The sequence below is a fragment of the Geobacter sp. AOG1 genome (assembly GCF_019972315.1).
GTDB lineage: Bacteria > Desulfobacterota > Desulfuromonadia > Geobacterales > Geobacteraceae > Geomobilimonas.
In genome coordinates this window covers 980,088-1,093,841 of sequence record NZ_BLIZ01000001.1, presented here as the reverse complement: position 1 = coordinate 1,093,841, position 113,754 = coordinate 980,088, and the positions used below count along the sequence as shown (strand labels likewise).

Annotated in this window: 112 protein-coding genes and 1 pseudogene (2 of these 113 running past the window's edge); 38 read left to right on the top strand and 75 right to left on the bottom strand. The window is 59.8% G+C overall.

What is annotated here, in order from left to right:
* Positions 1–610 carry the 5' portion of an HAD family hydrolase gene (locus LDN04_RS04945; protein ID WP_223907086.1) on the bottom strand. The gene continues 23 nt to the left of window position 1, outside the view, so 610 of the gene's 633 nt are visible here — the first part of the coding sequence; the start codon lies at positions 608–610; its stop codon lies beyond the left edge, outside the window.
* Between the two features lie 139 nt (positions 611–749).
* Between LDN04_RS04945 and LDN04_RS04940 the strand changes: the two genes are divergently transcribed.
* Positions 750–1,181 carry an FKBP-type peptidyl-prolyl cis-trans isomerase gene (locus LDN04_RS04940; protein ID WP_223907083.1) on the top strand — a complete coding sequence of 144 codons (432 nt, stop codon included), beginning with the start codon at positions 750–752 and terminating at the stop codon, positions 1,179–1,181.
* A gap of 158 nt (positions 1,182–1,339) precedes the next feature.
* On the opposite strand, the gene rnhA is transcribed toward LDN04_RS04940, so the two are convergent.
* The 6 genes from rnhA to LDN04_RS04910 form a co-directional block, all read right to left on the bottom strand.
* Complete coding sequence (rnhA, locus tag LDN04_RS16950) at positions 1,340–2,794, bottom strand: ribonuclease HI (protein ID WP_223907080.1); 1,455 nt, start codon at positions 2,792–2,794, stop codon at positions 1,340–1,342.
* A gap of 225 nt (positions 2,795–3,019) precedes the next feature.
* The gene (locus LDN04_RS04930; RefSeq protein ID WP_223907077.1) at positions 3,020–4,303 is read right to left on the bottom strand and encodes an ATP-binding protein; all 1,284 of its coding nucleotides are present in this window, start codon (positions 4,301–4,303) and stop codon (positions 3,020–3,022) included.
* Between the two features lie 189 nt (positions 4,304–4,492).
* Positions 4,493–4,759, bottom strand: a complete 267-nt coding sequence (locus LDN04_RS04925; protein ID WP_223907074.1) for a hypothetical protein — start codon at positions 4,757–4,759, stop codon at positions 4,493–4,495.
* 65 nt (positions 4,760–4,824) lie between these two features.
* A complete protein-coding gene (gene panP, locus LDN04_RS04920; RefSeq protein ID WP_223907071.1) occupies positions 4,825–6,480 on the bottom strand; it encodes a pyridoxal-dependent aspartate 1-decarboxylase PanP in 1,656 nt (551 codons plus the stop codon).
* A gap of 66 nt (positions 6,481–6,546) precedes the next feature.
* Complete coding sequence (locus LDN04_RS04915) at positions 6,547–7,068, bottom strand: GNAT family N-acetyltransferase (RefSeq protein WP_223907068.1); 522 nt, start codon at positions 7,066–7,068, stop codon at positions 6,547–6,549.
* A 19-nt stretch (positions 7,069–7,087) separates the two neighbouring features.
* Complete coding sequence (locus tag LDN04_RS04910; protein ID WP_223907065.1) at positions 7,088–7,600, bottom strand: M48 family metallopeptidase; 513 nt, start codon at positions 7,598–7,600, stop codon at positions 7,088–7,090.
* A 127-nt stretch (positions 7,601–7,727) separates the two neighbouring features.
* On the opposite strand from LDN04_RS04910, the gene LDN04_RS04905 reads away from it, so the two are divergent.
* Complete coding sequence (locus tag LDN04_RS04905) at positions 7,728–8,912, top strand: MFS transporter (RefSeq protein WP_223913339.1); 1,185 nt, start codon at positions 7,728–7,730, stop codon at positions 8,910–8,912.
* A 57-nt stretch (positions 8,913–8,969) separates the two neighbouring features.
* Here the strand turns inward: LDN04_RS04905 and LDN04_RS04900 are convergent, their stop codons facing one another.
* Together LDN04_RS04900 and LDN04_RS04895 are read right to left on the bottom strand one after the other, a co-directional pair.
* Positions 8,970–9,599, bottom strand: a complete 630-nt coding sequence (locus LDN04_RS04900) for an HAD family phosphatase (protein ID WP_223907063.1) — start codon at positions 9,597–9,599, stop codon at positions 8,970–8,972.
* 171 nt (positions 9,600–9,770) lie between these two features.
* On the bottom strand, positions 9,771–10,382 hold the full coding sequence (locus tag LDN04_RS04895; protein ID WP_223907060.1) for a DUF4410 domain-containing protein: 612 nt from the start codon (positions 10,380–10,382) through the stop codon (positions 9,771–9,773).
* Between the two features lie 214 nt (positions 10,383–10,596).
* On the opposite strand from LDN04_RS04895, the gene LDN04_RS04890 reads away from it, so the two are divergent.
* Entirely contained in the window at positions 10,597–11,916 is a 1,320-nt protein-coding gene (locus tag LDN04_RS04890; RefSeq protein WP_223907057.1) for a diaminopimelate decarboxylase, read from the top strand.
* Between the two features lie 250 nt (positions 11,917–12,166).
* Here LDN04_RS04890 and LDN04_RS04885 read toward each other — a convergent pair whose 3' ends face one another.
* Positions 12,167–12,625: an SRPBCC domain-containing protein gene (locus tag LDN04_RS04885; RefSeq protein ID WP_223907055.1), complete on the bottom strand. Its 459-nt coding sequence runs from the start codon at positions 12,623–12,625 to the stop codon at positions 12,167–12,169.
* Positions 12,626–12,772: 147 nt separating this feature from the next.
* On the opposite strand from LDN04_RS04885, the gene LDN04_RS04880 reads away from it, so the two are divergent.
* The 3 genes and pseudogenes from LDN04_RS04880 (at position 12,773) to LDN04_RS04870 (ending at position 14,516) form a co-directional block, all read left to right on the top strand.
* A complete protein-coding gene (locus LDN04_RS04880) occupies positions 12,773–13,360 on the top strand; it encodes a TetR/AcrR family transcriptional regulator (RefSeq protein WP_223907052.1) in 588 nt (195 codons plus the stop codon).
* A 70-nt stretch (positions 13,361–13,430) separates the two neighbouring features.
* A complete protein-coding gene (locus LDN04_RS04875; protein ID WP_223907049.1) occupies positions 13,431–13,835 on the top strand; it encodes a hypothetical protein in 405 nt (134 codons plus the stop codon).
* A 44-nt stretch (positions 13,836–13,879) separates the two neighbouring features.
* Positions 13,880–14,516: pseudogene (locus LDN04_RS04870) on the top strand (flavodoxin family protein).
* A gap of 109 nt (positions 14,517–14,625) precedes the next feature.
* Here LDN04_RS04870 and LDN04_RS04865 read toward each other — a convergent pair.
* A complete protein-coding gene (locus LDN04_RS04865; protein WP_223907043.1) occupies positions 14,626–15,285 on the bottom strand; it encodes a hypothetical protein in 660 nt (219 codons plus the stop codon).
* 205 nt (positions 15,286–15,490) lie between these two features.
* On the opposite strand from LDN04_RS04865, the gene katG reads away from it, so the two are divergent.
* The 3 genes from katG (at position 15,491) to LDN04_RS04850 (ending at position 18,569) form a co-directional block, all read left to right on the top strand.
* Entirely contained in the window at positions 15,491–17,686 is a 2,196-nt protein-coding gene (gene katG / locus LDN04_RS04860; protein WP_223907040.1) for a catalase/peroxidase HPI, read from the top strand.
* Positions 17,687–17,762: 76 nt separating this feature from the next.
* On the top strand, positions 17,763–18,134 hold the full coding sequence (locus LDN04_RS04855; RefSeq protein ID WP_223907038.1) for a VOC family protein: 372 nt from the start codon (positions 17,763–17,765) through the stop codon (positions 18,132–18,134).
* Between the two features lie 39 nt (positions 18,135–18,173).
* Positions 18,174–18,569, top strand: a complete 396-nt coding sequence (locus LDN04_RS04850) for a hypothetical protein (protein ID WP_223907036.1) — start codon at positions 18,174–18,176, stop codon at positions 18,567–18,569.
* A 124-nt stretch (positions 18,570–18,693) separates the two neighbouring features.
* On the opposite strand, the gene LDN04_RS04845 is transcribed toward LDN04_RS04850, so the two are convergent.
* Genes LDN04_RS04845 through LDN04_RS04835 form a run of 3 tightly spaced genes read right to left on the bottom strand, consistent with a single transcriptional unit; the run spans position 18,694 to position 19,793 of the window.
* Entirely contained in the window at positions 18,694–18,933 is a 240-nt protein-coding gene (locus LDN04_RS04845; protein WP_223907034.1) for a DUF1653 domain-containing protein, read from the bottom strand.
* A complete protein-coding gene (locus tag LDN04_RS04840; protein WP_223907031.1) occupies positions 18,930–19,280 on the bottom strand; it encodes an MGMT family protein in 351 nt (116 codons plus the stop codon). The genes LDN04_RS04845 and LDN04_RS04840 overlap by 4 nt, the downstream gene beginning before the upstream one ends.
* 18 nt (positions 19,281–19,298) lie before the next feature.
* A complete protein-coding gene (locus tag LDN04_RS04835) occupies positions 19,299–19,793 on the bottom strand; it encodes a hypothetical protein (protein WP_223907029.1) in 495 nt (164 codons plus the stop codon).
* Between the two features lie 358 nt (positions 19,794–20,151).
* Between LDN04_RS04835 and LDN04_RS04830 the strand changes: the two genes are divergently transcribed.
* Positions 20,152–20,466, top strand: a complete 315-nt coding sequence (locus tag LDN04_RS04830) for a P-II family nitrogen regulator (protein ID WP_223907027.1) — start codon at positions 20,152–20,154, stop codon at positions 20,464–20,466.
* 3 nt (positions 20,467–20,469) lie between these two features.
* A complete protein-coding gene (cowN, locus tag LDN04_RS04825; protein WP_223907025.1) occupies positions 20,470–20,772 on the top strand; it encodes a N(2)-fixation sustaining protein CowN in 303 nt (100 codons plus the stop codon).
* 36 nt (positions 20,773–20,808) lie between these two features.
* On the opposite strand, the gene LDN04_RS04820 is transcribed toward cowN, so the two are convergent.
* Positions 20,809–21,210, bottom strand: coding sequence for a helix-turn-helix domain-containing protein (locus tag LDN04_RS04820; protein ID WP_223907022.1), 402 nt, complete (start codon positions 21,208–21,210; stop codon positions 20,809–20,811).
* Positions 21,211–21,305: 95 nt separating this feature from the next.
* Between LDN04_RS04820 and LDN04_RS04815 the strand changes: the two genes are divergently transcribed.
* Positions 21,306–22,157: an SDR family oxidoreductase gene (locus tag LDN04_RS04815; protein ID WP_223907019.1), complete on the top strand. Its 852-nt coding sequence runs from the start codon at positions 21,306–21,308 to the stop codon at positions 22,155–22,157.
* Between the two features lie 114 nt (positions 22,158–22,271).
* On the opposite strand, the gene LDN04_RS04810 is transcribed toward LDN04_RS04815, so the two are convergent.
* From LDN04_RS04810 to hemW, 32 genes are all read right to left on the bottom strand, one after another.
* The gene (locus LDN04_RS04810) at positions 22,272–23,258 is read right to left on the bottom strand and encodes a hypothetical protein (RefSeq protein ID WP_223907017.1); all 987 of its coding nucleotides are present in this window, start codon (positions 23,256–23,258) and stop codon (positions 22,272–22,274) included.
* A 3-nt stretch (positions 23,259–23,261) separates the two neighbouring features.
* Positions 23,262–24,242 (bottom strand): DGQHR domain-containing protein, encoded by a 981-nt coding sequence (locus LDN04_RS04805; RefSeq protein WP_223907014.1) that lies wholly within the window; start codon positions 24,240–24,242, stop codon positions 23,262–23,264.
* Positions 24,243–24,295: 53 nt separating this feature from the next.
* A complete protein-coding gene (locus LDN04_RS04800) occupies positions 24,296–24,715 on the bottom strand; it encodes a type II toxin-antitoxin system VapC family toxin (protein WP_223907011.1) in 420 nt (139 codons plus the stop codon).
* Entirely contained in the window at positions 24,712–24,993 is a 282-nt protein-coding gene (locus LDN04_RS04795) for a type II toxin-antitoxin system Phd/YefM family antitoxin (protein WP_223907009.1), read from the bottom strand. The genes LDN04_RS04800 and LDN04_RS04795 overlap by 4 nt, the downstream gene beginning before the upstream one ends.
* A gap of 120 nt (positions 24,994–25,113) precedes the next feature.
* Positions 25,114–26,346 (bottom strand): LL-diaminopimelate aminotransferase, encoded by a 1,233-nt coding sequence (locus tag LDN04_RS04790; RefSeq protein WP_223907008.1) that lies wholly within the window; start codon positions 26,344–26,346, stop codon positions 25,114–25,116.
* 200 nt (positions 26,347–26,546) lie between these two features.
* Entirely contained in the window at positions 26,547–27,347 is an 801-nt protein-coding gene (dapB, locus tag LDN04_RS04785; RefSeq protein ID WP_223907005.1) for a 4-hydroxy-tetrahydrodipicolinate reductase, read from the bottom strand.
* Between the two features lie 111 nt (positions 27,348–27,458).
* The gene (gene dapA / locus LDN04_RS04780) at positions 27,459–28,331 is read right to left on the bottom strand and encodes a 4-hydroxy-tetrahydrodipicolinate synthase (RefSeq protein WP_223907002.1); all 873 of its coding nucleotides are present in this window, start codon (positions 28,329–28,331) and stop codon (positions 27,459–27,461) included.
* Positions 28,332–28,372: 41 nt separating this feature from the next.
* A complete protein-coding gene (locus LDN04_RS04775; RefSeq protein ID WP_223907000.1) occupies positions 28,373–29,056 on the bottom strand; it encodes a WG repeat-containing protein in 684 nt (227 codons plus the stop codon).
* Positions 29,057–29,298: 242 nt separating this feature from the next.
* Positions 29,299–30,048 carry a fibronectin type III domain-containing protein gene (locus tag LDN04_RS04770; protein WP_223906997.1) on the bottom strand — a complete coding sequence of 250 codons (750 nt, stop codon included), beginning with the start codon at positions 30,046–30,048 and terminating at the stop codon, positions 29,299–29,301.
* Between the two features lie 211 nt (positions 30,049–30,259).
* Positions 30,260–31,654, bottom strand: a complete 1,395-nt coding sequence (gene argH, locus LDN04_RS04765) for an argininosuccinate lyase (protein ID WP_223906994.1) — start codon at positions 31,652–31,654, stop codon at positions 30,260–30,262.
* Between the two features lie 175 nt (positions 31,655–31,829).
* Positions 31,830–32,993: a hypothetical protein gene (locus LDN04_RS04760; protein ID WP_223906991.1), complete on the bottom strand. Its 1,164-nt coding sequence runs from the start codon at positions 32,991–32,993 to the stop codon at positions 31,830–31,832.
* A 175-nt stretch (positions 32,994–33,168) separates the two neighbouring features.
* A complete protein-coding gene (locus LDN04_RS04755) occupies positions 33,169–33,612 on the bottom strand; it encodes an NUDIX domain-containing protein (RefSeq protein ID WP_223906988.1) in 444 nt (147 codons plus the stop codon).
* A 202-nt stretch (positions 33,613–33,814) separates the two neighbouring features.
* On the bottom strand, positions 33,815–35,035 hold the full coding sequence (locus LDN04_RS04750; RefSeq protein ID WP_223906986.1) for an argininosuccinate synthase: 1,221 nt from the start codon (positions 35,033–35,035) through the stop codon (positions 33,815–33,817).
* Between the two features lie 165 nt (positions 35,036–35,200).
* Positions 35,201–36,112 (bottom strand): ornithine carbamoyltransferase, encoded by a 912-nt coding sequence (argF, locus tag LDN04_RS04745; protein WP_223906983.1) that lies wholly within the window; start codon positions 36,110–36,112, stop codon positions 35,201–35,203.
* A gap of 19 nt (positions 36,113–36,131) precedes the next feature.
* Positions 36,132–37,328: an acetylornithine transaminase gene (locus LDN04_RS04740; protein WP_223906980.1), complete on the bottom strand. Its 1,197-nt coding sequence runs from the start codon at positions 37,326–37,328 to the stop codon at positions 36,132–36,134.
* 143 nt (positions 37,329–37,471) lie between these two features.
* A complete protein-coding gene (argB, locus tag LDN04_RS04735; RefSeq protein WP_223906978.1) occupies positions 37,472–38,350 on the bottom strand; it encodes an acetylglutamate kinase in 879 nt (292 codons plus the stop codon).
* 163 nt (positions 38,351–38,513) lie between these two features.
* The gene (locus tag LDN04_RS04730; RefSeq protein ID WP_223906975.1) at positions 38,514–39,638 is read right to left on the bottom strand and encodes a hybrid sensor histidine kinase/response regulator; all 1,125 of its coding nucleotides are present in this window, start codon (positions 39,636–39,638) and stop codon (positions 38,514–38,516) included.
* Between the two features lie 27 nt (positions 39,639–39,665).
* Entirely contained in the window at positions 39,666–42,308 is a 2,643-nt protein-coding gene (gene alaS, locus LDN04_RS04725) for an alanine--tRNA ligase (RefSeq protein ID WP_223906972.1), read from the bottom strand.
* A 53-nt stretch (positions 42,309–42,361) separates the two neighbouring features.
* Positions 42,362–42,823 carry a regulatory protein RecX gene (locus LDN04_RS04720; protein WP_223906969.1) on the bottom strand — a complete coding sequence of 154 codons (462 nt, stop codon included), beginning with the start codon at positions 42,821–42,823 and terminating at the stop codon, positions 42,362–42,364.
* Position 42,824: 1 nt separating this feature from the next.
* Complete coding sequence (locus tag LDN04_RS04715) at positions 42,825–43,985, bottom strand: type IV pilus twitching motility protein PilT (protein WP_223906965.1); 1,161 nt, start codon at positions 43,983–43,985, stop codon at positions 42,825–42,827.
* Between the two features lie 3 nt (positions 43,986–43,988).
* On the bottom strand, positions 43,989–45,005 hold the full coding sequence (gene recA / locus LDN04_RS04710; RefSeq protein ID WP_223906962.1) for a recombinase RecA: 1,017 nt from the start codon (positions 45,003–45,005) through the stop codon (positions 43,989–43,991).
* A gap of 126 nt (positions 45,006–45,131) precedes the next feature.
* Entirely contained in the window at positions 45,132–47,306 is a 2,175-nt protein-coding gene (locus tag LDN04_RS04705; RefSeq protein ID WP_223906957.1) for an ATP-binding protein, read from the bottom strand.
* 53 nt (positions 47,307–47,359) lie between these two features.
* Positions 47,360–48,598 carry a competence/damage-inducible protein A gene (locus LDN04_RS04700; protein ID WP_223906952.1) on the bottom strand — a complete coding sequence of 413 codons (1,239 nt, stop codon included), beginning with the start codon at positions 48,596–48,598 and terminating at the stop codon, positions 47,360–47,362.
* The gene (locus LDN04_RS04695; protein WP_223906949.1) at positions 48,595–49,044 is read right to left on the bottom strand and encodes a phosphatidylglycerophosphatase A; all 450 of its coding nucleotides are present in this window, start codon (positions 49,042–49,044) and stop codon (positions 48,595–48,597) included. The genes LDN04_RS04700 and LDN04_RS04695 overlap by 4 nt, the downstream gene beginning before the upstream one ends.
* Positions 49,041–50,213 (bottom strand): nickel pincer cofactor biosynthesis protein LarC, encoded by a 1,173-nt coding sequence (gene larC / locus LDN04_RS04690; RefSeq protein WP_223906946.1) that lies wholly within the window; start codon positions 50,211–50,213, stop codon positions 49,041–49,043. Before larC ends, LDN04_RS04695 begins: the two co-directional genes overlap by 4 nt.
* Positions 50,210–50,965, bottom strand: coding sequence for a nickel pincer cofactor biosynthesis protein LarB (gene larB / locus LDN04_RS04685; RefSeq protein WP_223906943.1), 756 nt, complete (start codon positions 50,963–50,965; stop codon positions 50,210–50,212). Before larB ends, larC begins: the two co-directional genes overlap by 4 nt.
* A 93-nt stretch (positions 50,966–51,058) precedes the next feature.
* A complete protein-coding gene (locus LDN04_RS04680; RefSeq protein WP_223906940.1) occupies positions 51,059–51,634 on the bottom strand; it encodes a phospholipase D-like domain-containing protein in 576 nt (191 codons plus the stop codon).
* Positions 51,631–52,791 (bottom strand): molecular chaperone DnaJ, encoded by a 1,161-nt coding sequence (dnaJ, locus tag LDN04_RS04675; RefSeq protein WP_223906937.1) that lies wholly within the window; start codon positions 52,789–52,791, stop codon positions 51,631–51,633. Before dnaJ ends, LDN04_RS04680 begins: the two co-directional genes overlap by 4 nt.
* 40 nt (positions 52,792–52,831) lie before the next feature.
* Positions 52,832–54,742, bottom strand: coding sequence for a molecular chaperone DnaK (dnaK, locus tag LDN04_RS04670; RefSeq protein WP_223906934.1), 1,911 nt, complete (start codon positions 54,740–54,742; stop codon positions 52,832–52,834).
* Positions 54,743–54,906: 164 nt separating this feature from the next.
* Positions 54,907–55,491, bottom strand: coding sequence for a nucleotide exchange factor GrpE (gene grpE / locus LDN04_RS04665; RefSeq protein WP_223906931.1), 585 nt, complete (start codon positions 55,489–55,491; stop codon positions 54,907–54,909).
* Positions 55,492–55,543: 52 nt separating this feature from the next.
* On the bottom strand, positions 55,544–56,575 hold the full coding sequence (gene hrcA, locus LDN04_RS04660) for a heat-inducible transcriptional repressor HrcA (RefSeq protein WP_223906927.1): 1,032 nt from the start codon (positions 56,573–56,575) through the stop codon (positions 55,544–55,546).
* 99 nt (positions 56,576–56,674) lie between these two features.
* Positions 56,675–57,820, bottom strand: coding sequence for a radical SAM family heme chaperone HemW (hemW, locus tag LDN04_RS04655; RefSeq protein ID WP_223906924.1), 1,146 nt, complete (start codon positions 57,818–57,820; stop codon positions 56,675–56,677).
* Between the two features lie 119 nt (positions 57,821–57,939).
* Between hemW and LDN04_RS04650 the strand changes: the two genes are divergently transcribed.
* The 7 genes from LDN04_RS04650 (at position 57,940) to ybgF (ending at position 63,612) form a co-directional block, all read left to right on the top strand.
* Entirely contained in the window at positions 57,940–58,719 is a 780-nt protein-coding gene (locus LDN04_RS04650; RefSeq protein ID WP_223906922.1) for a carbon-nitrogen family hydrolase, read from the top strand.
* 150 nt (positions 58,720–58,869) lie between these two features.
* On the top strand, positions 58,870–59,544 hold the full coding sequence (gene tolQ / locus LDN04_RS04645; RefSeq protein ID WP_223906920.1) for a protein TolQ: 675 nt from the start codon (positions 58,870–58,872) through the stop codon (positions 59,542–59,544).
* A 9-nt stretch (positions 59,545–59,553) separates the two neighbouring features.
* Entirely contained in the window at positions 59,554–59,973 is a 420-nt protein-coding gene (gene tolR / locus LDN04_RS04640) for a protein TolR (protein ID WP_223906918.1), read from the top strand.
* Positions 59,974–60,014: 41 nt separating this feature from the next.
* Positions 60,015–60,734, top strand: coding sequence for an energy transducer TonB (locus LDN04_RS04635; RefSeq protein ID WP_223906916.1), 720 nt, complete (start codon positions 60,015–60,017; stop codon positions 60,732–60,734).
* A complete protein-coding gene (gene tolB / locus LDN04_RS04630; protein WP_374045135.1) occupies positions 60,731–62,014 on the top strand; it encodes a Tol-Pal system beta propeller repeat protein TolB in 1,284 nt (427 codons plus the stop codon). The genes LDN04_RS04635 and tolB overlap by 4 nt, the downstream gene beginning before the upstream one ends.
* A gap of 145 nt (positions 62,015–62,159) precedes the next feature.
* Positions 62,160–62,729: a peptidoglycan-associated lipoprotein Pal gene (gene pal, locus LDN04_RS04625; RefSeq protein WP_223906914.1), complete on the top strand. Its 570-nt coding sequence runs from the start codon at positions 62,160–62,162 to the stop codon at positions 62,727–62,729.
* A gap of 82 nt (positions 62,730–62,811) precedes the next feature.
* A complete protein-coding gene (gene ybgF / locus LDN04_RS04620) occupies positions 62,812–63,612 on the top strand; it encodes a tol-pal system protein YbgF (RefSeq protein ID WP_223906912.1) in 801 nt (266 codons plus the stop codon).
* Positions 63,613–63,660: 48 nt separating this feature from the next.
* Here ybgF and tatB read toward each other — a convergent pair whose 3' ends face one another.
* Complete coding sequence (gene tatB / locus LDN04_RS04615) at positions 63,661–63,927, bottom strand: Sec-independent protein translocase protein TatB (RefSeq protein ID WP_223906909.1); 267 nt, start codon at positions 63,925–63,927, stop codon at positions 63,661–63,663.
* A 76-nt stretch (positions 63,928–64,003) separates the two neighbouring features.
* On the opposite strand from tatB, the gene LDN04_RS16835 reads away from it, so the two are divergent.
* The 3 genes from LDN04_RS16835 to LDN04_RS04605 all read left to right on the top strand — a co-directional run bounded on the left by LDN04_RS16835 (position 64,004) and on the right by LDN04_RS04605 (position 65,741).
* On the top strand, positions 64,004–64,126 hold the full coding sequence (locus LDN04_RS16835; protein ID WP_255573255.1) for a hypothetical protein: 123 nt from the start codon (positions 64,004–64,006) through the stop codon (positions 64,124–64,126).
* Positions 64,123–65,037 carry a quinolinate synthase NadA gene (gene nadA, locus LDN04_RS04610; RefSeq protein WP_223906906.1) on the top strand — a complete coding sequence of 305 codons (915 nt, stop codon included), beginning with the start codon at positions 64,123–64,125 and terminating at the stop codon, positions 65,035–65,037. Before LDN04_RS16835 ends, nadA begins: the two co-directional genes overlap by 4 nt.
* A gap of 170 nt (positions 65,038–65,207) precedes the next feature.
* Positions 65,208–65,741: a gamma carbonic anhydrase family protein gene (locus LDN04_RS04605; RefSeq protein WP_223906903.1), complete on the top strand. Its 534-nt coding sequence runs from the start codon at positions 65,208–65,210 to the stop codon at positions 65,739–65,741.
* An 80-nt stretch (positions 65,742–65,821) separates the two neighbouring features.
* Here the strand turns inward: LDN04_RS04605 and LDN04_RS04600 are convergent, their stop codons facing one another.
* The 8 genes from LDN04_RS04600 to LDN04_RS04565 form a co-directional block, all read right to left on the bottom strand.
* On the bottom strand, positions 65,822–66,112 hold the full coding sequence (locus tag LDN04_RS04600) for a hypothetical protein (RefSeq protein ID WP_223906901.1): 291 nt from the start codon (positions 66,110–66,112) through the stop codon (positions 65,822–65,824).
* Positions 66,113–66,171: 59 nt separating this feature from the next.
* Positions 66,172–67,218, bottom strand: coding sequence for a glycosyltransferase (locus LDN04_RS04595; protein ID WP_223906898.1), 1,047 nt, complete (start codon positions 67,216–67,218; stop codon positions 66,172–66,174).
* The gene (locus LDN04_RS04590) at positions 67,190–68,206 is read right to left on the bottom strand and encodes a PAS domain-containing protein (RefSeq protein ID WP_223906895.1); all 1,017 of its coding nucleotides are present in this window, start codon (positions 68,204–68,206) and stop codon (positions 67,190–67,192) included. Before LDN04_RS04590 ends, LDN04_RS04595 begins: the two co-directional genes overlap by 29 nt.
* Before the next feature lie 18 nt (positions 68,207–68,224).
* Positions 68,225–68,488 carry a sulfurtransferase TusA family protein gene (locus tag LDN04_RS04585; protein WP_223906893.1) on the bottom strand — a complete coding sequence of 88 codons (264 nt, stop codon included), beginning with the start codon at positions 68,486–68,488 and terminating at the stop codon, positions 68,225–68,227.
* 56 nt (positions 68,489–68,544) lie between these two features.
* Complete coding sequence (locus tag LDN04_RS04580) at positions 68,545–69,636, bottom strand: YeeE/YedE thiosulfate transporter family protein (RefSeq protein WP_223906890.1); 1,092 nt, start codon at positions 69,634–69,636, stop codon at positions 68,545–68,547.
* 55 nt (positions 69,637–69,691) lie between these two features.
* The gene (locus LDN04_RS04575; RefSeq protein WP_223913337.1) at positions 69,692–70,078 is read right to left on the bottom strand and encodes a YbgC/FadM family acyl-CoA thioesterase; all 387 of its coding nucleotides are present in this window, start codon (positions 70,076–70,078) and stop codon (positions 69,692–69,694) included.
* Positions 70,079–70,382: 304 nt separating this feature from the next.
* A complete protein-coding gene (locus LDN04_RS04570) occupies positions 70,383–70,664 on the bottom strand; it encodes an HU family DNA-binding protein (protein WP_214173733.1) in 282 nt (93 codons plus the stop codon).
* Positions 70,665–70,923: 259 nt separating this feature from the next.
* Positions 70,924–73,371, bottom strand: a complete 2,448-nt coding sequence (locus LDN04_RS04565) for a penicillin-binding protein 1A (RefSeq protein ID WP_223906887.1) — start codon at positions 73,369–73,371, stop codon at positions 70,924–70,926.
* A 230-nt stretch (positions 73,372–73,601) separates the two neighbouring features.
* On the opposite strand from LDN04_RS04565, the gene LDN04_RS04560 reads away from it, so the two are divergent.
* Positions 73,602–74,669: a DUF3187 family protein gene (locus LDN04_RS04560; protein WP_223906885.1), complete on the top strand. Its 1,068-nt coding sequence runs from the start codon at positions 73,602–73,604 to the stop codon at positions 74,667–74,669.
* Here the strand turns inward: LDN04_RS04560 and LDN04_RS04555 are convergent.
* The 5 genes from LDN04_RS04555 to LDN04_RS04535 form a co-directional block, all read right to left on the bottom strand.
* On the bottom strand, positions 74,666–75,601 hold the full coding sequence (locus LDN04_RS04555; protein ID WP_223906882.1) for a DMT family transporter: 936 nt from the start codon (positions 75,599–75,601) through the stop codon (positions 74,666–74,668). The two genes, LDN04_RS04560 and LDN04_RS04555, sit on opposite strands and share 4 nt — an antisense overlap.
* A 42-nt stretch (positions 75,602–75,643) precedes the next feature.
* On the bottom strand, positions 75,644–76,141 hold the full coding sequence (locus LDN04_RS04550) for a hypothetical protein (RefSeq protein WP_223906880.1): 498 nt from the start codon (positions 76,139–76,141) through the stop codon (positions 75,644–75,646).
* Between the two features lie 43 nt (positions 76,142–76,184).
* The gene (uvrA, locus tag LDN04_RS04545) at positions 76,185–78,998 is read right to left on the bottom strand and encodes an excinuclease ABC subunit UvrA (RefSeq protein ID WP_223906877.1); all 2,814 of its coding nucleotides are present in this window, start codon (positions 78,996–78,998) and stop codon (positions 76,185–76,187) included.
* Between the two features lie 242 nt (positions 78,999–79,240).
* The gene (locus LDN04_RS04540) at positions 79,241–79,534 is read right to left on the bottom strand and encodes a hypothetical protein (RefSeq protein ID WP_223906874.1); all 294 of its coding nucleotides are present in this window, start codon (positions 79,532–79,534) and stop codon (positions 79,241–79,243) included.
* 54 nt (positions 79,535–79,588) lie between these two features.
* Entirely contained in the window at positions 79,589–80,998 is a 1,410-nt protein-coding gene (locus tag LDN04_RS04535) for a phosphoglucomutase/phosphomannomutase family protein (protein WP_223913336.1), read from the bottom strand.
* Between the two features lie 145 nt (positions 80,999–81,143).
* Between LDN04_RS04535 and LDN04_RS04530 the strand changes: the two genes are divergently transcribed.
* Entirely contained in the window at positions 81,144–81,740 is a 597-nt protein-coding gene (locus tag LDN04_RS04530; protein WP_223906871.1) for a 50S ribosomal protein L11 methyltransferase, read from the top strand.
* 65 nt (positions 81,741–81,805) lie between these two features.
* Positions 81,806–82,381 carry a peptidylprolyl isomerase gene (locus tag LDN04_RS04525; protein WP_223906868.1) on the top strand — a complete coding sequence of 192 codons (576 nt, stop codon included), beginning with the start codon at positions 81,806–81,808 and terminating at the stop codon, positions 82,379–82,381.
* Between the two features lie 196 nt (positions 82,382–82,577).
* On the opposite strand, the gene LDN04_RS04520 is transcribed toward LDN04_RS04525, so the two are convergent.
* Together LDN04_RS04520 and LDN04_RS04515 are read right to left on the bottom strand one after the other, a co-directional pair.
* Positions 82,578–83,288, bottom strand: coding sequence for a cytochrome C biogenesis protein ResB (locus LDN04_RS04520; protein WP_223906865.1), 711 nt, complete (start codon positions 83,286–83,288; stop codon positions 82,578–82,580).
* 4 nt (positions 83,289–83,292) lie between these two features.
* Positions 83,293–85,113, bottom strand: coding sequence for a KUP/HAK/KT family potassium transporter (locus LDN04_RS04515; RefSeq protein ID WP_223906862.1), 1,821 nt, complete (start codon positions 85,111–85,113; stop codon positions 83,293–83,295).
* A 156-nt stretch (positions 85,114–85,269) separates the two neighbouring features.
* Here LDN04_RS04515 and ileS point away from each other — a divergent pair, with 156 nt between their 5' ends.
* The 5 genes from ileS to LDN04_RS04490 all read left to right on the top strand — a co-directional run bounded on the left by ileS (position 85,270) and on the right by LDN04_RS04490 (position 94,359).
* On the top strand, positions 85,270–88,044 hold the full coding sequence (gene ileS / locus LDN04_RS04510) for an isoleucine--tRNA ligase (RefSeq protein WP_223906859.1): 2,775 nt from the start codon (positions 85,270–85,272) through the stop codon (positions 88,042–88,044).
* Between the two features lie 246 nt (positions 88,045–88,290).
* Positions 88,291–88,803: a signal peptidase II gene (gene lspA / locus LDN04_RS04505; RefSeq protein WP_223906857.1), complete on the top strand. Its 513-nt coding sequence runs from the start codon at positions 88,291–88,293 to the stop codon at positions 88,801–88,803.
* Between the two features lie 3 nt (positions 88,804–88,806).
* Complete coding sequence (mfd, locus tag LDN04_RS04500) at positions 88,807–92,280, top strand: transcription-repair coupling factor (RefSeq protein ID WP_223906855.1); 3,474 nt, start codon at positions 88,807–88,809, stop codon at positions 92,278–92,280.
* A 55-nt stretch (positions 92,281–92,335) separates the two neighbouring features.
* Positions 92,336–93,259: a peptidylprolyl isomerase gene (locus LDN04_RS04495; RefSeq protein WP_223906852.1), complete on the top strand. Its 924-nt coding sequence runs from the start codon at positions 92,336–92,338 to the stop codon at positions 93,257–93,259.
* A 140-nt stretch (positions 93,260–93,399) separates the two neighbouring features.
* On the top strand, positions 93,400–94,359 hold the full coding sequence (locus LDN04_RS04490; RefSeq protein ID WP_276572178.1) for a peptidylprolyl isomerase: 960 nt from the start codon (positions 93,400–93,402) through the stop codon (positions 94,357–94,359).
* 22 nt (positions 94,360–94,381) lie between these two features.
* Here LDN04_RS04490 and LDN04_RS04485 read toward each other — a convergent pair whose 3' ends face one another.
* A complete protein-coding gene (locus tag LDN04_RS04485; protein ID WP_223906849.1) occupies positions 94,382–95,281 on the bottom strand; it encodes a DnaJ C-terminal domain-containing protein in 900 nt (299 codons plus the stop codon).
* 159 nt (positions 95,282–95,440) lie between these two features.
* Between LDN04_RS04485 and hemG the strand changes: the two genes are divergently transcribed.
* Positions 95,441–96,856, top strand: coding sequence for a protoporphyrinogen oxidase (gene hemG / locus LDN04_RS04480; protein WP_223906846.1), 1,416 nt, complete (start codon positions 95,441–95,443; stop codon positions 96,854–96,856).
* 291 nt (positions 96,857–97,147) lie between these two features.
* Here hemG and def read toward each other — a convergent pair whose 3' ends face one another.
* From def to LDN04_RS04445, 7 genes are all read right to left on the bottom strand, one after another.
* Entirely contained in the window at positions 97,148–97,654 is a 507-nt protein-coding gene (gene def, locus LDN04_RS04475; RefSeq protein ID WP_223906842.1) for a peptide deformylase, read from the bottom strand.
* 4 nt (positions 97,655–97,658) lie between these two features.
* On the bottom strand, positions 97,659–98,225 hold the full coding sequence (locus LDN04_RS04470; RefSeq protein WP_223906840.1) for a glycine cleavage system protein R: 567 nt from the start codon (positions 98,223–98,225) through the stop codon (positions 97,659–97,661).
* 168 nt (positions 98,226–98,393) lie between these two features.
* Positions 98,394–100,673, bottom strand: a complete 2,280-nt coding sequence (locus tag LDN04_RS04465) for a DNA translocase FtsK (protein WP_223906837.1) — start codon at positions 100,671–100,673, stop codon at positions 98,394–98,396.
* A gap of 143 nt (positions 100,674–100,816) precedes the next feature.
* Positions 100,817–102,493: a ribonuclease J gene (locus LDN04_RS04460; RefSeq protein ID WP_223906834.1), complete on the bottom strand. Its 1,677-nt coding sequence runs from the start codon at positions 102,491–102,493 to the stop codon at positions 100,817–100,819.
* Between the two features lie 99 nt (positions 102,494–102,592).
* Entirely contained in the window at positions 102,593–103,006 is a 414-nt protein-coding gene (locus tag LDN04_RS04455) for a tol-pal system YbgF family protein (RefSeq protein ID WP_223906831.1), read from the bottom strand.
* A gap of 7 nt (positions 103,007–103,013) precedes the next feature.
* The gene (locus LDN04_RS04450) at positions 103,014–103,196 is read right to left on the bottom strand and encodes a hypothetical protein (protein WP_223906828.1); all 183 of its coding nucleotides are present in this window, start codon (positions 103,194–103,196) and stop codon (positions 103,014–103,016) included.
* A gap of 1 nt (position 103,197) precedes the next feature.
* Positions 103,198–103,899, bottom strand: coding sequence for a 1-acyl-sn-glycerol-3-phosphate acyltransferase (locus tag LDN04_RS04445; protein WP_223906825.1), 702 nt, complete (start codon positions 103,897–103,899; stop codon positions 103,198–103,200).
* Between the two features lie 283 nt (positions 103,900–104,182).
* On the opposite strand from LDN04_RS04445, the gene LDN04_RS04440 reads away from it, so the two are divergent.
* On the top strand, positions 104,183–104,503 hold the full coding sequence (locus LDN04_RS04440) for a hypothetical protein (RefSeq protein ID WP_223906823.1): 321 nt from the start codon (positions 104,183–104,185) through the stop codon (positions 104,501–104,503).
* A gap of 203 nt (positions 104,504–104,706) precedes the next feature.
* Positions 104,707–105,150: a single-stranded DNA-binding protein gene (locus LDN04_RS04435; protein ID WP_223906821.1), complete on the top strand. Its 444-nt coding sequence runs from the start codon at positions 104,707–104,709 to the stop codon at positions 105,148–105,150.
* 78 nt (positions 105,151–105,228) lie between these two features.
* On the opposite strand, the gene LDN04_RS04430 is transcribed toward LDN04_RS04435, so the two are convergent.
* A complete protein-coding gene (locus tag LDN04_RS04430; protein WP_223906818.1) occupies positions 105,229–106,470 on the bottom strand; it encodes a GGDEF domain-containing protein in 1,242 nt (413 codons plus the stop codon).
* A gap of 208 nt (positions 106,471–106,678) precedes the next feature.
* Here LDN04_RS04430 and LDN04_RS16875 point away from each other — a divergent pair, with 208 nt between their 5' ends.
* Both LDN04_RS16875 and LDN04_RS04425 read left to right on the top strand, forming a co-directional pair.
* The gene (locus LDN04_RS16875) at positions 106,679–106,930 is read left to right on the top strand and encodes a GSU3128 family (seleno)protein (RefSeq protein WP_276572177.1); all 252 of its coding nucleotides are present in this window, start codon (positions 106,679–106,681) and stop codon (positions 106,928–106,930) included.
* Positions 106,931–106,991: 61 nt separating this feature from the next.
* Complete coding sequence (locus LDN04_RS04425; protein WP_223906816.1) at positions 106,992–108,353, top strand: MATE family efflux transporter; 1,362 nt, start codon at positions 106,992–106,994, stop codon at positions 108,351–108,353.
* 60 nt (positions 108,354–108,413) lie between these two features.
* On the opposite strand, the gene LDN04_RS04420 is transcribed toward LDN04_RS04425, so the two are convergent.
* Both LDN04_RS04420 and LDN04_RS04415 read right to left on the bottom strand, forming a co-directional pair.
* The gene (locus LDN04_RS04420; protein WP_223906814.1) at positions 108,414–109,136 is read right to left on the bottom strand and encodes a glycine zipper family protein; all 723 of its coding nucleotides are present in this window, start codon (positions 109,134–109,136) and stop codon (positions 108,414–108,416) included.
* Positions 109,133–109,273 (bottom strand): hypothetical protein, encoded by a 141-nt coding sequence (locus LDN04_RS04415; protein WP_223906811.1) that lies wholly within the window; start codon positions 109,271–109,273, stop codon positions 109,133–109,135. The genes LDN04_RS04420 and LDN04_RS04415 overlap by 4 nt, the downstream gene beginning before the upstream one ends.
* A 98-nt stretch (positions 109,274–109,371) precedes the next feature.
* Between LDN04_RS04415 and LDN04_RS04410 the strand changes: the two genes are divergently transcribed.
* Positions 109,372–111,297: a PAS domain S-box protein gene (locus tag LDN04_RS04410; RefSeq protein WP_223906809.1), complete on the top strand. Its 1,926-nt coding sequence runs from the start codon at positions 109,372–109,374 to the stop codon at positions 111,295–111,297.
* Between the two features lie 81 nt (positions 111,298–111,378).
* On the opposite strand, the gene LDN04_RS04405 is transcribed toward LDN04_RS04410, so the two are convergent.
* Positions 111,379–111,936 (bottom strand): helix-turn-helix transcriptional regulator, encoded by a 558-nt coding sequence (locus tag LDN04_RS04405; RefSeq protein ID WP_223906806.1) that lies wholly within the window; start codon positions 111,934–111,936, stop codon positions 111,379–111,381.
* A 110-nt stretch (positions 111,937–112,046) separates the two neighbouring features.
* Here LDN04_RS04405 and LDN04_RS04400 point away from each other — a divergent pair, with 110 nt between their 5' ends.
* On the top strand, positions 112,047–112,337 hold the full coding sequence (locus tag LDN04_RS04400; RefSeq protein WP_223906804.1) for a PilZ domain-containing protein: 291 nt from the start codon (positions 112,047–112,049) through the stop codon (positions 112,335–112,337).
* Between the two features lie 51 nt (positions 112,338–112,388).
* Positions 112,389–113,754: the start of a S8 family serine peptidase gene (locus LDN04_RS04395; protein ID WP_223906802.1), read on the top strand. Its footprint extends 4,577 nt past the window's final position; 1,366 of the gene's 5,943 nt are visible here — the first part of the coding sequence; its start codon is at positions 112,389–112,391; its stop codon lies beyond the right edge, outside the window.

Here is a 113,754-nt window from a genome sequence, read left to right as displayed (position 1 = left end):
CATCCGTCAGCCCCTGGGCCAACTCCTCAAGATTTGCCACCGCCAGGTCGGCAAGTTCCGGCCAGCGGAAGGCGCCGCTGCGGTCCACATGGATGGTGGCGGTGCCGGCGGCGCGCCCCACCTGGAGGTCGAAGAGGTAGTCCCCCACCATCACCGCCTCGTCCGGAGCGCTCCCCCAGGCGTCAAGCAGCTTGGCGATACCCGCCGGATGGGGTTTCGGCGCGGCCTCGTCCCGGCCGAGGACCGCGTCCGGGCGAAAGTATTGCTTGAGGCCGATCTGGTCCAAGGTATGGAGCGCAATCTCCCGCGTGTTGCGGGTGAGGATTCCGACCTGCGAGCCGCGGCGGAGCAGCCGGTCGAGCAGCCGTCCGGCGCCGGGTGCGGCGGCGGTCCTGGCGGCAAGCTCATACTCGATCTCGATCAGCCGGGCATGCTTTTCGGCGGCCTCGACCGCCGGCAGGGAGGCAAGGAACTGGATAATGTCGGGGTCGGATTCGGCCATGCCGAGTTCTGCGCGGATGGCGGCAAAATCGTGCACCGGCAGGGTCAACGTGCCGTCCAGGTCGAAGATCCAGCAGCGACGGGCAAGTATGTGATGTCGATGTGCCATACCAGCAGGATAATCTTTTTTGTCCATTGGGGCAACCGGGATATGCTCCCGCAGCCCACCACGGCCGTTGACGACAGTGGATTTTCAATGCTAGGATATCGGCCGCTGCATCCAAATTCCATCATAGTGAGGAGCACCGATGAAGAGATTGATCATTGCAACCGTTGCCACGATTCTCGCAGTTCCTGCCTTTGCTTCGGCTAACGACGCCATCGACAAGGCCGCCAAGGAAAAGGGCGCCGTGAAGACCCCATCCGGAATGGTCTACCTGTCCATTAAGGATGGCAAGGGCAAGTCGCCGAAAGCCACCGACACCGTGGAAGTCAACTATCGCGGCACCCTGACGGACGGCACGGAGTTTGACAGCTCCTACAAACGCAACCAGTCCATCAGTTTCCCCCTCTCCAGGGTAATCCCCTGCTGGACCGAAGGAGTCCAGAAGATGAAGGTCGGCGGCAAGGCCAAACTGGTCTGCCCCCCCGAACTTGCCTACGGTACCCGGGGCGCAGGGAGTGCCGTCCCCCCCAATGCGACCCTCATTTTCGAGGTTGAACTGCTCAATATAAAATAGGTGCCCCGGCCAGCAGTTCCGGGACCCTGAAACGTCAAAACGTCGTGAAACCTATCAGAACAAGGTTTCACGACGTTTCTTTTTAATGAATACAGCATTCGGCAGTTGCAAGGGGTCCGCAAAGAGCGACTTTCTTCAACTGCCGCATCCATATTGATTCAACAGAGCAGCAGCTGACCGTCGGCATCGGCCTCGTATGCGGTCTCCTCAATAATCCGAGCCGGTGCCGGCCCGGCAGGGGCAGTCGCCTTCGGGATGGCGCTCTCTTTCTTTTCCCGTTCCTCCGCCTGTCGTGCCGCCCGCGCGTTCTCCTCCGTCGTCCGCACCCCCGCCTCTGCTGCCCGCTTTGCCAGCCTGTCGCAGCGCTCGTTGAACGGATGCCCGTCATGGCCACGCACCCATTCCCAGGTGACCTGATGGTTGGCGGAGAGGGCTGCCAGCTGCTGCCAGAGGTCCTGGTTCTTGAGGGCGTCCGGCTCCTCCAGGCGACCGGTGCGCTTCCAGCCCGCAAGCCATTCGCCCATCCCCCGGACCAGGTACTGCGAATCGCTGAAGACGCGCACCCTCGACCGTTTCTGCAGCGCCTCCAGTCCCCTGATCGCCGCCGTCAGTTCCATCCGTTGCGAGGTGGCGGCGGGCTCAAACCCGCTCAGCTCCTTCTCGGACTCCCCATAGCGCAGGATCACCCCATACCCCCCGGGACCGGCGTCCCTCCCCGAGCCGTCGCAGTAGATCTCCACCACGCCGGGGGGTGGCGGGGTGAAGGCGAGCTCCAGAGCCGAAAATTCCAACTCCCGCAAAAGGGGCATCAGCTCCGGGAGGTTCGGCGTCCGGCGCTGCAGCGAGGCCAAGTCCAGATCCAGGGGGACGTCATAGCGAACGGTGGCCAGGGTTTTCGAGAGCCGGGCCTGGTCGGCATGGACGTGCAGATTTTCCCGGCGCTGCTTGCCGTTCACCAGGCTTTTCCACTCGAGCACCCCTTCCAGGGAACCGAACCGCCGGACCAGTCCGGCAGCGGTCTTCTCGCCGATCCCGGGAACTCCCGGGATATTGTCCGAGACATCGCCGGCCAGCCCCAGCACATCGGGCACCTGCTCCGGTGGGACACCGAAGCGGTCCAGGACCTCCCGGGAGCCGGACCGCAGTTCCTTCATGGTGTCCAGCAGACCGATCCCGTCGCCGACAATCTGCAGCAGGTCCTTGTCGCCGGTAACGACCGTGACCTCCATACCCTCTGCGGCAGAACGGCGGGCCAGGGTGGCGATGACATCGTCGGCCTCGAAGCCGGGGACTTCCAGGGCCGGGATATTGAGGGCCTGCAAGATTTGCCTTATGTACGGCAGCTGGGAAACGAGGTCCGCGGGCATGGCGTCCCGATGCGCCTTGTAGGGGGGGTAGAGCTCCCGGCGAAAGGTCTCTTCCCGGGGAGGGTCGAACACGACGGCGAGGTAATCGGGACGGTTCTCCTGCAGGAGGCCGAGGAGCAACCGGGTGAAGCCGAAGACGGCATTGGTCGGCATACCGCCGGAGGTGGCGAGATCCCGTACGCCATAATAGGCACGGTAGATATAGCTGGAGCCATCCAGTACATAGAGTTGCGGCACTGCGTTCACATTCTCTCCCGACGCGGGTACTCCCCGGCGAATTCTTCTCTTCACCGGCCGGGGTAAGAATCGCACATCCTGGAGATCAAGCCAACCTTTTTACGCGGAGCACCGGAAACAGCAAAGGCGGCCGATTGGCCGCCTTTTGAATCAAGCGTGATGTCCCCACATCGATGAAGAATATCTCTGTCAAAGCCGTCAATATATCCACCAGTAATGATTCTGGTGATGATTTTAAACCAATAGCCAGCGATAAAGCGGCTCAACACGTATTTTGATCCCGTCCAGTTCAAATTCTTCCGAGCTGTCGAGGGTAATGATCAAGCCTTCCTGCAATCCGAATTCCCTGCAGCACTCCATTAGACCTTTAATCTCACGCTTCCGGGTCTTTTCATCACTCAGCTTTACCGTGACCTGAATAGCTTCCGTCACGTCTGACCCGTGTTTTACGATGAAATCGCATTCGGATTTGTCTTTGAAAAAGCAGATATCTTTCTCACGTCGTTTCAGTTCCAGATAAACTGCCTGCTCCAGAGACTTGCTGGTATCGTCGGAAAATTTGTAATCGATCGCGTTTAACAGTCCGTTATCGATGACATAGATCTTCTTCTCGCCCAACTCCCGGTCCACTAGCGAGTTCGTATGTTTTTTCAATATCTGCGCCATGTAGATGTTCACGCAGGCTTCCAGATTGTCGTACAGCTGGGTTTTGCCTATTTTGAACCCTGATGACTTTAACTCGTTATAGATATTATTGACCGAGACCTGCTTTGTCGCCGATGCCATAATTCGTTTCAGAAAGAATTTCAGCGCCGGCAGATTCTTGATCTCATACCGTTCGAGCAAGTCACGATAGATCATGACATTGAAGTATTCCTGCAGCACCCGGTTGCGTAAAGCATCGTCGTATCCGACAACTTCAGGGAAACCGCCATGCTTCAGGTAGCCTTCCAGCTGGTGGTTGATCTGTGCTATAGACCTCGAGCTGTTAACGTCCGGAACAATGTCCTTGAAGGACAGATACTCGCGGAACGACAGAGGGTACACCTCATAACTGATGGTTCTCCCTCGAAGACTTGTGGCAATCTCGCTGCTCAGAAAGCGTGCGTTAGACCCGGTGATGTAGATATTTTTCGTTCCCTTGTCGTACAGTCGCCGCACGAATTTGTCCCAACCATCAATGTTCTGGATTTCATCAAAGAAAAAGTAGCACCCCTCCAAGTGCAAATCAGGATAAAGCTCCTGGTAAGCCTGCAGCAAGAGATCAAGCTCCTCTGTTTTCAGATCTAGCCGCTCATCCTCAAAGTTGACATACAGAATCCTGTCCATTGGAACGCCCTGTTTCAGGAGGTCCTCAATGAGATTGAACAGGTACGAAGTCTTACCGCTTCGTCTCACCCCCACGAGTGTAATAATTTTCCCCGTGGTAGTGGGTACCCGCAATGTTCGACGTTTAAGCGCCGGCAGCGGGGAAACATGAAAATCTCTGATGATCTGTTTCAGCAATTCTTTCTTCATGGCAAGGAAATAATAGCAGAAATTTTCCTTTATTCAAGGAAAAACATCCACACAATATGTCTCTTCCCGGGGAGGATCGAATACGGCGGCAAGGAAACAGCAAAGGCGGCCGATTGGCCGCCTCATGATAAGCAATGTAGCTTTGGGGTGCGTTACTCGTGGAACACGATCTTTGTTAACACAATATTCCTACATATGCCTGGATAAGGGGGTAGACTTGCCCTGTCCTCTGGCTTCATCAAACTCTTCGGTATTCTTCGGCCACCCTCTCACGACAATCGCAAGATAGCGCAAAGCATCCACAGCAAGCTTAGCAAGAACATTTACCACGTGCTTGGCTAGTTCACAAATCATCCAGAATACTGCTACAAGAAACAGTAGGTAAAGAGCTTTCAGTATCACTGTGCCTGGTCCAAGGCCACTTATCCCATTCCATATCATCTGTAAAAACTGCATGATTATCCCTCTTTTCGCCTCATATTTGATTACGAGTACAACTTCAAGAATCCCAGGGACCGTATTTAATTACCCTGCGCATCCACTAAAGCACAGACCCCCTCCACCTGCCGCAGCAAAGCCTGAATCTCCGGCTGCTGCACGATCTCGCACTGTTCCGTCAGAATCGCCGCCAGTAACCCGTCGGTGGTCAGCGGGTTGGCCAGGACGACCCGCAGGACGGTGAGTTCCTCGCCATGACGCGCCACCCGCAGCCGGGTCCGGGAGACGAAGGTCTTGCCCGCTTCCCGCTGGTGTTTTTGCAGCAGCTGGCAGACCTGGTCGAGGAGCGCATTGATGACAAGCCGCTGCCGGGCCGGCGCTGCGGCCAGGGTCTGCTGTACTTTGCGCGGACAGTAGCGGTAGGTGAGGATATTCAGCTCCGGTTCGCTGGTCAGTTCGAAATCGGGATGTTGCCGGATCATGGCGGCAAAGGTCTTCGCCCGCTCGATCCCCATGTCGATGAGCAGCTCGTACCCCTTGCGGCCGATGATGGAAAAACCGGCATGGACCAGCATCGCCATACCCGGCCTCGACCCTTCGAGGGTATGGCTCCCCAGGTCCTTGGAGCCGTAACGCAGGATATAGTTGGCGTGATGCTCGATGGCCGACAGGGCGGTGGGGTCCTTAAAGACGACCATCCCCGCCCCCATGGGGACATAGAGCTGCTTGTGGGCATCGATGGTGACCGAGTCGGCCCGCTGGATGCCGGCGAGGAGATGGCGGTAACGGTCGGAAAAGAGGGTCGGGCCACCCCAGGCGGCGTCCACATGGAAATGGCAGCCGAGCTCCTGGGCGAAATCGGCCAGCGCCTCCAAGGGATCCACGTTGCCGGTTTCGGTGGTGCCGGCGATCCCCACCACCGCCAGCGGCAGGATGTTCCGCTCCCGCAGGCGCCGGCACTCTTCACGCAGTACCTTCATGTCGATGCGGTTCTGGGCGTCAGTCGGTATCTTGACCAGGTTGTCCCGGCCAAGACCGAGGAGGTCGGCGGCCTTGCCGAAGGAATAGTGGCCCCGCTCGGAGACGAGGACCGCAATCCCGTCACAGCCGCGATGCTTTAACGCCCGCCCGAGCCCTTCCTGCGCGATGCCGCCAAATGCCCCGTCCGGCGCGAAGAGACGGTTGCGCGCCACCCAGAGCGCCGTGACGTTGGCGATGGTGCCGCCGGAGCAGAAGGCCCCCAGGGCATGCTGGCTGTTGTGGATCCAAGGGGGATAGAAGTCGTCATCCCGGCGGTAGACCAGGTGATGGAGCATGGCGAGGACCTGCCGCTCCATGGGGGTGAAGGCCTTGGAGGTCTCCACCTTGACCAGGTTCTGGTTGAGGGCGGTCATGAGGCGTGCCAGGGGGAGCATGAAGTAGGGGAGCGCCGAGGTCATGTGCCCGACAAAACCGGGGGCGGCGGTATGCACCGACTGGGCGACGAGGTGAGTCTTGACGAATTCGGTATACTCGGAGACGTAGGTCGGTTCTTCGGGGATGGCGGCGGCGGAGAAATGGGTCTCGATCTCTTCCAGGTTCCGTTCGATGGCGACGATATGCGTCTGCAGAAAGCCGGCGACATCGGCGGCAATCGCCTGATCGATGGCGCCGAGGGTCGAATCGGGCGATTCCGGCACGGTGAAGATCCGGTACAGGTTTTCCAGGTTGGCGCGGGCTGCATCACGATTTTTCGGCATTAACATTTCACCTTCGGGGAAAAGGGAACTCCCCCCTCTTTCTTGGCTATCGGCTCTCCCCGACCCTCACCGTGTCCGGCGCTTCTTACCCTGCGGGCTTGGCGGTGCAGCAGCAGGTGTAAACTCGGGTTCATACCCCACCGTGAATCTGGTGTCGACGGTGTTGCGCATGCTCAGGAAATGCGCATTGTTTTTGTCAAAGGAACAGATGGGAGCACTGCAGGGCTCGAAGCCGAACCTCTTGTAGTAGCCCGGTTCCCCCAGGACAAACAGGGTCTGGCTTTTGATCGCCTCCTGCCGCAGGGCAAACCTGAGCAGTTCCGCACCCACCCCCTGCTTTTGAAAATCGGGTGCCACGGCCATGGGGGCCAGGTGCAACCCGCAGGTGTCGTTGCCGTGATAGGCGTTGGTAAAGGCGATGTAGGCGATGACCTTGTTGACATGGATGCAGACCCATTCGTGGACGGGCTTCCCATGCTCGTGGAGTTTCTGCACCAGCCCGGCTTCGTAGTCACTCCCGGGAAAGGCGCGCTGCAACAGGGCGTAGACCTTGGGACGGTTCTCTATGGTCAGTTTCTGTATTTTCATGGAGGCTCCGGCACTTTGGTCAGGCTTGCAGATACGGTGATCCCGCCATCTCCACCTGGGTCAGGAACAGCCGTGTATCGAATTCCAGCTGGTGGTAGGCGGGTTCCATGTACGCGCACAGCTGGTAGAAAGCCTTGTTGTGCTCCTTTTCCTTCAGGTGCGCCAGCTCGTGCACGACGATCATCTTCAGAAATTCCACGGGAGCGTCCCGGAAGACGGAGGCGATGCGGATCTCGTGCTTTGCCTTCAGCTTCCCCCCCTGGACCCGTGACACAAAGGTGTGGGTCCCCAGGGCGTTGTTGAGCACATGGATCTTCCCGTCGTAGGCCACCCTGCTCAGCGGCTGGGTGGTGCGCAGGAACTCGTTCTTTATGTCGACGGTAAACGCGTAGAGCGCCCTGTCGGTTCTTACTTCGTGCGCCTTCGGATAGCGCTGTACAAGGACGCTCCCCAGCCGGTTCTCGGCAATCAGCTGGGCCACCTGGGCCGTTATGTGCGGTGAATAGCCTGCCAGATATTTCAATTGGTGCATCTGCAGTTTCGTCCCTTCTCGTTCGTTCCCGTATCATACTCGCAGTCGCCCCACAGGTCAAATGCGCAGCGCGGGAGCGTCACCTTTCCCCTTCATAATTGGCCCCAAATGCTTCATAATGCTCACCATGACCTCCCTCCGGCGTAACGTCCCCCTGCTCTATGCCTTCTCCTTCCTCCAGATGACCCTCTTTCCCATGGCGGTCATTACCCTGTTCTGGAAGGACCATATCGGACTGTCCCTGTCCCAGATCCTGCTCCTGCAGAGCATCTTCGCCGTGGCGATGGTGGTGATGGAGTACCCGTCCGGGTACATCAGCGACCGGGTCGGCTACCGGACGGCCCTCACCTTTGCCTCCTTCCTCGGCATAGTGGGATGGGGGTTCTACACCGTCGCCACGTCGTTTCACGACGTCCTCATTGCCGAAATCCTCCTCGGCATATCCACGTCCTTCATCAGCGGCACGGACAGCGCCCTCCTCTACGAATCCCTGAAGGGAACGGAGGAGGAACCTGCCTATGCCCGTTTCGAAGGGCGCTCCACCGGGTTCGGCCAGACCGGCGAGGCAGCGGGGGCGCTCTTCGCCGGCGTTCTCTACGCACACTACCCCCTCCTCCCCTTCATCCTCCAGGTGGGGGTATGGGTGCTTGCGCTGCTCCTCACCCGCGGGTTGACGGAACCGCAGCGTGAACGGAATCACCAAATCAGTCACCTGCAAGAGGCGCTCGCTTCGGCGCGCTACGTCTTCATCGAGAACCGGCGCCTCCGCGCAGCGATCCTCCTCAGCATCGCGCTGGGACTCTCCTCCTTCTACCCGGTCTGGCTGATCCAGCCTTACATGCGTGATGCCGGCGTCCCCCTCGCCTCCTTCGGTCCGATCTGGGCGGGGGCCAACCTCACCGTCGCCATCTGCGCCTTCCTGAGCCATCGGGTGCGGGCCTTCCTGGGGGACAGGGGGATGGTCCTGCTGCTGGTGCTGCTGGTCTGGGGGGGATTCCTGGGGTTGGGGCTGGCGGCGGGGGTGTGGGGATTTCTCTTCTACTATCTTCTGACGGCCATGCGGGGGATGAAGGGTCCGTTCCTTCTTCACGCCGCCCAGGCCGAGATTCCGTCGGTAAACCGGGCCGGCATGCTGTCGCTCCAGTCTCTCTGTTTCCGGCTGCTGTTCGCGCTCACCGGCCCCCTGGTGGGGAAGTATGCCGACGCCCGCGGGGTGGGGGAAACCTTCCGGCTGCTCGGCATCGCCTTCGTCCTGATCCTCCCCCCGCTGGTTTATCTCTTCCTGAAGCAGCGGCGCGTCGCCGGCCGGTGACCGCTCGGACACGAGCCGCCGGGCAGGCCCCGCTGGATTCCGGAACCACCTTGCCCCCTAGTCGAGTCCCAGGAGCGGCGGGAGCTCGCGGATACCTTCCAAGCGCCAGCGGGCAGCGCTGAAATCGCCCCCGCGGTTAAGGTCGCCAGGGATCGCGGCGACGGTCAGACCGGCCCGGGCGGCGGCAACAACCCCCCGTTCCGAATCCTCGATGGCCAGACAGCGGCCGGGATGGAGCCCGGCACGGACACAGGCGGTCCGGTACGGCTCAGGATCGGGCTTGGATGCGCCGTAGTCCTCGCGGGTGAGGATGAAATCGAAGTAGCCGAGCAGCCCGCTGTTGCGATGCATCTGCAGGAAATTCTCCCGCCTGCAGCTGGTGACGATCGCCATGGGTAGCCGGCCGTGGAGCCGCTCCAGGGTATCGTGAACCCCCGGGTACACCCGTGCTTCCTCACCCAGCAGCCGGAAATAGATGTCGTTCCGCAACCTGCGCAGTTCCTCCGCATCGCTGTCGCTGGCGGCGAGGCTAAGTACACTCTCCCCCTGACGCAGGGAGATCCGGCAGAACTCTTCGAGGGAAAGCTTCACCCCCGCCTGCGCCAGCGCCTCGGCATTGGCCTGATAATAGAGGTGCTCGGTCTCCATCAGCACCCCGTCGTTGTCCCAGAAAATCCCGTCAAACATCGTCGCTTACACCTCGTGTCACTCCGTGCTCTTTCCCTGGATCGATATTCCAGGATACATTGTGGTTCAGCTTGCAGTAAAACTTCAAGAGCAGAAATTGCAAAGGCGGCCGGTTGGCCGCCTTTTGAGGTACGTATCATGCCACGGGAACTTCCGAAAAATTGCTCTCTATCAATAAATTTCTTTTATGAACTCGGCCAGCTCTTCACCCTCGTCCTGCGCCTGCACCATAAAGGCCTTGGTCATGTTGCTGCTCCCCAGGGTGTTGCCTTCTCCGCCGGAGCGGATATCCTTGATCTTCACCAGCACGGTGCCCGTTGCGGCGTCGACCAATTCGGCATCGATGGAAATGTTGGTCTTGGTGCTCTTGGGGGCCGCGAAGCCCAGGAACCATTTGGCCGCGCCAACCCCGCCGTTGAACTTGGTGATTTTTCCCTGCAGGATGACCGCCCTGGTCTTGGTTGAGCTGTTGGCCTCGACCTTCTTGAAGATGTTATGTTTTTTCAGGTTCTTCACCGTGCTGTCGGTAAGCGCCTTGACGATCTCTTTTTTCGCGTCTTGCAGCATCTTCATTTCTTCATCGTCGATGTTGGCGATTTCCGCGTCCTTCGTTGAGTAATCCTTGACGACGATCGTATCGTATTTTGTCCCGAGCCGCTCGCCGGTCAGGATCTCCTCTTCATCGAATTTATCGGGCTTGGGAAGGGTGTTCGCTGCCAGCAGGCAGGTAGCGGATGTGGCGAGGGTAAGGACCAGAACCAGCAGGATGAGCATTCGTTGCATGTGTACCTCCAATGGTAAGTGATGGATTTCTGCGCGGCGACCTTCAAACTATCATGGGATGGGGTTTTGAAAAATCTTTTTTTGTGACCCCATTTTCTGCAACAAACTTCCAGAACGGTGTTGCACTGCGCCGGTCGAAAATGGTACATAGAAGGGTAACCCTCTTCCCGTTGCCGGGGAGCGGGCTCATATCACATTTTGTGAGGTTGAAAGCATGGCAATGACATACTTCGGTCCGACCAGACTGGACGCAACGCTCATCCCGAAAATAGCCCGGCAGTGGGGAACGCCGGTCTATCTGCATGACCAGGAATACATAGAAAACAGCTGCGACCAGCTGCTGAACATGCCCAATGCCTACGGCCTGCATGTTCGCTACGCCATGAAGGCAAACTCGGATCGTACCGTCCTGCGGGTCGTCACCAACAAGGGACTGGATCTTGATTGCTCGTCCCTCGACGAAGCGGCCCGTGCCTTTGCCGCCGGGGTTCCCTATGCCCGGATGATGCTGACCACCCAGGAGGTCCCGTCCGGTGAGGAGCGCAAAGAGCTGGAGGAGATGGTTCGGGCCGGCCTGAAGTACAACGTCTGCTCCATGACGCAGTTTCAACTGATTGCCGACTTCGCCAAAAAGAACAACATCGACCTCTCCATGAGGGTCCATCCGGGGGCCGCCGGCGGCGGTGAAAGTCAGACCCGCGATACCGGCAGCGAATATTCCTGCTTCGGCGTGCACCTGAACGACGTCCCCACGGTAAAGGCCCTGGCCGACGAAAAGGGGCTGCGCTTCACCCAGGTGCATGTCCATATCGGTTCCGGGGGGGACCCGGAAAAATGGCGGGAGAACATCGACCGCGAACTGGGCTTCGTCAAGACCTATTTCCCCGATGCCACCACGGTCAGCTTCGGCGGCGGGCTCAAGGTCGCCCGGATGCCGGGGGAAAAACAGGCCGACATCGCCTCGCTGGGCGCCTATGCGAAGCAGCGGATAGAGGAGTTCAAGGAGGCGACCGGCCGCGAACTGCAGATGGAGATCGAGCCGGGGACCTTTGTGGTCGCCAACTCGGGCCATATCATCACCCGGATCATCGACAAGAAGCTGACCAACGAGCTGAACTTCCTGATCGTCGACGGTGGCATGGAGCTGCTGACGCGCCCGCTCCTGTACGGCTCCGAGCACCCCATCGCCATCATCCGCCAGGACGGTACGCTGCTCTCCAGCGAGTATGACGGCAAGCCGACGGCCGGGCTGAAATCCTTCGGGATCGTGGGGCGCTGCTGCGAAAGCGGCGATTCGGTCCGTCTGGACAATGATGGCAACATCGTGCCGGTGCTGATCGCCGAACCGGAAATCGGTGACTATGTCGTCATAGGCGGCACGGGAGCCTATTCCGAGAGCATGTCGCCGGAGAACTACAACTCCCACCGCAAGCCACCGGCAGTCATGAGGACACGCAGTTCCGAACTGGTTCTGATCAGGAAGAAGCAGGTGCGTGAGCAGATCTACCAGAACGAGCTGGATGTGAAACTGTAATCAGCAGGTTGTTGAAAAACAGCCATCTCGCCGTCGTCCTCGAAAGCCCCTTTGTGCGGCGTAGCGCTGTTTATGCCCGTTGCTTGGGTGCTACGCCTCCGCGGGACTTTCTGCGGGTACGTCGATCTGACTATTTTTGAACAACCTTAAGTTATTCAAAAGAATGATCAGCCATAAACGAAAGAGGCCAAGGGGTATGCGACCCTTGGCCTCTTTTTATGTGAGATTGGCTGATAACCGGACGGTGGATTTAATTCCAGTTATCGATTTTCAGATCATGGGGTGAGGGCTTCCCTCTCCCTGTTTCCACATACTCACGCAGGCTTAACAGGAACGTGGCCCACTTCATACTGCAGTGATAGGTTGCCTCAACAGCCTCGCGCCAGTTTCTGTGGCCGAAGAGGACAATCGTCTGGTTGTCCTGCTCTGTCAGTTGGAACGTGATGTCAGTGCCAACCCATTCCTCCGGCCCCTCTACGCAGCGCCATCGCACATCTTTGTTATCGTTGAGCTCCTGCACTTCCATGACCATTCCGCCCAGAAGTTCGCCTGACTGCGTGCGAAAGCGGAATTCGATCTTTCCTCCGACCTGGGTATCGCCCAGAACTTCGTCGGTCCACCAGTGGGCCAGACCTTCCAAAGTTGTCAACGCGTTATAGACCCGAGCCGCAGGGGCTTTGATCCCGATTCGATGAAGAATGTCTACCATGTCAGCCACCTCCCGTACTATGTAGTCATGATAGTAATTGTAATCCTGTCGCGTGCAAAACGCGAGGGGGTATGAATCGAGGCCTTCGCCCACGGTACGTAAAAAAAACCCTTGACCATACTAGACCGTTCTGTCTAGTATGTATCCATGACCAGACGCGACACACGAGCGGAGCTGATAAAAACAGGGATGCAGCTGTTTGCCACCGGTGGGTACAACGCCACCGGCATCGACACCGTGCTGAAGCAGGCAGGGGTACCGAAAGGCTGCTTCTACCACCACTTCGGCAGCAAGGAAGAATTCGGCCTGGCGGTCATCGAGGCCTTTGCCGGCCGTTTTCTGGCCCGGCTGGACGTCTTCCTGGCGGATGAATCGGCAACTCCGCTGGAGCGACTGCGGATTTTTCTCGAACGGGGTCTGACCCAGCTGGCCGAGCACCACTGCACGGTCGGCTGCCTGATCGGCGATCTGGGGCAGGAGCTGGCCGCCAGCAACGACCGGCTGCGCGGCCGCCTCGACGAAATCATCCTCTCCTGGCGGGAGCGTTTTGCCGTCTGCATCAGTGAAGCCCAGCAGGCGGGAGAGCTCCCCCGATCCTATGACCCCCACGTCATTGCCGGATTTATCTTTTCCGGCTGGGAGGGGGCCATCCTCAGCGCCAAAGTCATGAGATCCCCCCAACCGGTGCGGGACTTCATCGACACCCTCTTCAGCACCGTCCTCACGAAACCGTAGTCACCCAACGATACCGTCACCATGTCCGGCATCGCCGGATGAACAGCAAACCTGAAAAGGAGCACCACACATGGCAGTACACGAAATCAGCGCTGAAACCCGCAGTAACTTCCACCTCTTCTGCGACAACTTCCCCTTTCCCGTCATGCTGGTCCACAAGGACCGGACGATCCTCGCCGTAAACAAGGCGGGGGAGGCGGTCGGCTACCCTACCGGCATCCGCTGCGTCGAAATGGGAGAGAAAGAGCACCACAAAGGGTGCCAGGCCAACCAGGCGCTGGCCGAGCAGACCGCCAAGCGGGTCGTCGGCTGGTTCGACTTCGCAGGCGCCGTTCTGGACTCGTACTGGATCCCCCTGGCCGGCAGCAGCGATCTGTATCTGCATTTTGCCGCGGATATCACCGAATGGGCGAAGGCGGAGATGGTTCCGAAGACGTGTGCCGCCGCCGGCTGCTCCACCTGCAACTGCGGGTGAGGTGAAACGGGCATTTGAAGTTATCTCATGACAAAGGAGAACGTATGAACGTCGTGGCATTCAACGGTAGCCCCAACAAGGAGGGGAACACCTGGCATGCGCTGAAGATGGTGACTGCGGAGCTGGAACGGGAGGGGATCGAGACCGAGATCGTCCATGTGGGGAACAAGGCGGTCAGGGGGTGCATCGCCTGCTATCAATGCGTCAAGAACCGGAACGAGCAGTGCGTGCTCCCCAACGACGAGGTCAACGAGTGGATTCAGAAGATGAAGCGGGCGGACGGGATCATCCTCGGCTCCCCGGTGCACTATTCCGCCATCGGCGGCACCATGAAATCGTTCCTGGACCGCGCCTTCTTCGTCACCGGCGTCAATGACAGCATGCTCCGTCACAAGGTAGGGGCCTCGGTGGTCGCGGTGCGGCGCTCCGGCGGCCTTGCCGACCTTCGACCAGCTGAACAACTTCCTCAACTATGCCGAGATGCTGCTGCCGACCTCCAACTACTGGAACGTAATCCATGGCCGAACCCCGGGCGAGGTGGTCCAGGACCTGGAGGGGGTGCAGATCATGCGGGTGCTGGGGAAAAACATGGCCTGGCTGCTGAAGCTGGTGGCGCATGGCAAGGGGGCCATCCCCCCGCCGGAACGGGAAGACAAAACGTTCTTCAGCTTCATTCACTGAGACCGGGAAAGGATTCTCCTGAACCACTCATACATCTGACATTTCGCACAAAATAGAAAAGGCGGCCGATTGGTCGCCTTTTCTCCCTCACTTCCTCTCAGTTGCCTGGTCAATTCACCATTTTCGGGAACTGCTTGGCAAGCCCGCCCGCCAAGGCATCGGCAATGACATACATATGGGCCTTCATTTCATCCCACACTTTAGCCTCGCCAACATAATCCTTGCCGGCCAGCGCCTCAAGCTGGGCAATATGGTGACCACCATGGGCGTAGAGCAGCCCCTTGAGAGTTTCTTTGGGCAGATACGGATTGGCGCCACTCAAAAACGCCGCGATCTCATCTGCATTCTTGATTAATTTGTCCTTGGCCGTCACTTTACCCGCTTTGTCGTCCCCATAGGTGGCGATCATGAACTCTTTCACGGCCCCGTAGTGCCCCGCCAGCAAGCCAAACAGCTTGTCCGACGCTGCCTTGCCGTAGAACGGTTCGATCGAACCTGCTATGGCCTTGGCATTTGCGACAACGTTTTCCTCCGCGACCTTCGCGGCCTCGTTATCACCGTATCGTGTCGCCACCGCCACGTTCCTCACCCAGAAGACGTGGCCAAGCCACAGGTCACGTAACCCTGCTTGCAGGTCGGTTGCTTTAGTTGTCGCGGTTGTCTGCTTTGCCGCATCCATATGGGAGTGTTCGGCAGTGAATGCCGGCGTAGCACCTGTGAACATAGCTGTAACGCCTATCGTCAATATTGATATCAGTAACTTTTTCATGACGTTTGCCTCCCTTCCTTCTTTTCCATCTCTAGGCCCAGTATACTCCTATCGCCAGAAAACATATATCAAAAGTTGAATATATTGGTGGTTGAGTCAATTATCCTCAGCTCAGCATGCCCCCTGTTTTGGGGTATACTATGACCCAGTCATAAAATCCCTCGTCACCTCTAACATCCAAACCTCAAAGGAAAGGAGAACAGAGATGAATAAAGATAGCACGTGTCCGGTAACGGGCCGAGAAGACAAACCCACTGCCAGCAGAGGCACATCGATCCAGCACTGGTGGCCAAACCAGTTGAACCTCAAGATTCTTCATCAGAATTCTGACATGATCAACCCGATGGGCAAGGAGTTCAACTACGCTGAGGAATTCAATAAACTTGACCTGGAGGCCCTGAAGAAGGACCTCTATGCGCTGATGACCGACTCGCAGGGGTGGTGGCCGGCTGACTACGGTCATTACGGGGGGCTCTTCATCCGGATGGCGTGGCACAGCGCTGGCACCTACCGCACCGGAGACGGCCGCGGCGGCGGCTCCTCGGGTTCGCAGCGCTTCGCGCCGCTCAACAGCTGGCCGGATAACGTCAACCTCGATAAAGCGCGCCGTTTGCTCTGGCCGATCAAGCAGAAATACGGCAAGAAGATCTCATGGGCCGACCTGATGATACTCGCCGGCAACTGCGCTTTGGAGTCGATGGGGTTCAAGACGTTCGGCTTCGGCGGTGGGCGTGAAGACATCTGGGAGCCCGAAGAAGACATTTACTGGGGGGCTGAGGAGACGTGGCTCGGAGACAAGCGCTACAGCGGTGACCGGGAACTCGAGAATCCTCTCGCCGCCGTGCAGATGGGGCTGATCTACGTTAACCCGGAAGGGCCGAACGGCGACCCGGATCCGGTCGCCTCGGGCCGTGACGTTCGCGAGACCTTCGCACGCATGGCAATGAACGACGAAGAGACCGTCGCGCTCATCGCCGGCGGGCACACCTTCGGCAAGTGTCATGGCGCCGGCCCCGCGTCCCATGTGGGGCCTGAGCCCGAAGCGGCCGGCATCGAGGAGCAGGGACTCGGCTGGAAGAGCAGCTTCGGCAGCGGCAAAGGGGGCGATACGATCGGCAGCGGCATCGAGGGTGCCTGGAAAGCGCACCCGACCAGATGGGATATGGGCTATCTGAACACGCTGTTCAAATTCGAGTGGGAGCTGGTCAAGAGCCCGGCCGGCGCAAATCAGTGGCTGGCCAAGGACGTGGCCGACGAGGACATGGTGGTTGACGCCCACGACCCGTCGAAGATGCACCGGCCGATGATGACCACGGCGGACCTCTCCCTTCGCTTCGACCCGATCTACGAGCCGATCGCGCGGCACTACCAGCAGAACCCCGAGGAATTCGCGGACGCCTTCGCCAGGGCGTGGTTCAAGCTGACTCACCGCGACATGGGCCCGCGTTCGCGCTATCTCGGCCCTGAGGTCCCAGCGGAAGAGCTCCTGTGGCAAGACCCCGTCCCGGCAGTCACGCATGAATTGATTGACAAGCAGGACATCGCCGCCCTCAAAGGCAAGATCCTCGCTTCGGGACTGTCTGTCTCCCAGCTGGTCTCGACGGCCTGGGCGGCGGCGTCCACGTTCCGCGGCTCCGACAAGCGTGGCGGGGCGAACGGTGCGCGCATCCGTCTCGCGCCGCAGAAGGATTGGGAAGTCAACCAGCCTGCCCAACTGCAAACGGTGCTGCAGGCCCTTGAGAAAATCCGGAAGGAGTTCAACAGCGCGCAGTCGGGAGGGAAGATGGTTTCGCTCGCCGACGTGATTGTTCTTGGCGGATGCGCAGGTATCGAGCAGGCTGCGAAGAATGCCGGCTTTAAAGTGACCGTTCCCTTCGCGCCGGGGCGCACGGATGCGTCGCAGGAGCAAACCGACGCGGAGGCGTTCGCCGTTCTCGAGCCTGTTGCAGACGGGTTCCGTAACTACCTCAAAACCAGATATACCGTATCGGCGGAGGAGTTGCTGGTCGATCGGGCGCAATTGCTGACGCTGACCGCCCCAGAGATGACGGTGCTTATTGGCGGCATGCGCGTCTTGAACGCCAACTTCGGACAGTCCCGGCACGGCGTCTTCACCAAGCGACCGGAGACGCTCACCAATGACTTCTTCGTGAATCTGCTCGACATGGGCACCACCTGGAAGGCGTCCCCTGAAGCCGGCGACCTGTTCGAGGGGCGTGATCGCGAAAGCGGCGAACTCACGTGGACCGGCACCCGTGTCGATCTGATCTTCGGTTCGAACTCCCAACTCCGGGCCTTGTCGGAAGTCTACGGATGTGAGGATTCGCAGGAAAGATTCCTGCACGACTTTGTAGCGGCATGGAACAAAGTAATGAACCTTGACCGGTACGATCTTGCCTGATCGTATAAGATACGACGCTTGAGAACAGAAGTAGTAATGGGAATCAACACTCCATGAGCATGAAGGGAGAACGGCCATGAAAAACAACGCGGTATGCTGGTTTGAAATATATGTGCAGGACATTGAGCGGGCCAAAGCTTTTTACGAGACGGTCTTACAAACAAAGCTGGAGCGCCTGAACAGTCCGGACGTAGAGTTGTGGAGTTTTCCGATGGATATGGACCGCTGGGGCGCCGGTGGTGCCCTGGTAAAGATGGACGGTGTTCCTTCAGGCGGCAACAGCACATTAGTCTACTTCAGTTGCGACGACTGCGCAGTCGAGTCAGGAAGGGTCACAGCGGCTGGCGGTCTGGTGCAGCGTGAAAAATGGTCCATCGGTGAATACGGTTACATTGCCCTGGCAGTCGATACCGAAGGAAACATGTTTGGTCTGCATTCAGTGAAATAACGACAGTAACGGCAGCGGTGAGAGGAGAGAGTCGCCACCATGATCTACCCGTCAACTACCATAAGCATGCAGATCGCGCGTGAACCCGCAGCGGTTTACGCGTTCGTCTCTGCACTTGAAAATTTTCCCCTGTGGGCAACGACATTCTGTAAGTCGATCAGGAAAGAGCAGGACAACTGGGTGATGGAGACGTCACTGGGACCGATGTCGATCAGGCTTGCCCCGCAGAACAGTCTGGGTGTACTGGATCATTACGTGACACCTCCCTCCGGGGAGACGCTCTATGTGCCGCTGCGGGTGGTGACAAACGGCTCGGGGAGCGAGATGCTTTTTACCCTCTTCCGCCTCCCCGGGGTGAGCGACGAGGCCTATGCGGCCGATGCCGCCCTGGTCAGGCAGGATCTGAACAGCTTGAAGGAGCTGTTGGAGCGATAGCCGGGGAGCGCCACTCGTAGTGAAAACAAGATAGGTTCCCGGAAAAGCGCCACGAAGCAATAAAGGCGGCCAATTGGCCGCCTTTTGCATTACGTATGATGTCCCTTAATGACTGTCGGGCCGATCATGCCGGGTGCTCCAGAATTTCCGCGTCAATGGGGGTGAAGCGCGGCACCTCCTGCCCGGCAACGATCACCCTCTCCATGAACATCGCCAGGGGCCGTACCCAGAGGGAGTCGTTATCGTAGAGACAGCGGTAGACCACCAGCAGTTCGTCGGTCTCACTGTGGCGCGCCGTGCCGATGACCCGGTACTCCCCACCCTTGTAATGCCGGTAGAGTCCCGGCGCAGGTACCTGATTCATAATCGCTCCTTAGTCCGGTTCCGCCCTGCGCGACCGCCATCTGGATCCCAGCCGTAGCGGACGAGATCGACCCGTCCCCGGGCATCGAACTGCACACCTTCGGCTTCCAGCAGCTGCCGTTGGATGAGATCGCCGTCACCGCTGCGGCGTGGGCTGACTTTCCCCTGGCTGTTGATCACCCGCTGCCACGGGACATCGTGGCCGGCCGGCAGCGCTGCCATGGCGAAGCCGACGGTACGCGCCGTACAAGCGACCTGCCGGGCGATGCGGCCGTAGGTTGTGACCCGCCCTGCCGGAACCCGGCGGACATGGGCGTAGATGCTACTATAGAGGGGGCTGGCAGTCATGTCGTGTCAGATTATCCCCTAACCTGCCAGAGCCGCCAGAATCTCGCCCAGGTGATCGATGTGGAACTGGATATGGTACTCGCCCAGGCCATAGATCATTCCGTCCAGCGTCGGATACTCGCCCAGGGGAGAATCCTTCAGTTCCGGGATATGCGCTGTCCGTGCCAGTTGCTCCTCGGTCAGCCCAGCCGCAAAGTCGGCAACCCGCCGATAATTCAACTCACACTCCGCCACCAGCTCACTGAAGCTCATGGCAGCTCGCTGTTCGGTATAAAACGGATTGCCGGCATCGAGAACGAGCAGCGGGCAATCGTTGTCGACAAAGGCCCTGAGGAGCGGCAGGTGACCGACCCCCTCGGGACCGCAGAGGTGGGAAAGAATCTCCTTGGGTGACCACCGGTCCGTCGGCGCGCGCGAAGCCAGGTTCTCGTCCACCCCCTGGCATACCTGTTTCAGGGCTGCTACTTTCTGCCCGATTATTTCAGCCAATTGCTTGCCACGTGAAGTTGCCATACTGACACCTCCTGGTGAAACTCATCTCCTTGTCATCATTGTACGCCTTTTGTCCCCCGTACCGGCATATTTTCTATCCCCGGGTGACACACTAAAGGCGGCCGATTGGCCGCCTTAAATTAAGTATGATGCCCGCGGACTTCTTATTCGATCTCCGGCTGACTATTTTCTGGACAAGCGGTACTCTCCCGCCATCGTTTTCAGCAACCTGACGCTTCCCCCGCCTCGTGATGCCGGCGAGTGCCCTATAATTATTGCGATTTTACTCTGCGTTGACTTGGCACGGGTAATGTATTTCCCTGTGTGCACTACAAAATCATGTCGGCAGCCAGCGTCGTCTGCCCTACGGAGGCCGGTCATGAAACAGATAGAAGCGGTTGTCGATCAGTTCAGGCTGCAGGAGGTACGGAGCGCCCTCGAGGATATGGGGATCGAGGACATCATGGAGAGCACGATCAGATGCCGCCAGAAGGGACGGGCCATGATGTTTCGCGGTGCCACGTTCATGGCAACCATCGTCGAAAAGGTCAGGATCGAGATCGTTGCGACGGACGATGCGGTTGCCGGCATCATCGAGACCATCTCGGCCGTCGCCCGACCCGGACGCAAGGAAGAGTGCCGGATTGCCATTTACCCTTACCTGGAAACGACATTATTCCAGCCCGTGGGGTAGGTAATGACTGATACGAAACCTGACCGGTACGTCACCTTCAGGGGGATCGACGGCGACGGCAATGCACGCCGGCTGGTGGCCATGCTGCGGCGGCATATCGACGACCCGGCAAAATCCAACCCCTTCTGGGAAAAGTTCAAGGAGAAGCTGGCTGTGGCCGGTTTGGCCGAGGCCAACGGTGGTCGTGTCCTTGATGAACTGTTCCTGGTCCATTCCTACATCAACAATATCAGCGAACTGTTCGAGGAGCATGACGACCGGGAAGCACTGGCGTTACTCCGTCAGGTTGAGACTGAATCGTGCTGAGAAGCGCGATCTGGTCAGCCGCAACCTGATGAGGAGTCAAGCTCCGGAGCGTCGCTTCACGGTCTGTTGCGACGTCAGAATAGTGGTCAGATTCGTTTCTATCCAATCCGTCAACGCTTCGACCTTCTCGCCGATTTCCCTGCCCAACGGGGTCAGGGAATACTCCACGTGGGGCGGCACGACAGGCAGGGAAATCCGGTCGATAAAACCGTCGCTTTCCAGACTCTGAAGGGTTTGTGCCAGCATCTTCTCACTCACCCCACCCACCTTGCGACGCAGTTCACTGAACCGATGCGTCCCCCCCATCAAGGCGACCAGTACCAGCACTCCCCAGCGACTGGTGACATGCTGAAGGATCTGGCGTGACGGACAGTTGACGCAAAACAGCTCTCCCCGCTCTATTTTCTGCAATAATTTCGAAGTTTCAGACGTGCCCATCACACTTACCTTTTTGTGCGTACTTACTTTTCGTAAGTATAGCTGGTATGCTCAGTTCATGCAACACAATACACGTAACTGAAAGGAGCATTACCATGGTAGTCATCACGGGAGCAACCGGGCAATTGGGCCGTTTGGTCATCGCATCCTTGCTGCAGAAAGTACCGGCATCCGACATTGTCGCCGCGGTCCGCAATGTCGACAAAGCCAAAGACCTGGCGGCATTGGGGGTGCAGGTACGTCACGCCGACTATACCTTGCCCGCGACGTGGGATGATGCCCTGAAAGGGGCAGACAGGCTGCTGCTGATCTCGTCGAGCGAAATCGGGCAGCGGGTCAGTCAGCATCGTACCGTCATCGAGGCAGCCCAGAGAGCAGGCATAAAGCTGCTGCTCTACACGAGCGTTCTGCACGCCGACACGTCACCTCTGGGGCTTGCCGGTGAGCACCGGGAGACGGAACAGATCATCCGGGCATCCGGCCTTCCTCACGTACTGTTACGCAATGGCTGGTACACCGAGAACTATACCGCCGGCGTACCTGCGGCGCTGGCACATGGTGCGGTCTGTGGCTGTGCCGGCAACGGCCGGATTGCCTCGGCGGCACGAAAGGACTATGCAGAAGCAGCAGCAGTTGCCCTCACCACCGACAACCATGCCGGTCGTACCTATGGACTGGCTGGTGATTATGCCTATACCTTGGGAGACCTTGCCGCGGAGATCTCCCGGCAATCGGGCAGGAACATCAACTACGTCAATATGGCCGAGCCTGAGTACAAACAACTGCTTGTGAGTGCAGGATTGCCCGAGCCGATTGCAGCATTGCTGTCGGATTCGGATACGGGAGCCTCACACGGCGCACTGTTCGACGACAGTCATCAACTCAGCACCTTGATTGGGCGGGCTACGACACCAATGGCAACATCCGTTGCCGAGGCGTTACGCTAAGCTGTCCGGTAACGGGATCAGCACGCAATTTTGCACTGGAAACAGTAAAGGCGGCCGATTGGCCGCCTTGTGAATTAAGTAAACTGTCCCTGGAATACCTACCAATTTTATCTCTCAACAATTAAAACTAAAATCGGGTTTATTTCTATTAATCTGTTTCACAAGAGATAATGTACCTAACTTGTGAAATGATTTACCAGTAGTACAACGTGAAGACATGTCAATAACCATATCACGACATATTGATATTATTAATGTGCAAGTCTCAGTAAATTTTTGAAGCTCTCTGTCACTGCTGCTCCAGATATTTATTGATAAAGGATCATCTTTCCACTTATCAACAAGATCATGTAAACGTTCATAGTATTTTTTTGAATTGGAATACGGGAACCAAACACCATACTCATGCCTGTAAGTAGTAAGGTTTCTGACATGCGAAAGCCAATTAGAATTCGTAGTTCCCAGTGCTTGGCATAATTCTGATATTTTTGTAGCCACTAGTTGTTTTTCAGTAGATAAACCTTGTCCAGATAAAATTTCATTACTTATCATGCTCATTTGTGACCTAAATACATTCCACATTTTTTCGTGACTAGAGCCGCTCCGAGGAAAATCCAACTTGCTACATCGCAAAACGCTTGTGTTGCCTTCAAAGTGACACTTATAGAATCCACTAGAAATGTGAACATTATGCAACGCGCCGTAAATATCCGCCAATTTTTCTACAGTTGATATTTCATTTGATTCTAATTGAGTACAACTTACTCCCGTAAACCGAAGTATCGCATGCGCCGCATAAAAAGCAGAATAATAAAGTTGGATTATAAACCACGCAGTAGATTTTGGAAGAAAATCGCTCTTCGTAATCCCTAGCAATGTCTCAAAAGAAGCCATCGCCATTCTATTACTATCACAGGCAAAAGCTTTTAAAAGATGATTTAATTCCGAAACAGTTAATTCAAAAGAGGTTGCTTCAACTTGTTTGTATATCTGATATTTTGACAAAGCAAACCAAGCCTGCAATTTTATTTCGGGGTTACCAGAAATTTCATTTATACCAGGCATCCAAAATTGTCTTATATAATTACTAAATACTGGCATTGGTTATATAGTAAAGTCTGTTTTGAATGCTTTGATAAAATGATCCGAAAGAGATTTATGTGATCTACCAGGACTACTTATCAATGATGATTTTATTTTAGGGAACATTGAGCTCATAACTTCTAAATAATTATCTGCTTTATAATCAGGGCCAAATCTATCCTTAACTCTTTGTACTATTTCAGGAAATACATGTAATATTGCCCTAAAAACGAACGGATTTGTTACTTGCTTATCAACTTTAATACTTCTCAAACCATATATGAATGTTTCTAAATAAGCAGAAAGTGCTGAAAATATATAATCAACATCTTTATCAATGAATAGTGGGAGTAATGGCTTTAAGGCCGTATTGAATGTAACTCTGGTAATTTTATCGCTTGTTCTACTCGATGGGCTTAATTTCCCAATCAATGGACTATTCAGTTCGGTATTAAATATATCGAACAACTCTCTCATCAATTGTTCGCTCTCGTTTTCATACTCTGCAAGTTTTTTTATATCAAGCAATAACTCACTTGGGACAGGACGTTGCCTCGTATTTATATCAATAAAAAGGCGGGATTCATCCCTTCGGCTTAAATTATTATAGATTACTACTGGCACCCTAAGTGCTGTCTTGGCTAATGAAAATCCATATACACGATGTTGTCCGTCGAGGATAAGGAAGGACTTTGGCGTAATTTTAAATTCGAGGGTCTTACCTCTTCCGATAATACTAAGTTCAGCTTCAGGTTGCGCAGACAGAATAATTGACGTTGGAATTGTACCTAGTCCGTTATCAATATATGTTGCTATTTCAGCTGCCCGCTTTGGATCAAGCAACCGCTGGAACCCTTGATGAGGATCTTCATCTCTGGTGGAAACAAAGCATGATTTAGCTAAAATATCGCTTGGCATAGAAAGGGTATAGAATCTATGGTCACCTTGTGTAATCAAGCTTACAGAATATCTACCTATACCAGGATTAGTTTCAGCTTTCATTGAATCCTCCTATATATTTTGACGGCGGGGAATTCCGGGACAGTTTACCTAATTCACGTCCACGGATTAATAACCCGCGCCTTGCATCTCTCAATATCCCTGACATTGCGCGTCACTATTACCAATCCATGAGCAGCAGCAGTGGCCGCAATGAGCGAATCCATTACCGGCAGTTTCTCGCCCGCCTGTTCCGCCTCTCCTTGAAGCCTTCCCCAGCAAAGCGCCGTTTCAAGATCGATTTCAAGAATACGGCCAGCAAATCGCTCAACCAGATCGAGCGCCACCCACGCCTGCAGCTCGTCTTTTTTTGCGCCACCCGGGAGCTTGCTGATCCCTTTCTGCAACTCGCCCAGGTTCAGGACACTTAGAAACAGCTTCTGTTCATCCTGCTTGTCCAGCCAGCTCACCACTGCCGGATTCGGCTCCTTCTTTACCAGTTCGGATATCAGGCAGGTATCGAGCAGATACTTCACAACTCCACCTCACGGGAGAGATCGGCGCTACGACTAAGATCGAGTTCGACATCATGCAGGGGAGATTGCCGGAAAAACTGTGATAATCCAGTTCGAGGCAACGTCAGTTTGCGATATTCATCGAAAGAAACAACCACTGCAGCGGGCTTGCCCCGCAACGTTATTGTCTGGGGGCCATCATGCAGGGCAGAATCAACCACTTGGCTCAAGCGGTTCTTTGCTTCCTGAAGCTGCCACTCCCGATCATGGGGGGTGCGATCCGTCTTGTTGGCTCTCATCGTATCCTCCACTATTAACCTAGACAGTCTAGCCAGTAAAGAGTAGCACAGCACTGATATTAAATCACCTATAAATTATGCCACCAAAAACAAAGGGCGCCTCAATGGGCGCCCTCGGCATTACTTCAAATTCTTCTTTATCCTCTCCACCGCCTCAATCACATTCTCGCGATGGCCGAAGGCCGAGAGCCGGAAGAAACCTTCGCCGCTCGGACCAAAGCCGGAGCCGGGCGTCCCGACCACGTTGCATTCGGTGAGAAGCTTGTCGAAGAAGTCCCAGGAGCTCATCCCGCCCGGCGTCTTGAGCCAGATGTACGGAGCATCCACGCCGCCGTAGCAGGTGACGCCGGCCTCTTTCAGCCCTTCACGGATGATGCGGGCGTTCTCCATGTAGTAGTCGATGATCTCCCTGGTCTGCTTCCACCCTTCGTCGGAGTAGACCGCGGCGGCGGCGCGCTGGACCGGGTAGGAGGCGCCGTTGAACTTTGTGGTGGTGCGGCGCAGCCAGAGCTTGTTGAAGCTGTACCGCTCGCCCGTGCTGGTGGTCCCCATCACCTCTTCCGGCACGACCACCAGGCCGCAGCGGACACCGGTGAAGCCGGCAGTCTTGGAGAAGGAGCGGAACTCGATGGCGCACTTCTTGGCTCCTTCGATCTCGTAGATGGAGTGGGGGATCTCCGGGTTGGTGATGAACGCCTCATAGGCGGCGTCGAAGAAGATCACCGCATCGTTGGCGTTGGCGTAGTCGACCCACTTCTTCAGCTCGGCCTTGCTGGCCACGGTGCCGGTCGGGTTGTTGGGGAAGCAGAGGTAGATGATGTCCACCTTGCTTGTCGGGAGCGAAGGGATGAAGTTATTCGCCTCGTTGCACGGCATGTAGACGATGTTCTTGTAGTACCCCTTCTCGTCCGCCTCGCCGGTGCGGCCGATCATGACGTTCGTATCGTTATACACGGGGTAGACAGGGTCGCCGATGGCCACCACGTTGTCCAGGGCAAAGATGTCCAGGATGTTGGCGCAGTCGCACTTGGAGCCGTCGGAGATGAACATCTCCTCGGTCTTGAGGCTGACCCCCAGCGGCTTGTAGGACTTCTCGATGATGGCGTTGATGAGCCAGTCGTATCCTTGCTCCGGGCCGTAGCCGGCGAAGCGCTCGGTGGTGGCCAGGTCGTCCACAGCGTCGTGGAACGCCTTGAGGATGGCGGGGGGGAGCGGACGGGTGACGTCGCCGATCCCCAGGCGGATCACCTTGGCGTCAGGGTTGGCGGCGGAAAATTCGCGCACGCGGCGGCCGATCTCCGGGAAGAGATAGCCGGCTTTGAGTTTCAGGTAGTTGTCGTTGATCTTTGCCACAGTAAATTTCCTCCAATTTCATTTTGTATAAAGGAAATGCCGCATACGCGGCAAATCTGATTTGTGTTCAAAAAGGTTCAGCAATAAACGCGGTATTTTTCGTCCTGGCAAGGCTGTCGAGGAACAGGGCGGAGGCGTACTAGAAGTACGCCGCACAACCGGTTCCGAAGACTTACGCAGCCAGGGCGGAAAAGAACCGTTTATTTTAGACCCAGGACGTCCTGCATGTCGTATAAACCCGGCTTCTTCCCCACCACCCACTGGGCCGCCCGTACCGAGCCGCGGGAGAACATGTCGCGGGTCATGGCCCGGTGGCTGATCTCGATCCGCTCACCTTGGCCTATGAAGTAGACCGTGTGCTCGCCGACGATGTCGCCGCCCCGCACGGTCTGCATGCCGATCTCCTCTTTCGTCCGCTCGCCGCAGATCCCCTCGCGGTGGTAGTTCGCCACCTTGTTGTAGTCGCGCCCGAGCGCCTCGGCCACCACCTCACCCATGCGCACGGCGGTGCCGGAGGGGGCATCCTTCTTCTTGTTGTGGTGCAGCTCCACGATCTCCACGTCGAAGTCGTCACCCAGGGTCCTGGCCACGTCCTTCAGGACCTTGAAGCAGACGTTCACCCCGACGCTCATGTTGGGGGCGAGAACGGCGGGAATCTCTTTCGCCAGTTCGGCTGCCAGAGCCCGCTCCTCGGGGGTGAAGCCGGTGGAACCGATGACGATCGCCTTCTTCTTCAGGGCGCACGCCTCCAGGTTCTTGAGCGACACCTTGGGGGTGGTGAAGTCGATGAGGACATCGCACCCGGCCACCACGGCGTTCAGGTCGTCGGAGATGTTCACCCCCAGCGGGCCGCAGCCGGCGATGAGCCCGGCATCCTGTCCCACCAGCTCGTGCCCCGGCCGCTCCAGCGCACCGGAAACCATGCACCCCGCCTCCTTGGCGGCAACGATGATCCTCTGCCCCATGCGACCCGCAGCCCCGCAGACAGCTATTTTAACCATTGAAAACCTCTTCAGGCTGAAGACTGAAGGCTGAAGGAAAAACCTCCAACCATCCGTCACCCGCCTTGAGTTTATTTATTCTGCTTCAGCCTTCGGTCGTCAGCCTTCAGACTAGATCAACTGATATTCCTTCATGATGGCCGCCAGTTTCGCCTTGTTCCCCGCCCCCATCTCGCAGAGGGGGAGCCGTACTTCGTCGGAGCATTTGCCCATGAGCCCCAGGGCTGTCTTGACCGGGATCGGGTTGCTCTCGATGAACATGGCGTTGCCGATCTTGAGGGTCTCCAGGTGGAGCCTGCGGGCGGTTGCCATGTCACCGGCGTAGAAGGCGTCGGTCAGGTCGGCCACGGTCTTCGGCATGATGTTGGCCAGCACCGAGATGACCCCCTTGGCGCCGCAGGCCATCATGGGGAAGGTGATGAAGTCGTCGCCGCAGAGGACGTCGATCTTGTCGCCACAGAGCGCCAGCACTTCGGAGGCCTGCTGGAGGGAACCGGTCGCCTCCTTGATGGCGACGATGTTCTTGTTCGGCGCCAGTCGGGCCACGGTCTCGGGGAGCATGTTGACCCCGGTGCGCCCCGGCACGTTGTAGAGGATCTGGGGGATGGCCACGGCGTCGGCGATGGCGGTGTAGTGGCGCACCAGCCCTTCCTGGGTCGGCTTGTTGTAGTAGGGGGTGACCAGGAGCACGCCGTTGGCCCCGGCCTCCTTGGCCTTCTGGGACAGCTCGATGGCTTCCTGGGTGGAGTTGGAGCCGGTGCCGGCGATGACCGGGACCCGCTTGTTCACCTGTTCGATGACGGTCTTCACCACCGCCATGTGCTCGTCGTAGTCGAGCGTCGAGGCCTCGCCGGTGGTGCCGCACGGCACGATGGCGTCGGTCCCGTTGGTGATCTGGAACTCCACGAGCTCCCGCAGTTTTTCGAAGTCCACCTGGCCGTTAGTGAATGGTGTGACGATGGCTACTATGCTTCCCTTGAACATGACCTGCCTCCTCTAGGAGAATTGACGGATAGTGACGATTGTTATTTGGTCTGCTGCCAGACGATGACGCCCTTCTTGTTGATGTAGGCGGGGCGGTCGTCGTCGGTCTTCACCCGGGCGAGGCCTCCCTTGAAGCTGTCAGCGTCACGGAAACGGGGCTCCACGACCACCTTCCCCTGTTTGTTGATGTAGCCCCACCGCTTTTCCACCTTGACCCGGGCCAACCCTTCGGCGAAGTCGTCAGCATCCTTGAACTGGGGGGGGACGATCACCTTCCCATTGAGGTCAATGAATCCCCACTTGCCGTCCTTCTTGACCCGGGCGACCCCTTCGTGGAAATCGCCGGCGTCCTCATAGACGGGGGGAATCAGTTCGGTGAAGGCATGGTCTACAAACCCCATCCCCTTCTTTCCCTTGACCCGGCCGCGTCCTTCCTCGAATTCGTCGACCCCTTCGTAGCGAAGAGCCATTACCTTGCCGGCGGGGTTCATGTACCCCCACACGCCATCCTTCTCGACCCGGATGAATCCTTCCTGGAACCGGCCGCGAACCGAATCGAACTGGGGCGCCACGACCACCCTGCCGCCGGCGTCGATGAACCCGGTCTTGCCGTTCTGCTCGATCTCGAAGAGAGCCGGCTGCTTATCGGCTCCGGCGGCCAGCACCGGACTGGAAACAGAAAGGAGACACGCGCCGACGAGAGAAACGACTATTCCGCGATTCATAGCACCCCCGGAGCCCTTCGCATGTCTTGAGCTTGCGAAAAAGACGCGTTTCGTAGCACCATAGCAACAAACAAGCCTGGTAAATGATAAAAGTGGGTATTTGTACCATATGGGGCGGAAAAAGTCAAAATATTACGCTATGGTAGGGGGTTACGGGGAGGTCATGAATGCCTGGTGCGGATGCGGGCTGAAAGAACGGGGGTGAACGCCGCAGATGTCCGGCGGCCGCGGCGTTGCCGGTGCTACTCTGGCAACGCCTGCCCGCCCGTCGCCTCGTTGGAGATGGCCCCTTCCACGAGTTGGCCGGCGGCGGAGACCACTTCCCGCACCATGTAGGTATAGGTGACGCCGAAATCGACGTGCAGGTCCTCGTAGCGGTTCCCCTTCACCGGCTGGGGGGTAAGAAGCGCGAGGGTAGCGATGTCGCTCCCCCGCCGGCGGTAGACGTTGAAGCCTGCGCGGTCCGTCCCGGCACCGGGTGCCGGTTGCCATTCCAGGGTCACGCCGGTGGGGGTGGATGTCGCGGTCAGCCGGGGAGCGGCGGGAGAGGCGACTTTCTTGCTGCGGGCTCGGGAGGGGGCGCTTTCCGCACCCTCTTTGTTGTAGGCGATCAGCTTGTACTGGTAGGTGGTACCGTTTTTCAGGCTGGCATCGGTGAAGATGTAGAGATTGTTGTAGACCTGGACCCCCTTGGGGTACTCCAGGTCCACATCTTGAACGAGTTGGTAGGCGGTGGGGCAGGTCTCGCAGTCCTCTTCGGGGGGGAGCACCTCGCGGCGAAACAGCCTGAACCCTGCCAGGTCCTTGAGTCGTTTCCCGCCCGCATCGCTCGAAGGGGCCGACCAGGTGACGTAGAACTGCTCACCCTTCTGTTCCGCCCGCAGGTTGGTGACGGCGGCCGGCACCAGGGAGTCGGGGGGGACGAGGCCTCCTTTGCGGCCGCAGGCGGCAAGGAGGGTCAACAGCAGTGTCAGCACGAATAATCTGCCCATGGCATTGATCCCGTTCAGCAAAAAGTTATCCTCAATCCGTGAGGGGTGAGTGCTCCGTGGAGCGAATGTGTCCGAGTGCCAGCCTGCTGTAGGCGAAATTGAGCTAAGCCGGGCGAACGGCCGGCGCGAAATGAGCCGTACAGCGGCGGCACGAGGGGACGCTGAGCGGAACGGAGCGCTCGCCCCTCACGGATTTGCAGCAAGGGGCCGGCTACCTCCCCGACTTGACCCGTTCGATCTCCGCCTTCACCCGCTCCAGGGCCGTCCCCCCCGTCGCGCGGCGGGCGTTGACGCTCGCCTCCAGGGTGATGCTGTCGTAGATGTCCTCGCCGATCATGGCGGAGAACCCCTTCCACTCCTCCATGGTCAGCTCCGGCAGGTCCTTGCCGTGGGAGAGACAATAGGCCACCGATTTCCCCACCACCTCGTGGGCGTCCCGGAACGGCATTCCCTGGCGCACCAGGTAATCGGCCACGTCGGTGGCGGTGGAGAACCCCTTGCCCGCCGCACTGCGCATGGTGGCCGCGTTCACTTTCATCTCGCGGATCATGTCGGCGAAGATCTTGAGCGAACCCTTCACTGTGTCGATGGTATCGAACAGCGGTTCCTTGTCCTCCTGCATGTCCTTGTTATAGGCGAGCGGCAGGGATTTCATGACGGTGAGGAGCGCCATCAGGTTGCCGTAAACGCGGCCGGTCTTCCCCCGCACCAGTTCGGGGACGTCCGGGTTCTTCTTCTGGGGCATGATGGAGGAGCCGGTGCAGAAGGAATCGGAGAGGTCGATGAACTTGAACTCGCTGGTGGACCAAAGGATCAGCTCCTCGGAGAAACGGGACAGGTGCATCATCAGGATGGACGAGCCCCCCATGAATTCCAGGGCGAAATCCCGGTCGGAGACGGAATCGAGGGAGTTGCGGGTAACCTCCGGGAAGTCGAGCAGTTCGGCCACGTGCTCCCGGTCGATGGGGAAGGTGGTCCCGGCCAGGGCGCCGGCCCCGAGGGGAAGGACGTTCATCCTCCGCAGGCAGTCCTCCATCCGCCCCTTGTCCCGGGTGAACATCTCCACGTAGGCGAGCATGTGGTGGGCAAAGAGGATCGGCTGGGCGGTCTGGAGATGGGTATACCCCGGCATGATGACGTCCAGGTTCTTCTCGGCCTGGAACAGGAGCGAATCGATGAGGAGGTCCAGGTAGGCGGATATCTCCACCAGTTCGTCCCGCAGGTAGAGGCGGATGTCCAGGGCCACCTGGTCATTGCGGGAGCGGCCGGTGTGGAGCCGTTTTCCCGCCTCGCCAATCCTGGCGGAGAGGCGCGCCTCGATGTTCATGTGGATGTCTTCCAGGGAGACCGAAAAGTCGAACTTCCCCTCCTCGATCTGGCGGAGGATTTCCTGGAGACCATGGACGATCTGCTCCACATCCGCAATGGGGATGATCCCCTGCTTCCCCAGCATCCGGGCATGGGCGATGGAGCCGCGGATATCCTGGTGGTAGAGCCGCTTGTCGAAATCGATGGACGCCGTGAACTCCTCCACAAACTTGTCGGTAGGCTGGGAAAACCGCCCCCCCCAGAGCTTGGTCCCCTCGCCTGTGCATTCCTTGGACATGGTGTATCTCCTTCTATGAAAACTGTCTTATTTGAGTTTTAGTGCCTGTTTTTACTAGAAACGAGCAATTTTTCGCAAGGTCAAGGCGGCCGAAGGATGACGCGGAGGCGTACTGGAGGTACGCCGCACAAGGAATCCAGAAGGCCAACGCAGAGATTGCGGAAAAGTGCCGTTTCTATGCTTCCTGGCCGATTTCGAATCCCGCCACCATCTCTTCCCCACTCACCCTCACCCACTTTTCCTCCGTCGACCAGCGCATGATGGCGTGGACCTTGAGGGGAACCCGGGTGGTGCGGGGGTCGAGCTCGTGGTGCTGGGGTAGATTGAAGTAGTAGAGCCGGGTGCCGGTGCCGAAGCGGAGCCGGCAGAGGGGCGCGCCGCCGAAATCGTCGGTGGAGAACTCCGGCAGCTCGACCTTCGCCAGCTTGTGGTGACGGTTGATGATCACCGCCGACCGGCCGAACTCGCCGGCAGCGGGAGCGTCCTCGATCCGGGTCTCGACGGAGGCGTTGCCGAAGACGGTCACCGTTTCCCGCACGCCGGGGGTATCCTCCAGGTACTCGCCGTAAAAGCCGGTCAGGACCTCCCAGTAGGCCCGGTGCTCAGGCTTGGGGTTGCACTGGATGACGAACAGGGCATCGAGCCCCTGCCGGGTGGAAAAATAGAGCTGGTTGGCATGGTCGACGATCTGCCGGATATTGGAGGAGTACAGGTCGCGGTAGAGGTAGTCCAGGCAGATCAGCACCATGAAATTGAAGCAGGCCGGCCGGCTCCGGAACAGGTAGAAATGGCGGCCGCGGTACAGGTCGTGGACCTTGTCGAGAAACTCTTCCCCGTGGAACGGATGGGACTTGGCTTCCAGGAAGACCCGCAGCTTGCCGTCAGCTTCCTTGATCGCCGTGCAGCACCAGTTGACCGGCATCTCCAGTACGTCGCCGGAATCGATGTCCCGGTCCACCAGCTCGATCGCCTCGCCGTTGTCCTCCCGGAACCGCTCCAGGAACTCCCGGTAAACCTTCAGGGTGACGTGCTCCATCCCGAACATGGTGACCGTGTTGGGGCGGAAGCCGGTCCTGATCCTCTCCAGCAGCTCGTCGAAGCGGGCAAAGGGGATGGAACTCTCGGGGAGCATGAGGAAGTGAAGCTTCTTCAGGTTGCTCTCCCCCGTCACCGCAAGGTCGAGGAGCGCCTCCACCTGGGCCCATTTCCGTGCCGGTTCCGCCAGCGCGAACCCCGCCTCGGCCCGCCGCAGGTGGTTGGGAATCTGGGCGATGAGACAGTGGAGATGGTGCCCCAGGGGGAACTCCAGGTTGACCTTTTTGTCGACGATCTGGACCATGAGAACCTTTTTTTACCACAGAGGTCGCAGAGAAGAAAAAATTCTAGCTTTCTACAGGAGCGCGATTTTTTCGCAAGATCAAGGCTGTCGAGGGATTGCGCGGAGGCGTACTGGAAGTACGCCGCACAAGCGGTCCCGAAGACTTACGCGGAGATTGCGGAAAAGGCGCGCTCCCTCACACGTCGCAGCTGCAGAGTTCCGGGAACACCTTCCCCAGGATAAATCTCGTCCCGTCCGGCATGCTGTACTGCGACAGCTCGTTTCGCGGCACCCAGCGGGCCTCGGCCACCTCCCCCGGGTTGTGGTTGATGGCGCAGGAGAGGGGACGGCAGAGGTAGAAGAGGATGATGAAGTGGTCGTTGTCGTCCCCCGGCGTCAGGTGCTCGAAGACGTCGACGAGGTCCTCCACCTCCACCTCCAGGCCGACCTCCTCCATCACCTCCCGGTGGAGCGCCTTCATGATCGGCTCCCCCAGGTCGATCTTGCCGCCGGGCATGACCCAGAGGTCCTGGAACGGCTGGATGCTCCGCTTGGTCAGGAGGACCCGCTCGTCGGCATCGACGATGACCGCCACCACCGACGTGACGATATGCTGTTTTTTGTACTTTATCTGGGGCATAGAATGACGGCAGGGGCACGGCACTCGCTTGCGCGTCAAACGCTTCAGCGTGCAGGCGCCGTGCCCCTTCCTGTTAGAATTTGGGGAATACGGATTTTTTGCAAGGTCAAGGCGCTCAAGGGATGACGCGGAGGCGTAGCAGCGCTACGCCGCACAAGGAATCCCGAAGAGCAACGCCGAGATTGCGGAAAAGCCGTATTCCCTATTTTTTCTTGTTGGCCTGCATGAGCGACTGAATCCGCATCCGCAAACTGTTGATCTTGATGAACCCTTCGGCATCGGCTTGGTTGTAGACTTTGTCCTTTTCGAACGTGGCGAAGTCGAGGTTGAAGAGGGAGTCGGTCTCCGACTTGCGCCCGACAGTGCGGCAGTGCCCCTTGTAGAGCTTCAGACGGGCCACACCGTTCACCGTTTTTTGCGAATCGTCGATAAGGGTCTGGAGCATGAGCCGTTCCGGAGAGAACCAGTAGCCTGCGTAGACCTGCCAGGCATACTGGGGGATGAGGGAGTCGCGAATCCGCAGCACCTCCCGGTCCATGGTGATCTGCTCAACCGCCATGTGGGCCTCGCGGAGGATGGTGCCGCCCGGGGTCTCGTAGACGCCCCTGGACTTCATCCCCACCGAGCGGTTCTCCAGCAGGTCCACCCGGCCGATGCCGTGCTGGCCGCCGATGTAGTTGAGATGGGCCAGGAGCTGGGCCGGGGTCATCTTTTCGCCATCCACCGCCACCGCATTGCCGTTCTTGAATTCGATCTCCACGTACTGGGGCTTGTTGGGTGCCTTCTCCGGCTTGACGGTAAGGACATACATCTCCTCGGGCGCCTCGGCCCAGGTGTCCTCCAGGATGCCACCCTCGAAGGAGATGTGGAGGAGGTTCCGGTCGCTCGACCAGGGACGCTTCTTGGTGATCGGAATGGGGATGCCGTTTTTCTTGGCATAGGCAATCAGGGCCTGGCGGCTATTGAGCTTCCACTCACGCCACGGGGCGATGACCGTGATGGCCGGGTCGAAATGGTAGTAGCCCAACTCGAAGCGGACCTGGTCGTTCCCCTTGCCGGTGGCGCCGTGGGAGACGGCGTCCGCCCCCTCGATCTTCGCGATCTCCATCTGCCGCTTGGCGATGAGCGGGCGGGCGATGGAGGTACCGAGGAGGTAGTGCCCCTCGTAGATGGCATTGGCACGGAACATGGGGTAGACGAAATCGCGAACGAACTCTTCCTTCAGGTCGTCGATGTAGACCTTGTCCGCACCGGTCGCCAGGGCCTTGTCCCGGATCGGGGTCAGCTCGTCCCCCTGCCCCAGATCGGCGGAAAAGGTAACCACCTGGCAGCCGTACTCGTTCTTCAGCCACTTCAGGATGATGGAGGTATCCAGCCCGCCGGAATAGGCAAGGACAATTTTCTTCACTTCTTTCTTGGCCATGAAGTCTCTCCTTTGTCTTGAATTCAGACTTAATATGTTTGTAATTGAAACGAGCAATTTTTCGCAAGGTCAAGGCGATCAAGGGACGACGCGGAGGCGTACTGGAAGTACGCCGCACAAGGAGTCCCGAAGATCAACGCAGAGATTGCGGAAAAGGGCCGTTTCCTATGCCATTAAAGTGGCCATGATGGCTTTTTGGATATGCAACCGGTTCTCCGCCTCGTCCCAGACCGCCGAGTGGGGCCCCTCGATGACGTCGTCGGCAATCTCCTCCCCCCGGTGGGCGGGAAGGCAGTGGAGCACCATACAGTTCCCCTTTGCCAGGTTGACGAGCGCCTCGTCCAGCTGGTAGCCGGCGAATGCCTTCTCCCGCTCCTTTTGCTCCGCCTCCTGACCCATGCTGGCCCAGACGTCGGTATTGAGGACATCGGCGTCCTTCACCGCTTCCCGCGGGTCGGCGGTCAGGGTGACTCTGCCGGGGGCCTTGGCCTGCGCCCACGCCATCACCTGCGTGTCCGGCTCATACCCCTTCGGGCAGGCGAGGGCCAGGTCGAAGCCGAAGATGGCCGCCGCCTCGATCCAGGTGTTGGCCATGTTGTTGCCGTCCCCCACCCAGGCGATCTTGAGCCCTTCATAGCTCCCCCTCGCCTCGATGACCGTGAAGAGGTCGGCCATGATCTGGCAGGGGTGGAACAGGTCGGTAAGGCCGTTGATCACCGGCACGGAACTGTACCGGGCGAACTCGTCCACGACCTCCTGGCCAAAGGTGCGGATCATCACCCCGTCGCAGTAGCGGGCCATGACCCGGGCCGTGTCCTTGATCGGCTCTCCCCGCCCCATCTGGGAGGTGCCGGAGGAGATGAAGAGGCCGTGGCCACCCAACTGATAGATCCCCACCTCGAAGGAAATCCGGGTCCGGGTGGAGGATTTCTCGAAGATCATGGCGAGGGTCTTCCCCTTGAGGAGATGGTGCTCGACCCCCTTTTTCTGCTTCGCCTTGAGGTCCCGGGTCAGGGTAAACAGGTCATCCAGCTCCGGCTTGGAAAAGTCGCTCAGTTTGAGAAAATGGTTCCGCATCGTCCGTCCTTGTCCCCTCTCAGGGGGTTATTTCCGCCAGGATGCCGTCGAGAATCACGATCATCCGGTCAATTTCCTGTTTGGTCACCACGAGGGGGGGAACGAAACGGAGCACCGTGTCGTGGGTCACGTTGAGGAGCACCCCCCGCTCCAGTCCCTTCTTCACGATGTCGCCGGCGGGGAAGGCAAGCCCCATCCCGATCATGAGGCCGATGCCGCGCACCTCGGTGACGAAGGGATATTTCCCCTTGAGCATTTCCAGTTCTCCGAGGAGATAGTCGCCGATCTCCTCGGTCCGGTTGAGGATACCCTCCTCCAGAATGGTCCGGACCGTCGCCAGGGCCGCCGCGGTCACCAGCGGGTTACCGCCGAAGGTAGAGCCGTGGGTGCCGGGCGAGAAGGCGGCCGCGACCGCGTCCCGCGCCAGCATGGTGCCGATGGGGGCACCGCCGGCCAGCGCCTTGGCCAGGGTCATGATGTCGGGGGTGACGCCGAAATGTTCGTGGGCGAAGAGCTTGCCGGTGCGCCCCATCCCCACCTGGACCTCGTCGAAGATGAGGAGCAGGTTGTGCTCGTCGCAGAGTTGCCGCACCGCCTGGAAATAGCCGGGAGACGGTACGTTCACCCCACCTTCCCCCTGAATCGGCTCCAGCATCACCGCACAGGTATTGGGAGAGATAGCCGCCGCGAGGGCCGGAACGTCGTCGAAGGGAACATGCCGGAAGCCGTGGAGGAGCGGATCGAAGAACTTTTGCACCTTCTCCTGGCCGGTGGCGGAAACGGTCGCCATGGTCCGGCCATGGAACGACTCGGCGGCGGTGATGATCTCGTACCGCTCCAGGCCGAAGGTGTCGCGGCTGTATTTGCGGGCCAGCTTGATGGCCGCCTCGTTGGCCTCGGCCCCGCTGTTGCAGAAAAACGCCTTGTCGGCGAAGGAGTGGCTACAGAGCAGTTCCGCCAGTTCGATCTGCTGGGGGATGTGGTAGTAGTTGGAGCAATGGATGAGCGTCGCCGCCTGCTGCTGCAGGGCTGCCACCACCCGGGGATGGCAGTGCCCCAGGTTATTGACCGCTACCCCTCCCAGGAAATCCAGGTATTCCTTCCCGTCCGCATCCCAGAGCCGGCACCCCTCCCCCCGCACGGGGACAAGGGGGTACCTGCCGTAGGTCTTCATGACATACTTGTCAGCTTTGGCAATCCATTCAGCGCTGTTCATCGTTTATTGTCCTCTCACACGTCCCTTAAAACGTGATTTTTTCGCAAGGTCAAGGCGAACAAGGGATAACACGGAGGCGTACTAAAGGTACGCCGCACAAGGAATCCCGAAGTTCAACGCGGAGATTGCGGAAAAGGCGCGTTTTATTTCTGTATCTCCGTCCCGACGCCGACGTCGGTGAAAATTTCCAGCAATACCGCATGGAGTACGCGACCGTCGACGATATGGGCCTTTTTCACCCCGTCCCGGAGGGCATCGACGCAGCAGGTCACCTTGGGGATCATCCCGCCGGTGATGGTGCCGTTGTCGATGAGCGCCGGCACGTCATCCAGGGCGATGCTGGTCAGGAGTTCCCCGGCCTGGTTCTTCACCCCGGCCACGTCGGTGAGCAGGATCAACTTTTCCGCCTTGAGGGCACCGGCTACCTTCCCCGCCACCAGGTCGGCGTTGATGTTGTAGCTTTCGCCCCCCTCACCGACCCCCACCGGGGCGATGACCGGCAGGAACTTGCCGTGCTCCAGGGTCTGGATCAGCTCCTGGTTCACCTTGACCACATCCCCCACGTAGCCGATATCCACTTGCTCAACACTCCCGTCGTCCCGCTTCACCTCCTGCAGAAGCTTCCTGCAGAGGAGCAGGTTGCCGTCCTTCCCCGACAGCCCCACCGCCCGGCCGCCATGCTGGTTGAGATAGCCGACCACATCCTTGTTCACCTGGCCGGTCAGCACCATCTCCACCACCGCCATGGTCGCGGCATCGGTAACCCGCATCCCCCTGACGAACTCGGAGACGATGCCGTACCGCTTGAGGGTCTCGTTGATCTGGGGGCCGCCTCCATGGACAACGACCGGATTGATGCCGAGGGACTTGAGGAGGATCACGTCGAGGGCGAAGGATTCCTTGAGCGCCTCGTCGGCCATGGCATGGCCGCCGTACTTGATGACGATGGTCTTGCCGGCAAAGCGCCTGATGTAGGGAAGCGCTTCCATCAAGGTCGTGGCTTTTTCGATCAGTTTCTGCATCCTGGCTCTCCGTCTGGTCGCTGGCGGCCTGCGACGGCGGTGAAACCCCGTCGGCCGCAACCGAAAGGTGTAACTATAGCAGAAAAGCCTAAATAATCAACAGCAAAGAGGGGTTAGCACTGCATGTGGAACCTGCGGGGGAGAGAGACCTGGGTGCGTGTTGTCAGGGCTGCTGGGGGGATTGTGCCGGAAGGGTGATGGTTACCCGGGTGCCGCGCCCCGGTTCGCTCTCCATGGAAATGGTACCGCCATGGAGCCGGACGAACTGCCGCGCGTAGTAGAGGCCGAGGCCGAACCCGCGGATCTGGCCGGTCTTGGCGGTGTCCACCTGGTAGAACTTCTCGAACACCTTGGGGAGTTCCTCCCGTGCAATCCCCTCCCCACCGTCCTCCACCGTGATCCGGCAGAGATCGCCGTTCCGCGTGAGGGAAATGGCCACCTTCCCCGTCTCGCGGGAAAACTTGTAGGCATTGTCTATCACCTGCTTGATGGCGAAGGCGATCTTCTCCCGGTCAAAGAGGAGCTCGGGGAGCGGTTCGAGGTCGAAGCGGGTTTCCACCCCCGGCCGGCGAGGGACTTCCCTGGATGTCTGGAGAGCCTCCATGACCAGGTCGCCGAGCAGGACCGGTTCAAGCCTGAGCCCCCCCGTGTCCATCACCCGGGTGAAGGCGAGGAGATCGGCCACCAGCCGCTCCAGGTAGCACGCCTCTTCGTGGACCAGACCCAGGTTGCGGCGGCTTTCCGGATTGTCGGGATCGTACACCCCGCCGGAAAGGTTCTGGAGGAAGAGGGATATGGACGTAATGGGGGTGCGGAACTTGTGGGAGATAAGGGAGAGGAAGTTGGACTTGAGCCGGTCCAGGTTCCTGAGGTTGGCGACCTCCTCCTTGAGGGCCTTTTTGTCCAGCGCCTTGTCCACGGCGGTCTTGAGCTGGAGGAGATTGAGCGGCTTGGAGATGAAGTCGTCCGCATCCGCCTTGAGGGCGTTGAGGATGATCTCTTTCTCGGCGAAGCCGGTCATGACGATGACCACGAGAGTCGGGTCCATCTCCTTGAGCCGCTTCAGGAGTTCAATGCCGGTCATTCTCGGCATCATGACGTCGGTCAGGACGACGTCGATCCCCCCCTTGGCGAAAATCTCCAGCGCCTCCTCGCCATTCCCCGCCTGCAGCACCGTATACCCCTTGAGGGCCTTGCGGCAGAGATCGCGTATGATCGCCTCGTCGTCCACGATCAGGATGGATCGGGATACCTGGTCTCCTGCTTGTAGTTGGTTCGTTTCGGGCATGGCGCGCTCGGTACGTTTACCCCGCCGTCAGGTGGCGGAGAGACTGATGAGATTATACACCTCTTGCAGGGCATCGGCCAGCTGCTCCGGGCGGCTGCCGCCAGCCTGCGCCAGCTCCGGTTTGCCGCCGCCGCTGCCGCCGATGATGGGGGCAAGGGCCTTGATCAGATCCCCCGCCTTGTACCGGGCAGTCAGATCCCGGGATACGGCAACCAGCAAGTTGGCCTTGCCGTCACCGGCACAGCCGAGCACGACGATACCCGTGCCGAGCCGCTCCTTCAGGTTGTCGGACAGCTCCCGCAGCCCCTTCGGATCCCCCCCCTTGATGTCGGCGACAAGGACTTTCACCCCGGCTATCTCCCGGACACCTGCCAGGAGGTCGGCCGCCGCACCGGCGTTCAACCGGGCCTGGAGGGTCTCGATCTCCCGCTGCAGTTCCTTCTGTCGGGCGAGGAGACGCTCTACCTTCTCGATGGGGTTCCCCCCCTCGGCCTTGACCATGACCGCCACTCTCTGCAGGTCATCCTCTAACTGCTGGACATGGGAAAGTGCGCCCGTGCCGGTGAGGGCCTCGATCCGCCGGACCCCGGCGGCAATCCCGCTCTCGGAGAGGATCTTGAACAGGCCGATGTCGCCTGCCGCGCTGACATGTGTGCCGCCGCAGAGTTCGGTGCTCACATCCCCCACCGCCACCACCCGGACCCGCTCCCCGTATTTCTCGCCGAAGAGGGCCGTGGCGCCGCTTGCCATCGCCTCGGCAGTGGTCATCTCCTGGGAGTCCACCAGCGCATTGGCCATGATGTACCCGTTCACCAGTTCCTCCACCCGCCGCAACTCGTCGGGGGTAACGGCGGAGAAGTGGGTAAAGTCGAAACGGAGACGGTCGGGCTCCACCAGGGAGCCGGCCTGTTTCACGTGGTCTCCCAGAACCTGGCGCAGGGCCGATTGGAGGAGATGGGTCGCCGTGTGGTTACGGGCCGTCGCCAGCCGCTCGGGAACCGTCACCCGCAGGTCCACCGCATCGCCAACCCGTATGATACCGTCCTTCACCACGGTGCGGTGGACGATGAGGTCGGGGTAGGGACGCAGGGCCGTCGTCACCTCCAGATGGGCGCTGCCGGTGGAGATGGTCCCCGTATCGCCCCCCTGCCCCCCCGAGGCACCGTAGAAGGGGGTCTTGTCAGTAACCACATCCACCACGTCCCCGCTGCCCGCCTCGCCGACCACCTCACCTCCCCGGATGAGGGTGGAGACCACACCGTAGGTGGTCTGTTCGTCGTAGCCGGTGAAGATGGAGCGGAGCCCCTGGCCGTGGAGGGTCTTGAATACCTCGGCGATCCCCTCTTCTCCCGATCCCTTCCAGTTTTCCCGGGCCTGGTTCCGCTGGCGCTCCATGGCGAGGGCAAATCCGTCCTCGTCCACGGTCATCCCCTCGGCGGCGATGATATCGGCGGTCAGGTCGACGGGGAACCCGAAGGTATCGTAGAGACGGAACACCGCCTCGCCGGGGAGGACGGTGCGGCCGGCCTTCTTCAGGCCTGTCACCTCCTCGTTGAGGATGGCGAGCCCCCGGTCGAGGGTCTCGGCAAAGCGCTCCTCCTCCGCCAGGATCACTTTCTTGATATACCCCTCCCGCTCCAGCAGTTCGGGGAAAGCCTCGCCCAGCAGGGAATTGACCGCATCAACCGTACGGTAGAGGACCGGTTCGGCGAAACCGAGCATCTTGGCATGACGGGCGGCGCGGCGCATGATGCGGCGCAGCACGTAACCCCGCCCCTCGTTGCTCGGCAGCGCCCCGTCACAGATCAGGAAGGTGACGGCCCGGGCATGGTCGGCAATGACCCGCATGGAGACGGAATCCCGCTCGTCCGCCCCGTACTGCTTGCCGGAAAGCCTTGCTACGAACTGGATGATCCCCTGGAGGAGGTCGGTATCGTAGTTGGAGGTCACCCCCTGCATGACGGTACAGATCCGCTCCAGCCCCATGCCCGTATCTACGGAGGGCTTGGGGAGGGGGGTCAGGGTCCCGTCGGCGGAGCGGTTGAACTGCATGAAGACGTTGTTCCATATCTCCATGTACCGGTCGCAGTCGCATCCCACCGCACAGGTCGGGCTGCCGCAGCCGGTACCGGGGCCATTGTCCCAGAATATCTCGGAGCAGGGGCCGCAGGGGCCCGTATCCCCCATTGACCAGAAGTTGTCCTTCTCGCCGAAGCGGTAGATCCGCTCCCGCGGCACCCCTTCCTGCAGGTGCCAGATGTCGGCCGCTTCGTCGTCGTCCTGGTAGACGGTCACGTAGAGGCGGTCCTTGTCCAGCCCGAGCTCCTTGGTAAGGAACTCCCAGGCAAAGGCGATGGCCTCTTTCTTGAAATAGTCGCCGAAGGAGAAGTTGCCGAGCATCTCGAAAAAAGTATGGTGACGCGCCGTCCGCCCCACGTTTTCCAGGTCGTTGTGCTTGCCGCCGGCCCGGACGCATTTCTGGGAGCTGCATGCCCTGACGTAACCACGTTTTTCGAGCCCGAGGAAACAGTCCTTGAACTGGTTCATCCCCGCATTGGTAAAGAGGAGGGTCGGGTCGTTGTGGGGGATCAGGCTGGAACTTGCCACCACCGCATGCCCGCGCTCCTGGAAGTAACGGAGAAAACGCGCTCTGATTTCTTTTCCTGTCATGTACACCCCTGCCCATCGATAAAGTTAAAAAAAGGGCGCCGACCCAGCAACCCTCATTCGTCATCCCGCAGTATTCTGAACAGCAGTCCGGCGGAAAATCCGCGCCGCTGCAGGTACCCCAAGACCCGATGCCGGTCACGGTCCGACGCCGTCACCGGATCGAAGGCGGGAAACTTCCTGGCCAGGATATCCCTGACCAGTTCCCGTTCGTCGTTGCTTGCCACTATCTCGGCCAGGACTTCCGCCACGACCTCGGGAGAAAAGCCACGCCGCGTCAGCTCCATTCGGAGTTTCGGCCCGAACCCCCTGCCGTTGCGCACCGCCGATTCTGCCCACAGCCGGGCGGACCGCCTGTCGTCCAGATACCCCAATCCCTTGAGCCGGGCAACGACCCCGTCCTGGACCACGCCATCGAATTCCCGGTCCCCCAGCTTGCGGCGCAATTCGGCTTCGCTGTGGTCGCGGCGGGAAAGTATCCGCAGCGCGGCGGCAAAGGCCTGCTGCGCCCGATCCATGTCAGTACTTGTCTACCTTGATGCCGCCCCCGTCATCTTCTCCCCCCTCTCCCCCTTCGCCGCCAAATTGGTCCCACGTGGAGTTGGAGGTTGACGAAATGCCGGATACCTTGAGGGCGAAGTCGTCCGGGTTGCTCGACTGGCGCAGCGCCTCTTCGTAGGTAATCAGCTTGTTCGAGTAGAGTTGCATGAGGGACTGGTCGAAAGACTGCATCCCATAGGAGACGAACCCCTGGGCGATCGCCTCCGGGATCTGCTTGGTCTTTTCCTTGTCATCGATGCATTCGCGGATCCGGGCGGTGCCGATCATCACCTCGACAGCCGGCACCCTCCCCTTGCCGTCGGCCCGGGGGACGAGGCGCTGGGAAACGACCCCTTTGATGACACCGGAAAGCTGCATCCGGACCTGTCGCTGTTGAAAGGGGGGGAAGACGGAAATGATCCGGTTGACGGTCTCGGCGGCATCCAGGGTGTGGAGGGTGGACATGACGAGGTGCCCTGTTTCGGAAGCGGTCAATGCGGTCTCGATAGTCTCCAGGTCGCGCATCTCTCCCACCAGAATGACATCCGGATCCTGGCGCAGGGCGCTCCGGAGGGCATTGCCGAACGATGCGGTGTCGAATCCGACTTCCCGCTGGCTGACGATGCTCTTCTTGTCCTTGTGAAGGTACTCTACCGGGTCCTCGACGGTTATGACGTTGCAGGTCCGGTTGTCGTTGATGTAATCGACCATGGACGCCAGGGTGGTCGACTTGCCGCTCCCCGTGGTGCCGGTGACCAGGATCAGGCCGCGTTCCTCCATGGCAAGTTTCTTGAGGGCAGGCGGCAGGTTGAGGGAGTCGATGGAGGGAATACCGAAGGGGATGGAACGGAACACCATGGCAACGCTGCCGCGCTGGGAATAGACGCTGACCCGGAACCGCCCCAGCCCCGGCACGCCGTACGCCAGGTCGGTCTCGTAATTATCCTCGAACTGCTTCCGCTGTTTCTCGTTCATGATGCCATGGGCCATGTCGGCAACCATATCGGGGGAAAGCCGGGGGGCGTTGGGAATAGGGCGCAGCTTGCCGTCGATCCTGACGATCGGTGGGAGACCGGACTTGATGTGTACATCGGAGCCGCGCGCCTTGACAGCAATGGTCAATATCTCGTTCAGTTCCATGGCTTACACCTTCGCTTCGGCGGCCACGGGACGGGTGAGCCCCAGGTCGCTGAGCAGTCTAGTTTCGATCTCCGTGACCAGTTCCGGGTGCTCCTTGAGGAACAGACGGGAGTTCTCGCGACCTTGGCCGATCCGCTCCTTGCCGTAGGAGAACCAGGCGCCGCTCTTCTCGATGATATTCTTCTCCACCGCCATGTCGAGAATATCCCCCTCGCGGGAGATCCCCTCGCCGTAAAGGATGTCGAACTCCACCTCCCGGAAGGGGGGAGCCACCTTGTTTTTCACCACCTTGACCCGGGTCCTCGACCCGATCACGTCATTCCCCTGCTTGAGACTGGCGATCTTCCGGATGTCCATCCGTACCGATGCGTAGAACTTGAGGGCGTTGCCACCGGTTGTCGTTTCCGGGTTGCCGAACATCACGCCGATTTTCATCCGGATCTGGTTGATGAATATCACGCAGCAATTGGACTTGGATATGATGCCGGTGAGCTTGCGCAGCGCCTGGGACATGAGGCGGGCCTGGAGTCCCATGTGGGAATCCCCCATATCCCCTTCGATCTCAGCCTTGGGGACCAGGGCCGCCACCGAATCTATCACCAGGATATCGATGGCGCCGCTTCTCACCAGTGTCTCCGTAATTTCGAGGGCCTGTTCCCCCGTATCGGGCTGGGAAACGAGCAGGTCGTCCGTCCGGACCCCCAGCTTGCGGGCGTAGCCGATATCCAGGGCATGCTCGGCATCCACGAATGCAGCTATTCCTCCCTGCTTCTGGGCCTCCGCCACGATGTGGAGGGCCAATGTCGTCTTCCCCGACGATTCGGGGCCGAATATTTCGACGATCCTCCCCCGGGGAACCCCGCCTACTCCGAGGGCCATGTCGAGGGAGATGGCGCCGGTGGATATGGCGGCAATGTCCGGTAACGGCTCTTCCTTCCCGAGCCGCATGATTGCGCCTTTGCCAAACTGTTTCTCTATCTGGCTCAACGCCAGGTCGATCGCCTTCTCTCTATCCTGCATATAATATTGCCTCCCCGGTTTGAATAGATGTCCGCCCGACCATCCTGACTGGCAAAAACGTACCCACAGATAGCATAGTTAGCACGCTATTTTCAACATTATCTTTACTGGCACGGGGAGAACGGGTTAGCCGGTGGGCGAATCTCCCGGCAGGTGTGGGCCACGACCCCGTGTGGAATGAAAGTCCGTGGCGGATTCGGCGCGCATGAACGGCAGCGTCGGCTGGCTGATCCCCTCTTCCATGGGGAGAAGAAAAATGAAGGCGCTCCCCGCTTCCCCACCGGCATCCATGAAGGGGCTTTCCACCCAGACCATCCCCCCCTGTGCCTCCACCATCCCCTTGACGATGGCCAAGCCGAGACCCGGCCCCTTCCCCTGGAATTTGTGACGGCCGCTCGAATGGTGACGTATGTCGCCGATCCCGTAAAACTTCTCGAATATTTGCAGCTGTTCGTCGTCGTCGATGCCGATGCCGCTGTCCTGCACCACCACCTGCAGGTAACAGGTGGTTCCCATCTGCTCAAAGAACAAGGGATTGAAGCGAGAGAGGGTATCCACCTTGCCTGCCAGCCCGGCCCGGTCGACCACCTGGCCCGCGACGACGATCTCTCCTCCGTCGGGGGTGAATTTAATGGCATTTTCAAGCAGTTCCATGAAAATGTCGATCAGGAATTCCCGATCACCGGAAAAATGGGGAAGGGACTCCACACCGCGGGTCACGATGATCTGCCCCCGTTCATCCAGAAGCGGCTGAAACTGGGAGAGCACCAGATCGAGGATCTCCGTCAGATGGAGGGTCGTCCCGATAACGGTGGCGGCGTTGGATTCCAGTCGGGCAACCTTGAGAAGGTCGGTGACGATCTCGTTGAGGCGCGTCCCCCCCTGGTGGATCATCTCAAGCAGCTGCCGTTCCTCGTCGCGCAGGGTGTCGCCACGGCTCTCCATGAGATACTCGGCACTGCCGAGTATCCCGGTCAGGGGGGTCCGGAACTCGTGGGAGATCAATCCGAGGAAATGGGTCTTCATCCGGTTCAAGCGTTCCAGTTCAAGGTTCGCCTGCTCTATGAGGGAAAGGTTCTTCTTGAGACGATGCTGGGAGAGGGTGAGCTGTCTGCTGTTTTTCTCCAGCAGCCGGTGGGAGCGGAGCAGTTCGCCGGTCTTCTGGTTCAGTTCGGCGAACAGCATGGCATGTTCGATGACGATACCGATCTGATTGCCGATAGTGGTACCGAAGGTGAGTTCTTCCGGTGAATAGGTCCGCCGGGTGTGGGACATGACGTGCATGATGCCGATGAGGCGGCTCTTGGCAAACAGGGGAAGCCCGACCATGGCGCGCCAGCCGTCGGCAACGGCCAGCTGCCCCATGCGGCAGGGGATCTCGTGCAGGTCGGAGAGTGCGTGGCAATGCTGGGTCGCCATGACCCGGCAGGGGCCGCCGCAGTGCAGATCGTCCCTGCCGGCCTGAACAGCAAATTCACCCGACAGGTTATGCTGGACACCCAGCCGCAGGGATGCACCATCCTCCCCCAGGAGGTGGATCACTCCCGCCTCGGCACCGAACACCTCCAGGTTTTCTTTGAGGGTCACCGTCAGCACCTTGGGAAGATCGAGGCTCTGGTTGGCCCGTGCCACGATGCTGTTGAGGTGGGAAAGCTCCCGGTTGCGCTGCCGGATCTCCCGCTCGGAACGGTATTTCTGGGTGACGTCCCGGACGATGGCATGGACCACTTTCTCGTCGCCGAGGTCTATGAGACGGGCCTCGATCTCCCCGAGAAACTGTTCGCCGTTTCTCCGCCGGAAGGTTATGCCGCCGACCCGGACCCGCCCCCGCCGTCTGACCCGCAGAACCAGCGAGGTAAACTTGTCCTGCATGTCTTCCGCCACCAGGTCCTTGCCGTGCAGGGACGCCAGTTCTTCCTGGCCATAGCCGAACATCTCGGTTCCCCGCCGGTTGACCTCCTCCAGGATGCCACTGTCGACGTTAAAGACGAAGATGGCGTTGCCGGCCCCTTCCAGCAGGCTCTTGTACCGGAGGGCGGTCTTGTCCACTTCCCGCTGCATCTCCAGGAGTTCCCGGGAGTGGGAGGCCGCTGCACGGTCGGCCTTTTTCCGGTTAGCCAGGTGCAACAGCACCAGCGCCATCACCAGGCCGAGGAACGCGATCAGATCGAGCAGACGGGATATGACAGGCAGGGAGAAGTGGGCAAAAGAGAGAAATGCCTCCAGGAGGAGGCTGATCAGGACCAGTCCGAGAACCCACGTGAGGGGCTTCAGGGTTGTTTCGCTGCTGGCAGGCGTCATGGCACCGCTCTCCGCCGGACAACCGGCGGGTTGAATAAACTGACGTTGGTGTACTACGGGGACAACTGGCGCCGCAGCCAATCCATGGCCGTCAACGCAGTAATCGTCCTGATTTCCTCACGGTCACCGTAAAAAGCGTAGCGCTTGGTATGGCAACCGGCCCGGGTCGCCAGGGCGATGAAGACCGTGCCGACCGGTTTTTCCGGGGTCCCGCCGTCCGGACCAGCAATCCCCGTTACGGCGAGGGCGATGTCGCTGCCGCTCACCCGTCGTATCCCCTTCGCCATGGCCATGGCCACCTCGCCACTGACCGCACCTTTCTCCGCCAGGAGCTGGGGGGGGACTTCCAGGTACCTGGTCTTGGCGGCATCGGCATAGGTGACTACCCCTTCCCGGAAATAGGCCGAACTCCCCGGCTGATCGGTGATCCGTTTGGCCACCAGTCCGCCTGTACAGGATTCGGCAAGGGCCAGGGTAAGCCCTTTCTCCCGGAACAGCCCGGCCACTACGCTGTCCATAGTGGCGGTATCCTCCGCAAAGACCATATCCTTGAGCTTTTCCCGGGCCGCAGCCATAGCCCGCTCCAGAAGATCGGCAACGGCTTCCTCCCCATCTCCCTCGGCCCGCAGCTTGACGTGGATCTCGGGAAAGATGACGTTGAAGGCCACCGTTAGCCCCACATGGACCGCTGCCAGTTCCTTCAGGAGAAAATCGACCTCCGCCTCGGAGGGGCCGAATACCTTGAGGACCCGGGTCCGGATCACCTTCCGGTGCCTGCATCGCTCCAACAGGAAGGGGAGGACTGTCTCTTCCAGCATCCGTACCATCTCTCCCGGCACCCCCGGCAGGAAGAACAGGTACCGCCCCTGATGGGTCAGGTGGAAGCCGCAGGCAGTACCGACCGGATTGGGGATCAGGGTCGACTTGGTCGGCATGAGGGCCTGCTTTTCGTTCAAAGGGTGGAGATTTCCCCCCAGTTTTTCGCATATCCCCCTGACATGGGCAAGCGCCTCGTCGTTGAGCACCAGCCGCCGTCCGGTGGCCTTGGCGGCAGCACGGGCGGTGATGTCGTCGATGGTGGGACCGAGCCCACCGGTGACGATCACTGTCTCGCTCTTCTCGACCAGGAGTTCGAGTGCCTCCACGATGTCCGACTCCTCGTCGCCGACTGTCAGGTGCCGCCGCACCGTCAGCCCTGCCCCGTAGAGCCGCTCGGCGATCCGGGCAGCGTTGGTATCCACTACCTCGCCATAGATCAGTTCGTCGCCGATGGAAAGGGTGGCAATCTTCACAGGAACCTCAGCAGCAGATGGAGCGCCAGGCAGGCATACACCCCCGCCACCAGATCGTCCAGCACCACGCCGCAGCCGTTTTTGAGGTTGCGGTCAATGTACCGGGCAGGGAACGGCTTGGTTATGTCGAACAGGCGGAACAGGAAAAATCCGGCCACCACTCCCTGCCAGCTGAACGGAACGGCAATCATGGTAACAAGGTAACCGGCCACCTCGTCGATGACGATCTTCCCCGAATCCTTTTCGGCGAAGATCCGTTCCGCCTCTCCCGAAACCCAGCACGCGAAGGAGCTGAAAAGTAGCGTAACCAGAAGGTAGAGCGGCAGTTGCAGCCGGGCCAGCAGGAGATAGAACGGAATCGCCGCCACGGTGCCGACCGTCCCCGACGCCACCGGACTGTAGCCGGTCCCCCCCCAGGTGGCGAGCATGATGACGAAACGCCTCATGACGCGGCGGTCTCCCGTTCGACGATGCGGTAGACCTCCAGGAGGGGAAGCCCCTTCTCCAGAGCAAGCCGTCGGCACTCTTCGTATTCGGGAGCCACCCGGAGCAGACCGGCGCCATCCCGAAACACCTTCACCCTGACCTGCCCGAGGGAGGTCTCCCGCTCCTCCATGACCCGCTCCAGCTTGAGACGGCGGGCAGGATAATAGCGGATTCCGGCAGCGGTCGTTTCCGTCAGGACCATGTGGGCAAGTTCATCCAGGTGAGCAGGGGAAGAGATGATGGTCAACCTGATGCCGGGGCGGTTTTTCTTCATCTGCAGGGGGGCAAAGGCGACATCGAGCGCCCCCTGTTCCAGGAGCCGCTCCATGAGGAACCCGAGGATTTCCGGGTTCATGTCGTCGATGTGGGTCTCCGCTACGATTACGTCGTCATGGTGAAGCGTACCATCTTTTTCTCCCAGCACAAGGCGAAGAATGTTCGGCACATCGGCGAACTCCCGGCTTCCGGCACCGCAACCGACACCGAGCACCCGCATGGCCGGCGGCGCTCCAAAACCCGTGGCAAGGGCAGCCAGGATAGCCGCACCGGTCGGAGTGACTCGCTCTCCCGGGCCGGTATCCCCGTGGACCGGCATTCCCCTGAGAAGTTCGGCGGTTGCCGGTGCCGGTACCGGCAGCCGGCCGTGGGCGGTTTCCACCCAGCCGCTCCCCAGGGGGAGGGGCGCGACATGGAGCTCCGTCACGCCCAGGTAGTCGAGGCCGATGGCCGCGCCGACGATGTCCACGATGGAGTCCACCCCTCCCACCTCGTGGAAATGGACGTGGCCGATTTCCACGCAGTGGACCTTGGCCTCCGCCTCCGCCAGCCGGTAAAAAATCCGCTGGGCCCGTTCCTTGACCCCGGCCGGCAGGGAACTCGCCTCGATCATCCCGGAAATGTCCGTGTAGTGCCGGTGGGGCTGGTGCTCCTCCACCCGGACCTGAAAATGGGTCGCCACCATACCCTGGCGCGTGACCCGCTCCGCGTCGATGCTGTAGCTGGAAAGGGGAAGTGGGAGGTTCGCCAGCTCTCTGCGGAGATGCTCCAGCGGCACCCCCAGCTCCAGGAGCGCGGCGACCGTCATGTCACCGGCAATCCCCGCACCACAGTCACAGTAGAGAACCTTCATCCCACGTCCCGGTTCATGAGGCTGGCGGCGCAGGCCGCCCCGAAGCCGTTGTCAATATTCACCACCGTCACCCCGGCGGCACAGGAATTGAGCATTCCCAGCAGTGCGGCGATCCCCCCGAAGGAGGCACCGTAACCGATGGAGGTAGGAACGCCGATGACCGGCCGCCCTGCCATGCCGGCCACCACCGAGGGGAGCGCCCCCTCCATACCGGCCACGACGATGATCACCGCCGCGGTGAAGAGGAGTTCCTTCCGTGCCAGCAGGCGATGGATCCCGGCCACTCCCACGTCATAGAGCTGCTCCACCTCGTTTCCCAGCAGGCGGGCAGTCACCACCGCCTCGGCGGCCACCGGGATGTCGGACGTTCCCGCCGACACCACGAGAATCTTTCCCCGGCCGGTTATCTCCACCGGCTTCTGCTCCAGAGTCAGACAGCGGGCATCCTCATGGTACACGAGGCGGGGGAAATGCTCTTTGAGCTGCAGGGCACGAGGTTCGTCGACCCGCGTCACCAGCACGTTGCTTCCCTTGTCCAGTAGCGCCGTGACGATCTGGGTCATCTGACCGACGCTCTTCCCCTCGCCGAATATCACCTCGGGGAAGCCGAGCCGGAGTTGCCGGTGATGGTCCACGTTGGCGTGGCCGAGATCTTCGAACGGCAGGTGTTTGAGCCGCTGGATCGCGTCATCCACGTTGATGTCGCCGTTTTTCAGGTTCTGCAGCAGTACCTGCAGTTCTTTGCCGTCCATTGCCACTCCTCATATTCCATATCTCTACAAGAGTGAGAGTATACCACGGAGTCAGGAATCAATCCATGGGAAGTATGTCGCGGGGGAAAAACGTCAGAGCCGGTCAAGGTAGCCGGTGACCTCGGCGGCCAGAGCGGGAGAATCGATGAGGAGGGAGAGTTCGTTGTTGCGGGTAAGTGCGCTCTGGGTGAGGTTGTGACTGCCGAGGTAGACATAGCGGCTGTCGATCACCACCACCTTGGCATGGGTGGTTACCCAGGGGGAGTCGAACCGGACCGTTACCCCGCCGCTCCTCAACAGGGCAGCCGTCACATGGTTGGCCGCATTGAGCGGATCCCGGCGGCGCCCCTCGTCTTCCATGATCACCGTGACCGCGAGTCCCCGTTGCCGGGCGCGGATCAGTTCGTCGGCTATCCGGCGCGGCTGGTTCCCGCGGCCGGTACCGGTCTTGAACAGGTAACAGGAACAGAGGACGCTCCGTCGGGCTTTTCTGATCCCCTGGACAAGTGCATCAAGGTAGTCGCCATTCTTGAGCAGGGTAACGGTAGGGGATGAAGATGAAGCAGCAACAGGAACGGTAAAAGAAAGTACGAGGGTTGCAAGCAGGAGAGTCGCCACAAGCCGGGCGAAGTGCCCGGCCCGGCGCCAGTGAAGGGGAAGTGGGTTCAACTGATGATGTCCATGACCTTGTCGAAGAAGCCTTTCCGCAGAGGATGGACCTCTTCGCCGCTGATTCTGGCGAACTCCTCGATAATTTCCCGTTGCCGCTTGTTCAGGTTGACGGGGGTTTCCACCCGGATGATGGCCAGCTGGTCTCCCCGGCCGTACCCCTGCAGCACCGGAATCCCCTTTGCCCGCAGGCGAAAAATCCGCCCCGACTGGGTCCCTTCGGGAATCTTCATCTTGACCGGCCCTTCCAGGGTCGGGATCTCGATGTCGCACCCGAGGGCCGCCTGGGCAAAACTGATGGGAACCTCGCACACGACGTCGTTCCCTTCCCGGGTGAAAAGGGAATGTTCGCGCACCGAAAGCAGCACGTAGAGGTCGCCGTTCCCCCCCCCCTTGGTCCCCTGCCCTCCCTCGCCGGTGAGTTTCAGGCGGTTGCCGGTCTCGACCCCCGGAGGAACCTTGACGGAGAGGGTCTTAGTGTCCCTGATGCTCCCCGTCCCCCGGCAGGTAGTACAGGGGCTTTCCACGATGCGCCCCTCACCCTGGCACTGACTGCAGGTCTTGCTGACGCTGAAAAAGCCCTGCTGAAAACGGACCTGGCCGGCCCCCCGGCAGGTGGGGCAGGTTTTCGGCTCGGTGCCCGGCTTGGCGCCATTTCCGCCGCAGGTCTCACACCGCTTGGCATAGGGGACGTCGATGGTGGTCTCCATTCCGAACGCCGCTTCTTCGAAGTTGATCTCAAGGTTGTACTGGAGATCGTCGCCACGCTTCCCCCGCCCGCGCTGCCGGGTCCCGCCGAAGATGTCGCCGAAGATGTCGCCAAAAATATCACCGAACGGCGAACCGCCAAAACCTCCGCTGGAGAAGCCGCCGGCACCCAGACCGGCATGGCCGAACTGGTCGTACTGGGCGCGCTTCTGGGGATCGGAAAGGACCTCGTAGGCCTCGGAGAGCTCCTTGAACTTATCCTCGGCAGCCTTGTCGCCGGGGTTCTTGTCAGGGTGGTGCTGGACGGCCAGCTTGCGGTAGGCCTTCTTGATTTCCGTATCAGAGGCGTTGCGGTTGACGCTGAGCACCTCGTAATAATCGCGTTTGTCGCCGTTTGCCAAGATGTCGTTCCTTTTGTCCTTGTCTAAATACGTGTAGGGGCGCAGCATGCTGCGCCCCTACGATGTGCACCGGCGGATCGTCGCCAGCTTATTTTTTCTCGTCCTTCACTTCTTCGAAGTCGGCATCCACGACCTTCTCTCCTTTGGCACTCCCCTCGCCGGCAGGCTCTCCCGCTGCCTCGCCGGCACCGGGCTGGGCCTTGGCGTAGACCGCCTCGGCAAGCTTGTGGGAGGCCTGCATCAGGTCGTCGCTCGCTTTCTTGATGGCATCCGCATCGTTGCCATCCAGGGCCTTCTTCAGTGTAGCCAGCCCCTCTTCGATCTTCTGCTTCTCAGCGGCATCAATCTTGTCGCCGAATTCCTTGAGGGACTTCTCGGTCTGGTAGGCGAGGGAGTCTGCCTGGTTGCGGGCCTCGATCAACTCCCGCTTCTTCTTGTCCTCGGAGGCATGGGCCTCGGCATCCTGCACCATCTTGTCGATCTCCTCCTTGGAGAGGCCGGAGGAGGCAGTGATCCGGATTGACTGCTCCTTGCCGGTCCCCAGGTCCTTGGCGGAGACGTGGACGATGCCGTTGGCGTCGATGTCGAAGGTCACCTCAATCTGGGGAACGCCGCGGGGTGCTGAGGGAATGCCGGTCAGCTCAAAGTTGCCGAGGGTCTTGTTGTCACCCGCCATCTCCCTCTCACCCTGGAGGACATGGATGGTCACGGCCGGCTGATTGTCGGCGGCGGTGGAAAAGGTTTGGGACTTCCGGCAGGGGATGGTGGTGTTCTTTTCGATCAGCTTGGTCATGACGCTTCCCAGGGTCTCGATACCCAGGGAGAGCGGGGTGACGTCGAGGAGCAGCACGTCCTTCACATCACCCCGGAGGACACCACCCTGAATGGCGGCGCCGATGGCCACCACTTCGTCCGGGTTAACCCCCCGGTTGGGGACCTTGCCGAAGATATCCTGCACCTTTTTCTGCACGATCGGCATGCGGGTCATGCCCCCCACCAGGATCACCTCGTCCACCTCGCTGGCCGAAAGACCGGCATCCTTGAGGGCGGTCCGGCACGGCCCTTCAAGTTTGGCGATGAGATCGGCGCAGAGCGCCTCAAGCTTGGCCCGGGTGAGTTTCAGGGTCAGGTGCTTGGGACCGGTGGCGTCGGCGGTGATGAAGGGGAGGTTGATGTCGGTCTCCATGGAGGTGGAGAGTTCGCACTTGGCCTTTTCCGCTGCCTCCTTGAGACGCTGCAGGGCCATCTTGTCGCTTCGCAGGTCGATTCCCTGATCCTTCTTGAACTCGTCGGCGATCCAGTCGATCACCTTCTGGTCGAAGTCCTCACCACCGAGGAAGGTATCGCCGTTGGTGGACTTCACCTCGAAGACCCCTTCCCCCAGCTCCAGGATGGAGATATCGAAGGTCCCCCCTCCCAGGTCGAAGACCGCGATTTTTTCGTCCTTCTTCTTGTCCAGGCCATAGGCAAGCGCCGCGGCGGTCGGCTCGTTGATGATCCGCAGGACGTTCAGACCGGCGATCTTGCCGGCATCCTTGGTCGCCTGGCGCTGGGAGTCGTCGAAGTAGGCCGGCACGGTGATGACCGCATCGGTCACCGTTTCCCCCAGGTAGTCTTCGGCGGTCTTCTTCATCTTCTGCAGGACCATGGCCGAAATCTCCGGTGGGGAATATTTCTGCCCCCGGACTTCAACCCAGGCGTCGTCGTTATCCGCCTTCACGATCTTGAAGGGGGAGATGGCGATGTCCTTCTTCACCTGCTCCGTGTTGAACTTGCGGCCGATAAGCCGCTTGATGGCGAAAAGAGTGTTCTCCGGGTTGGTGACCGCCTGGCGCTTGGCCTGCTGCCCAACCGGCCGCTCGCCACTGTCGGTGAAGGCGACCATGGACGGAGTGGTGCGGCTCCCCTCCGCGTTTGCTATGACAACCGGTTCCCCCCCCTCCATGACAGCTACGCAGGAGTTGGTGGTTCCCAGGTCGATTCCGATGACTTTGCTCATACAGGTGCTCCTCCTTGTGAAATATCTATGATCAAGCTAGGCATCCCCCCGTGGAAAAACAAGGGGGAACGCGAAAAATATATGCGGTAAATTCCGGGTCCGGGAACCGGGGTCCGGAAAAGGCCTCTATTCCATGGCTCGGTTCACCGGGCACCGGTCCCGGGTCACTGATTTTTTGTTACCGATACCATGGCCGGCCTGAGAAGCCGTTCGTTGAGCAGATACCCTTTCTGTAACTCCTCCACCACCATGTTGGCAGGGAGATCGTCTGACTCCACCTGGCACATGGCCTGGTGGAAGGCCGGGTCGAAGACGGTCCCCCGGCCGGTCTCGATGGGGGAAACGCCGAACTTTTTCAGTGCCCCAAGGAGCATGGCGTGGGTCATCCGCACCCCTTCGATCACCGCGTTCTGGCTCTCCTCACCCGAGTGGGCCAGCGCCCGCTCCATGTTGTCGAGGACCGGCAGGATTTCGAGAAGGAGCGCCTCGTTCCCGTACTTGAGAAGCTCTTCCTTCTCCTTCTGGACCCGCCGCCGATAATTTTCCAGATCGGCCCGCTCCCGGACGAACTTGTCCCAGTTTGCCGCCGCCTCCGCTTCCTTTGTCGCCAGGGCCTCTTCCAGTTGCTTCAGGCGCTCGTCAACGGAAGCCGTTGCTTCGGGCGGAACGGCGGCCGGTTCCGGTGACGGCTGGGGCGCGTCGCCGGCTGGCGTAGTATGGTGTTGTTCCGTATGTTTTTTCTTGTCCATCGTCCTATCTCCCTTGGATTACATCAATGCCCGACGGCAGCGGTCGGGGCGGCTACTCCATCTCCAGGAGCCGGCTGACCATCTTCGCCGTATAGTCGACAATGGGAATCACCTTGGCGTACCCCATGCGTGTCGGACCGATAACGCCGAGCACCCCGAGGGTGTTGCGGCCGGTCATGTAGGTCGAAGTAATGACGCTCAGCCCCGCCATCTGGCTCAGTCGGGACTCGGCGCCGATGAAAATATTGATCCCCTGTGCACCGAGGCACTGATCGAGGAGGCCGACAAGTTGCCCCTTCTCCTCGAACGCCCGGAATATCTCTTTCATCCTGCCGACGTCGGCGAATTCCGGAAGTTCCAGGATGTTGGACTGCCCCTCGATGAACACCTCCGAATCCTTGTCCGGCAGGCTCTGCTGGGAAAGCTGGAGGGCCTTGGACAGGAGGGCATCGTACCTTGTCTTGGCGTTCTCCATCTCCTCCAGGAGGCGGTTGCGCACCTGGGCAATGGTCAGGCCGGCAAGAAGCTCGTTGAGGTAGTTGGACATCCGGACCAGGTCGTTACTGGAGAAATCGTCCGCCGTTTCGACGATCTTGTTCTGCACGGAGCCGCTCTGGGAGACCAGGATGACCAGTATCCGCCGCCCCCCCAGCTTGACGAACTCCAGATGCCGGAGCACGTTGGCGGCAAAGTGGGGTGCCACCACGATTCCCATGTAGTGGGAAACGGAGGAGAGCATCCGGCTCGTCTCGTGGAGGACCTCGCCGATGTCCTTCCCTGTGAGACTGCAGTGCTTGCGGATCTCCTCCCGCTCCTCCCGCGCCACCTTCCGGACACCGAGAAGGGAGTCGACATAGAGGCGGTAGGCCTTGTCGGTCGGCACCCTTCCCGCCGACGTATGGGGAGAGGCGAGAAACCCCATCTCCTCCAAATCGGCCATGACATTGCGCACCGTAGCCGGCGACAGGCTGAGGCCGTGCCGGCGGGTGACGGTTCGGCTCCCCACCGGTTCGGCCGTCACAATGTAATCCTCGATGATCGCCTCGAGGATCTGCTTGCTCCGCTCTGTCAGGTTGTCGCGCATAAAATCGCCCTCAAAAAAATATTAGCACTCATCATTTCCGAGTGCTAATACCGTCCCAATCTAATAACAAACGCCCGGTTTGTCAAGGGGATTTACCCGTTAGAGGAAGCGCTGAAAAACCTGATTTGCCAGGGGAAGCCCGGCCCGGGTGAGCCTCAGCCTGTCATCGACCAGCTCCAGCAGGCCGGACGTCGTCAGGTAGTCCACTTCCGCCCCATAGGCCTCGTTCACCGCCACCCCAAATTCCTCCCGGAAACGGGACAGCTCGATTCCCTCCAGGAGCCGCAAGCCGAGAAACATGAACTCCGCCATGGCATCGTGGCGGTCGAGGGTGAACGGTTCCTCCGCCGGTGGCAGCCCGTCGGCCATGGCCTGCATATAGACTGCGGGCTGGCGCGGATTGTGCCACCGCCGTCCCCACCCACCCATCCTCAGGAAGGAATGGGCCCCCGCCCCGAACCCGAGATACTCGCCACGGTGCCAGTAGACCTGGTTGTGACGGGAGCGGCACCCCGGCCGGGCGAAGTTGGATATCTCGTACTGTTCGTAGCCGGTCTCACGGAGAAGGTCGGATGTCATCTCCAGCATCTCCAACGCCGTGTCCTCGTCAGGCAGGTCGAGTTGCCCATTACGGGCCAGATCGTGAAACGGGGTTCCCTCCTCCACCGTAAGGCCATAGGCGGAAATATGCTCGGGGGCGAGATCGACGGCCCGTGCCAGGTCATCCCGCCACATGGCGACCGACTGGCCGGGAAGCCCATGGATCAGGTCGATGCCGAGATTGGCAAATCCCGCCTGTCGGGCCAGGGTTACCGCATCAGCTGCCTGCCGCGCCGTATGGAGTCGGCCGAGCCGGCCCAAGATGGCATCGTCGAAGGACTGTACTCCCAGCGACAGACGATTTACCCCTGCCGCCCGGTAACCGGCAAGCTTTTCCCGGTCGATGGTGCCGGGATTTGCCTCCAGGGTCACTTCCGCGCCCGGCAAAAGCCCGTACCACCGCCGCGCCCAGTCGATCACCAACTTCACAGACTCCGAAGCCATGAGCGAAGGGGTGCCTCCCCCGAAGTAAAGGGTAGAAGCCGTTACCGTCCCATCAAGGGTTGCCGCACGCAGTTCCAGCTCCCGCATCAGTACAGCGACATACTCTTCGGGGGAGATGGATGAACCAGCCAGGGAGCCGAAGTCGCAGTAGAGGCATTTCCGGACACAGAAGGGGAAATGGATGTAGAGGGCACAGTCCATGGTCAACGATAGTAGTACATCCCCCTTCCCATGTCCAAATTTAATATCTTGTTGAAATACAGGTCACTTGCCGGTAAACTTGCGGCACTCGTGCGATTGACCCGGAAGGAGGTTCCCCCATGTCCCGTGTGATCAAGGCCGCCGCCGTGCAGTTCACCATACAGCTGGGAGATATCGATGCCAACGTGGAGCATGTGCGGAGTGCGCTCGCCCGCCTGGCCGGGGAGGGATGCCAGCTGGCGGTGCTGCCGGAGATGTGGAGCTGCGGCTTTGCCTACCGGGAACTGAACGCCCTTGCCGCACGCACGCCGGAACTGGTGGAGGAGATGGGACGGCTTTCGGCAGAATACGGCATGGTACTGGTGGGTAGTCTGCCCGAGCCGGACGGCGACAAGGTCTGCAATACCGCCTACCTGTTTGACCGGGGGCGGCTGGCGGGAACGTATCGCAAAATCCATCTCTTCTCGCTGATGAACGAGGACCGCTCCTTCACCGGCGGTGACTCCTGGCTGGTAACGGATACCAGCATTGGCAGGATCGGTGTGTTCATCTGTTACGATCTGCGCTTCCCCGAACTGGCCCGTCGCCTTGCGCTGGAGGGGGCGGAAATCATCGTCGTTCCCGGCGAATGGCCGAAGCCGCGGGAAGAGCACTGGCGAACCCTGCTCCGTGCCCGGGCCATCGAAAACCAGCTGTTCGTCATTGCCGCCAACTGCTGCGGCATAGTCGGCAAGCTGGACTTCTTCGGCATGAGCCTGATAATCGACCCGAAGGGAGAAGTCCTGGCTGAGGGGGGGTACGAAAGCTGCGAACTGACCGCCACCCTCGACTTCAGCGTCATGGAGAACTGGCGCCAGCAGATACCCTGCTTCCGGGACCGGAAGCAGGAATACTACTGACGGGCATCCCACAGGGGCATTACCTGTGGGACCCCATCATCAGGGCAGGCACGAAGCCTGTCCCTGTAAAGGCAAAAATCGTATTGACTTCCCCCGGGGTACGTAATATTTTCGGGGAGTTTACTCCTACCAACAGCGGAGGTACCTACCGTGACATTCTTTGCCGGGACCGGCCTGGTCGTAAAACTGGTGCTACTGATTCTCCTCTACTTTTCCGTCGTCTCCTGGGCCATCATCTTCTACAAACTGCTCCAGGTCCACCGCGCCAACAGCGAGTCGGAGCGGTTCCTGGAGTTTTTCTGGAAAACCAAGCGTTTTGACGCCATCAACGCCCAGGTCGACCGGTTCGCCAACTCTCCCCTCACCGTCCTCTTCAGCGAAGGGTACGGAGAGTTGAAGAAGCTCATGGACCGGGGGGAACAGAAGGAAGAGCCGGACGTGATCAGCACCGACCTGGGAGGGATCGACAATATATCCCGCTCCCTGCGCCGCGCCACCACCTCGGAAATCACCCGCCTCGAGAAGTACACGACGTTCCTCGCCACCACCGGCGCCACTGCCCCCTTCATCGGTCTGTTCGGAACGGTCTGGGGGATCATGACCGCCTTCAAGGGGATCGGCGAGACCGGTTCCGCTTCCCTGGCAGTCGTCGCCCCCGGCATCGCCGAGGCCCTCATCGCCACGGCCATCGGCCTGGTGGCCGCCATCCCGGCAGTCATGGGATACAATCACTTCCAGCACAAGATCAGGGTGCTCATCGGAGAGATGGACAGCTTCTCCACCGAGTTCCTCAACATCGTGCAGCGCAGCTTCGCCAAGAAATAGGGGGGAAGCATGGGAATGGGAAGTCATAACAACAGCGACCGGGGGACCATGTCGCAGATCAACGTCACCCCCCTGGTGGACGTCATGCTCGTCCTCCTCGTCATCTTCATGGTTACCGCCCCCATGATGCAGCAAGGGGTTCAGGTCAACCTGCCGAAAGCCGACACCAAGGCTCTGCCCGCCCAGGAGGAGACCGTCATCGTCTCCATCGACAAGGGGAACCGGCTGTTCATCAACAAGGAACCGGTCGCCGGAACCGAACTGCGCAGCCGTCTGACTGCCATCTTTGCCAACCGGACGAAGAAGGAGGTCTTTCTCAAGGCTGACCAGGATGTCCCCTACGGGGAAGTAGTCAAGACCATGGCGGAGATCAAGGGAGCCGGCATCGAGCGGCTCGGGATGGTTACGGAGCCCGCCGGGAGGAGATGAACCGCCGTCCGCAGATAAAAACCGGAGGGTTCGGTGCATCCATGACGTTCTCGTTCGTGATGCATCTGGCCCTCTTTTTCGTCATCACCTATTCGGGGCTCATCCTGGCGCCACACCTGCAGGAAGCACCGGTCTACTACGTGGACATGGTGAATTTGCCGGTGGCCCACCCCCAGGCGGGGAGCCCGACCGTCGCCGGTAGCCAGACGGGAGCGGTGCCCCAGCCTCCGGCCCCACCGCAAACCATGCACCTGCCTGCGAAGACGACCCCCAAAACCGTCGCAGGAGCCCCTGCTACCAAGCCATCCGTCAAGGGGACACCGGAAGAGACGGGCCGGGAATTCGAGGAGCGGCTCAAGCAACTGGAGAGAACTACCGAGGCACGGCACCAGGCGGCAGCCCTGGAAGCCTTGAAAAGCAAGGCAGCCGGCACCGGCAAGGGTCAAGCCGGCATGCCGACAGGAACGGGAAAGGAGGCGGGAAGCGATTACGCCAGTTACATCCACTCCCGGCTCCAGGACACGTTCCGCACCACCATCGCCTATCAGAGCAAAAACCCGGTGGTCGTCGTACGGTTAACCATTGGCCGTAACGGCCGGCTACTTCGTTACCGGATCGAACGGAGCTCCGGAGACAGGATTTTCGAGGCCTCCGTCATCGACACCATCACCAAGGCGGAGAAAAGCTTTCCTCCCCCTCCGGGCGGTACGGAATTCGAGCAGGGCTTTCTGTTCAAGCCCCAAGGGATCGGTAAACAGTGAAGAAGATCATTTGCATCGTCGCATTACTGGCAATTCTCCCCATCACGATCTCTGCGGGGCAGAGTTACCTCGAAGTCACCGCACCCGGCAACCGGCAGCTGCAGCTGGCCGTTGCCAACCCCGTCCCCCTGTCCGGCGGGGAGAACACCGGCATTGCCCGGGACATCGCAGAATTGTTCCGGTTCGACATGACCCTTGCCGGGCCGTTCTCCGTGATGGCAACCACCCCGACCGATTCGAAGAGCGGCATTCGGCCGGGCGATTTCAGTTTCGACTCCTGGAAGGGAGCCGGGGCCGACCTCCTCATAAAATCGGGATATACCGTTTCCGGGACCACCCTTACCCTTGAATGCAGGCTCTACGACGTTACCCGCGGGCAGGAACTGGCCGCCAAACGTTACAGCGGCAGCGTCACCGACCTGCGCCGCATAGCCCACACCTTTTCCGACGAGATCATGCAGGTGACGACCGGCGAGCGGGGACCCTTCACCGGCAAGATCGCCTTCGTTTCAAAACAGACCGGCAACAAGGAACTTTACCTGATGGATTACGACGGGTACAACGTTCAGCGCCTTTCCCGCAACGGCTCCATCAACCTTAACCCGGACTTTTCCCCCTCCGGCAAAGAAATCATCTACACCTCCTACAAAAAGGGGAATCCCGATCTCTACCGCCGTGACATCTTCAGCGGCAAAGAAGCCCGCATCTCGGCACACCGCGGGATCAACGTGACCGCCTCCTACAGTCCGGACGGCAACCGGATCGCCCTCGCCATGAGCAAAGACGGCAATTCCGAAATCTACATCATCGGCAAGGACGGGAAACAACTGGCCCGGCTCACCAATAACAGCGCCATCGACGTTTCCCCTGCCTGGTCCCCCGACGGCCGGCAGATCGCCTTTGTGTCCGACCGGCTCGGGAAGCCGCAGGTCTTTGTCATGAATGCGGACGGGAGCGGGGTGCGCCGTCTTACCACCAGCGGCGCGTATAACGTGAGCCCCCGCTGGTCCCCCAAGGGGGATCGGATTGTCTACTGCCGCCAGCAGGGAGGCTTCCAGATATTTGCCATCAACCCGGACGGCAGCGGCGACACCCAGTTGACCAGCCAAGGGAGCAATGAGCACCCGCGCTGGTCTCCCGACGGCCGCTACATCACCTTCAGCTCACAACGTGGCGGGAGAGAAGCCATTTACGTCATGCGTGCCGACGGCAGCGGACAGGTCATGGTTTCGCGGGGCAAAGGATCTGACACCCATCCCGCTTGGTCACCCCGCTGGTAATCGGAAATCGGAACTTTTTCGCGCCATCCCATCATACGCATTGAAAACAGTTTCCGGATATGTATAATTAGGAACGTTCAGACCTCGTGGCAGGCTGCGATACTTCCATGCCCCTGGCCTTATTTAACGGAAAAAGGAGAGGAAAATGCGCAAGGGTATGTTGAGATGTGTAATGGTATTGTGTTGTGGAGTAATCTTTGCCAGCGGTTGCGCCAAAGAAGAAATGGTGAAAAAGGAAGAACCGGTCGCTGCGCCGGCTGCGCCAGTGCAAGCCCCAAAACCGGCTCAACCGGCAGCTCCCCGTGAAGAAGCGGTGACCCCCCAGACGGTGAAGGAAGCACCGGCTTCCATCAAGGAAGAGACGGTCCAGGTAGCCCCGGTATCCGCCCTGGAGAAAATCTACTTCGACTTCGACTCCTTCACTCTCAGCCAGGTTTCACGTGACACCTTGGCGAAAAATGCCGAAATCCTGCTGAAGAAGCTGTCGGGCAAAATCCAGGTCGAGGGACACTGTGACGAGCGGGGCTCCGACGAGTACAACCTTGCCCTTGGCGAAAAGCGGGCTAAGGCCGCCGTAAACTACCTGGTCACCCTCGGCGTTCCTGCAGAACGGCTTTCCGTCATCAGCTACGGCAAAGAGAAGCCGGCCGATGAGGGACACGACGAGACAGCCTGGGCAAAAAACCGGCGTGACGAATTCGCCATCATCAAATAGATCCGTTTTCAGGAACTATCAGAGAGGGGCGTAAAAATTACGCCCCTCTTTTTTCAAGGGTAAAACAAGGAGGATGCTGGTTATGCGGTTGAATACCGTGGGACTCTCCCTGGTCACGCTGCTCGCAGTCGCGGGCTGTGCCAGCAGGGGGGAAATGGAAAGCCTGCAGCGCGACACGGACGAGCTGAAGACCCGTGTGCTGCAAATGGACAAAGATCTGGGAGCGACGCGGAACGAAGCGCGAGAGATCGTGGAAAAGGCCCAGGGATACCAGAAGGACATGGAGGCCCTGCGCCGGGGAGCGGCCGACCTCCAGGCGACCCTGGACAGCGCCAAAGTCGACCTGCAGGTGCTGACCGGCAAGGTGGATGACGCAGCCCTTCTGGCGAAGAAGCCGGCCGACGATCTGGCTCTGGTGCGCGAGGACATGGAGCGCCGCTTCACCGCGATCGAAGAGCGCCTTTCGAAACTGGAAAAAGGTCTGTCAGAAACCATTGCCCGCGAGGAAGCGTCTCCGGACGCCATCTACCAGAAGGGGCTCGCCACCTTCAAGAATGGCGACCCGCAAAAGGCCCGGGAGCTTTTCACCCAGTTCCTCCAGAAATTCCCCAAACACGACCTGGCCGCCAATGTTCACTACTGGCTGGGAGAGACCTACTACAGCGAAAAGAACTACGATCAGGCCATCCTTGAATTCCAGGAGGTCATCAAGAACTTCCCGGGGAAGGAGAAGGTTCCGGCGGCCATGCTGAAGCAGGCCATGGCCTTCAGGGAACTGGGGGACGTCAAGAGCGCTCGGTATGTGTTCAAGAAACTTATCGACGATTTTCCCTTGGCGGATGAAGCGAAACCGGCCAGGGAAAAACTCAAGGAACTGAAATAACAAAAGGCGGGGAAACCCCGCCTTTTTCACTGGCACAGACCGCCGGCATCACACTTTGGCCGGCTCTTTCTTTTCGCCTTCCGTAGGAGCGGTTGTCGCGGCTTCCCTGGCGGCAACCTCCCGGGCTATCCGCTCCTTCTCATCCTGGGTCCGCGCTTCGTCCTCCACACTCTGTTTGAAATCATCGGTTGCACGCTTGAATTCCGCCAGCCCCTTCCCCAGAGAGCGGGCCAGGTCCGGCAGTTTCTGCGGCCCAATGACGATCAGCGCAATAACCAGTATGACGATCAGCTCGGGCATTCCTATGCCAAACATGGTAAACCTCTCAATGGCCGGTCACTCCCCGCCAGCCGCGCATTAATTGCTAAAATAATAGAGGTTTTGCCGAACCATGTCAAGAACGGTTGTCGGCGTACCCGGCAAAGGGTTTGACATGGCTGTCGATATTGTCTACTATTTCCCCCACCCCCTGACCGGGGAAGCAAGCCACAACCGCGAGGACCTGCCGACATGAGTGGAGAAACTGTCAAACGGGAGATCAGGCGCCTGCTCAAGGAGCGCAACGCCATCCTCCTGGCCCATAACTACATGCGCGACGAGGTGCAAGAGATCGCCGACATCACCGGTGACTCCCTGGCCCTCTCCATTGAAGCGGCCCGGGCGACGGCCGACGTGATCGTCTTCTGCGGCGTTCATTTCATGGCCGAATCGGCCTCCATTCTCGCCCCTTCCAAAACCGTCCTGCTACCTCGCCTGGATGCCGGCTGTCCCATGGCGGACATGGTGACGGTAGAAGGCTTGCGGGAGCTGAAGGCCAGGCACCCCGGGGTGCCTGTGGTCACCTACGTCAATTCCTCGGCCGCCGTCAAGGCGGAAAGCGATATCTGCTGCACCTCGGCCAACGCCCAGAAGGTAGTGAACTCCCTGACCGAGCCCGAGATCATCTTCGTTCCCGACCGCAACCTGGGGCGCTACGTGGCCAGATTCTCCACCAAGACCTTCCATTTCTGGGAAGGGTACTGCCCGACCCACGAGCGTCTCACGGCGGATACGGTCCGGCGACTCAAGGGTGAGCATCCCGACGCGCTCTTCATCTGTCATCCCGAATGTAATCCCGCCGTCGTGGAACTGGCGGACCATGTCTGCTCCACGAGCGGCATGTACGATTACTGCCACCATAGCACGGCCCGGTCCTTCATCATCGGCACCGAGGCAGGCATCCTCTACCGGCTGCGGCAGGAGAACCCGGACAAGGAATTCATCCTCGCCTCCCCCGCCCTCATCTGCCCTAACATGAAACTCACCTCCCTGGAGGACATCGAGGCGGCACTGACAGCCATGGTCCCCGTGGTCAAGGTGCCGGAAGAGATACGGGTGCCGGCGAAGAAGGCACTGGACCGGATGCTGGCAATTCCACGAGATTGATCGAACCGCGGCTTTTCCGCAATCTCTGCGTAAGTCTTCGGTTTTGCTTGTGCGGCGTAGCGATGTTTATGCCCGTTGTTTGGGTACTACGCCTCCGCGCTCAACCTCGACAGCCTTGATCTTGCGAAAAAACCGCATTCCCCAAAACGACTAAAAGGACAACACCTTCCATGATCAGGCCTTTTCAGGGAATTCATCCCCAGATCGCCCTTTCCGCCTTCATCGCCGAGACTGCGGTTGTTATCGGCGACGTTCAGATCGGTGAGCAGAGCAGCATCTGGTACAACGTGGTGGCTCGGGGCGACGTGAATTTCATCCGCATCGGCGACCGGACCAATATCCAGGACCTGACCATGCTCCACGTCACTCACCGGAAACACGCCGACGATCCGGGAGCACCGCTGATCATCGGCGACGACGTCACCGTCGGTCACAGTGTCACCCTCCATGGCTGCACCATCGAAAACGGCGCCTTCATCGGCATGCAAGCAATGGTCATGGACAAGGCGGTGGTGGGAGAAGGGGCACTGGTCGGTGCCCGCGCCCTGGTGACCGAGGGTACCGTAATCCCCCCCCATACCCTCTGGGTCGGTGCCCCCGCCAAGTTCAAACGCGATCTCTCTCCCGACGAGATCACCTGGCTCCGCAAGTCTCCCCAGAACTACGTACGGTATGCTCTCGAATATATCAACGACCCGTCCTGAAATGAGCAGAGCCCCGGCACGTTCCTCCCGCCGGGGCTCTGCCTTTCTGCTGTCGACCTACCGTACCACCAGGTGAGTTCCTAGCTCAATCGCTCCCGTGCCGTCTCCACCAGGCAATCGAACACCTCCTCGCGGGTAGCGATGAACCGCGGCAGTTCCTGGTTGAGGATGTCCTCCAGCATGTTCAGAACACGCCCGTCGTTACTCCCCAACTCATCCATTACCGCCGACAGCATTGGCAGCACCTCGTACAGGTCATCACGATTGAACGGTTCAGGGTCGGGTTTACCCCTGAATTTCGGCCTGTCACGATTGGCAATGTCCTTCGGGTATTTGTAGTAAAGATCCGACGGCTTCAGGGTGATGCCCATGTCTGTCTCCTGTCCCACTCGATTATTGTTTGCTTTCGCCTTGAAACTTCAGAGCAAATCTACGTCACACAGAGGAAATCCTCTCCTTCACGGAAACCGGAAGCCGTTGCCCAGCGCCGCAACTCTTCCCGCACCCCCCGGGTCCCGACGGTGACAAGAAGCCGGCCCATTGACGGCGTGACCGCATCGGCCGCAACGACTGGCACTCCGTGCAACTGACGGCCAATCTTGCGGGGGTCCACATCCACCCAGCGACTCACGGCAACCCCCTCCCGGTCAAGGGCAAGCCGCCAGGCACGCCCCTCTTTACCCGCTCCCGCCAGCATGACCTCGTCGGCACCGGCCAGAAAACTACGCCGCAAGTGGTGGGCCTTGCAGGCGCGGAAGGCTGCCGCCGTGTATTCCGCCATGGTGCGGGTAGCCCTGGCCGGTCGTTCCCTCCAGAAGAATAATGGCCGGGACAGCCGCGCAAAACGGACCCCTGCCGCCGCCAGCCGCAGCCAGAGATCATAATCCTCCGCCCACCCCATGTCGCGGTACCCGCCAACGGCGGCGACCACTTCCTTGCGGAACATGACGCTTGGGTGGACAAAGGGGGATTCCACGAACATGTCGCGCATGATCGCCTCGTGGGTGGCGAGGGAGTTCTGCCACGCCTCGTAGGCAAGCATGCCGACCTTAAGTCCGGTGCGGGGGAAATGGCGAAAGGAGCAGGCCACCAAGCCGGTTTCAGGCTGACTTCGCAGGCATGCCAGCTGGAGTTCCAGTCGCCGGGGGTGGGCGATGTCATCCCCGTCCATCCGGGCAACCAACGGAGCACGACAGGCGGAAAGACCGGCATTGAGGGCAGGAACCAGTCCACGCCCAACGGGATTGATGATCCGGATGCGCCGGTCGATATCGGCAGCGGCCGCCAGTATCTGAGGCGTAGCATCGGTCGATCCGTCGTCCACGGCTACCAGTTCCCAGTCGTCAAATGTCTGGCGTCGAAGGGACGCGAGGGCGTGGGGAAGATGATCTGCTTCATTACGGACGGGAAGCAGGATTGAAAGGGGGGGAATGTTCACGGAACTGCGGTCATAGGCAAGATTGACCCACGTCGGCACGGTGAAAGATGCCGCAGGTCACCAGCGGTTTGCCGTCCCTGAAGTTGCAACTGACGTTTCCCTTGACCGGCAGGGTGGTCCCGTCACGGGAGACGAATACGGCCTCGATTTCCCCTCCCTTTCCGGTGGATAGGAGGGCCTGGAAAAATCCCAGGCAGTGCTCGCGGCAGTCGGGGTGGATGATATCATGGATGGTCAGCCGATCGATCTCGTCTTCCCCGTAACCGAGAGCTTGTCGCCAGGCGCGGTTGACATAGAGAAACGTGCCGTCGGGAGTAACGCCCTGCACCATGTCCCGGGAGTTCTCCAGAAGGGTGCGGAACATCTCTTCGCTCTCCTGGAGGCTCTCCATCATCCGCTTGCGGTCGGTTACCTCGTTGTAAACCAGCACCGCATGGGTAATTTCGCCAAACCTGTTCTTGATGGGAGCGGCGGCAACATCGTAGTGGCACCCCTTCAATGCCCACTCCTGGCGCTGCAAACCAATCTTGCTCGCCATAACCTTGGCGAAGGTGCAGTCGGCAGGGGGGATATCCTGCCCACAGAGGACCTCACTGCATGCAGAGCCGATGACATCGATGCCTGCAGGAAGAAACATCTCCCGCAGCTTGGGATTGAATGCCTGAACCTTCATTTCGGCATCCAGCACCAGAATTCCTACGTTGGCAGCGGTTAGAATGGCCTGGATCTCATCATTGGCAAGCTTGAGCTTGTCGTTGGTGTCGTTGAGGTGATCGAGCACCTGGGCAAAAGCGTCGGCAATGATCCCGATAGGATCCAGTTCCAGTAATGTCGAATCGTTCAGTTCCTCGGCACGAAGCGGCAACGTCCCCATTACCCGCAACAGCTGGTTGACCTTGCTTCGTACGTAGACATAGGCCAAGCGCTCCCGCTCCCGCAGAAGATCGTTTTCCGCGACCAGACGCTGGATCTCGCCAGCCCCGGAAAGATTATCGACAACTCCCCGCAACCTCTCACCTAACTTCATGATTGTGAATACCCTCCGTCATGAGTGGCCCTGCTCGACCACTAAGAGATAGTAGTTATCTACCCGCCGAACCTCCACCCCATACCCCATGTTCTCGGCGGCATCGGGAATGGTTATCGTTGCGTCGCGGTTGTCGGTTTTAAAGACAAGCTGTATTTCTCCGTTGTGCAGCTGCTCCTTGCAGCGGTTCAGTTCCTTGAGGGCGATGAGTAGCGTTGCCGGGCAGAGTTGCCCTCTGATGTCGAATTCGATAATCTGGGGCGTTTTCTGTTCCTTATCCATGGGCTCCTCGTAAACGAACGGTTATCCGGTCCACTGTCAGGACCGATCTTCGATTATCAATTCCTTATTATCAGCCGTGTGAGGAGTTTTCCCCCAAGCCAGGCCCCCGGCAACAATCCCATAACGAACAGGATGCTCTGGATTGCCAGTATGGGCAGCCCGCCAAAGATGTGCCAAATGTTACAGCCCGGCGTCATGCGTGATGCCAGTCCCATTATCAGGCCGCCGGCGAAGGCCGAACCGTACTGACACACCGGGACCCGATAATAGAAGCGAAATTCCCTTACCAGGACGGCCGACACCAGACCCCCCAGTACGAGCCCCAGCAGGAGAGGGTACTGTATGGCCGCCACTCCATCAAAAGCAGGCCCCGGACCGCCGACAAGGCGCTCCTGCGTCAAAGGGTACCGATAATCGAGGGGCAATCCCTTGAAAAAGACCAATCCGGCAAAATGGCGAGGTGCGACGAACTGCTCGATGGAAGCACCCAGCTTGGCGTAGGCTGTCGTAATACCAAGGGGCATGCCAACAAGCAGATAGGAGCAAAGCCCCGTCAGGGCCAGAAGCAGGGCAGCCAGCCACGGCTGCAGGTAGCCTCGTACCGGGGAATGCCGTTGCAGTTTGCCCTGGCGAAGCCAGCGATACAGAAGAACCCCGACGACGACAACCGCCAGCGTTATCGGCAGCAAGGGATCGGCCCCGAGAGCGTCCGGCAACGTCAAACTCCCCTTGCCCATTATGGTCGCCCGCGCAAAAGCTCCCCACCAGGGATGGATTTCCCCATACAGCACACTTCCGAAGAGAAGACCCGCGAGAGCCACTCCGCTGAGCACACTCCCCGCGCCAAGCTTGTAGAGAGTCCCTACGACACATCCGCCCGCCAGAACCATCCCGACGCCGAAAAGCGCCCCTCCCACCAGACTGGCGAGAGTCGGGGGACCCAGCAGAGGAAAGGGGTAGAGTGGCAAAAACCCCATCAAACGGGCAGCTTCGAAGAGAATCATTGAGACAACGACAAGGAGCAAGAGTTGACGCAGCATAAATGCCTGGCGGAAGAGAAAGAAGTCACGGAATGCCCCCGCCATGCAAAAACCGGCACGATGCATGATGAACCCGGCCACCACCCCCAGAAGCAGTGATGCCGGCACAATAACCGCATATGCCGTGACTGTCAATGTACCAGCCCCTCTTCCACCGACTGAATCATGCCCCTTTGAGCACCTGAACCAGGTCAGACGGCAGCCGTTTCGCCTTCATTCCCGGCCCGACGCAAACCAACGTCACCCGCCCCTCGACAAGGAGTTTATCATCCAGATCCCTGACGACCTGCTGGCCCAGGGTAAAGGATGTTTTTCCCACCTCAAGGACCTCCGTCTCCAGCCGCACCAGATCATCAAGAACTGCCGGGGCACGGAATTCCACCTCCAGGCGGACCACCGGAAAAATGCTTCCCATGTCATGCAGCTCCCGCACCGATAATCCTTGCTCTCTCAAAAATTCGGTCCGGGCTCGCTCGAAATAATGGAGGTACCTGGCATGATAGACGACACCACCCGCATCCGTGTCCTCATAATAAATACGCAGTTTCATTCCTGCCATGACCTTTCTTGACACATACACCACCGGTGTGACGTCTCCCCGTCCCAGCATCGTTATACACAACCCGGGATGTTAGCCGCGCACTCAACAAAGTATATCACCAACGTTGCACCTAGTTCCAACAATTATCGTTGCCTCTGTTATTCGACTGCCGCTGTCAGTAAAAACTCCTGGATCCATGACACCTGACAAAAAAAACCCCGCGTAAGCGGGGTTTTCATGGAAACATATGCAGTCGATCAAACCACGCCATCAAACATTCGGTTCAATGGAGTAAGCGATCGGCCGGCAGGAATTACTTCTTCTTGGCAACAGCATCCTTAAGAGCCTTGCCAGGACGGAACTTGGGCACCTTGGCGGCGGCAATCTTGATTTCCTTGCCGGTCTGGGGATTTCTGCCAGTGCGGGCCTTGCGGCTGGCAACTTCGAAGCTGCCGAAGCCTACCAGGGTTACCCGGTCACCCTTTTTCAGGGCGCCGCTAACCGTAGAGATGAACGCACCTACTGCCTTCTCCGCTGCCGCCTTGGTCAGACTGGCCGACTTCGCTACCGCTTCGACGAGTTCTGCTTTGGTCATAGTAAACCCTCCTTTATGTGGTGTTTCACGAATACTATATTCATAAATTTGGCGTTTGCAAGGGTTTATTTAAAAAAAATTGTTTTTTTTTACGGCTATCGGGGGTTCGCCCATCCCACCCCCCGCATATCAGGATTAACTCAAAGCCTGGCAGAAACCTGGAGTGCAACACCCCGCCGATGGCAAATATCAGTCAAAACAACTGGTTAAAGCCGTGCGGGGAAACCCGCTAACGCCCCCTTGCCGGGGCAACAACCCTCTAATTACCGTCTCCATCATAGCTGGTCGGCTCAGTCCCCGTTATAAAGCATTCCGAGGCACTCCCCTCACTCCCCTGCCTGGCAAGCCGTCCGGTACGGGGATTAATGAGGGCAAAGACAATATTATCGGGAGGGGAGAAGCTCTGGACCGGTATGCCGGCCAGTCCCCGCTGCATGAAGTCAGTCCAGATTGGAGCGGCGGCCTGTCCACCCGACCCCCCCGCACCGAGCGATTTCTCCTGGTCGTAACCGACCCAGACGCCGGCCACCAATTGGGGAACATAGCCGACGAACCAGGCATCCTTCATATCATTGGTGGTGCCCGTTTTACCCGCCACCGGCCGGCCGAGTGCCCGGGCCCGCTGACCCGTACCGCTCGCTACCACGCTCTCCATCAGGTTAGTCATGATATAGGCAGTTTCCGGCGGAATGGCAGGCACCGCGGTCAGTTGGGTTGTCCCCTGAAGGGATTGGGGACGGGCGGTACCGTCCAGGGTCAGCTTCTGGGCGGAAGTGGCAGCCCCAAAGACCGGTAGCGCCGGCGGAGCGATCTCTTCCAGCACCTTCCCATCACGATCCGTTACCTTGGTGACAAAATAGGGGGTCGTCCTGTAACCGCCGGAGGCGAACACCGCGTAGGCGCTCGTCAGTTCCAGGGGGGTTACGCTGGAAGAGCCAAGGGCCAAGGTGAGATTGTTTTCCAGGGTCGACGTGATACCCAGCTTCTTCGCGAACTCGATGGCAGTAGTCACCCCGATTGTTTCGAGGATTTTCACGCTCACCACGTTGATGGAATTAGTAAGCGCCTCCCGCATCGTAACCGGTCCGCGATAGATATTGTCGTAGTTTTTCGGCTTCCAGGCCTTGTCCCTGCCACTGTCATACTCAACCGGCGAATCGTCGATAATGGTGGCCGCCGTCATCTTCCTGCTATCGATGGCCGCACCATAGATTATCGGCTTGAATGCGGAGCCGGGGTTACGCTTGGCCTGCATGGCACGATTGAACTGGCTCTTTTTGAAGTCGTACCCCCCTACCATGGCACGTACCCCGCCGGTGCGCGGGTCGATGGCAATCAGCGCCGCCTGGGCTTCCGGTTCCTGGTCGAGGGAGAAGACCGCCCCCCCCTTGTTCACGTCAGGGGTCAGCACCGACACCTCGACAACCGCGCCGAGAGGGAGGGATTTTCCTTTACCCTCCGTTGGTTTGCCATAACCGTTGACCAACGTCACCTTGCCAGCCCACGCCATGTTCTTTCGGGGGAGGAGGCCGGTCCGATCGCCGACGCGCACCGTCACGTCACCCTTGGCGGGATTCACCGCCGTTATCACACCCTGGTAGGTCGCCCCCTGCTTGAGGGAGGCAGAGTCGATGCCATCCTCCACCTTCTTGCAGAAATCGTCCAGTTCCGCTTCGTTCAGGTATTTGAGAGGGCCCCTGAAACCCTGGCGCTTGTCCACCGCCTTGAGGCCGTTCACCACCGCGTCATAGGCCGATTTCTGCATTTCGGCGTTCATGGTGGTATAGATCTTCAGCCCATCCTTGTAGAGCCGGTCTTCGCCGTATTTATCCTCAAGCTGGATACGCACCTGCTCCAGGAAATAGGCCGACTGGTCACTGTTGACCTTCTTCAGAGAACGGATGATAATCGGTGTGTTCCGGGCATGGTCTGCCTCGGCTTCGGTGATGAACCCCTCCTTCACCATCCGGTCCAGCACGTACTTCTGTCGCTCCCGCGCCTTATCCAGGTGCTTGATGGGCGAATAGGAATTTGGTGCCTTGGGAAGCCCCGCCAGCATGGCCATTTCCGCGAGGTTGAGCTGCTCTACGTCCTTGCCGAAATAGGTTTCCGCCGCCAGTTGCACGCCATAGGAGCCGGCCCCCATGTAAATTTGGTTCAGATAGATGTAGAGAATTTCGTCCTTCGAAAGCTTTTTTTCCATGCGCGTAGCGAGGATCGCTTCCTTGAGCTTGCGCGAAAACTTTTTCTCCGGCGTCAGAAGCATGGACTTGGCCACCTGCTGGGTGATGGTGGACGCTCCCTCCTTCTTCCGCAAGGAAATGAGATTCTTGAAGGCGGCCCTGGCGATTCCCAGGTAGTCGATCCCCCGGTGCTTGTAGAAATTGGCATCCTCCGCCGCGACGAACGCCTGAATCAGTTTCTTGGGGATCTTGTCCACCGGCACCACCGTCCGCCGCTCCAGGTAGAACTCGCCGACCAGATTGCCGTCAGCTCCGAACACCTGCGAAACGATGGGGGGCTTGTAATCGGCCAACCGGTCCACCATGGGCAATTTGGCAAGGAGAAAAAGGAAATAGACGAACAGCCCCAACAGGGCGATACCCGCCAGACCTGCGGTAACCAGCAGGAGTTTTTTACCCCGACTCCCGCCGGATTTACGCGGCAGGCGTCGGTTGGTCTGTTGTTGTCCCTGGTAGAGTTGCATAGAGGCAAGCTCCTCTGTAACGTCAAGAATGGTGCCGACTGATGGCTGTTCATTATCGCAGATTAGCCGACGAATTCAAGTATATAATAGGCGCAGCTCACGTCGGGAAAAGGGAGTGTGGCAACTTCCTTCCATCTTTTTTTCTGGCAATCAGTCCATTTTCAACTATCCTTGGAAATCATGCCGTCAGCCGCCATCATGTGGTCATATCTTGCACTGAGGAAGAGATAATGCGCCGGACTGAAGCCTGTAAGAGCCTTTACCGCAACGCCGATAGGATCAACCGGTCATCCCTTCACCTGGCGTTCGCGTTCTTCCTCTGCTGCCTGCTTTCCGCCCCCGACATCGCACGAAGTGCCGATATAACCCCTTTCCAGACCTTCAACCAGAGCCCGCTGATCCAGATTTTCGGCCTGCCGGCGGCGGAGAACGCGATACTGCAACCTGCCGGTCGCACTTTGACACTTCTGGGCACCGACATCGCCAACAATTTTGCCCATGATACGGCCCGGGGAGAACGGATTCTGCTCGATGGTGAGAGCTACCGTCTCACCCTGGGGCTGCGTCGGGGGGTCACGGACAAGATCGAGGTGGGAATGGACATCCCCTTGGTGGGACACGGAGCGGGGGTTTTCGACCACTTCATCGAGGGATGGCACGACTTCTTCGGCCTTCCCCAGGGGGGGCGGAAGGAAGCGCCGCGCAACCGGCTCCTCTATACTTACTCCCGCAATGACCGGGAGCAGCTGCACCTTGACGACTCCAGCTTCGGCCTGGGGGACATCCGTCTCACCGGCGGCCTGCAACTCTACCACGACCGGCAGCCGAACCCCCGCGCCGTTGCATTGCGGGCCAGCATCAAGCTTCCCACGGGGAGCAGTTCCAAGCTCCATGGCAGCGGCAGCACTGATGTCGCCCTCTGGCTCACTGCCAGCGACGACTACCTGTTGCCGGGTCCTTGGGGGCACCTGACACTGTTCGGCGCCACAGGCGGGATTGCCATGACCAACGGCGACGTACTACGGGACCAGCAACGCAATCTGGTCGGTTTCGGCGATCTAGGCTTCGGCTGGTCGCCGGCAGAATGGATAGCCTTCAAAACCCAGCTTTCCGGCACCACCCCCTTCTACCAGGGAAGCACGCTGAAAGAGCTGAATGCGCCCTCGCTCTTGTTCACCATCGGCGGCACCCTTGCGTTCTCACCCAACACGGCCCTCGACATCGGAGTTTCGGAAGACCTTGCCGTCTCCACCGCCCCCGATGTGGCGCTTCACCTGGGGCTCAGTCATCGGTTCTAGGCCTTGAGACTGCCACTGTCTTCTCCCCGATGGTAATCGATCCCGTAACGACGCTCCCGGTAGCGTCGAATCAGCATCGGCACGGCAACGGCACTGAAGATGAAGCCGCACCCCACCCATTCTTTCCCGCTCAACCGCTCACCAAGCACCGCCATTCCCCCCAGCACACTCCAGACCGGGTCCAGGGTGTAGATCAGTCCCGCCTTGGTTGGGGTCGTGTAGCGCTGGTAGGTATTCTGGAGGGTGAAACAGATGACCGTCGGGAAGATGGCACAATAGACAAGGGAAAAAACGGAAAGAGGCCCGAAGCGGAATGGAGGCGCCTGCATGAAAAGGCAGAGAGCCCCGCCAACGGCAGCCACAACGGCAAACTGGACGAGGGAGAGCAGGTAGACATCCTCGTCCCGCAGCACCTTGGAGACGGTGATGATGTGAATGGCAATGAACAGCGCGCAGACGGCGGAAAGGAGGTCGCCGTGGCTGAACCCCTCCACCCCTCCCCGGGCCAGCTGCCACAAACCGATGATCGCCAGGACGATACCGAAAAAGCTCCAGCGATCGACCCGTTCCCGCCAGACCAGGTAGCAGAGGAGCGGAATCAGGAGAACGAACAGGTTGTTGAGAAAGCCTGCCCGGGAGGCTGACGTGCCGCTCAATCCGAGCACGAAGGAGAGATTGGTCGCTGCCAGCGCCAGTCCGACGACTAATCCCTTCCACATGACGCTCCGGTCAATGCGGCGGAGCCGGGGGATACAGACTACCGTCATGATGAGGGTCGCAAGAGCGAAGCGGAGGAACATGAAGGTAACAGGGGGAATGTCCCGGAAACCGAGCTTGTTGAAGACGAAACTTCCGCCCCAGAGAAGCGTGGTGAGGATGAGTATGAAGGTCACTTTTGCTGGGGAGACCGTCGGTTGGCTGGTATTCGTCATGGGATGCCATTAAAAACTGGTTCGTCAGGCAAGTCAATCGTTTCACTGCTTCCCATCGGACTCCGCTGCACTCTCACGGGATGGCGGAGTACAGTCCGTTATCCCACGTAACCGCTCCAGCTCGTCAAGGGCGGCCTGCAACTCACCATTCAGTTGTACTTCCCTGACCAGCATCTGCCGGATACGGGCGATGGTTACCGCCGTCGTCAGGAATGATACGAGGCGCATGAACATCTCCCAGTAAATGAAATACGCCTTGGAATAGGGGTGGTAGGTGTATTTATCCGACAGGTACCAGCAGATCGCCGAGGCGCACGCGATGGCAAGCCCCGACCGTCTGCCGACGAACCAGGCGGAGATGGAAACGGGAATGAAGTAGAAGATGAAAAAGCCGAACTCATAGCCAGTGACGTAGTCAAGCCAGCCGATGAGGAGCAGGACCAGGAGACTGCAGATGTTGATGATCCGGTCCCGTTTCGGAGAAGGAGCGAGATGGAGATGGCCTCCCCTAAGGAAGGAAAGGATGTTGGGAATACTCATGCTACATCCTCTGGGCTCGCTTTATCACTGATGACAGTACCATTCACAGGAGTTTGCGCAGGAACTGCCCCGTGTAGGAGCGGGTAATGCGGGACACCTCTTCCGGCGTCCCCGTGGCGATCACCTCGCCCCCCCGGTCCCCACCCTCCGGCCCCAGGTCGATGAGGTAGTCGGCGGTCTTGATCACGTCCAGGTTGTGCTCGATGATGACGATGGTGTTTCCCCCCTCCACCAGTCGCTGCAGGACGTCCAGGAGTTTCTGGATGTCGGCGAAGTGGAGCCCGGTGGTCGGCTCGTCCAGGATGTAGATGGTGCGACCGGTGGCCCGTTTGGCCAGCTCCTTGGCGAGCTTCACCCGCTGGGCCTCGCCCCCCGAAAGGGTGGTGGCGGACTGCCCCAGCTTGATGTAGCCGAGCCCCACCTCCTCAAGGGTCTTCAGCTTGGTCCTGATGCGGGGAATGTGTTCCATGAACTGCACCGCCTGGGAGACGGTCATGTCCAGAACCTCGGCGATGGATTTCCCCTTGTAGCGCACCTCCAGGGTCTCCCGGTTGTAGCGGGCACCCTTGCAGACCTCGCACTGGACGTAGACATCGGGAAGGAAGTGCATCTCGATCTTGATGATGCCGTCTCCCGAGCACGCCTCGCACCTCCCCCCCTTGACGTTGAAGGAGTAGCGCCCCGGCTTGTAACCGCGCACCTTGGATTCGGGGAGCTGGGCGAACAGGTCGCGAACGTCGGTGAAGAGCCCGGTGTAGGTTGCGGGGTTGGAACGGGGGGTGCGGCCGATGGGGGACTGGTCGATGTTGATCACCTTGTCCAGCGCCTCCAGCCCTTTGATGTCCCGCACCGCCCCCGCCTTTTCCCGACTCTTGTAGAGCCTCTGACCGAGCACCTTGTAGAGGGTGTCGATCACCAGGGTCGATTTCCCCGAGCCCGAGACCCCGGTAACGCAGGTCATGACGCCGAGGGGAATTTGTACGTCCACCTGCTTCAGGTTGTTTTCCGTGGCGCCGACGATCTTCAGGAACGTCCGAGGCTTGCGCCGCTTTTTCGGGACTGCGATGGAGAGCGCACCCGAGAGGTACTGGCCCGTGAGGGATGCCGGATTCGCCATGATCTCGGCCGGCGTCCCCTGGGCCACCACCTCGCCACCGTGAACCCCTGCCCCCGGCCCCATGTCGATGACATGGTCCGACTCCAGGATGGTCTCCTCGTCGTGCTCCACCACGAGCACCGTATTGCCGATGTCCCGCAGGTGCTTGAGGGTCTGGAGGAGCCGGGCGTTGTCACGCTGGTGGAGGCCGATGGAGGGCTCGTCCAGGATATAGAGGACTCCCACGAGGGATGAGCCGATCTGGGTGGCAAGGCGGATCCGCTGTCCCTCCCCGCCGGAGAGGGTGCCGGAGGAGCGGTCGAGCGAAAGGTAGTCAAGCCCCACGTTGACCAGGAAGTGGAGCCGCTCCCGTATCTCCTTCAGGACCCGGCGGGCGATCTCCGCCTCCTTTTCCGTCAAGTGGAGGTCGGCGAAGAACTCCAGGCATTCCTTGATGGAGAGGGCCGTGACCTCGCAAATGTTCCGCTCGTTGATCCGGACGTAAAGGGCTTCCTTCTTCAGCCGCGCCCCCTGGCAGGTGGGACACGGCATGACGTTCATGTACTTCTCCAGCTCCTCCCGCACCTGCTCCGAGTCGGTCTCCCGGAAGCGGCGCTCCAGGTTGGTCAGGACCCCCTCGAACTCCTTCTGGTAGGTATGGCGGCGACCGCCGTCCTCCTCCCACCAGAACTCCACCTTCTCTCCTCCCGAGCCGTGGAGTATCACCTGCTGGGCCTTATTCGGAAGCTTGCTGAAGGGGGTGCGTATGTCGAAGTCGTAGGCCTTGGCCAGAGCTTCAAGGGTCAGGTGGTACCAGCCGGAGAGGCGCTTTTCCCACGGGGCGATGGCACCGTCCCGGATGGAGAGGTCAGGATTCGGGACCACCAGGTCGGCGTCGAAGTACATCCGGGTGCCGAGGCCGGTGCAGTCGGGGCAGGCGCCGTAGGGGTTGTTGAAGGAGAACATGCGCGGCGTCATCTCCGGGTAGGAGATACCGCAATCTATGCAGGCGAGAGACTCGGAGAAGAGCATGGTCTCACCATCGACAATGGCCACCTTGGCGATCCCCTCCGCATGGTTGAGGGCCACCTCCAGGGAGTCGGCCAGTCGCCGCTCCAGCCCCTCCTTGACGATGAGCCGGTCCACCACGATGTCGATGTCGTGCTTCTTGTTCTTGTCGAGGGTGATCTCTTCGGCCAGCTCAAAAGGTTTCCCGTCGATGATCACCCGGGTGAAGCCGTCCTTACGCAGTTGTTGGAGTTCCTTCCGGTACTCACCCTTGCGACCGCGCACCATGGGGGAGAGGAGGTTGAGCCTGGTCCCGGCGGGGAGCGCCATGATCTGGTCCACCATCTGGGATACGGTCTGGGAGGTGATCTCCTTGCCGCAGCTGTAGCAGTGGGGGCGGCCGACCCGGGCAAAGAGGAGCCGGAGATAGTCGTAGATCTCGGTGACCGTCCCGACGGTGGAGCGGGGATTCTTGCTGGTGGTCTTCTGCTCGATGGAAATGGCCGGGGAGAGCCCTTCGATGGACTCCACGTCCGGTTTCTCCATCTGCTCCAGGAACTGGCGGGCGTAGGCGGAGAGGGACTCCACGTAACGGCGCTGTCCCTCTGCGTAGATGGTGTCGAAGGCGAGGGTGGACTTTCCCGACCCGGAGATACCGGTGATGACTACCAGCCGGTCCCGGGGAATCTCCACGTCGATGCACTTCAGGTTGTGCTCGCAGGCCCCTTTGATGATGATCTTGTCGCTTGCCATGATGCTCCAGCTTTCGTAATCACACGGAATGAATGCCCCGTCCTGGGGCGAATAGTAAACTATAGCACACTGCAAAGGGCTTTGGCAGTTCCTTCATTAAACCTCTACATTGTCACATTTCCCTCGAAAAACTTGATTCTTTTTGGAAGGAGAGCAGACCGTCCCGACTGCACCAGGGCCGACAAAAGCGCAGGGACGTTACCGTCGCCTGCGCTTCTTCATACGCGTATCCTGTGACACTGCTAGTGTTTCTTCTGCTTCTTGCCATGCTTGCGGTCGCGGTCACGATGTTCCCATCCCTCATGGCGGCCCCGGTGTTTTTTCCTGTAGACTCGTTCCGGCTGGCCGCCATTGACGTTGATACTCACACCCGGAGGTGCCGGCAAACTGCCATCAACGCGAACATTGGCACCCGGAGGCGCCGGCAGTCCCGGCGGCGGTGGGGGTAAGGGGAGCCCGGCCCGGACTTCGCCGGCACCGATGGATGCGACGGCAGCGGCCGCCAGCAGCATGGTCAGTAGTGCTCTGGTACGCATACAGATATTCCTTTCATCCTTGGATAGTAACCCTCGCTCCGCGGAGATGAGGGGTCAGATACGGGCGATCTCCCGCCCGGCATGGAGCAATGCGGTTACCAGATCGGGGTCTCCCGCCTCGCTGTAGAGACGGAGCACCGGCTCGGTACCGGAAGGGCGGATCAGGAGCCAGGAACCATCGTCGAAGATGAACTTGAAGCCGTCCCTGAAATTCTCCTCCATCACCGGCCGACCGGCGATGGTCGTCAGCCCCTCAGACTGGAGCCGGGCAATGAGCTCTTCCTTGGCGGCGTTGTCGATGGAGAGGTCGAGGCGATGGTAGTAAAAATGACCGATCTCGTCCATGGTCTCCATGAGAAGCTGGCGCAGCCCCTTGCCGGTCATGGCCATTGCCTCCAGGAGGAGGAGTCCCATGAGGATGCCGTCCCGTTCCGGGATGTGCCCCTTGACGCCGAGTCCCCCCGACTCCTCACCCCCCATGAGGATGTCGTGGTCGAGCATCAGTTCGCAGATGTGCTTGAAACCGATGGGGGTCTCGAACAGGGGAAGGCCGAACTTGGCGCTCAGGAGATCGATCATCCGGGTGGTGGAAACGGTCTTCACCACTCCCCCCGACAGCCCCTTCCGCTCGTGGAGATGGCGGAGCAGGACGGTGAATATCCGGTGGGAAGAGAAGAACTCCCCCGCTTCGTCCACCGCGCCGATCCGGTCCGCATCCCCGTCCAGGGCGAGGCCGACCCGGTACTGGCCACTCTTGACCAGAAGCGCCAGGTCCGCCAGGTGCTCTTCCGTCGGCTCAGGGGGCTGGCCCCCAAATCCGGGATTCTCCAGGGCATGGATTTCGGCGGTACCGGGGAGAAGCTCGGGAATGAAGCCGGTACCGGCGCCGTACATCGGGTCCACCACCACGGGAATGTTGGCACGACGGATCAGATCAAGATCAACGTAACGGGCCAGTTGCCGGAAATAGGCGGTTTTCGCGTCAAAGTCTTCCACTAGGCCCTTTGCACGCGCCTCGACAAGGGGAGCAGCCAGCACCTTCCTGCCGTTCGCCTGATTGGCCGCCACCATCTCTTCCAGCACCTTGGTGGTGGAGGGGCGGGCCGAACCGCCGTACGCCTCCTTCAGCTTGAAGCCATTGTAGATGGGGGGGTTGTGGCTGGCGGTTATCATCACTCCCGCTCCCGCCCCTAACTCATGCACCCCCCAGGAGACCGCCGGGGTCGGCGAATAGCCGTCGGTCAGCCAGCACGCGATACCGTTGCCGGCAGCAATCTCCACCACCCGCTCGGCAAACTCCCGGGAAAGGAAACGCCGGTCGTAGCCGACCACCAGACCCCGGGACGCAAGCCCTTCCCGCTGAAGATAGTCCATGGTGGCCTGGGCCACGAGGGAAACATTTTCAAAGGTAAAATCACGGGCGATTACCCCCCGCCAGCCGTCGGTACCAAACTTGATCTGCAACGAATCGCCCTCCCCAACTAGCTGAAATTTCATGATTTGGCGGTAATTTTCACCTTATCGGCATCGGATGTCAACCATTAGTTTCCTTCCCTTTGCCGGGGAAATGGAGTAAGGTGCCCCCCATCCACCATCGCGGAGCACGACCATGACCGGACGCATCTTCACCCCCTTCCCCATTGGCCCCTTCACCATCCTGCCTGAAGATGCCTCCCCGACGGAACCGTGTGGCATACCCCTCGTCCTCGGCAAGAAGGGGGCTTTCGGCTCCGGCGAGCACGAGACTACCGCTTCCTGCCTGGAGATGCTGGCAGGACGCTCCGAAGTCCGGGGTGCCCGAGGGCTCGACCTGGGGAGCGGCACCGGCATCCTCGCCATCGCGGCGGTACGGCTCGGCGCGGAAACAGTGGTCGCCGTGGACATCGAATGGCCGGCGGCAGTTTCCTGTGCCGCCAACGCCCGCCTGAACGGAATGGAGGACCGGGTCCTCTCCGTTTGCGGAGAATTGAGCTCCCTCCGTGGAGAGCGGTTCGATCTTTTCCTCGCCAACATCTACGCAGATATCCACCTGGCGCTGGCCGACCAGATGGTCGCCATGACCCGTCCCGGCGGCCTGCTCCTCCTCTCCGGTATCCCGCTCCAGGACAAGTTCGACATCCAGAACCGCTTCGCCCGGCTGGGGTGCAGTCTGCTCGACATGCGCATTCTGGAGGATTACGTCACCATTCTCATGGGAAAAGATTGACCAGCCCCCACCCTTTTTCTATACTGGCACGGCACAGACTCACACTTTTACAAGGAGGAATCGCAATGCTGAAGAAACTCGTGCTCACTCTCGCCTGTACCCTGCTGCTGGGGGGGACAGCCTTGGCCGCCGGGGAGAAAAATCCGGTGGTGCTCATGGAGACCAGCCTCGGCAACGTGAAGATAGAGCTGTTTCAAAAAGAAGCGCCTATCTCCGTGAAGAATTTCCTCTCCTACGTCAACAGCGGCTTTTACAACGGCACCATCTTTCATAGGGTCATCCCGAACTTCATGATCCAGGGGGGGGGCTTTACCCCGGAAATAACCATGAAGAAGCCCAACGACCCCATCAAGAATGAAGCGGACAACGGCCTCAAGAACCAGCGTGGCACCCTGGCCATGGCCCGCACCATGGTGGTCGACTCGGCAAGCTCCCAATTCTTCATCAACGTGAAAGATAACGGCTTCCTCAACCACCGGGACAAAACCATGCAAGGGTACGGTTACGCAGTGTTCGGCAAGGTGATCGACGGGATGGACGTGGTGGACAAGATAGCTGCGGTGCAGACCGGTGTGCAGAAGGGATTTCAGGACGTGCCGACGGTGCCGGTGGTGATAAAGTCCATAATAGTGGTGAAATGATGCACGAAGGGCGCCGGTAACGGCGCCCTGTACCTGAATCGGTGAAGGGTGAGTGCTCCGTAAAGCGAATGTGCCCGAGAGCCAGCCGATGCGGGCAAAATTGAGCAGAGCCGGCCAAACGACCGGCGCGAAATGAGCCGTACAGCGGCGGTGCGAGGGGACTCTGAGCGGAACGGAACGCTCACCCTTCACCGATTCAGACCAAACGTCCCCCCCGGACCGCCAGCAGCACCACATTCCCCGCCGTAAACAGCAGTGCCCCCGCCAGCGCCCATCCCGCCCCCGGTTCCCGATGGATCTCCACCAGGGCCACCGGCGCCGGCATGAATCCCACCTCTTTCAGGTAGATCCCGAACCCCCGGTAGAAGAAGGGGTGGTTGGGGCTCATGCTCCCGAATGCCCCATCTCCGCCCAGGGTCCGGACCTGGGCGCTGAAAGCGGTCGGCATCCCCATGGGACCGATGGTTGAGTCGATCCGCCCCACCTGCACCACCCCCCCGTTGGGAAAGCCGATGGTCGAACCCTCCCCCACCTCCATCGCCTGCTTGAAGCTCCCTCTGGCGCTGACAAGATGCGCTACCATGATCAGCAGGAACCCCAGGTGCATGACCTGGGGCGCGATGCGGACCAGGGAACTTCCCCTTTCCCACTTTTTACCGAGCGACTCCATGCTGCAGAGAACCGTGTTGACCGCCAGTAGGGCCAGCAGGCCGATAGTCCCCCAGAGCCACCAGGAAGCGGCCAGCGGCACCTCCCGCAACCAGAGGAACAGCGGCAGGTCGTTGATGGAGCTTCCGTTTTCCCCGCCGCTGAGAAAGGAGCCGAGCGCCATGAACAGCAAGACGCCGACCATGAGCCAGAGCCCCAGGTCAAGCGAGACGAGGTAGCGGCAGACCTTTCCCATCATGTCATCACATCTCCACCCGCGTCACGACACCTTGAAGTTTCGACGCCGGCAGCTTGTTGAACTGGACGAAATTGGGGGTGAGCTTCTTGATGACGGAGAAGACCCGCCAGATGGGGTTCATGGTGGAGATGTCCTCGATGCCATAGAAAATGACCTTTTCGTTGATGCCGTTCTCCTTGACGAGCCCCTCGATATCGGCGACCTCCATGTACCCCGCTTTGACATCGAAGGCGTCCAGGCCCGGTCCGACCCCTTCAGTGAGACAGCTGTAGACACCAAACGGCTCGTCGGTCCTGGCAAGGGAGACGAAAACGTTTCGCTCGTAAATGATGTTGCTTCTGATGATGCAGTGGATCACATAGGGGGGGACGACATCGGTCTCCCGCACGAAGAAGAGACCCGTTCCGGGGATGTTTCGCTCCTTGGCGTAAATCTGCTTGTAGGCGATCAGGAACGTCTCCAGGTCGAGGGGGCGGAGCGCCCGGTAGAGGGCGCGCTGCCCCTTGGTCCAGATGAGAATGGTCAAAAACGGTATCGTCGCAAGAATGATTGACCAGTAACCACCGTGGGGAAGCTTGTTGAGGTTCGCCACGAGGAACACCAGGTCCACCAGGGTAACGACGGCTGCGGGAAGAACCTTCCACTTCTTGGTGGTGCGGGCAAAGATCATGGTCATCATGATACCGGTGATGGTCATGGTACCGGTGACCGCCAAGCCGTATGCAGCCGCCAGGTTCTCCGATTTCCGGAACAGGAGCATGATGAAGATGACGAGCACCATGAGGAACCAGTTCACCGAACCTATGTAGATCTGGGACTTGAGGTGGCTGGAGGTGTAATCCACCTTCATGAGCGGCATGATCCGGGTGGTGATCCCCTGGTAGACGATGGAGAAGACGCCGCTGATGAGAGCCTGGGAGGCGATGACCGTCGCCATGATGGTGAGGATGAGGAACGGGATGTAGAGGAGCCCGGACTGGCCCTGCACCATGCCGAAGAGAAAGTTCTTCGCTTCGGGGTGCTGGAGGATGAAGGCTCCCTGCCCCAGATAGTTGACGACCAAGGCACAGAAAACGAAGTACCAGGCCCGGACAATCGGCCGTCGACCCAGATGCCCCATGTCCGCATAGAGCGCTTCCCCCCCGGTGGCACAGAGGATCACCTCGGAGAGGACGAAGAAACCGGAAAAGCCGTTATCGAGGAAGAACTTGACGGCATAGTAGGGGCTCACCGACTTGATCACCTCGGGAAAGGTGGCAATGGAAATGACACCAGAAACCGTCAGAGAGACGAACCAGAGCACCATGAGAGGACCGAACGCCCTCGCCACCTTGTCGGTCCCCTTGAACTGAAAGACGAACAGTCCGATGGCGATCAGGGCGGCAATGAAGATCAGGGTACCTTGATGAAGGGCCGCCAGTCCCGGGATGAGCACCATACCTTCCACGGCGGAGAGGATACTGATAGCCGGCGTGATGACTCCGTCGCCGAGCAGGAGGGAAACGCCGACAAAAGAGAGGAAACCGACGAACGCCATACGCCGCCCCCCCTTCAGGAGCCGGATCAGGATCTCCTTGAGGACGATGGTCCCCCCCTCACCCTTCCGTCCCAGGCTCATGGCGAGCCAGGCATACTCGGCGGTGACAAGGATGATGAGGGTCCAGACCACGAGGGAAAGGATGCCGAATACGTTGTCGTGGGTCGGCTTGGTAAGGGCGAACAACACCGTAAGGGTATAGATGGGGCTCGTGCCGATGTCGCCGAAGACCAGTCCCATGGATTTGACGATGCCGCCCCAGAAGGAGTCGGTTGTGCCGTGCTTCATGCGTTGTGCCTCCCCGTTCGCCATAGCCGGCAACATATACCATTTCGGCACGGTTTAGACAAGCGAAATTGCCCCTTTACCCTTGACTTTTCAATGGGTTCCTAGTAGTTTAAGGCGCTTCACCCGTGAATTACCCCTACCCACGCTGGAGGTCGTATGGAATATAAAGAGACGCTCAACCTGCCGGTCACCGAGTTCCCCATGAAGGCCAACCTGGCCCAGCGGGAACCTGAGATCCTGAAAAAGTGGGACGATACCGGGCTCTATGGAAAGATCGAAGAGAAGGGGAAGACACGGCCGCTCTACATACTCCACGACGGCCCTCCTTATGCCAACGGACACATCCACATCGGCCACGCCCTCAACAAGATCCTCAAGGATGTCATCCTGAAGAGCAAGCGGATGGAGGGGCTCAGCGCCCCCTACGTGCCGGGGTGGGACTGTCACGGTCTTCCCATCGAATTGCAGGTTGAGAAGAACCTGGGATCGAAGAAGCACGAAATGTCCAAGCTGGCCATGCGCCGGGAGTGCCGCACCTACGCCGAAAAATTCATCGCCATCCAACGGGATGAGTTCAAGCGCCTCGGTGTCCTGGGGGACTGGGAGAACCCGTACCTCACCATGAACTACGAGTACGAGGGGCTGACCGCCGCCGAACTGGCGAAATTCGCCCACAACGGCGGCCTCTACCGCGGCAAGAAGCCGGTCCACTGGTGCTCCTCCTGCGTCACCGCCCTGGCCGAGGCCGAGGTGGAGTATGCCGACCACACCTCACCTTCCATCTACGTCAAGTTCGCCCTGCAGGACGATATCTCCGCAGCGGTCCCGGCTCTGGCAGGGAAACGGGTCTACCTGGTCATCTGGACCACCACCCCCTGGACCATCCCCGCAAATCTGGCCATCGCCATCCATCCCGACTTCACCTACGCCGCCCTGGAAGTGAACGGTGAGGTGCTGATCGTGGCCGAGGGGCTGAAGGACGCGTTCCTGGCAGCCAACAAGCTGGAAGGGAACGTGCTGGCGACCTTCACCGCCCAGGTTCTGGAGCGGAAAAGGTGCAAGCACCCCTTCTACGACCGTGATTCCATCGTGCTGCTCGGCGAGCACGTGACCCTGGAGGCAGGGACAGGCTGCGTCCACACTGCACCGGGACACGGCCAGGAGGACTACGAACTCGCCCTGAAAGAGGGGCTGGAGATCTACAACCCGGTGGACAACCACGGCAAGTATATCGGCAACCTGGAGTTCTTCGGCGGCCAGTCCGTCTTGGCCGCCAACCCGGCCGTCATCGAAAAACTGGCCGAAGTGGGGGCACTGGTGGGACAGGCAAACATCACCCACTCCTACCCCCACTGCTGGCGCTGCAAGAAACCGATCATATTCCGCGCCACCGAACAGTGGTTCATCTCCATGGAGGCGAACGACCTGAGGAAGAATGCGCTGGAAGCGATCAACTCCGTCCAGTGGATCCCCCGGTGGGGAAAAGAGCGGATCTACGGCATGATCGAGAATCGCCCCGACTGGTGCATCTCCCGCCAGCGTTCCTGGGGGGTTCCCATCACCGCCTTTTCCTGCACCGCCTGCGGCGAGTACCTGGCAGACGGCGCCATCATGGATTTTGTCGCCGAGCAGTTCAAGCAGCACAGCGCCGACATCTGGTTCGACTGGGATGCCGCCCGCCTGATGCCGGCAGGGACGAAATGTCCGAAATGCGGGGCCACGGAATTCCAGAAAGAGATGGACATCCTGGACGTCTGGTTCGACTCCGGGGTCTCCCATGCGGCTGTTCTGGAGCCGAACCCGAAGCTCTCTTCGCCCGCCGACATGTACCTGGAGGGAAGCGACCAGCATCGGGGGTGGTTCCACTCGTCACTTTTGGAGAGCGTGGGAACCCGGGGCGTCGCCCCCTACCGGAACGTCCTGACCCACGGCTTCGTTGTGGACGGCGCTGGGCGCAAGATGAGCAAGTCGGTGGGGAACGTGGTAGCGCCGGAAGAGGTGATCAAGAAGTTTGGCGGCGAGATCCTCCGCCTGTGGGTGGCAGCCCAGGACTACCGGGACGATATCCGCATCTCCCAGGAGATCCTCACCCGCCTCTCCGAGGCGTACCGCCGTATCCGGAACACCTGCCGCTACATCCTGGGGAACATCCACGACTTCGACCCGGCAAGGGACGCCGTCGAGTACGGGCAGATGCCGGAGCTGGACCGCTGGGCTCTCCACCAGCTGGAGCTTCTCAAGGAGAAGGTCCTCACCTGCTACGGCGAGTATGAGTTCCACGTCCTCTATCACGCCATGAACGGCTTCTGCACCGTGGAGATGAGCGCCTTCTACCTGGACATCCTCAAGGACCGGGTCTACACCAGCAAGAAGGGTTCAGTGGAGCGACGTTCCGCTCAGACCGTCATGTACCGTATCCTCGATACCCTGGTGCGGCTCATGGCGCCGGTGCTCTCTTTCACCGCCGACGAGGTCTGGGGGTACATGCCGGGGGAACGGGAAGAAAGCGTCCATCTTGCAGAATTCCCGGCCCTCCGACCGGAGTGGAAGGACGAGCAACTGGTCGAGCGGTGGGAGCGGATCATGAAGATCCGTGCCGAGGTATCCAAGGCGCTGGAACAGGCCCGGGTGGCCAAGACCATCGGCCATTCCCTGGATGCCGCCGTGGCCATCGCCGCTGAGCCCGAACTGCTCGGTTTCCTGAAGGGATACGCCCTGGAGCTGCCGGCCATTTTCATCGTTTCCAGCGTGACTCTGGCCGAATCCCTCGAAGGGGGATGCTACGTGGCCGAAGGGGTTGCCGGCATGAAGGTGCGGGTTACCGCCGCTCCGGGTGAGAAGTGCGAGCGCTGCTGGTGCTACAGCGAAGAGTTAGGGACGGACAGCGAGCACCCGACCATCTGCCCCAAATGCCTGGCTGCGGTGAAGTAATCAAGGGCAAAAAAGCACTGACCACAGAGGACGCAGAGGAACACGGAGGAAATCTTCAAGCCAAACGTTAACAGAGGATGTACAGGATATTCAGGACTAAAGACTTTCAGAATTAAGACACAAACCTTGATTTGTGAGTTTTTATCCTGTTCATCCTGTTAAAATGGCTTCAAGGAATTTTGATTCTGCCTTTCCTCCGCGTCCTCTGTGGTTAAAGCTTTTAGAATTGTTTTGGAAAGCGAATCCATGAAACTGAAATACCTCATGCTGCTCGTGGTCTCCACCCTGGTCATCGGCATCGACCAGGCAACCAAGACATTCATCGACCGAACCATGGATATTCACTCATCCATAACCGTCGTGGAGAATTTCTTCAACATCACCTATATGCGCAACAGGGGAGCAGCCTTCAGCTTCCTGGCCGGCTTTAGCTACCGCCTTCCTTTCTTCATCCTGGTCTCCCTGGTTGCCGTGGTGGTCATCGCCGCATTTTTCCGCAAGCTCCGGCCCGACCAGAATTTCACCGCCTTCGCCCTCTCACTCGTCTTCGCCGGAGCGGTCGGCAACCTCATCGACCGGGTCCGGCTCGGGGAGGTGATCGACTTTCTCGACGTTCACTGGTACGGCCATCACTGGCCGGCATTCAACGTGGCCGACTCGGCCATCTGCGTCGGCGTCTTCCTCCTCGCCATCGACATGTTCATCGAGGAACGCCGGCAGAAACGCCTCAAGGAGCCCCCCCCCCAACAGACCGGGTAGACCATGGCCACCACCCAGGACCACATCAAACAGCTTGCCCCGGCCCTTGCTGCCGAAGACTCTCTTCTGACCATTGCCGGGCTGAAGGGTTCCGCTCCCGCCTACCTCCTGGCCAGGCTGATGCCCGAACTTGCTGCGCCGCTCCTGATCGTCACCCCCGATTCGGAATCTGCGGAGGAGCTCTGGCGGGAACTCTGCTTCTATGACGGTGAGGCCGAGGGAATACTCTATTTCCCGTCATGGGATACAGCCCCCTTCGAGCCCGTTTCCCCCCATGCCGATATTACCGGCCAGCGCCTCAATGCCCTGTTCCGTCTCATGGACGGAAGGGCCAGGGCCGTGGTCACCCCCCTCGCAGCCCTGGCCCAGCGGGTCCTGCCGCAGCAGACGCTGGGGGAAGTCTCCCACTATCTTGTTTCAGGGGAAGAGGCAGAACGGGAAACCCTGCTGGGAAAACTGGTCAAGCTCGGCTATTCCCACGTTCCCCTCGTGGAAGACCGGGGCTCCTTCGCCAGCCGGGGGGGGATACTGGACATCTTCCCCCCCAACCTGCCGGAGCCAGTCCGGATCGAGTTCTTCGGCGATTTCGTCGATACCATCCGGACCTTCGACCCGGTGTCCCAGCGCTCCCTCCGCCCCCTCTCCGAACTGGTCCTCCTCCCTTCCCGGGAGGTAATCCTCACCGACGAAGTACTGCAGGGGTTCGCAATCCGGCTGAAGAAGCGGTGCGACGATCTGGACATCCCCACCATCCGCCGGCGGGAGCTCACGGAACAGGTCCAGAGTGCCATCTACCCGCCGGGGATTGAATACCTGCAACCCCTCTTCCACCCGGGCCTGTCGACCCTCCTCGATTATACCGGCCCGTCCGCGATCCGGGTCCTGCTCGACCCGGAGGGACTCCGCGCCGCAACCGTCCGTCGCGAGGACGAGGTGATCGCCGCCCTCGAGCGGGCCCAGGCCCAAGATGCCATCACCTGCAACCCCCCCGATCTGTTCCTCACATCGTCAGAGCTGGAGAGCATCCTGGCCGGCGGCCGGCGGCTCGCCATCCCCTCCCTCCTTCTGGACGAAGGGGATGCGGCAATCCACCGTTTCACCGTGGCGGACAACGCGGACCTCAGGCTCGACCTCGCCCCCGACAGCGAGGGCGTCCTGAAACCTCTGGTAGCCCGCCTCCACGACTGGCTGGCGGAGCGGCAACGGGTCGTCATGGTCTGCCATCAGCGGGGCCAGGCCCAGCGGCTCTACGAACTCCTCGCCCCCTACGGGCTCCCCCTCGACATAACCGACCGCCCCTTCCCCCGTGAACTGCAGCGCCGGGACGGCAAGGTAGCCATCCTGGTGGGGGAGATTTCCCGGGGGTTCCGGTTCCGGGAAGACGGGGTTGCCGTCATTGCCGAGGAGGAGATATTCGGCCGGCGGGTCAAGCAGCGCCGCGGCCTCTCCGAGGCGCGCAAAAAACAGCTCCTCACCTCCCTGGCCGAGCTCAAGCCGGGAGACCACATGGTCCACATCGACTTCGGCGTCGGCCTCTACCGCGGCCTCCAGCACCTCACCCTGGGAGACGTGGAAGGAGATTTCCTGCTGCTGGAGTATGCGGGGAGCGACAAGCTCTACCTGCCGGTAGACCGGATCAACCTGGTGCAGCGCTACGTGGGGGCCGAGGGGATCGAGCCCCACGTGGACAAGCTGGGGGGTGTCCGTTGGGAAAAAACCAAGGCCAGGGCCAGGGCAGCAGTCCAGGAGATGGCGGAAGAGCTCCTGAAAATCTACGCCGCCCGCCAGCTCCAGGAAGGACACTCCTTCGGCCCCCGGGACGAGCTCTACCGTGAATTCGAGGCCGCTTTCGCCTTCGAGGAGACTCCCGACCAGCAAGCCGCCATCGACGACGTGCTGGCGGACATGGAGAGTAAAAAACCCATGGATCGCCTGGTCTGCGGCGACGTGGGGTACGGCAAGACCGAAGTGGCCATGCGGGGCGCCTTCAAGGCGGTCATGGAGGGAAAGCAGGTGGCGATCCTCGTCCCGACCACGATCCTCGCCCAGCAGCACATGGAAACCTTCGTGGCCCGTTTCAAGGCCTATCCGGTCCGGATCGAGATGCTCTCCCGGTTTCGTTCCCCCAAGGAGCAAAAGGATATCCTGGCAGGGGTAAAGAAGGGGGATATCGACATCATCATCGGCACCCACCGTCTCCTCCAGAAGGACGTGGAGTTTCGCGACCTGGGGCTGCTCATAGTCGACGAGGAGCAGCGTTTCGGCGTGACCCACAAGGAACGGCTCAAGAAGTACCGGGCAGTAGTGGATATCATGACCCTCACCGCCACCCCCATCCCCCGCACCCTCTACATGTCCCTCATGGGGATCCGGGACCTCTCCATCATCGACACCCCGCCGGTGGACCGACTCGCCATCAAGACCTTCGTCGCCCGCTTCAACGACGAGGTGATCCGGGAGGCCGTGCTGCGGGAACTGCGCCGGGGAGGACAGATATTTTTCGTCCATAACCGGGTGCAGAGCATCGGCGCCATGGCCGAACATCTCGGCCGCATCGTGCCGGAGGCACGCATCGCCGTGGGGCACGGCCAGATGGACGAAAAGGAACTGGAGCGGGTGATGCTCGGCTTCATGCATGGCGAGACCAACCTCCTCCTCTCCACGACCATCATCGAGTCGGGGCTCGACATTCCCACCGCCAACACCCTCATCGTCAACCGGGCCGACAGCTTCGGCCTTGCCCAACTCTACCAGCTGCGGGGGCGGGTCGGCCGTTCCAAGCAGCGGGCCTACGCCTACTTCCTCATCCCTGGCGAAGGGGCCATCTCCAGCGACGCCCGGGAGCGGCTGCGTATTCTCCAGGAGCTGACCGAACTCGGCGCCGGCTTCCGCATCGCAACCCACGACCTGGAGTTGCGCGGGGCGGGAGATCTGCTGGGTGCACGGCAATCGGGAAACATCGCCGCCGTCGGTTTCGAACTCTACACCGAGCTGATGGAAGAGACCATCCGTCAACTCAAGGGGGAAGAGCTGGTGGAGAAGGTGGAGCCGGAACTCAAACTCCGCATCCCCGCCTTTATTCCGGAAGACTACGTCCGCGACCCGAACCAGCGCCTCGTCATCTACAAAAAGCTGACCCAGGCAGACAGCCCGGCCGACGTCGCCGAGATGGAGGGGGAGCTGACGGACCGCTTCGGCAAGCTCCCCCTTGCCGCCGTGTACCTGCTGGAGGTAATGCGGCTCCGCCTTGAGCTCAAGACACTCCTCGTCCAGGAGGTGGAATTCGACGGCCGGCGACTGATCTTCGCCTTCCATCAGAAGACCCCGGTCTCCCCCGACACCATCATCGGCCTCATCCGCCAGCACCCCAGAACATACCAGTTCACCCCCGAGTATCGCCTGCTGGTGGAGCTTGCCGATACCACCTTCGAAGGGGTCCTGACGGCGGCCAGAAATCTCTTGAAAAGGCTTACCTGATATGCTACGTTCCGCTGTCGAACTGCCAAAATTCTCTCTCTTAAGGAGTTTAACTGTGCATAATCGCAATAGAGTCAAGACCGCCCTGCTGGTCCTCTGCATTGCCGCCGTCTGCGGTTGCAACGCCAAGACGGGCACCGAGGGGAGCAAGGGGACATCGGGAGGAAAGACCCTGGCCGAGGTCAACGGTGTCGTCGTAACCACTGAAGATTTCAAGCGTGAGCTGGAAAACCTCCCCCCCTACCTGAAGCCGATGGCCGACACCGCGGAAGGGAAGAAGGAGATGCTGGATACCATGGTCATCCGTGAGCTCATCCTCCAGCAGGCCCGGAAGGACGGTATCGACAAGAGCCCCGATGTAGCAGCAAAGCTGGAAGACCTGAAGAAGCGGGTAGTGGTAGAGGCATTCCTGAAGAAAAAGGTCGAGGAGCAGGCGGGACTCACCGATGCCGACCTCCAGAAGTTCTATGATCAGAACAAAGAGAAATTCAAGGCAGGCGAGCAGGTCAGGGCCAGCCACATCCTCGTGAAGAGTGAGAAAGATGCCCAGGATATCCTCGGCCAGCTGAAAAAGGGTGCCAACTTCGAGGAACTGGCGAAAAAGTCCTCGGTCGACTCCGCCGGCGCCAAGGGGGGCGATCTGGGATGGTTCGGGAAGGGGTCCATGATTCCCGAATTCGAAAAGGTCGCCTTTGGCCTGAAGGAAGGGGAGCTTTCCGGTATCGTTAAGACCCAGTTCGGCTACCACATCATCAAGCTGACCGGCAAGCGGCCGGCTGGTATCCGCCCCTTCGCAGAAGTGAAGGACCAGATAAAGGGTGCGCTCCTTCCGGAAAAACAGCAGGAAGTCTTCAAGAAGCTGAAGGAGGACCTGAAAAAAAGCGCCAAGATAGCGGTGAAGGAAGACGTCCTGAACGAGTTGGGAGGAAAACCAGCCACGGGAACCGCAGCTCCTCCGGCGGAAGCCAAACCCAAGTAACGCCCCTGACAACCAGCCGCGGGCCGGGCACTGCCCGGCCCTTTTTTCGTTTTATACCGATAGGCGCTCAAACTCAAGCCAGCAACCCATCGTTTGACTGCATACCGGTATTACAGAAAACACCTTGGTAATCCAACTACATGAATACCTTGCTCAAAATCATTCTTCTGATCGCCCTTGCCATCCTGCCGGCCCTATCCGCCGCCGAAATGGTTAGTGGCATAGCGGCCATCGTCAACGACGAGATCATCACCTCCTACGACGTGGACAAGGAAACCGCAAACCTCGTCAAGGAAGCGGAAAAAAAGGGACCGGTATCCGCCACTGCCCGTGGGGAGCTGCGCAGTTCCGCCCTCAACCGCCTGATCGACCGGAAGCTCACCGAACAGAAGATCAAGGAACTGGATATAAAGGTTTCGGAGGAAGAAGTACGGCAGTCCATCGAGGACGTGAAGAAGCAGAATAACCTCTCCCAGGAGGCACTGGTTGCGGCTCTTGCCGGCCAGGGGCTCTCCTTCGACCAGTACAAGGCACAACTGAAGGATCAGCTTGAACGGCTCCGCCTCATGAGCCAGGAAGTCCGCGCCAAGATCCAGGTAGGGGAAAGGGAGATGCAGGAGTACTATGCGGCCAACCCCACAAAGTTCGGGGCGGAGGAGCAGTTTCGCGCCCGCCACATCTTCTTCCGCCTCGGCAAGGATGCCACCACGCAGGATATCAGACGGGTCATGATGACGGCGGCGAATGTGCTGTTCGAAGCGAGAAGCGGCAAGGACTTTGCCGAGCTTGCCCGAAAGTACTCGGACGATCCGGGGGCTAAAACGGACGGAGGCGAACTCGGGACCTTCAAGAAGGGGGAGATGCTCCCCGAGATCGAAACCACCGTACTGAAGATGAATCCGGGGGAGATCAGCGAACTGGTGGTGACTACGGCAGGAATTCACATCATCAAGCTGGAGGGACGCTCCGCCGGCAAACCGAAGCCGTTCGATGAGGTAAAGGGTGAGATCGAGGATGCCCTCTACCGTAAAAAATCGGAGGAACGCTTCAACCAGTGGCTGGCGGACCTCCGTAAGAGTGCATCCATTGAAATAAAGTAAGAAACTCTGCGCCTTACCTTCGTCACAATCCTTTTCCCGCCAGCTGCTCCAGCAGTTCCCGCTGGGTGCCGGTGAGCTGTTCAGGCACCTGGACGTTGACCCGCACGAACAGGTCCCCCCGCGCACCCTTCCCCATCCGGGGAAACCCCAGTCCTTTCAGACGAATCTTGGTCCCCGGTTGAATGCCGGCCGGCACCTTTATTCGTTTCGTTCCCTCCAGGGTAGACACCTCCAGCGACGTCCCCAGGGCCGCCTCCGAAAAGCGGAGCAGCCGCTCCACCACGATATCGTCCCCCTCCCGGTTGAACTGCGGATCGCTGCCGACTTTTATGTCGAGATAGAGGTCACCGGCCGGCCCACCGCCGCTGCCGGCTCCCCCTTTACCCTGAACCCGCAGCCTTGCCCCCGATTCAACCCCGGCAGGGACCTTGACTGACAGTTCTTCCCGCTGGCCATTCCGCGAGAATGCCACCCGCTTATCGCAGCCGCTGAAGGCCTCCCGAAAGGAGACCTCCAGTTCCATACTGTAGTCTTCCCCCTTGCTCCGCCGACTCCCCCCGAAGCCGAAGCCCCCACCCCGCTGCTGGAATCCCCCGCCGAAGATACGGGAGAAGATGTCGTCGGTGCTGAATCCCGCATCCTTGAAGATGTCTCCCACGTCGAAGCCGCGGAAGATGTCCTCCTGGGAAAACCGCTGGTGGAATCCGGCGGAGCCGAACTGGTCGTACTGACCCTTCTTCTGGGGATCGGACAGGACCGCGTAGGCCTCGTTGATCTCCTTGAACCGCTCCTCAGCTTCCTTGTTGCCGGGATTCTTGTCCGGGTGGTACTTCACCGCCAGCTTCCGGTAGGCCTTCTTTATCTCCTCGGCCGAAGCCCCTTTTTTCACCCCAAGGACCTCGTAATACTCTTTTTGAGCCATCGTTCCATCCTTTCCTGTCGCGTACGTGCTTTGAATGTAATCCCTGCATGGTTGTATGTCAACTGAACGCGCCCGTTTCACCTTGACAGGGAAAAACCGTGGGGCTAATCTGTCTTTTGGTCACCATAATAGGGACCAGTAAAGAAAAAGGAGTGCTTCGTGAAAAAGGCTATCATCGTCGGTGGCGGGATTTCCGGTCTGGCAGCAGCCTACCTGCTGCGGGAGCAGGCCCGGGAAGCCGGTCTTGATCTGGAGATTACCCTCCTGGAGAAGGAGCAGCGGACTGGTGGGAAGATCTGGAGCATCAAGGCCGACGGCTATCTCTGCGAATGGGGGCCCAACGGCTTCCTCGACAACAAGCCCCAGACCCTTGACCTCTGCCGTCAACTGGGGGCGGACAAATACCTGCTCCGGAGCAACGACAACGCCCGCAAACGCTTCATCTACTCGGGAGGCGTCCTCCACCGACTCCCCGAAAACGGCCCGTCGTTTTTAAAGAGCAAACTGATCTCCTGGCCGGGCAAGCTCCGCCTCGCCCTGGAACCGACTCCCTTCGTTGCCGGGCCGCCTGTAGGGGTAGACGAAACCCTCGCTGCCTTCGGCCGTCGTCGACTCGGTGAAGAGGCGCTCAACAAGCTGATTGCCCCCATGGTGTCGGGAATCTTTGCCGGCGACCCGGAAACCATGTCGCTGGTCTCTTGCTTTCCCCGCATCGCCGAGCTGGAACGGGAGTACGGCGGGCTGGTCAAGGCGATGATCAGGCTGGCCAAAAAGAAGAAGCAGGAACAGAAGGAGGGGAAGGTAGTGGCGAGCGCCGCCGGCCCCGGTGGGGTCCTCACCTCGTTTCGGGACGGCATTCAGAGCCTGACCGACATCCTCTCGACGGAAATCGGTGCGGACCGCATCGTGACCGGCAGCGGCGCAGTACGGGTCGCTACCGGCACCAGTGTTCCGTACCGGGTGACGACCGGCAGCAGCGAACTGGAGGCGGACCTGGTGGTGCTTGCCACCCCCGCCTATGCCACAGCTGAGCTGGTAGGGGGAATGGCACCCGATCTGGCGGAGGTGCTCCGGCAGATTCCCTATTCCACCATGACCGTTGCCTGCTTCGGCTATGAGCGGGAGCGAATCGAGCGCAATCTCGACGGCTTCGGCTACCTGATCCCCAAGCAGGAAGGGATGAACACCCTCGGCACCCTCTGGGACTCCAGCATCTTCGAAAACCGGGCACCTGCCGGCAAGGTGCTGCTCAGGAGCATGATGGGGGGAGCCTGCTTCCCCGAGTACATCAACCTCCCGGACGAAGAGGTGGTCAGCCGGGTCCGGGCCGACCTCCGGACCATCATGGGAATTGAAGAAGCCCCCTCGTTCACCCGTATATTCCGCCACCCCCGGGCGATACCCCAGTACACCGTCGGCCACGGCAAGAGACTGGAGGCCCTGGCGGAAAGGGGGGCATCCCACCCCGGACTCTTCCTCACCGGCAACTCCTACCGTGGAATCGGCCTCAACGACTGTGTCGCCGCCGCCCACCGGACGGCCGCCGAGTCGGTCACCTACCTCAAGACCCGCTGACACGACAAAGGGGAGCGGCCAACTGGCTGCTCCCCTTTTCTTTGCAAGCCCTGTCCACTCCCCGCTTCACCTGACGAAAGAAAGCGCGCGAGGAGAATCTCGGAAGTGGAGGGAAGAGACTGAGCGGCAGCGGACACCCGCCGAAAAGTACCATCAGCAGGGAAACGAAAACCCACATCACACGCCTGTCAGAAACGTCACCGGTCAAGGTCCGCAGCGAAGGCTCGACCGCAGCGGACGAGGTTCCCCTCGCGCTCTGCCGTTAGCGGGACCGCCCCAATCAGTCGTTCATCATTTATAATTCTTACGCCGGAACAGGCCCGTCTTCAGTGACACAATCCGGTCGAGGAAGAGAATCCCGTCCAGGTGGTCCATCTCGTGCTGGATCGCCACCGCCTCGAAGCCGCTCGCCGTGACTTCAGCGAGGTGGCCGCTGCCATCGAGGAAGCGAACCGTGATATCGGTGCCCCTTTCCACCTCCCCCGTGTAGTCGGGAACGCTCATGCACCCTTCCCGCATCAACGCCGCCCCTTGCCGCGCCACGATCTCCGGGTTGATCATGACGAGCTGGCCGTGGTTGTTCTCCTTCCCCAGGCGGCTGGCCGAAACGTCCACCACGCAGACCCGGAGCGAAACGCCGATCTGGGGAGCGGCAACCCCGACCGACCCGGGCCCCTCCCGCATGGTGTCGAGCAGGTCCGCAACCAGGGACGCGATTTCGTCGTCGATGGCCGGCACCGGCCGGCACATCTTCTTCAGTACCGGATGGGGATAGATGAGGATTTTCTGGGCGGGCATCGTATCAGAAGGAAACGGGGGTGATGGTGCGCACCCCTATCTCCACGTTCAGCTCCTTTTTCAGATTATCAAGGAGACGCTCAGCGTCGTCCACGGTCATGCCGTCCGGCAGGATCGCTTCCAGCATCAGGACGTAGACCGGCTCCTCCACCGTACCGATCAGGCGGGTATTCAGGTCGGTAATGTTGACCTGGCGGTCCGCCAGGGCCCGGGTGACGCGGTAGACGATCCCGGGCTGGTCCGAACCGTAGACCGAGATGAGGCAGAGCTCTCCCTCTTCCTTCACCGGGCAGATCTCGTCATCGTGGAGGGTGCGGACGTGGATGTTCAGTCCTGTTCGTTCCTGGAGCAACCTGAACTCCTCGGCCAGCCTGGCCTTGGTGAAGGGTTTTTCGTGGGAGACGATGAGGATCATGGCAAAGTCCCCCCCCAGCATGGTACAGCTGGAGTCCTCGAGGTTGCAGCCGAGGCGGAACAGGACTTCGGTGGTGTCGGCCACGATGCCGGGGCGGTCCTTGCTGATGATGGTAACGGCAAAGTGGGCCAGGTTGTCCTTGCGGCATTCGCTCATGGGGCCTCCCGTAGATGAACAAGCTACAGCGAATTCAACGCTGAAAGACGCAGATTCTATGAATGTACGCTGATAAAATCTTATTGCTTGAGCCTTGTTGCAAAAGCCTTACTCTGTTACGTGTTCTCCGCGTTAATCTGCATTTGCTCTGCGTCCCTCTGCGTTGGCCTAAAGCTTGTTTATGAACACTTCACGCGGCTTGCTCGTCCCGTCGCTGGGAGCGACAATCCCTTCCTGTTCCATCTTCTCGATGATGCGGGCCGCCCGGTTGTAGCCGATCCGCAAGCGCCGCTGGATCATGGAGATGGATGCCTGCCGGGTCTCGGCCACCAGCGCCACTGCATCATCGTAGCGCTCGTCAAGCTCCTCTTCGGCATCGCCGCCACTTTCGCCTCCCGCCTTCATCTCCAGGATCGACTTGTCGTAGACCGGTTTCCCCTGCTTTTTCAGGAACTCCACCACCCGCTGCACCTCGGCGTCGGAGACGAAGGCACCGTGGGAGCGCATGAGCTTGGCAGTGCCGGGGGGGAGGAAGAGCATGTCGCCGGCCCCCAGAAGCGCCTCTGCGCCGTTGCAATCGAGGATGGTACGGGAGTCGGTCTTGCTGGAGACCTGGAAGGAGATGCGGGCCGGGAAGTTCGCCTTGATGAGGCCGGTGATGACGTCCACGGACGGCCGCTGGGTGGCCAGGATGAGGTGGATGCCGGCGGCCCGGGCCATTTGGGCCAGCCGGGCGATGGACTCCTCCAGCTCCCGCCCCGCCACCATCATCAGGTCGGCCAGTTCGTCCACGATCACCACGATGTAGGGGAGATGGCCATGCTCCAGCGCCTCCTCCCGATCGAGGAACGCCTGGATGGCCGCCTCGTCGCTGTCGGCAACCTCCTCCACCTCGTCAACCACAACAGTTTCACGTGCCCGGTTGTCAGCCTGTTCCTTCTCCTCCCGCTCCAGCGCCTTGTTATAGGAGTCGATGTTGCGCACGCTCTTGTCGGCCATGAGCCGGTAGCGGCGCCCCATCTCTTCCACCGCCCACCGTAGCGCCAGGGCGGCCTTCTTCGGGTTGGTGACTACGGGAAGGAGCAGGTGGGGAATCCCCTCGTAGATGGAGAGTTCCAGCATCTTGGGATCGACCATGATGATCCGCACGTCACGGGGGGTCGCGGTATAGAGGAGGGAGAGAATCATGGTGTTGATGGAAACGGACTTGCCGGAACCGGTGGCGCCGGCCACCAGCAGGTGTGGCATGCGGGCCAGGTCGGTCACCAGCGGTGCGCCGGCCACATCCTTGCCGAGAGCCATGGGAAGCTTGAGCTTGCCGCGATGGAACTCCTCGCTGGCAAATATCTCCTTCAGGAAAACCATCTCCCGGTCCCGGTTGGGAAGCTCGATCCCCACCACCCCCTTGCCGGGGATCGGGGCAATGATCCGGATGGAAAGGGCCTGCAGGGCCATGGAGAGGTCGTCGGCCAGTCCGGCGATCCGGCTCACTTTCACCCCCGGTCCGGGGGCGAATTCGTACATGGTGACGACGGGGCCGGGACAGATCTCCACCACCTCCCCGTCCACGCCGAAGTCCTTGAGCTTCTTCTCCAGGAGCCGGGCATTCATGGTCAGGGCTTCCTTGTCGACCCGCTTTTCCGTCGCCGGCGGCGTATCGAGAAGGGACAGGGGGGGAGTCTGATAGGCGCCGTCGCTCTTCACGAATTCGAACATCTCCTGGACCGGTTTGGTCTTCTCCTCTTCCTTTTTCTTCTCCTTCTTCAGGAGCGGCGGAGGAGTCGGCACATGCACGGGGAGCGGCTTTATCACCGGAGCCCCCGCCTCGGCCGGTTTTGGCTCTTTCTCCATCAGCTCCCGGTTAAGCGCCCGCCGCTCCCAGAAGCGTGCCCACCTGGCCCCCAGTGCCCCGAGCCACCAGTCGGCGAACAGGACGAAGGAGAAGCGGGAGAGGATCATGATCGACGCGGCCAGCATGGGGAGCAGAAGCAGCAGCGCTCCCGGCATGCCGAGGAAACTCTTGAGAACCGACGCGGTCTGGTATCCCACGGCCCCGCCCGTCGGGACCCGCTGGCCGAAGAGGGATGTGAATTCCAGGTTGAATGCGAAGAGAGACGAAAGGGAGACGATGAGCCCCGCGTAGGCGAACCACTTGTAGGCACGCCACTTCACCTCCTTGAAGCGGAGGAAGAGGTAGGCGAGGAAGAGGAGTGCGCCGGGGACCAGGTAGCCGGCCAGACCGGTGGTCTGGAGGAGCAGGTCCGACATCTCAGCCCCGAGCCGCCCGCCGAAGTTGCGGACACGGGCATCGGAGGAGAAGCTGTTGAAGGAGAGGTCGTCGGTCCGGTAGGAAAGGAGGGCAATCAGAACGAACAGCCCCACTGCACCCAGCGCCATCCCCTGGATCTCTTTCTTCAGTTTTTCCTTTTTGTCGACTTTTTCGTCCATAGGATTAGTGTCGTTCCTTTGACGGCACAGCAAAAAGCTCCAGCTGCAAGGCGCGCGAGGCCGAGGAGTGAGGCGTACATCAGTACGCCGCAGCGACGCAGGCCGAAGCGCAACGCCGCAGATGGACTTTTGGCAAAGCCGTCCTACATTTCCAAGATGAGCGGCAAAATCACCGGCCTCCGCTCGATGGTCTTGTTGAAAAAGCGCCGGAGTACCCGTCGCACCTCCTGCCGCACCTCGCCCCAGTCGGCCATGACCGTTACATTGGTGAGGGCCAGGGTGTCTTCCACCACCTTTCGCGCCTCGTCCAGATACTCCTGACTCTCGTCCTCGAACACGAAGCCACGGGAGACGATGTCAGGACCATAGATGATCTCGCCGCTGGTCTGGTTGATCCCGATAATGACCACCACCATGCCGTCCTGGGAGAGGTGCTTGCGGTCCTTGAGCACCACCTCTCCCACGTCACCGATCCCCTTCCCGTCCACGAAGACCCGACCGGTTTCCACCTTGCCGGTGATGGCCCCGCTGCCATCGGCGAAGGTGATAACGTCGCCGTTCACTGCAAGGATGCACCGTTCCCGAGGGACTCCCACCTTCTGGGCCAGCTGGGCATGTTTCACCAGGTGACGGTACTCTCCGTGCACCGGGATGAAGTAGCGGGGGCGAACGATGTTCTGCATCAGCTTCAGCTCTTCCTGGCTGGCATGGCCGGAGACATGCACCTCCGAGACCTTCTCGTGATAGACCTCGGCACCTCGCCGGTAGAGGTGGTTGATCAAGTCGGAGATGGTCTTCTCGTTACCCGGAATGAAGCGGGAAGAGAGGATCACCGTGTCCCCCTCCTCCAGCTTGATCTGCTTGTGATCGTCCATGGCGATCCGGGTGAGGGCGCTCATCGGTTCCCCCTGGGAACCCGTCGTAATCATGCAGATCTCCTCTTTAGGGAGACGGGGAAGCTCCTTCAGATCGATGAGGAGATCATCGGGAACGGTCAGATACCCCAGTTCCCGGGCGATCTGGACGTTGGCGATCATGGAACGGCCGTTCAGGAGCACCTTGCGTCCCGACCGTGCGGCCGAGACCATCACCTGCCTGACCCGGTGGATGTTGCTGGAAAAGGCCGCCACGATGATCCGCCCCGAACATTTGGGGAAAATGTCGTCGAAGGCCTCCCCCACCAGGGCTTCGGAGAGGGTGTAGCCTTCCCGTTCCACGTTGGTGGAGTCGGCCATGAGCGCCAGGACCCCCTCTTCACCGTAGCGGGCCAGGGTTACCAGGTCGGTCAGCTCCCCGTCAACCGGGGTCTGGTCGAGCTTGAAGTCGCCGGTGTGGATCACCACCCCCTCGGGAGTACGGATCGCCAGGGCGCAGCCATCCACGATGGAGTGGGCGACCCTGACAAACTCGATCTCGAAGAGCCCAGTGTCTACCCTCTGCCGGGGCTTCACCACCCGCAGGTCCACCCGTTCTTCGAGATCGAACTCCTTGAGCTTTTCCTTGACGAAGCCGAGAGTCAGGGCGGTACCGTAGATAGGAGGATTCAGTTCCTGAAGGATATAGGGAAGCGCACCGATATGGTCTTCGTGGCCATGGGTAAGAAAAATCCCCCGCACCCGGTCAACCCGCTCCCGCAGGTACGTGATGTCGGGGATCACCAGATCGATGCCAAGCATGTTGGGCTCGGGAAACATGAGTCCGCAGTCGACCACGATGATGTCATCACCGTACTCGAAGACCGCCATGTTGAGCCCGATCTCCCCCAACCCACCGAGGGGGATGATGCGCAGGCCAGTGTTGTCGTTGTGGGTCGTTTCCATAGAGTACCTTGAGCAGGGCCGGCAGACCAGCGTGAATGAGCCGTACAGATGCGGGGCGAAGGTATTCTGAGCGCAACAGAGCGCTCAACCCTCGCGAATTCAGTGCTTCTGCGGCCCCGCCTCCCCCTGCAGTTTCACCAGCCAGGCGATCTTTTCGTCGCACCGGGCAATCCACCCCTTACCCGGCGAAGTGAGTCCCCATGTGGCATAAAACGAACTGCGCAGGGCACGGTAGGCCACTAGGGCCAGTTCCCGGTCCCCCTTCTTCTCCTGCATCTCGCCGATCCCCCAGAGCTTTTCGGCGGAGCGCTCAATCAGGGGACTGCCGGGAGTGTACATGTGGATCGCCGCCTCGTAACCGGCGATGGCGGCAACGTAATCCCCCTTAGCCAGGGACGCTTCCCCCCGGTTGAACTGGCTCCACTGCCGGTACCAGGTGTTTCCCCAGATGAGGATTATGGCAATGATCGCCGTGACGACCACGTTCACGGCAATGGTTTTGGCCTTTTCCATTCGGTTCCTAACCCCGGAAAAATCCGGGGACCGCGACGAGGAGTGTTCCGAGCAGGGCGCTGCAGAGGCCTGCCAGCACCACCAGCGCCGCAACGATATCCAGGGGGCGCCGGAGCCGGTGGGCAGCGGGGAACCCCCAGCCCATGGCGACCAGCCCCACGATAATAAGTGCAGAATGCAGCATCAGCATATCAATTCTCCAGACCGGCAGCAATGGCCGCTCTGACCCGTTGCAGCAGCTCTTCGCGCCCCTTGCCGCTCCCGTCGCTCACCGGAATTGGTGCGCCGAAGCGGACGGTTATGGTGCCGGGGTAGAGCTCAATCCGCTTGGACGGGTTCACCTGCCGGCTGCCGTTGATGGTCACCGGCACCACGGGAACCCCCGCCTTTCCGGCCAGGAGAAATCCCCCCTTCTTGAAAGGGAGAAGATTGCCGTCCGGAGTCCGCGTCCCCTCGGGAAAGATCACGACGCTTCTCCCCTCCCGGATAATGGTAGCGGCCCGCTCCATGCTTTTCAGTGCCTGACGCCCGTCGCTGCGGTCCAGGGGGACGTAGCCTGCCCGGCGCATGGAGTGGCCAAAGATCGGAATGGAGAACAGCTCTTCCTTGGCTATCCAGGAAAAGCGGTAGGGGATGGCCCTGAACAGGGCATGGATATCGAAATTACCCTGGTGGTTGCTCATGTAGATGACCGGCTGGTCGGCCGGAACCAGTTCCTGCCCGGCTACAACCAGTCGTACGCCCGCCATCCTAAGGCTTATAAGGCTCCAGAGTCGGGCATGGCCATGGTAGAACCGTCCAGTGGGATCGAAAAGGGTGGCGATGATCGCGCTGAACGCAAAGACAAAGGTCAGCGGTATAAAGATCAGCAAAAACAGGTATGCTCTCAGCATAGGGGCTACTCCGGCGCTTAACCCGTTAAACTTACTTTTTTTTACCGCCGGAGTCAAACCAAATATGCACCAGGCGCGGCCCCACGCCCTCCTTTCCATCCCCTTCCACCTGCCGGTTCGCCGGAGTCAAAACCGGCACAGTCTGCCTTTTCCTGACAAGGATCGCGATAAATCTTATATCCTTTCATTACCATCAGGGAGAATACCTCAATTGAGACAAAGACACCTGATATGGGTAAGCCTTTACGCCGCCTCAACTCCGCGATTACTCTAACACATTGATTTGCTTCAAATAATTCCAGAATTAGCCATTGGCACCATTAATGCTTTATCCTCTCATGAGAAGCAAACATATCTTTCGGAGGAACAAATCATGAAAAAAATTCTGTCCACTCTCGTTGCTGCCCTCGCTGCCCTCTCCTTCTCTGCCGTAGTTTTTGCCGCTGACGTTGCTCCGGCTCCGGCTGCTGACGCTGCTCCGGCTGCCGTCGAGAAGAAAGAAGCCAAACCGGTCAAAAAACACAAAAAAGTAAAGAAGGCAAAGAAAGCCAAAAAAGCAGAGAAGAAAGAAGAAGCTCCTGTCGAGGCTCCGGCAGCGAAGTAATCCTTACTTCACCGGATGTGAAAAGCCGCATTGAAAAATGCGGCTTTTTTTATTGCTGAAAACGACCGCAACAAGGTGTTGAGATGCGGAGGGTTTTAGTGTAGTATTCGCTTTCCAATAAACTGCCAATTTGTCCTTTCGTTGACAAATTACTTTTGCCCGTTGACAATAACTTTACCGCATCACAGGACAAGGAGCAGCGTATGGCAAGCCTAAACAAGGTAATGCTGATCGGCAATCTGGGGAAGGACCCGGAAGTCCGCTACACGGCATCCGGCACCGCGGTGGCGGGTTTTTCACTGGCCACCAGCGAGCGCTTCAAGAGCAAGAGCGGCGAATGGGAAGAAAAAACGGAGTGGCACAATGTTACCCTCTGGGGGCGGCTGGCGGAGATCGCCGGCGAATACCTGGCCAAGGGGAAGACCGTCTACATCGAGGGGCGCCTCCAGACCCGTAAATGGCAGGACCGGGACGGCAAAGATCGCTATACCACCGAGATCGTCGGCGAAAAGATGCAGATGCTTTCCGGCAAGGGAGAAGGCGGCGGTGGCAGGCAGGGAGGCGGCCGTCCCGATTCCCAGGAGCACAACAGCGCCCCGAGCTACGATGAGCCGGCATTCAATCCGGACGATGACATCCCATTTTAAGACTTCGTTTATTCAAGGCACGAGAAAAGGCAACCGGAAGCGGTTGCCTTTTCTCGTGATACCCACTTTTTTGATCTGTTACTCCACCGCCAACTCCACCCGGTTCTTCCCGCCATGCTTGGCCCGGTAAAGAGCATCGTCCGCCGCCTTGACGAGGGCGTCCGGAGTAGTGCCGTGCTGGGGGAAGGACGCCACGCCGATGCTGACCGTGGCCTTGCGGCCGTCGATGTCCAGCCGCTCCACGTCCTTCCTGATCCGTTCAGCAAAACCCAGGGCATTGATGCTGGAAGAGCGCTCACCATGTTCCCCCCCCTGCAGAGGGGTCTCCGGCAGGATGATGGCAAACTCCTCGCCGCCGTACCGGCATGGAACATCCACATCGTAAGGGGGTTCGGTTTCACTCCTCCGGATGTTGTCCCGGAACACCTGCGCCACTCCTTTCAGGAGTCGGTCCCCTTCCAGGTGGCCGTAAGTGTCGTTGAACATCTTGAAGTTGTCCAGGTCGAGGAGAATGACGGAAAAGACGTGGTCGTAACGGAGCGAACGCTGAATCTCGCTGTTGAGGGTCTTGAAGAAGTAGGCCCGGTTGTAGAGTCTGGTCATCTGGTCCTTTATCACCATCAGCTTGAGGTCATACTCCCGCTTCCGGATGATCGCCATGAGATAGGCGGATATGATCGCCACGGTACCGTTCATGAGGGAAACCCAGAACCAGAGAAGCATCACGTAGACGAAATTGTGCTGCAGGGCAGGGTCGATAAGCGGCATCCGGATGGGGTGAATGACGCTGTAAAATTCGGCTGTCAGGAGTGCGCCGTAGATGAGGCCGCCGACGCCGCCGATGAACCAGACATCCCCGCGCCGTTCCAGGAGGAACGAAGCCTCCAGGGTGAGGACCAGGTAGACGGTCCAGAACCAGCTGAGTGCGCCGCCGCTGTAATGGATCAGGATGGTGACGAACAGGATGTCGAGGAGTATCTGGAGGTGGTTGATGAAGACAAAGTGGCTCAATTCCCGGAAATAGCGATGGTAAAACAGGTTGTACGCCACCACCGCCACCATCGCTCCCCCCAGTACCAGCATCTGGGAAAGCTGCAGGTCGGTAACGTTGCTGCTGAAATACATGAACCCGCCGGCATATAAACCGTAACATGTCAGCAGGATGAGGAGCATCCACCGTGTTTTCACCACCAGCTGCATCCGCACCTGGGTCTCCCCCAGCATCTCCAACTCCTGGGTGGTCGGATCCCCCCGGTAGACGCCAAAGCGCTTAATGAGAGACTTGAACCACTCCATAGCTTCTATTCGTTCGGCTTTCATGACTTTTCTCCACGTTGTGTTCCTCTTCCCGGACGGCAAATGGGTTTTATTTATGCAATAAATATGCTAGGTTAGGTAGCACAGGGTAATAAGCGCTCTCTTTCCCCGATGGAACAACGAAATGCCTCCCCCGCCACGACGGGGGTTGACAACGGCACCGTTTGGTGACATAGCACTAGCAGTATCCATTATTGTGAGGAGGTGGACCATGCGCATCCGGAAAAAGATCCTCGATTTCGAGTATGAGGAAGTGCTCGACGCCAGGACCCGCGAACTGATCCGTGTCGGCTGTGCCGTCGCCGTCGGGTGCCCCACCTGACTGAAAAAACACTTCGCGGGCGCGAAGGAAGCGGGTGCGACAGAAGCTGAACTGAAGGAAGCCCTTGCCTACGGCATGATCGCCCCGTCAGGGCGGGCAAAGAACTTCGTGCTGAGCCTCTCGGACGACCTCGAACTGTAATTCCCCCAGATAAAGGGGCACGACGCAATGTGCCCCTCCCTGACACCTCAGAAACAGGAACATGCCCAGACTCAGTCTCATCTCCAACTTGGCCGGCAACGGCTCCGGCAGGCGGGTTTCCATCCGTCGCAGGGTATTCAATCTGTCCCTGCCGGTTCTCCTGTCGTCGCTCTTCCAGCGGCTCGTCTCCATCGTCGACATATTTCTGGTCGGAGGACTGGGTGCCGCGGCCATTGCCGCAACCGGCCTCGGCCAGCTACTCGTCTTCGTGGTCATGACCGTCTTCTGGGGACTGGCAACCGGAACCACCGTCGTGATTGCCCATCTCTGGGGGGGGGGTCATCATCCGGAAGCCCGAAGGGCGGCCTTTTCCGCCTGCCTTGCCTGTCTGGCCATGACCGTTGTCGCATCGCTCCTCGGCTACTCACTGGGAGACCGTCTGGCCCACTTTCTCGGCGCCCGGGACGACGTCCTCCACCTCGCCACGGGATATATTCGGCTGGTCTTTCTCTACCTCGTCTTCACAACCGGCCTCAACGTCCTGTCGGCCATCATGCACGGCATCGGCAACACCCGCACCCCTATGGAAGGTGTAATCCTGGTCAACATCCTCCACGTGGTCCTCGCCTACCCTCTCATCTACGGCAAATTCGGGCTCCCCGCGCTCGGAGTCACCGGTGCGGCTTACGCCATCAATGCTTCGGAGTTTTTCGGCTGCCTCTACCTGCTGGTGCAGGCACTCCGCAGGGGGTACATCAAGATTGGCCCCCTCGATCGGGAACAGTTCCGCCGCATCTGGCAGGTCGGCTACCCGGTCGCCTTGGAACGAGTGGCCCAGCAGTCCGGTCAGCTCTTCTACTCCAAGTTCATCATCGGCTACGGCACCGCCGCCTACGCCGCCCACCAGATCGGCCTCTCCATCGAGTCCCTGTCGTTCATGCCGGGGGCGGGGATGGGAATCGCGGCCGCCACCCTCATGGGGCAGGCCCTTGGCGCCCGCAAGATCCGACGTGCCCGACTGAGCCACCAGGAGGCGCTTAGACTGGCCGTCCTCGTCATGTCGGCAATGGCGCTAATTTTCCTCTTCCTCCCTCACCAGCTCATCGGCTTCTTTACCCACGATCCGGAGGTCATCGACAAGGGGTGCATCTTCCTTAGACTGGTCGCCTTCGCCCAAGTCCCCCTTGCCATATCCTTCGTCTATGCCGGTAGCCTGCGGGGGACCGGTGACACCCACTACGTCTTTCTCGTCACCCTGATCTCCATGTGGGGAATCCGCGTGTTCCTTTCCTACGTCGCCGCCGAACTCCTCCACCTCCCCCTTGCCGCCGTCTGGGGGGTGTTCCTCCTGGACTGGTTCTTCCGCGCCGGCGCCTTCGCCTGGCGGTACCGCCGCCGGGACCTGCACCAGATCGTCTTCTGACAAGAACGCAAAAAAGGGGGTCCCTGGACCCCCTTTGTGCAAACCGCAAGTATCAGGCGACTATTTCAGTTTGAGCATAACCGAGTAGGTATCGCCGCTCTCCTTTTCCCGCACCTGCATCCGCAGTTCCTTCGCCGACAAGGCCTCGCCGGGGAAAAAGATGAAGCCGTTGGCTAGATAGGCATTGGGAATGGCCTTCCCTTCCAGCCCTTTCTCCCGGATGTCGTCGGCGATCCGGTATTCCCGTTCCCGGTCCGAACCACCCTGGACTCCGCCGATGACCGCGCCGCCGGCAGCACCGAGAACCGCCCCCTTTCCGAGAGCCTCTCCCACGTTACGACCGGAAACGATGCCGATTGCCGCCCCCAGAATGGTACCGGCAATCGCACCGACCACGGCGGTTTTACCCGCCCCTGCCGCCATGGCCCCCGATGCCGTGTACTGCTCCACACGCTCCACCGCTGCCCGGTTCGCCACCACATTCCAATAGCGGTTGTTGTCATCCACGAGGAACGTCTGCCCCGAAACGATCTCCATGGTCTGACCGCTCTTGTTGTCGATAACCAGCTGGACCGGGAGGAGCCCCGCTCCCCGGATGTCGAAACCGAAGGCGTCCGTGGCCTGAGCTTGGTCCGCGTACGCTTCCGCGGCCATGGGAGCTCCTGCAACCACCTGGAAGTTGGGATAGGCTTCGGGCGGCTTGAACGACACGTACTGGGTCTTGTAGGTGGCACAGCTGGAAACCAGCGCCAGACAAAGCAGCATTGATACGAGACGTTTCATGGGTCTACCCCCTGTGTAAGTACCAGATACTGAAAGAGTACCATACCAGTGGCGGTCCCGGCAAGGGGAAGCGCACGACAACCGTACATGGAGTTGACATGCTGGTAAGCATAACCGGCGACACGATGGGTTTTCACGCAATAAACAGTCGCATTTCCTCATATTTTGGCTATAATACTATTTCTTTCATGTTCCTGCTTTAAGGATGGCAGGCCGCTGGCCGAGAGAGGAACGCATGGTAATGAATGCCGGGAAACATCGCGTGGCAGGGACGAAGATCAGCGCAAACGGTCTGAAAGACGCGGAAGTCGCTCTCCGCATCCGGGATGCCGCCATCGCTACGTCCATCAACGCCGTTGCCTTTTCCGACACAAACGGCCTGCTCACTTACGTCAATCCTGCGTTCATCAAGATGTGGGGGTATACAGACGAGGGGGACGTCCTGGGCCGCTCCGCCGCCTCGTTCTGGCATACGCCGGAGAAGATTCGGGAAGTCAAGGACTCCCTGCGTCACGACGGCTGCTGGAGCGGAGAACTGGTTGCCGTGCGTAGCGACGGCACGTTGTTCGACGTGAAACTGTCGGCCGCCGTCATCGCCGATGAAGGCGGCACCCCCCTCTGCATGATGGCCTCGTTCATTGAGGTCACCGAGCGCCGTAAGGCTGAAGAGGCCCTTGCGGAGAAGGAAAATAGATACCGCTTACTCGTCGAGACGATGGCCGAAGGGGTGGCTATCCATGAGCTCGAGCTCGACAACGCCGGCCACGCCGTGGACTATCGGATTCTCGACGTCAACCCTGCCTATGAGAAACATACCGGTCTTTCCAGGAAACAGTCCTTGGGGAAAAGGGCATCCGAACTCTACGGCACGGCTGAAGCCCCCTATCTGGATATCTTCGCCCCCATCGCCCTTAATGGCGGGCACTGCGACTTCGAAACCTACTTTCCCCCCATGGACAAGCACTTCCGCATCTCCGTCTTCTCCCCTGCCCCCGGGCGGTTCGCAACCATATTCATTGACATCTCCCAGAACAAACGGCACGAGGAAGATCTCCGACGAAGTGAAGATAAATTCCGTCAGCTCCTGGAGCACTCTCCCATCGCTATCGCCATCAACAACAAAGATGGCCACATGGAATACCTTAATAAACGTTTTGTCGAGCTGTTCGGCTACACTCTCGACGACATCCCGGATGCAGAAACCTGGTGGAAGCGCGCCTATCCCGTCGAGAGCGATCGTCAGGAAGCCAAGAGGACCTGGAAAGAGGCCGTCGCCAAGTCCCATGGCAACCACAACCGTATCGAGCGCTCCGAATATCGGGTTACCCGCAAGGACGGTTCGGAGTGTATTGCCGAGATTTTCGGAGCAACTATCGGCGACTGCATGATGATCATCCTGAACGATATAACCGCAATCAAACAATCCCTCGAACAGATCGAATACCTCAACACCGCCCTGGCGGCCCGGGCTGCCGAGCTGGAAAGTTCCAACCGGGAGCTGGATGCCTTCAGCCACACGATTTCCCATGACCTGCGTACCCCCCTGAGCAACATCAGCGGCTACGCCCAGCTCATGCAGGAAATGTACGGGGACCGGCTCGACGGACAGGCGCGCGACTTCCTCCAGGAAATACATGGCGCCACCGAGCGGATGGACAGCATGATCGACTCCCTCCTCAAATTCTCCGCCGTGTCGCGCCAGCCTTTGACAAAGGTGCGGGTCGACCTCAATGCCGTCGCCGCCAATGTCATAACCGAACTGCAGCTGACTGCCCCCCAGCGGCGGGTGCAATTCATCACCTCACGACGCGCCTACGTTCAGGGCGACCCTACCCTGCTGCGTATCGTCATGGCCAACCTGCTCGGCAACGCCTGGAAATACACCGCCAAACGGGAATCGACCGTCATAAGATTCGACGTCACCGAGCGCGACGGCAAGAAAGTCTATTCCATTCGGGACAACGGGGTCGGATTCGACAAGAAGCTCGCCGATCAGATATTCACCCCGTTCCACCGGCTTCACAAGGCGGAAGATTTCCAGGGAACCGGCATCGGGCTCGCCACCGCCCAGCGGATCATCCATCGCCACGGTGGGGAGATATGGGCGGAGGCAGAAGTTGACAAGGGGGCAACGTTCTTCTTTACCCTGGGGGAAGACTGAATAGGAAAGGGACGGCCTCTCCACGCTGCCGTCCCCCCGATACCGCCTCGCCCACTGCTCCCCTTCAGGCCGACGCAATGCTCATTGCAGAGCAGCCATGATCTCGCTCCTCGTTCTAACCCCCATCTTCTTCATGATGTTCTTCAGGTGGTCCTTGACCGTGTGCTCGCTTATGAAGAGACGCTCCCCGATGTCCCTGTTCATGCCCCCCTGACAGATAAGCTGCAACACCTGCTGCTCCCTTTTCGACAGGCCGAACTGCCTTCCCGCCCGCTCCAGATCCACCCCATGCTTTTCCACAACCCGTTCCACCAGCACCATTACATGGGTCGGTTTCTCCCCTTTCCCTGCTGCACCAAGATAGGATGCCCGCAGGGAACAGACGGAACCGTCCCCGTTTTCCATAACCCGCAACGGAGAAACATTCCGTCGATGGGCAGGTTCGGCCGGGTGCTCTTTCAGGAACGCCAGGAGTCGACGGATTCCCTCCCAGACGGCAAGCCGTTCGATCGGCTCGCCGGCCAGGCCGGGGACCAACTCCAGGGCCTCACCGTTGGCGAAGAGCAGTCGCTCGTCAAGGTCGAAGATCAATACCCCCGGCATCGAGCGCTTGCTTATGATTTCGAGAAACTCCCGCATGTTTTGCATTTATAGCCATAAAATAAAAAAAATCAAACAAAATCCCTCTTTCGAGGGATTGAATTGTTTTAATAAATATCTATTATTGCGAGCATAAGATGGAGCGAACTATGGAAACACCTAGTAACAAGAGATTCAACAGCCGCACTCCCTTTCATCAGCCGGTCACGCTGGAAATGTGGGAACAGGGAGCCGGACACGTCCGTGACATGGGGACGGGGATCGATCTGAGCAGTTGCGGTGGCGGGCTGGCCACGAAGTACCCCCTGAAACGGGGGGATGTGGTGAAACTGCTGGTTCCGGTTGGCGTAACGAACGTGCGTCTGCCCGTGTACGCCTCGGTTGTCTGGTCAAAGGCCACCGATGACGGTTTCCGGGCAGGGGTAGCGTTTTTGGCATAAATAGGTGAGCACGGTTAACGGTTTATTTCCATGGAATGCAAGGGGGGCAACATGAAAGAGTTGGGCATCGGTACGTACAACGTCCCGACGGGGAGGACACGTTCGTCCTTTGCGATTCTTCTGGTCATCCTGACCATCATCGGCGGGCTGTTTTATTCCGCCACGAACGCCACGGCAGCCGACACGGTGTCACTGGTCGTCAAGCTCGTCGACGGCCTCACCCCGGCTGACCAGGCGGCCGTCATCGCCCGGAACGGCGGGGCCGAGACCTCATCGGTCCCGGCCCTGCGACTGCACGTAGTCACGGTACCTGCTGCCGACCAGCCCCTGGTGCAGCAGAACTACCAGGCCGATGCCCAGGTCGTCACTGTCGAAGTGAACAAGAGCCGGAAGGCGGAAGCGATCCCCACGGACGCCAACTACGGGGTCCAGTGGGCACTCTCCAAGATCGGCTGGGAGTCGGTCTTCGGCACGGTCGCCCCGACCGGCACGGCAACCCTGGCTCTCTTGGACACCGGGGTCGATGCCACCCACCCCGACCTGGCAGGCAAGGTCATCCCCGGCACCTCCATCCTGGACGGCAGCAACGGGCTGAGTGACCCGAGCGGTCACGGCACCTGGCTGGCCGGCATCGCGGCGGCCGCCACCGACAACGGGACGGGAATCGCCGGAGTCGCGTTCGGCGGCGTACAGGTCATGCCGGTGAGCGTGCTCAATGCTGGCGGCATCGGCCAGGACAGCGACATCATCGCCGGCATCGTCTGGGCTGTGGACCATGGCGCCGACGTCATCCTCATGGGGTTCAGCAACCCCGACTTCAGCCAGAACCTCCAGGACGCCATCGACTACGCCTGGTCCAAGGGGGCGGTACTTGTGGCCGCCACCGGCAACGACGGAGTGATCACCCCCACATTCCCCGCCGGCGACCGCGGTGTCATCGGCGTCTCCGCCACCGACCAGAACGACCTGCTCGCCGCGGTAAGCAACTACGGCCAGGATACTTTCCTCGCCGCCCCCGGCACGGACATCTACACCACCGCCCCCAACGGCGGCTACAGCTACATCACCGGCACCTCCGCCTCGTCGGCTTTCGTGGCGGGCGCGGCGGCATTCATGAAAGCGGTTGACCCCACCCTCACCAACGGCATCATCGTCGGCCGCCTCGCCCGCTCGGCCGACGCCATCGGCACTGCCGGCGACCCCAACAACCCGACCATGTTCGGCAACGGCCGGCTCAACATGGCCAACGCCCTGGCCGATACCGGCATCGACCCGGTCCAGCCCGCCGGCACACCCGGCGGCGGTGGGCCGTTTGTGGGGCCGTATACGGCGGCGGCATCGGTATCAAGCGCAAATACCGATACCTACAGCGATGCTGCTCATACAACCGCAATAAAATCGTTTAATGTGTCCGACA

Bases quoted from the DNA above. Each gene is read 5' to 3' on its own strand.
- LDN04_RS04565 (WP_223906887.1), bottom strand. From the start codon at position 73,371: ATGCAACTCTACCAGGGACAACAACAGACCAACCGACGCCTGCCGCGT.
- LDN04_RS04560 (WP_223906885.1), top strand. From the start codon at position 73,602: ATGCGCCGGACTGAAGCCTGTAAGAGCCTTTACCGCAACGCCGATAGG.
- dnaJ (WP_223906937.1), bottom strand. From the start codon at position 52,791: ATGCTGCGCCCCTACACGTATTTAGACAAGGACAAAAGGAACGACATC.
- dapA (WP_223907002.1), bottom strand. From the start codon at position 28,331: ATGTTCAAGGGAAGCATAGTAGCCATCGTCACACCATTCACTAACGGC.
- LDN04_RS04930 (WP_223907077.1), bottom strand. From the start codon at position 4,303: ATGAAGAAAGAATTGCTGAAACAGATCATCAGAGATTTTCATGTTTCC.
- LDN04_RS04695 (WP_223906949.1), bottom strand. From the start codon at position 49,044: ATGAGGCGTTTCGTCATCATGCTCGCCACCTGGGGGGGGACCGGCTAC.
- LDN04_RS04455 (WP_223906831.1), bottom strand. From the start codon at position 103,006: ATGGAAAAGGCCAAAACCATTGCCGTGAACGTGGTCGTCACGGCGATC.
- katG (WP_223907040.1), top strand. From the start codon at position 15,491: ATGAATAAAGATAGCACGTGTCCGGTAACGGGCCGAGAAGACAAACCC.
- LDN04_RS04820 (WP_223907022.1), bottom strand. From the start codon at position 21,210: ATGGGCACGTCTGAAACTTCGAAATTATTGCAGAAAATAGAGCGGGGA.
- recA (WP_223906962.1), bottom strand. From the start codon at position 45,005: ATGCAGGATAGAGAGAAGGCGATCGACCTGGCGTTGAGCCAGATAGAG.
- tatB (WP_223906909.1), bottom strand. From the start codon at position 63,927: ATGTTTGGCATAGGAATGCCCGAGCTGATCGTCATACTGGTTATTGCG.
- LDN04_RS04840 (WP_223907031.1), bottom strand. From the start codon at position 19,280: ATGACTGCCAGCCCCCTCTATAGTAGCATCTACGCCCATGTCCGCCGG.
- LDN04_RS04600 (WP_223906901.1), bottom strand. From the start codon at position 66,112: ATGGGCATCACCCTGAAGCCGTCGGATCTTTACTACAAATACCCGAAG.
- LDN04_RS04635 (WP_223906916.1), top strand. From the start codon at position 60,015: ATGACGTTCTCGTTCGTGATGCATCTGGCCCTCTTTTTCGTCATCACC.
- LDN04_RS04555 (WP_223906882.1), bottom strand. From the start codon at position 75,601: ATGACGAATACCAGCCAACCGACGGTCTCCCCAGCAAAAGTGACCTTC.
- LDN04_RS04910 (WP_223907065.1), bottom strand. From the start codon at position 7,600: ATGCACCAATTGAAATATCTGGCAGGCTATTCACCGCACATAACGGCC.
- argB (WP_223906978.1), bottom strand. From the start codon at position 38,350: ATGCAGAAACTGATCGAAAAAGCCACGACCTTGATGGAAGCGCTTCCC.
- LDN04_RS04755 (WP_223906988.1), bottom strand. From the start codon at position 33,612: ATGCCCCAGATAAAGTACAAAAAACAGCATATCGTCACGTCGGTGGTG.
- LDN04_RS04810 (WP_223907017.1), bottom strand. From the start codon at position 23,258: ATGCCAGTATTTAGTAATTATATAAGACAATTTTGGATGCCTGGTATA.
- LDN04_RS04890 (WP_223907057.1), top strand. From the start codon at position 10,597: ATGGCAATGACATACTTCGGTCCGACCAGACTGGACGCAACGCTCATC.
- LDN04_RS04405 (WP_223906806.1), bottom strand. From the start codon at position 111,936: ATGCGGGAGTTTCTCGAAATCATAAGCAAGCGCTCGATGCCGGGGGTA.
- mfd (WP_223906855.1), top strand. From the start codon at position 88,807: ATGGCCACCACCCAGGACCACATCAAACAGCTTGCCCCGGCCCTTGCT.
- LDN04_RS04835 (WP_223907029.1), bottom strand. From the start codon at position 19,793: ATGGCAACTTCACGTGGCAAGCAATTGGCTGAAATAATCGGGCAGAAA.
- LDN04_RS04845 (WP_223907034.1), bottom strand. From the start codon at position 18,933: ATGAATCAGGTACCTGCGCCGGGACTCTACCGGCATTACAAGGGTGGG.
- LDN04_RS04445 (WP_223906825.1), bottom strand. From the start codon at position 103,899: ATGCTGAGAGCATACCTGTTTTTGCTGATCTTTATACCGCTGACCTTT.
- ileS (WP_223906859.1), top strand. From the start codon at position 85,270: ATGGAATATAAAGAGACGCTCAACCTGCCGGTCACCGAGTTCCCCATG.
- larC (WP_223906946.1), bottom strand. From the start codon at position 50,213: ATGAAGGTTCTCTACTGTGACTGTGGTGCGGGGATTGCCGGTGACATG.
- LDN04_RS04900 (WP_223907063.1), bottom strand. From the start codon at position 9,599: ATGTTTGACGGGATTTTCTGGGACAACGACGGGGTGCTGATGGAGACC.
- larB (WP_223906943.1), bottom strand. From the start codon at position 50,965: ATGGACGGCAAAGAACTGCAGGTACTGCTGCAGAACCTGAAAAACGGC.
- LDN04_RS04805 (WP_223907014.1), bottom strand. From the start codon at position 24,242: ATGAAAGCTGAAACTAATCCTGGTATAGGTAGATATTCTGTAAGCTTG.
- LDN04_RS04425 (WP_223906816.1), top strand. From the start codon at position 106,992: ATGCCCAGACTCAGTCTCATCTCCAACTTGGCCGGCAACGGCTCCGGC.
- argF (WP_223906983.1), bottom strand. From the start codon at position 36,112: ATGCGGAACCATTTTCTCAAACTGAGCGACTTTTCCAAGCCGGAGCTG.
- LDN04_RS04925 (WP_223907074.1), bottom strand. From the start codon at position 4,759: ATGCAGTTTTTACAGATGATATGGAATGGGATAAGTGGCCTTGGACCA.
- pal (WP_223906914.1), top strand. From the start codon at position 62,160: ATGCGCAAGGGTATGTTGAGATGTGTAATGGTATTGTGTTGTGGAGTA.
- LDN04_RS04750 (WP_223906986.1), bottom strand. From the start codon at position 35,035: ATGGCCAAGAAAGAAGTGAAGAAAATTGTCCTTGCCTATTCCGGCGGG.
- LDN04_RS04450 (WP_223906828.1), bottom strand. From the start codon at position 103,196: ATGCTGATGCTGCATTCTGCACTTATTATCGTGGGGCTGGTCGCCATG.
- LDN04_RS04570 (WP_214173733.1), bottom strand. From the start codon at position 70,664: ATGACCAAAGCAGAACTCGTCGAAGCGGTAGCGAAGTCGGCCAGTCTG.
- LDN04_RS04465 (WP_223906837.1), bottom strand. From the start codon at position 100,673: ATGGACGAAAAAGTCGACAAAAAGGAAAAACTGAAGAAAGAGATCCAG.
- LDN04_RS04775 (WP_223907000.1), bottom strand. From the start codon at position 29,056: ATGAATCGCGGAATAGTCGTTTCTCTCGTCGGCGCGTGTCTCCTTTCT.
- ybgF (WP_223906912.1), top strand. From the start codon at position 62,812: ATGCGGTTGAATACCGTGGGACTCTCCCTGGTCACGCTGCTCGCAGTC.
- LDN04_RS04605 (WP_223906903.1), top strand. From the start codon at position 65,208: ATGATCAGGCCTTTTCAGGGAATTCATCCCCAGATCGCCCTTTCCGCC.
- LDN04_RS04720 (WP_223906969.1), bottom strand. From the start codon at position 42,823: ATGGATCGGGCGCAGCAGGCCTTTGCCGCCGCGCTGCGGATACTTTCC.
- LDN04_RS04895 (WP_223907060.1), bottom strand. From the start codon at position 10,382: ATGCAACGAATGCTCATCCTGCTGGTTCTGGTCCTTACCCTCGCCACA.
- LDN04_RS04550 (WP_223906880.1), bottom strand. From the start codon at position 76,141: ATGAGTATTCCCAACATCCTTTCCTTCCTTAGGGGAGGCCATCTCCAT.
- LDN04_RS04815 (WP_223907019.1), top strand. From the start codon at position 21,306: ATGGTAGTCATCACGGGAGCAACCGGGCAATTGGGCCGTTTGGTCATC.
- LDN04_RS04530 (WP_223906871.1), top strand. From the start codon at position 81,144: ATGACCGGACGCATCTTCACCCCCTTCCCCATTGGCCCCTTCACCATC.
- tolR (WP_223906918.1), top strand. From the start codon at position 59,554: ATGGGAATGGGAAGTCATAACAACAGCGACCGGGGGACCATGTCGCAG.
- LDN04_RS04585 (WP_223906893.1), bottom strand. From the start codon at position 68,488: ATGGATAAGGAACAGAAAACGCCCCAGATTATCGAATTCGACATCAGA.
- LDN04_RS04485 (WP_223906849.1), bottom strand. From the start codon at position 95,281: ATGGCTCAAAAAGAGTATTACGAGGTCCTTGGGGTGAAAAAAGGGGCT.
- LDN04_RS04430 (WP_223906818.1), bottom strand. From the start codon at position 106,470: ATGAAAGCCGAACGAATAGAAGCTATGGAGTGGTTCAAGTCTCTCATT.
- cowN (WP_223907025.1), top strand. From the start codon at position 20,470: ATGACTGATACGAAACCTGACCGGTACGTCACCTTCAGGGGGATCGAC.
- LDN04_RS04490 (WP_276572178.1), top strand. From the start codon at position 93,400: ATGAATACCTTGCTCAAAATCATTCTTCTGATCGCCCTTGCCATCCTG.
- LDN04_RS04525 (WP_223906868.1), top strand. From the start codon at position 81,806: ATGCTGAAGAAACTCGTGCTCACTCTCGCCTGTACCCTGCTGCTGGGG.
- alaS (WP_223906972.1), bottom strand. From the start codon at position 42,308: ATGACAGGAAAAGAAATCAGAGCGCGTTTTCTCCGTTACTTCCAGGAG.
- LDN04_RS04715 (WP_223906965.1), bottom strand. From the start codon at position 43,985: ATGGAACTGAACGAGATATTGACCATTGCTGTCAAGGCGCGCGGCTCC.
- LDN04_RS04460 (WP_223906834.1), bottom strand. From the start codon at position 102,493: ATGGAAACGACCCACAACGACAACACTGGCCTGCGCATCATCCCCCTC.
- LDN04_RS04885 (WP_223907055.1), bottom strand. From the start codon at position 12,625: ATGGTAGACATTCTTCATCGAATCGGGATCAAAGCCCCTGCGGCTCGG.
- LDN04_RS04590 (WP_223906895.1), bottom strand. From the start codon at position 68,206: ATGAAGTTAGGTGAGAGGTTGCGGGGAGTTGTCGATAATCTTTCCGGG.
- LDN04_RS04875 (WP_223907049.1), top strand. From the start codon at position 13,431: ATGGCAGTACACGAAATCAGCGCTGAAACCCGCAGTAACTTCCACCTC.
- panP (WP_223907071.1), bottom strand. From the start codon at position 6,480: ATGCCGAAAAATCGTGATGCAGCCCGCGCCAACCTGGAAAACCTGTAC.
- LDN04_RS04515 (WP_223906862.1), bottom strand. From the start codon at position 85,113: ATGAAGCACGGCACAACCGACTCCTTCTGGGGCGGCATCGTCAAATCC.
- LDN04_RS04830 (WP_223907027.1), top strand. From the start codon at position 20,152: ATGAAACAGATAGAAGCGGTTGTCGATCAGTTCAGGCTGCAGGAGGTA.
- LDN04_RS04940 (WP_223907083.1), top strand. From the start codon at position 750: ATGAAGAGATTGATCATTGCAACCGTTGCCACGATTCTCGCAGTTCCT.
- LDN04_RS04420 (WP_223906814.1), bottom strand. From the start codon at position 109,136: ATGAAACGTCTCGTATCAATGCTGCTTTGTCTGGCGCTGGTTTCCAGC.
- LDN04_RS04730 (WP_223906975.1), bottom strand. From the start codon at position 39,638: ATGCCCGAAACGAACCAACTACAAGCAGGAGACCAGGTATCCCGATCC.
- LDN04_RS04705 (WP_223906957.1), bottom strand. From the start codon at position 47,306: ATGACGCCTGCCAGCAGCGAAACAACCCTGAAGCCCCTCACGTGGGTT.
- LDN04_RS04540 (WP_223906874.1), bottom strand. From the start codon at position 79,534: ATGCGTACCAGAGCACTACTGACCATGCTGCTGGCGGCCGCTGCCGTC.
- LDN04_RS04410 (WP_223906809.1), top strand. From the start codon at position 109,372: ATGGTAATGAATGCCGGGAAACATCGCGTGGCAGGGACGAAGATCAGC.
- LDN04_RS04470 (WP_223906840.1), bottom strand. From the start codon at position 98,225: ATGAGCGAATGCCGCAAGGACAACCTGGCCCACTTTGCCGTTACCATC.
- LDN04_RS04865 (WP_223907043.1), bottom strand. From the start codon at position 15,285: ATGAAAAAGTTACTGATATCAATATTGACGATAGGCGTTACAGCTATG.
- LDN04_RS04770 (WP_223906997.1), bottom strand. From the start codon at position 30,048: ATGGGCAGATTATTCGTGCTGACACTGCTGTTGACCCTCCTTGCCGCC.
- LDN04_RS04850 (WP_223907036.1), top strand. From the start codon at position 18,174: ATGATCTACCCGTCAACTACCATAAGCATGCAGATCGCGCGTGAACCC.
- LDN04_RS04880 (WP_223907052.1), top strand. From the start codon at position 12,773: ATGACCAGACGCGACACACGAGCGGAGCTGATAAAAACAGGGATGCAG.
- hrcA (WP_223906927.1), bottom strand. From the start codon at position 56,575: ATGCGCGACAACCTGACAGAGCGGAGCAAGCAGATCCTCGAGGCGATC.
- LDN04_RS16835 (WP_255573255.1), top strand. From the start codon at position 64,004: ATGTCAAGAACGGTTGTCGGCGTACCCGGCAAAGGGTTTGACATGGCT.
- dapB (WP_223907005.1), bottom strand. From the start codon at position 27,347: ATGGTTAAAATAGCTGTCTGCGGGGCTGCGGGTCGCATGGGGCAGAGG.
- dnaK (WP_223906934.1), bottom strand. From the start codon at position 54,742: ATGAGCAAAGTCATCGGAATCGACCTGGGAACCACCAACTCCTGCGTA.
- LDN04_RS04740 (WP_223906980.1), bottom strand. From the start codon at position 37,328: ATGAACAGCGCTGAATGGATTGCCAAAGCTGACAAGTATGTCATGAAG.
- LDN04_RS04575 (WP_223913337.1), bottom strand. From the start codon at position 70,078: ATGAAACTGCGTATTTATTATGAGGACACGGATGCGGGTGGTGTCGTC.
- argH (WP_223906994.1), bottom strand. From the start codon at position 31,654: ATGTCCAAGGAATGCACAGGCGAGGGGACCAAGCTCTGGGGGGGGCGG.
- LDN04_RS04855 (WP_223907038.1), top strand. From the start codon at position 17,763: ATGAAAAACAACGCGGTATGCTGGTTTGAAATATATGTGCAGGACATT.
- LDN04_RS04905 (WP_223913339.1), top strand. From the start codon at position 7,728: ATGACCTCCCTCCGGCGTAACGTCCCCCTGCTCTATGCCTTCTCCTTC.
- def (WP_223906842.1), bottom strand. From the start codon at position 97,654: ATGCCCGCCCAGAAAATCCTCATCTATCCCCATCCGGTACTGAAGAAG.
- LDN04_RS04520 (WP_223906865.1), bottom strand. From the start codon at position 83,288: ATGATGGGAAAGGTCTGCCGCTACCTCGTCTCGCTTGACCTGGGGCTC.
- LDN04_RS04760 (WP_223906991.1), bottom strand. From the start codon at position 32,993: ATGGTCCAGATCGTCGACAAAAAGGTCAACCTGGAGTTCCCCCTGGGG.
- lspA (WP_223906857.1), top strand. From the start codon at position 88,291: ATGAAACTGAAATACCTCATGCTGCTCGTGGTCTCCACCCTGGTCATC.
- hemW (WP_223906924.1), bottom strand. From the start codon at position 57,820: ATGGACTGTGCCCTCTACATCCATTTCCCCTTCTGTGTCCGGAAATGC.
- LDN04_RS04915 (WP_223907068.1), bottom strand. From the start codon at position 7,068: ATGAAAATACAGAAACTGACCATAGAGAACCGTCCCAAGGTCTACGCC.
- LDN04_RS04400 (WP_223906804.1), top strand. From the start codon at position 112,047: ATGGAAACACCTAGTAACAAGAGATTCAACAGCCGCACTCCCTTTCAT.
- nadA (WP_223906906.1), top strand. From the start codon at position 64,123: ATGAGTGGAGAAACTGTCAAACGGGAGATCAGGCGCCTGCTCAAGGAG.
- uvrA (WP_223906877.1), bottom strand. From the start codon at position 78,998: ATGGCAAGCGACAAGATCATCATCAAAGGGGCCTGCGAGCACAACCTG.
- LDN04_RS04650 (WP_223906922.1), top strand. From the start codon at position 57,940: ATGTCCCGTGTGATCAAGGCCGCCGCCGTGCAGTTCACCATACAGCTG.
- grpE (WP_223906931.1), bottom strand. From the start codon at position 55,491: ATGGACAAGAAAAAACATACGGAACAACACCATACTACGCCAGCCGGC.
- LDN04_RS04795 (WP_223907009.1), bottom strand. From the start codon at position 24,993: ATGAGAGCCAACAAGACGGATCGCACCCCCCATGATCGGGAGTGGCAG.
- LDN04_RS04435 (WP_223906821.1), top strand. From the start codon at position 104,707: ATGGCAAGCCTAAACAAGGTAATGCTGATCGGCAATCTGGGGAAGGAC.